Genomic DNA, 109901 nt, shown 5'->3' with positions numbered 1-109901 from the left:
TCACCGTGGAGGCGCTCAACCACCGCCGCCGCCAGCTGCGCCTCGTCGCCCACGCCAGCGCCGTGTGACTCCCGCCCCCCCGAGCGGTGGCCCACCCACACTTTGGTCGCGCGGAAGGTGGCTCCACCACCGCTGCAGCGGTGAGCCACGCAGCTTCTCAGGCCGCAGAACCTGCCTCACGCACCGCGCGCCGGCCGGTCGCCCGCTGGCGGTGAGCCACGCAGCTTCTCAGGCCGCACAACCTGCCTCACGCACCGCGCGCCGGCCGGTCGCCCGCTGGCGGTGAGCCACGCAGCTTCTCAGGCCGCAGAACCTGCCTCACGCACCGCTCCCCCGCGCGCCGACGTACGACACGCGGGGCGGGCGGTGGCCCACCCACACTCCGGGCGCGCGGAAGGTGGCCCCACCACCGCCGCAGCGGTGAGCTACGCAGCTTCTCAGGCCGCAGAACATGCCTCACGCACCGCTCCACCCGCGCACGAGCGGCGGCGGCGCGGCGAGCGTCAGGAGGTGCGGGTGGCGACGATGTCGGCGAAGGACTCCAGCGCCGTACGGACGGGGCCGGGGTCGAGGGCCTCGAGGAGCTTCTTGGCACGGGCGGCCTCGGCGAGCACGTGGTCGCGGGCCTGGTCGATGGCGGGGTGGCGGCGCAGCAGCTCGAGGGCCTCGGCGTGCTCGGCGTCGTCGGCCAGCGGGCGGCCGAGGAGCGAGAGCAGACGGGCGTCGGCCGGGTCGGTCGAGGCCTGGGCCATCAGGACGGGCAGGGTGGGTACGCCCTCGCGCAGGTCGGTGCCCGGCGTCTTGCCGGAGGTGTCGGACTCCGAGGCGATGTCGAGGATGTCGTCGGTCAGCTGGAACGCCGAGCCCACGATCTCGCCGTAGGAGCTCAGCGCCTCCACGACCTCGGCACGCGCGCCGCTGAACATCGCGCCGTAGCGCGCGGACGTGGCGATGAGCGAGCCCGTCTTGCCGGCGACGACGTCGAGGTAGTGCGCCAGCGGGTCCTCCCCGGGACCAGGCGGGACCGTCTCCATGATCTGGCCCTCGACGAGGCGGGTGAAGGTGCGGGCCTGGATGAGGACGGCCTCGGGCCCGAGCTCGGCGGTGAGCTCGGAGGAGCGGCCGAACAGGAAGTCGCCGGTGAGGATGGCGACGTTGTTGTCCCACCGGGCGTTGGCGGTGTGGGCGCCGCGGCGCAGGGACGCCTCGTCCATCACGTCGTCGTGGTAGAGCGAGGCCACGTGGGTGAGCTCGACGACGCAGGCGGCGGTGTCGACGGCGTCCGCGTCGGGGTCGGGGCCCGCCTCGGCCGCGAGCAGCACCAGCAGCGGCCGGAAGCGCTTCCCGCCGGCCATCATGAGGTGGGTCGCGGCCTCCGAGACGAACTGGGCGCGCCCCTTGCAGTGGTCGGCGAGCATCTCCTCGATGCGCGCCAGCCGCTCGACGAGCCGCTCCTCCAGAGCGGGGTCGACGACGGGCATGGCGAGGGGCGAGTCGGTCACCTGATGAATTCTCCCGCAACCGCCGCCAGGTCGAGCACCGGGCCCGGCAGCACGCCGAGGACGAGGGTGATCGCGGCCCCGACGGCGATGGTCGTGGCGGTGAGCACCGAGGGGTACGCCACGCTCGGACCGTCGCCCACGGGCGCGTCGAAGTACATGACCTTGATGACCCGGACGTAGAGGTACGCCGCCACGATGCTCGCGAGCACCGCAGCCACCACGACCGGCCAGGCGCCCGCCGCGAGGGCCACGGAGAACACCGCGAGCTTGCCCACGAAGCCGGAGGTGAGCGGGATGCCCGCCATGGCCAGCAGGAAGAACGCGAAGACGGCCGCCACCACGGGCGACTCCTTGCCGAGGCCCGCCCAGCGGTCGATGGCGGTGGTCTCGCCACCGCCGTCGCGCACGAGGCTGACGACCGCGAAGGCGCCGATCGTGGCGAAGCCGTAGGTGGCGAGGTAGAAGAGCACGGCCTGGACCGAGCTGATCTCCCCGACGGCCAGCTGGTCGGCGGCCTGCAGCCCGATGACACCGGTGAGGATGAAGCCGGTGTGCGCGACCGAGGAGTAGGCCAGCAGGCGCTTGATGTCGGTCTGCGTGATGGCCAGGGCGGCACCGACGAACATCGACAGCACGGCGATGATCCACAGCATCGGCTGCCACGACCAGCGGTCGGCGCCGAGCGCGACGTAGAACAGGCGCATGATCGCGCCGAAGGCGGCGACCTTGGTGCCGGCCGCCATGAAGGCGGTGACCGGGGTCGGAGCGCCCTGGTAGACGTCGGGCGTCCATGCCTGGAACGGCACGGCGCCGACCTTGAAGAGCAGGCCGACCGACAGCAGTCCGGTGCCGATGAGCAGCAGGGCCTGGTTGCCGACGTCGTTGCGCACCGCCTCGTTGATCGAGGCGAAGTCGAGCGAGCCGGCGAAGCCGTAGAGCAGCGCCGCGCCGTAGAGGAAGAAGCCGGAGGAGAACGCACCGAGCAGGAAGTACTTGAGCGCGGCCTCCTGGCTCAGCAGGCGCCGCCGGCGAGCGAGGCCGCTCAGGAGGTAGAGCGGCAGGGAGAGGATCTCGAGGCCCACGAACATCGTCAGCAGGTCGTTGGCCGCCGGGAACAGCATCATGCCGAAGACCGCGAACATCATGAGCGGGTAGACCTCGGTGTGCTCGCGGTTGGCCGCGATCGACGCGGTCTCCGCATCCGTGCCCGGCACGGCGGCGGCCTGGCCGGCGAACGCCGACACCCCGCCGTCGAGGTGGCGCTCGGCGAAGAGCAGCACGCCGGCGATGGCCAGCGCGAGGACCAGGCCCCAGATGAAGAGGCTCGGCCCGTCCACCGCGATCGTGCCACCGACGGCCAGCACGCCGCGCGCGGCGCCGTCGTCGTACGTCTGGACGTCCTGGGCGACCAGCACGACCCCGACGAGCGCGAGCACGAGGCCGCCGAGGGCCAGCACCACCTGGGTGGTGTAGCGGACCGAACGCGGGAGGAACGCCTCGACGACGACGCCGAGGCAGGCGACACCGAAGACGACCAGCAGGGGCCAGAGCTCGAAGTACTCGATGCTGGGCTTCACGAACTCGGTCACTGGGGACCACCCTCCTGGCCGATGCCCACACTCGCGAGCGAGTCGTGGACGAACGGGTTGATGACGTCGAGCAGCGGCATCGGGTAGAAGCCGAACAGCACGAGCGCGAGCAGCAGCGGGGCGAGGATGCCCACCTCACGGCGGTCGAGGTCGGCCACCGGGGCCATGCCGACCCGGTCGGGGCCGGTCATCGTCCGCTGGTACATCCAGAGCGCGTAGAACGCGGCCAGGACGATCGCGAGCACCGCGACCGAGCCGACCAGCCAGTGGTGGTCGAACGCGGCGATGATGACGAGCATCTCGGAGACGAACGGCGACAGGCCGGGGAGGCCGGCCGCGGCGAGGCCACCGACGAGGAAGAAGCCGGCGAGCACCGGCGCTGCCTTCTCGACCCCGCCCATCTCGCGGATGGAGGCGGTGCCGGTGCGGTGGATCAGGAATCCGGCCACCAGGAACATCAGCGCCGTCGCAATGCCGTGGTTGACCATGTAGAGGATCGCGCCGGTGCTGCCGTTTGAGCTGAAGACGAAGATGCCCAGCACGATGAAGCCGAAGTGCGAGAGCGACGTGAGACCGATCAGGCGCAGGATGTCGTCCTGGCCGATGGCGACCAGCGCGCCGTAGATGATCGAGACCAGCGCGAGCACGACCACGACCGGCGTCGCCCACTGCGAGGCGTCGGGCAGCAGCCCGAGGCAGAACCGCAGCATGCCGAAGGTGCCGATCTTGTCGAGGATGCAGACCAGCAGCACCGAGGTGCCGGTGGTCGCCTTCTCCGTCGTGTCGGCCAGCCAGGTGTGCACCGGGAACATCGGCGCCTTGATCGCGAACGCGACGAAGAAGCCGACGAACAGCCAGCGCTGGGTCGTCTCGTCGATGTCGATGGCGGCCAGGTCGCTGATGAGGAAGCTCGGGCTGCCCGCATCGGCGGAGACGACGTAGAGCCCGATCACCGAGGCGAGCATGATGAGGCCGCCGGCGAGCTGGTAGATGAGGAACTTGGTCGCCGCACGCCCCCGGCCGGCCCGGCCGAAGCCGCCGATGAGGAAGTAGGCCGGGATCAGCGTGGCCTCGAAGACGACGTAGAAGAGCAGCACGTCGGTGGCGGTGAAGACGGCCAGCGACATGGCCTCGAGGGCCAGGGTCCAGGCGAAGAAGGACTTCGCGCCGTTGTTGCCCGGGGCGTCGGACTCGTGCCAGCCGGCGAGCAGCACGATCGGCACGAGGACGACCGTGAGCAGGACCATGAGCAGGCCGAGGCCGTCGACGCCGAGCGCGTAGTGGACCCCGAGGGACTCGATCCACGTGCGGGTCTCGGTGAGCTGCATGCCGCCGCCCACCGTGTACTGCGTCGCGGCCACGATGCCGGCCACGAGGGTCGCGGCAGCGAAGCCGAGGCCGACCAGTCGGGCGAGCGCGGCCGGCACGAAGGCCGTGACGAGCGCGCCGACGAGCGGCAGCAGGATCAGGACAGTCAGGATCATCCGAGGTTCACCGCCAGCAGAGCGAGGACGACCAGCAGGGCGCCACCGAGGAGGGACAGGGCGTAGGAGCGGACGAAGCCGTTCTGGACTCGACGCATCGTGGTGGACAGGCCGCCGACGGCGGAGGAACCGCCCTCGACGACGCCGTCGACCCCGACGCGGTCGAAGGTGGTCAGGCCACCGACCAGCCCGGCTCCGGGTCGTACGACGACCGCGTCGTTGATCGCGTCGCCGTACAGGTCGGCACGAGCGGCGCGGGTCGCGAACGACACGTCCTGCGGGGCCTCGCGCGGGATCTCGCGCTTGCCCACCAGGAACCAGGCGGCGGCCACGCCGAGGGCGACGACGGCGGTGATGATCAGCGTGATCACGATGGCCGGCAGCGGCGGCTCGTGGTGCTCGGCGACACCGGTCACCGGCTCGAGCCACGTGACGATCCAGTCACCGAGGAGCAGGGCGCCGCCGAGGACCGACAGCGCGGCCAGCACGATCAGCGGGACGGTCATCACCTTGGGCGACTCGTGCGGGTGCACGTCGGCCTCCCAGCGCTTCTCGCCGAAGAACGTCATCAGCATCAGGCGGGTCATGTAGAAGCCGGTGATGCCGGCGCCGAGGAGGGCCAGCAGGCCGATCACGAGGTTGTCGGCCAGGGCCGACTCGATGATCTTGTCCTTGGACCAGAAGCCGGAGAAGCCCGGGAATCCGATGATCGCGAGGTAGCCCATCGCGAAGGTCAGGAAGGTGACCGGCATCGCCTTGTTGAGCGCGCCGTAGTGGCGCATGTCCACGTCGTCGTTCATCCCGTGCATCACCGAGCCCGCACCGAGGAACATGTTGGCCTTGAAGAAGCCGTGCGTGAGCAGGTGGAAGATCGCGAACGGGTAGCCGACGGGGCCGAGGCCGGCGGCCAGCATCATGTAGCCGATCTGGCTCATCGTCGAGCCGGCCAGCGCCTTCTTGATGTCGTCCTTGGCGCAGCCGAGGATCGCGCCCCACAGCAGCGTGACGGTGGCGACGATGACGACCGCGGTCTGCGCGACGGGGGTGAGCTCGTAGATGAAGTTCGAGCGGACCACGAGGTAGACACCGGCGGTGACCATGGTCGCCGCGTGGATCAGGGCCGACACCGGGGTCGGGCCCTCCATCGCGTCGAGCAGCCACGCCTGCAGCGGCACCTGCGCGGACTTGCCGCACGCGCCGAGCAGGAGCAGCAGGCCGAGGGCGTTGAGCGTGCCCTGGCTCGCCTCGCCGGCGAGCTCGCTGACCGCGCCGAAGTCGGTGGTGCCGAAGGTGGCGAACATCAGCGCGATCGCCAGCGACAGGCCGATGTCACCGACACGGTTGATGACGAACGCCTTCTTGGCCGCGGCCGCGGCCGACGGCTTGTGCTGCCAGAAGCCGATGAGCAGGTACGACGCCAGGCCGACGCCCTCCCAGCCCAGGAAGAGGCCCACGAAGTTCGCCGAGAGGATCAGCGTGAGCATCGCCGCGACGAACAGGTTGAGGTAGCCGAAGAAACGACGACGACGCGGGTCGTGCTCCATGTAGCCGATGGCGTAGACGTGGATCAGCGACCCGACGCCGGTGATGAGGAGCAGGAACAGCGCGGCGAGCTGGTCGTAGAGCAGGTCCATGCCGACCGTCAGCGAGCCGGTCTCGAACCACGTCCAGAGCTGCTGGCCGACCTGGCGCGACTCGGCGTCGCGGCCGAGGAGCGCGACGAACAGCACGAGGCTGAGCACGAAGGACAGCGCCGCCATCGCGGTGCCGACGAGGTGGCCGTGCTTGTCGGCGGCCGCCTTGAGCGAGGCCGGCAGGAACGGCGCGACGCCGAGCAGCAGGACCGCACCGAGCACCGGGAGGGCGATGACCAGCCACAGCAGGTCGAAGACGCCGCCGGCTCCCATGTCGGGCGCGACCACGGGCGTGTGCGCACCCTCCTCGGCCATCGGCAGGCCGGCCGCGAGGACTGAGTGGGACAACAGGTTCACGAGCGCTCCCTCAGTACTTCAGCAGGCTGGCGTCGTCGACCGAGGCCGAGCGTCGGGTGCGGAAGATGGTCATGATGATCGCGAGCCCGATCACGACCTCGGCAGCCGCCACGACCATCACGAAGAACGCGGTGATCTGGCCGTCGAGGTTGCCGTGCTGGCGGGCGAAGGCCACGAACGCCAGGTTGCAGGCGTTGAGCATCAGCTCGACGCACATGAACACCACGATGGCGTTGCGGCGCGTGAGGACACCCACGCAGCCGATCGTGAAGAGGATCGCCGAGAGCACGATGTACTCGGTCACTTGACGTCCTCCTCGGTGGTGGCGGGCGCGCCGGCCTTGCCCGAGGTCTCGGGCATCGCGGTCGGGTCGCCGATCTGACGGCGTACGTCGTCGATGTCGTCGGCGAGCGCGGGAGCCGAGCGGACCGTGCCGCGGGCGGCGAGCACCCGGGAGACCGACGACTCGGCGGCGGTGCCGTCGGGCAGCAGGGCCGGGGTGTCGACCGCGTTGTGGCGGGCGTAGACGCCCGGCGAGGGCAGCGGCCCGAGGTGCTTGCCGTGCTCGGCGTAGTCGCGCATGCGCTGCGCGGCCAGCTCGGCCTGGCCTGCCTTCGGCGTCAGGCGCTCGCGGTGGGCGAGGACCATCGCGCCGAGCGCTGCGGTGATCAGCAGGGCGCTGGTGGCCTCGAACGCGAAGACGTAGCGGGAGAACAGGATGTTGGCGATGGCCGGCACGTTGCCGCCGGCGTTGGCCTCGTCGAGCCCGACCACCGCGCCGAGTGCGACCTGGCTGATGCCGAGCACCAGCACGGTGCCGAACAGCAGGCCGAGGACGACCGCCATCACCCGCTGGCCGCGGATGGTCTCCACGACGGAGTCGGTCGCGTCGACGCCGATGAGCATCATCACGAACAGGAACAGCATGAGGATCGCGCCGGTGTAGACGATGATCTGCACCGCGAAGAGGAAGGGCGCGTCGAGAACGGCGTAGAGGAACGCGAGGCTGATCATCACCACGGCGAGCAGCAGCGCGGCGTGCACGGCCTTGCGGACGAACAGGATGCCCAGCGCGGCGGCCACCATGATCGGGGCCAGGATCCAGAAGGTCATGGTCGGGGTCCCCTCGGAGTTGTCGTGCGGAGGAGCGCAGCGGAGGAGGACGAGAACTTCGTGGGGTGGCTCATCGTGTGGCCCCCCGGTAGTAGTCGCCCTCGTCGTCGCCGAGCCGCATCGCGTGCGGCGGCTCCTCCATGCCAGGCAGGAGCGGCGCGAGGAGGTCGGACTTCTCGTAGATCAGGTCGGCGCGGTTGTCGTCGGCGAGCTCGTACTCGTTGGTCATCGTCAGCGCGCGGGTCGGGCACGCCTCGATGCAGAGCCCGCACAGGATGCAGCGCAGGTAGTTGATCTGGTAGACGCGGCCGTAGCGCTCGCCGGGGCTGAAGCGTCCCGAGCCGTCGGGCAGGTCGACGTTGGACGCGCCCTCGACGTAGATCGCGTCGGCGGGGCATGCCCACGCGCACAGCTCGCACCCGATGCACTTCTCCAGGCCGTCGGGCCAGCGGTTGAGCTGGTGCCGGCCGTGGAAGCGCGGAGCGGTCGGCATCTTCTCGAACGGGTACTGCTCGGTGACGACCTTCTTGAACATGGTCCGGAAGGTGACGCCGAACCCGGCGATCGGGTCCCAGAGGCTCTCCTTGACGCCCTTGGACCCCTGCCCGGACTGAGGGGACTCACTCATGGTTCTCCTCCGCTGCAGCGGTGACGGTGGTGCGGCTCTGGGCGAACGTCAGCGGCGCGGCGCCTCCGCGCACGGCGCCGCCGGTGGGCATCGGCGGCACGGGGAAGCCGCCGGCGAACGCGTCGTGGGGCTCCTCGCCCGCCTCGACCGGGGACTCGTCGTCCGACGTGTCGCCCTTGTCGCCGACGAACAGCAGCCCGACCGTGAGGACGAGCAGCACCGCGATGGCCGCGACGAGGTAGGTGCGGTTGATGTTGCCCTCGAGCGAGATGACGCGGATGGTCGCGACGGCCACGATCCAGGCCAGGGAGACCGGGATGAGGATCTTCCAGCCGAGCGCCATGAACTGGTCGTAGCGCATGCGGGGCAGCGAGCCGCGCAGCCAGACGAACATGAAGATGAAGATGAAGACCTTGCCGAAGAACCACAGCAGGGGCCAGTAGCCGCTGTTGGCGCCCTCCCACACGTTCTCGATGCCCCACGGCGCGGCCCAGCCGCCCAGGAAGAGGGTGGTGGCGATGGCCGACACGGTGGCGAGGTTGATGTACTCGGCGAGGAAGAAGAGTGCGAACTTCAGGCTGGAGTACTCGGTGTGGAAGCCGCCGACCAGCTCGCCCTCGGCCTCGGGGAGGTCGAAGGGGGCCCGGTTGGTCTCGCCGACCATCGAGATCACGTAGATGACGAACGACGGCAGCAGGATCAGCCCGAACCACAACCGGTCCTGGGCGGCGACGATCTCCGAGGTCGACATCGACCCGGCATAGAGGAAGACCGCGACGAGCGCGAGGCCCATCGCGACCTCGTAGGAGATCATCTGCGCGCTCGAGCGCAGGCCGCCCAGCAGGGAGTAGGTCGAGCCGGACGACCAGCCGCCGAGGACGATGCCGTAGATGCCGATCGAGGCGATGGCGAGCATGAAGAGCACCGCCACCGGCATGTCGGTCAGCTGCAGCGGCGTCTGGTGGCCGAAGAAGTTGACCTCGGGACCGAGCGGGATGACCGACCAGGTGACGAAGGCCGGCACGACGGCGATGACGGGCGCGAGCAGGAAGACGACCTTGTCGGCCGCCTTGGGGATGATGTCCTCCTTCAGCGCGAGCTTCACGCCGTCGGCGAGCGACTGCAGGAGGCCGAAGGGGCCGTTCACGTTGGGCCCGACGCGGTGCTGCATCCGGGCCACCACGCGGCGCTCGAACCAGATGTTGAAAAGCGTCAGCAGCACCAGGATCAGGAAGATGAAGACGGCCTTGAGGGCGATGACCCACCACGGGTCCTGGCCGAAGGCGGCCAGGCCCGGGTCGGGCAGGTCCGCCGCCAGCGGGGCGAGGTGCATCACTGCGCTGCTCCCTTCAGGGTGACCGTGCTGCCGGGCGAGGCGAGCTCGGCGAGGACGCCGCGACCGGTCGAGCGGGCCGGGACCCAGACGACGCCGTCGGGCATGTCGGCGACCACGACGGGCAGCGTCATGCTGCCCCGGTCACCGGTGACGGTGACGAGCTGCTCGCCGCCGGGCTGCGCCTCGAGCATGCCGAGCACCGACTCGTACGACGCACGGCTCACGCGCGCGACCGGCCTGCGGGCGGTGGCGCGGAGGTGCTCCTCACCGTCCTGCATCGAGCCGAGGTCGACGAGCTGCTTCCAGGTGGCCAGCGCGAAGCCGGTGCCGGCCTTCCTGGGTGCCTTGGCCGGCTTGGGCGCCTTGCCGGCGTCGAGTGCCGGGCGGGCGCCGTCCCACGGGCCGAGGGACTGCATCTCGTCGCGCACCTCGGCGACCGTGCGGAAGCCGAGCGGGCGACCGTGGCCGATCGAGGCGAGCTCGTCGGCGATGCCGGACAGGACCCGCAGGTCGGGCAGCGACGCCGGGTTGGCGAACACGGCGTCGAAGGACCGCGCCCGCCCGTCCCACGTCACGAAGGTGCCGGCCTTGTCGGCGACCGGGGCCACCGGGAGGACGACGTCGGCGACGCGCGTCACGTCGGTCTCGCGCAGCTCGAGGCTGACCACGAAGCCGGCCGCGTCGAGGGCGGCGCGGAACGCTGCCGGGTCGGCGGTGTCGTCGGGGTCGACGCCACCGACGACGAGGCCGCCGAGGTCGCCCTTGGCCAGCGCCGCGACGATCGCATTGCCGTCCCGGCCGACCTTGGCGGGGAGGGACTCCGTACCCCAGGCGGCACCCATGTCGACGCGCGCGGACGCCTCGGTGAGCGGACGCCCGCCGGGCAGCAGGTTGGGCAGGGCACCGGCCTCGACGGCGCCACGGTCGCCGGCGCGACGCGGCACCCACGCGATGCGGGCACCGGTGCCGGCGGCGAGGTCGGCTGCGGCGCTGAGCGCACCGTGGGTCTGGGCGAGGCGCTCCCCGACGAGGATGACGGCGTCCTTGGTGACGCCGTGCTCGGCGTCCTTGAGCGAGCCGATCACCTCGACCTCGGTGCCGGGCACGGCCGGCACGAGGCGGCCGTCCATCTTGGTCAGGCCGCGCGAGGCGTAGGGCGCCACGGACACGACCTGGGTGCGACCGCGCCTGGCGGCCTTGCGCAGGCGCAGGAAGAGCGTCGCCGCCTCGTCCTCGGGCTCGAGGCCCAGCAGCACCACGACGGGCGCGGCCTCGAGGTCGGCGTAGGTGACGTCACCGGCGAGCGCGACGTGGCTGGCGAGGAAGCTCGCCTCCTCCGCGCTGTGCGGGCGGGCCCGGAAGTCGATGTCGTTGGTCCCGAGCGAGACGCGGGCGAACTTGGCGTACGCGTAGGCGTCCTCGGCCGTCAGCCGGCCGCCGGTGAGCACGGCGGACGCCCCGGCGTCGCGGAGACCACGGGCCGCGACCGCGAACGCCTCGGTCCACGACGCGGGGCGCAGCTCGCCCCTGGTCCCGTCGGGCAGGACGTCGCGGACCTGCGGGTAGGTGATCCGGTCCGCGGCCTGTGCGTAGCGGAAGGCGAAGCGGTCCTTGTCGCTGATCCACTCCTCGTTGACCTCGGGGTCGTTGCCGGCGAGGCGCCGCATGACCTTGCCGCGACGGTGGTCGATGCGGATCGCTGCGCCGCAGGCGTCGTGCTCCGCGACGCCGGGGGTCGAGACGAGGTCGAACGGGCGGGAGCGGAAGCGGTAGTCGGCCGACGTCAGTGCGCCGACGGGGCAGATCTGGATGGTGTTGCCGGAGAAGTAGCTCTCGAAGGGCTCGCGCTCGTAGATCGCGACCTGCTGCAGCGCACCGCGCTCGGCGAGGGCGATGAAGGGGTCGCCGGCGACCTGCTCGGAGAAGCGGGTGCAGCGGGCGCACAGGACGCAGCGCTCGCGGTCGAGCAGGACCTGGGCGGAGATGTTGATCGGCTTGGGGAAGGTGCGCTTGATGCCACCGGACTCGGAGAACCGGCTCTCGCCGCGGCCGTTGCTCATCGCCTGGTTCTGCAGGGGGCACTCACCGCCCTTGTCGCAGACCGGGCAGTCGAGCGGGTGGTTGATCAGCAGGAACTCCATGATCCCCTGCTGGGCCTTGTCGGCCACCTCGCTGGTGGCCTGCGTGTTGACGACCATGCCCTCGGCCACCGGCAGGGTGCAGGAGGCCTGCGGCTTGGGGAAGCCGCGGCCGTTGCCGGCGTCGGGGATGTCGACGAGGCACTGGCGGCACGCGCCGACCGGGTCGAGCAGAGGGTGGTCACAGAAGCGCGGGATCTGCACGCCGACCTGCTCGGCCGCGCGGATGACCAGGGTGTCCTTGGGGACGCTGACCTGGACGCCGTCGATGGTCAGGGTGACCAGGCCGGCGTCGGTCTTCTCCGGCGCCTTGTCGGTCGCGGTCATGCAGAGGCTCCCACGGGTGCGAAGGCGGTCGAGGCGGCCGGGTCGAACGGGCAGCCGCCGTGCGTCAGGTGCGCGAGGTACTCGTCGCGGAAGTGCTGGATCGAGCTCGAGATCGGGCTCGTGGCACCGTCGCCGAGCGCGCAGAACGCGCGGCCCAGGATGTTGTCGCACTGGTCGAGCAGCAGGTCGAGGTCGGACTCGTGGCCCTCGCCCTTCTCCAGGCGGGCCATCGTCTGGGTGAGCCACCAGGTGCCCTCGCGGCACGGGGTGCACTTGCCGCAGGACTCGTGCTTGTAGAACTCGGTCCACCGCAGGACGGCACGGACCACGCAGGTGGTCTCGTCGAAGATCTGCAGCGCACGGGTGCCGAGCATCGACCCCGCCGCGCCGACCGCCTCGAAGTCGAGGGGCACGTCGAGGTGCTCGGGCGTCAGGAGCGGGGTGCTCGAGCCGCCGGGCGTCCAGAACTTCAGCTCGTGGCCCTCGCGGATCCCGCCGGCGAGGTCGATGAGCTGGCGCAGGGTGATGCCCAGCGGGGCCTCGTACTGGCCGGGGTTCTTGACGTGGCCCGACAGGCTGAAGATGCCGTAGCCGTTGGACTTCTCGGTGCCCATGCCGGCGAACCAGGCGGCGCCGTGGGTGATGATGCTCGGCACCGAGGCGATCGACTCGACGTTGTTGATCACCGTCGGGCTGGCGTAGAGACCGGCGACGGCCGGGAACGGCGGGCGCAGGCGAGGCTGGCCGCGGCGACCCTCCAGGCCCTCGAGCAGCGCCGTCTCCTCGCCGCAGATGTAGGCGCCGGCGCCCGCGTGCACGATCAGGTCGAGGTCGAAGCCCGAGCCGTGGATGTTCTTGCCGAGGTGGCCGGCCAGGTAGGCCTCCTGCACCGCGCGCTGGAGGCGGCGGATCACGTGGAGGACCTCGCCGCGCACGTAGATGAACGCCGTGTTGGCCCGGATCGCGTAGGAGCTGACGATGACGCCCTCGACCAGCGTGTGCGGGCTGGCCATCATGAGCGGGATGTCCTTGCAGGTGCCCGGCTCGGACTCGTCGGCGTTGACCACGAGGTACTTCGGCTTCGGGTTGTCCTGCGGGATGAAGCCCCACTTCATGCCGGTGGGGAAGCCCGCGCCGCCACGGCCGCGGAGTCCGGACTCCTTGACGGCGTTGATCACGTCGTCCGGGGCCATCGCGAACGCCTTGTCGAGGGCGGCGTAGCCACCGCGCTCCTCGTAGGCCGCGAGGGTCCAGGCGCGCTCGCCGTCCCAGTTGTCGGTGAGGACCGGGGTCAGGGTGTCGGTCACTTCTCTCCCTCCGGAGCCGTCCAGCCCTTCTCACGGGCGATCTTCAGGCCTGCCAGCGAGGCGGGACCGGCGGTCGGGCCCTCGTCGGCACGGTCGTCGGGGAAGCCGGCGAGCACCCGCTCGGCCTCACGCCAGGTGCAGAGCCGCGGGCCACGCGTGGAGTGGACCTCCTTGCCGGCGCGCAGGTCGTCGACGGCCTGCACGGCGGACTCGGGGGTCTGGTTGTCCATGAACTCCCAGTTGACCATCATCACCGGGGCGTAGTCGCAGGCCGCGTTGCACTCGATGTGCTCCAGCGTGATCTTGCCGTCGGCGGTGGTCTCGTCGTTGCCGACGTCGAGGTGCTCCTTGAGCCGCTCGAAGATGAGGTCGCCGCCCATGACCGCGCAGAGCGTGTTGGTGCAGACCCCGACGTGGTAGTCGCCGACCGGCTTGCGCTTGTACATCGTGTAGAACGTCGCGACGCCGTTGACGTCGGCGGCGCTGATGCCGAGGATCTCGGCGCAGGCCTCGATGCCCTCTGGCGTGATCCGTCCCTGCACCGACTGCACGAGGTGCAGCATCGGGAGCAGGCCGGAGCGGGCCTCGGGGTAGCGGGCCGCGATCTCGCGCAGCTCAGCCCAGGTCTTGTCGTCGAGCGTGGGCCCGCCCAGCTCGTGGTCGATCGTCATCGGTCGACGCCTCCCATCACGGGGTCGATGGACGCGATGGCGACGATGACGTCGGCGACCATCCCGCCCTCGCTCATCACGCTCGTCGCCTGCAGGTTGGTGAACGACGGGTCGCGGAAGTGCGCGCGGAAGGGTCGCGTACCGCCGTCGGAGACGACGTGGGCGCCCAGCTCGCCGCGCGGCGACTCGATCGGGACGTAGGCCTGGCCCGCGGGGACCCGGAAGCCCTCGGTGACCAGCTTGAAGTGGTGGATCAGCGCCTCCATGGACTCACCCATGATGTGGCGGATGTGGTCGAGGCTGTTGCCCATGCCGTCACTGCCGATGGCGAGCTGGCTGGGCCACGCGATCTTCTTGTCGCCCACCATGACGGGCGCGCCCTCGAGGCCGGCGAGGCGGTCGGCGCACTGCTCGACGATCTTGAGCGACTCCCACATCTCGTTGAGCCGGATGCGGAAGCGGCCGTAGGAGTCGGCCGTGTCCCACGTCTGGACCTCGAAGTCGTAGTCCTCGTAGCCGCAGTAGGGCTGGGTCTTGCGCAGGTCCCAGGCGTAGCCGGTCGAGCGGAGCACCGGGCCGGTGAGGCCGAGCGCGATGCAGCCGGCCAGGTCGAGGTGGCCGACGCCCTCGAGGCGACCCTTGAAGATCGGGTTCGCGTTGCAGAGGGCGGCGTACTCGGGCAGCCGCTTCTTCATCAGCGTGATGAAGTCGCGGATCTCGTCGAGGGCGCCGGGCGGCAGGTCCTGGGCGACGCCACCGGGACGGATGAACGCGTGGTTCATGCGCAGGCCCGTGATCAGCTCGAACAGGTCGAGCACGAGCTCACGCTCGCGGAAGCCGATCGTCATGACCGTCAGGGCGCCGATCTCCATGCCGCCGGTCGCGATGGCGACCAGGTGGGAGGACATCCGGTTGAGCTCCATCAGGAGCACGCGCATGACCTGCGCCTTCTCCGGGATGTCGTCCTCGATGTCGAGCAGCCGCTCCACGCCCAGGACGTAGGTCGCCTCGTTGTAGAACGGGGAGAGGTAGTCCATGCGGGTGCAGAACGTCGTTCCCTGCACCCAGGAGCGGTACTCCATGTTCTTCTCGATGCCGGTGTGGAGGTAGCCGATGCCGCAGCGCGCCTCGGTGACCGTCTCGCCCTCGAGCTCGAGGATGAGTCGGAGCACCCCGTGGGTCGAGGGGTGCTGCGGGCCCATGTTGACCACGACCCGCTCCTCGGCGGACTCGCCGATGCTCTGCGTGATCGAGTCCCAGTCCTGGCCCGTGACGGTGAAGACGCGGCCCTGGCTGGTCTCGCCGGGCGCTGCGTAGAAGTCCTGCTCGGTAGTCATCAGTTGTACGACCTTCGCTGGTCCGGCGGAGGGATGGAGCCACCCTTGTACTCGACCGGGATGCCGCCGAGCGGGTAGTCCTTGCGCTGCGGGTGGCCCGGCCAGTCGTCCGGCATGAGCACCCGGGTCAGAGCGGGGTGACCGTCGAAGATCAGCCCGAACATGTCGTAGGTCTCGCGCTCGTGCCAGTCGAGCGTCGGGTAGATGCTCACCAGGCTCGGCACGTGGGGGTCGCTGTCCGGCGCGGTCACCTCGAGGCGGATGCGCCGGTTGTGGGTCATCGACGTCAGGTGGTAGACGGCGTGGAGCTCACGTCCGGTGTCCTCGGGGTAGTGCACGCCGCTGACGCCGGAGCAGAACTCGAAGCGGAGGGCCTCGTCGTCGCGGAGCATCTGGGCCACGAAGGGGAGGTCCTCGCGGCGGACGTGGAAGGTGATCTCGCCGCGGTGGACCACGACGCTCTCGATGGCCGAGGTCAGCTCGGTGGTCTCGAGCCGCGCCTCCAACGCACCCGCGACCTCGTCGAACCAGCCGCCGTAGGGCTTCTGGGACGGGGCCGGGAAGACCGTCGCGCTGACGAGACCGCCGTAGCCGGAGGTGTCGCCGGTGCCGCTGACGCCGAACATGCCGTGCCGCTCGCCGACCGCGCGCACCTCGCCGGTCGGGGCGGGGAGGTTCTCCGGCGACTGCTCGGGCGCCGGCTGCTCGACCCCGCTGCCGGTGCCGGTCTCGGACTTGGCCTTCTCGAGGTTGCGCTCCTCGGCGGGACGTGCGGACTCGTTGGCGTCGGTCTTGTCGTCGGACTCGTCCTGGGCCTTGCCGGCGGCCTTCTCGTCGGGCTTCTCGTCGGGCTTGTCGGTCACCTGAGCAGACCCTTCATCTCCGAGGTGGGCAGGGCGCGCAGCGCAGCGGTCTCGAGCTCGGCGACCTCGTCGCGACGGTTGGCACCCAGCTTGGTCTGCTGGACCTGGTCGTGCAGCTTGAGGATCGCGTCGATGAGCATCTCCGGGCGCGGCGGGCAGCCGGGGAGGTACATGTCCACGGGGACGACGTGGTCGACGCCCTGGACGATCGCGTAGTTGTTGAACATGCCGCCCGAGGACGCGCACACCCCCATCGCGAGGACCCACTTGGGCTCGGGCATCTGGTCGTAGATCTGGCGCAGGACCGGGGCCATCTTCTGGCTCACCCGGCCGGCGACGATCATCAGGTCGGCCTGGCGCGGGCTGGCGCGGAAGACCTCCATGCCGAAGCGCGCGAGGTCGTACTTGGGGCCGCCGGTGGTCATCATCTCGATGGCGCAGCAGGCCAGCCCGAAGGTGGCGGGCCAGAACGACGCCTTGCGCATGTAGCCCGCGACGCCCTCGACGGTCGTCAGCAGGACGCCGGACGGCAGCTTCTCTTCAAGTCCCATGGCTGGTCAGTCCCAATCCAGTCCGCCGCGGCGCCACACGTAGGCGTAGGCCACGAACACAGTCGCGATGAACAGGACCATCTCGACGAGGCCGAAGAGGGCCATCTGGTCGAAGTGGACGGCCCACGGGTAGAGGAAGATGATCTCGATGTCGAAGACGATGAAGAGCATCGCGGTGATGAAGTACTTCACCGGGATCCTGCCGCCTCCGACGGGCTGCGGCGTCGGCTCGATGCCGCACTCGTAGGAGTCGAGCTTGGCCCGGTTGTAGCGCTTGGGACCCACGACGGCGCTCATGATCACGGAGAAGACCGCGAAGCCCGTCGCGATGAGTGCCAGCGCCAGGATCGGCGTGTAGAGCTCCATCGCTTCCCTTCCGGTGGACCTGCGCCACGCCCTGCTGGACATGTGCCCTTGTGAATGGCTTCACGAGTGGCGCGGGCCACAGTCTAGGACTCCGGTGCGGCGTGCGTCACGTCGGGGGGCCGACCGCCCGGCGGCCGCCCGGCCACCACTCTTTGCGGCCCTGACCTGCGGATTTAGGTGACGAAGACATGCCCTAAATGGCGCGGGCGGGTTCAGGCAGTGGCGCGGTGCAGGGCAACGATGCCGCCGGTGAGGTTGCGCCACTCGGGGCGCTGCCAGCCGGCCTCCGCGAGCATCGCCGCGAGTCCCTCCTGGTCGGGCCAGGCGCGGATCGACTCCGCGAGGTAGACGTAGGCGTCGGCCGCGCTCGCGGTGAGCGAGGCGATCCGGGGCAGGGCCTGCATGAAGCCGTCGAGGTAGAGCGTGCGGAAGGCGCCGTTGGTGGGGGTGCTGAACTCGCACACCACGAGCCGGCCCCCCGGCCGGGTGACGCGGAGCATCTCCCGCAGCCCTGCGACCGGGTCGACGAAGTTGCGCAGGCCGTAGGAGATGGTCACCGCGTCGAAGGTGTCGTCCAGGAACGGCAGCCGGGTGCCGTCGCCGGCGACGAAGGGCAGCGCGGGCCGGTCCTTCTTCCCCTGCTGCAGCATGCCGACCGAGAAGTCGCACGGGACGGCCGTGGCCCCGTGGGCGCCGAAGGGCTCGCTCGAGCAGCCCGTGCCGGCGGCGAGGTCGAGCACCAGGTCGCCGGGCTGCGGGGCGACGGCCTCGACCATCGCGCGGCGCCAGGTGCGCTGGATCCCCGCCGTCATGAGGTCGTTGGTGAGGTCGTAGCGCTTGGCCACGGTGTCGAACATGCGACGTACGTCGGTCGGTTGCTTGTCCAGGTCAGCGCGGGCCACGCCGCGAGCGTAGGCGTCCGAACCACGGAGGGCGCAACGTGGGGGTGTCGTCGTACGTCCTTATGATCACCACCGTCGACGGCACCACCGGGGAGGACCCACATGTCACGCCATCGCGCTCCTGCGCTCGTCCTCGCACTTCTCTGCGCCCTCACCGGCCTCAGCGGCGTCGCCGCGACCGGAGCTGCCTCCGCCGCGCCGGCGGTGCGGGCCGCCTTCACGCCGATGCAGCTCGGTGACGCGGGGTGGCGGGTGCGGGTGCTCCAGAGCCGACTGCACCAGCTCGACCTGCACTCCGAGGTCGTCACCAACCGGTTCGACCGCGAGACCCGCGACGGCGTCGCGACCTTCCAGCGCCGCCGCGGCTGGACCGCCGACGGCGTCGTCGACGAGCGCACCTGGCTCAAGATCGTGAGCCTCACGACCGAGCCGACGACCGAGGCGCTGCACAACGTGTACACCCCGGGCCGGCCGCTGCTGCAGCGTGGCGACACGGGCATGTGGGTGCGCCAGGTGCAGGCACGGCTGAAGCAGGTCCGGTGGTACGACGCCAAGGTGACCGGTCGCTACTCCCGCGCCACCGTGCAGGCGGTGAAGGGCTTCCAGGCCAAGCGACGGATCCCGGTGACCGGCGCGGTCGACCGGCGCACGCTCACCCGGCTCAAGGCGATGACCCGCACGCCGACGAAGGCCGAGCTGTTCAACATCGTGCCCTCCGGCCCGGCCCTCGACCCACGCTGCCTCTCCGGTCGGGCGATGTGCGTCGACAAGACGTCACGGTCGCTGCGCTGGGTCGTCGACGGCGTGGTCCTCGAGACCGTCGAGGTGCGCTTCGGGTCCGACGAGCTGCCCACCCGCGAGGGGGCCTTCACCGTGTTCCGCAAGTCGCGCGACCACGTCTCGAGCCTCTACGACACCCCGATGCCGTTCGCGATGTTCTTCTCCGGCGGGCAGGCGGTCCACTACTCCCCCGACTTCGCCGCCAACGGCTACAACGGCGCGTCCCACGGCTGCGTCAACGTCCGTGACCGCGCCACGGTGGCCTGGCTGTTCGACCGGGTCAGGCTCGGCGACAAGGTGATCGTCTACCGCTCCTGACCCGGTCCGCCACGTTCGGTCGTGCTCAGATCTCGATCTGGGTGGAGAGCGAGGCCAGCTTGTGGCGGGCCATGGCGAGGTTGGCGCGGCTCTTGTCGAGCACCAGGTAGATGAACAGGCCCGGGTGTCCCTTGGGCAGGTTGATCAGGTGGTAGGCCTTGCCGAGGGTGATGAGGATGTCCTCGATCTGGTCGTCGAGGCCGAGGCTCTCCATCGTGCGCATCTTGGCGCGGACCACGTCGGTGTTGCCGGCGGCGGCGATGTCGAGGTTGAGGACCGAGGCGTCGCCGGCCTGGCCCAGCGCCATGCCGGACTGGTAGTCGACGAGGAGCGCGGCGACCGCGCCGTCGATGCCGACTGCTTCCTTGAGGATCACGTCCACGTTGGTCATGCGAGTGCCTTTCGTGTGGTTCCCGCCGCGTCGCGCGGTGGGAGGAGGGAGTGGCCCGGGGCGGGTGCCGCGGTGCCGGCGCGGCGAGGTCGCCGCGCCCTCACTCGGGTGCCTGGCGGGCGCGCGAGAGAAGCAGCTGGTCGAGGAAGGACTCCCCCGACATGAGGGGCAGCGACGGAAGGAACGCCGAGGCGTCCACCTCGGGCTCGAGACGCAGTCCGAAGTGGTCGCCGGGTGCGCGACGCGACCGCCGTGGCAGCAGGGCGGCGTCGCCGAGGACCACCGGCGGCGGCTCGGGCAGGTCGGCGGCGCGGAGTTCGGGGAGCGTGACGACCTCGAGCGCACCGCCCATCTCGGCGAGGGTCGCTCGCACCGCCTCCGTCGGCGCCGGCGTGACCACCAGCGGGCCGCGGGCCGACGAGGGCGCGCCCGGGGCGCGCCCGGATCCGGCGCGCCACGCGCGGGTCCGGCGTGCCCTGGGCACGGCCGGCGCCAGGACCCGCAGCACGTCGGGCAGGCCGTCGGCGTGCCGCTCGGGGACGACGAGGACCGAGGGGTGCGCGATGGTCGCGACCTCGGGCAGGCGCGCCGCGTCCTCGACCACGCAGAGGGTGAAGCCGAGGTCGAGGTGCGCCTCCCGCACCACCTGGACCAGGGGGTCGGCGGCGTCGCCCGCCACCAGGGCCACCGCGCGGGGATCCAGCACGCCGTCGCGCAGGGCGCCCTCCGGAGCGCGCCCGACGGGCGTCGCGCCCGAGAGGAGCCGGGGGCCCGCGCCGTCCGGGTCGACGATGCTGTCCGCACGCTCGACCGCCGTCGGGTCCATCACGAGCCGTTCCGCGCCGAGCTCGAGGAGCCGGGCCCACCCGCGGCCGCCGTCGAGGGAGAACAACCCGGCCCGGGTCAGCGCGACCCCGTCGAGGCGGGAGAGGTCCGCGGGATCCTCGGCCACCACGAGGCGTACGTCGGCACCGTCGAGGTCGCCCGCCAGCTCGGCAGTCGTCACGCCAGGTCCGACGTGGACCACCACCGCGCCGATCGCCCGGATGGCGAGGTCCAGCTCGGGGTGGGCGTGGTCGGACGACAGCAGGGAGAGGACGACCTGGTCCACGCGCAGCCCGCTGCGGACCAGCCCAGCCGCGGCACGCTCGACCGTCTGCGCCACCTCGGCCCAGGTGCGCGGCGTGACGCCGTCGGGGCCGACGAGCAGGAACGCGGCGTCGTCGGGGCGTTCGCGCGACAGCCGTGAGAGCGACTGCACGAACAGTTGGGGAGCGGTCTCACTCCCGGAGACGGCCCGGCTGCTCCGACGCCCGGGCGCTGCTCAGCTGCCGGGCGTACCAGCGAGCGAGAAGGCCGAGTCCAGCCCGTCGCCCGCCCTCCCGCGACGCGGGAGGGACACCGAGGAGGCCTCGACCCGGGGCGCGGCCGGCACCTCGACCACCGCGTGCTCGCGCGCGAGCTCGAGCCGGACGGCGGGGTGGTGCGCGATGCGTCCGAGGCGGAAGCCCAGGGTGGTCGCCAGCGCGCTGACCCTGCGGTGGACGCGCGCGTCCATCACCAGCACCCGCAACCGGCCGCCCCACCAGGGCGCCAGGGCGGTGACCTCGGCGGCGAGCTTGCGCTCCTTCGAGCCCAGCCGCGCCTCGGCCACCTGCGCGGACGCGGCGTCGAGGACCTCGCGCGGCGTCGCGTGCCACGGCGAGCCGTCGACGGTGCCGGCCTCGAGGAGGTCCTCCAGCACCCTGGCTGCCGCGTGGTCGAGCAGCACGTGGGTCGGCGCCACGTGGGCGAGGGCCGCCTCGAGCTCCTCCGGGGTCTCGACCCAGGCGAGGGTGCAGCCCGAGGTCAGGTGCGCGTCACGCGCGACGGTCGTGAAGCGGTCGGCCGCCTCACCCGTCAGCAGGACGACGTCGGTGCCGGTGAGCTCGGACAGGGCACCGGAGCACTCGGGGCGGAAGAGCCACGCCTGGGCCTTCTCGCGCGGCAGGCCGAGCACCGGCGCCGAGGGGGCCCCGGCGCGCACGCCGGCGACCCAGGACAGCAGGTCGGGCTGGCGCTTGCGGCGCTCGAGGCCCATGCCGCGCAGGCGCTCCCAGGACCGGTCGTCGCACTCGAACAGCTGGGCGTCGGCGAGGGCAGCCCGCCGGAGCAGGGACAGGCGATGCTCGTCGTCGACCACGACGAGCCGCACCTCCACCTCGTCGAGGAGCCGACCCACCTCGGCCGGGTCGAGGTGCTCGGGCAGCAGCAGCGGCACCGCCCCGGCGACACGCGTGGCGAGCTCGAGCTCGAGCTGGCGCACGCCGGTCGGGACCCGGAGGACCACCACCTGGCCCGGGTTGACCCCGGCCTCGATCATGCCGGCGGCGCCGTCGATCACCCGCCGGTAGAGCTCGTTCCACGTCAGCGTGGTCCACGACCCGTCGCGCACCTCCGTCACGGCGACCTCGAGCGCACGGTTGCGCGCGTGGCGTTCCAACCGGACGAGAGGAGATTCGTGGGCAGGCACGTGCGGGCTCCTAGGGGTGTCGGTTACCGAGGCAACCTAGGTGACGTACGCCTCTCCTGTTCGCCGTTTGGCGATCTCTCGTCCTCGCCCTGCACGCCTCGGCGTAGGCTCCCCCCTCGTGACGACCCCCGCGTCCGCCTCCACCCCGCCGCTCGTCGTGCGCACCGTCCCGGTGGACCCGGCGGACCTCCGCCTCCTCGACCTGCTGCCCCGGCACGACCCGGTCAGCTGGCTGCGCCGCGACGAGGGGCTGGTCGGGTGGGGCGTCGCCGCCCGCCTGGACACCTCAGGACCGACACGGTTCAGCGACGCGGTGAAGTGGTGGTCGGAGACCGTCGCGCGCGCCGACGTCGAGGACCAGGTCGTCGAGCCGGGCACGGGCCTGGTCTCGTTCGGCGCCTTCGCGTTCGCCGACGAGCCCGGCGACTCCGTGCTCGTCATCCCCCAGGTCGTCGTCGGACGTCGCGGCGACCGGGCCTGGCTGACGACCGTCTCGGTCGAGGCGCCGAAGCTGGTCCCCGCCCCGGCCCCCGATCCGCCCGTCGGGCTCGTCTTCTCCGACGGCGCCCGCAACGGCGAGGAGTGGATGTCGGTCGTGGCCGAGGCCGTACGCCGCATCTCCGCCGGCGACCTGGAGAAGGTGGTGCTGGCCCGCGACCTGATCGCCACCACCGACGAGCCGCTCGACGTCCGCTGGCCGCTGCGCGAGCTCGCCGCCCACTACGAGATGTGCTGGACGTTCCACGTCGACGGACTGTTCGGCGCCACCCCCGAGATGCTCGTGCGGCGCGAGCGCGGCCTGGTGACCTCCCGGGTGCTGGCCGGCACCATCCGGCGTACGGGCGACGACGAGCGCGACCTCGCCCTCGCCGCCACCCTGGCCCGCTCGTCGAAGGACCTCGAGGAGCACGAGTACGCCGTGCGCTCGGTCGCCGACGCCCTGGAGCCGCACTGCTCGTCGATGAACGTGCCGGAGGCGCCGTTCGTCCTCCACCTGCCCAACGTCATGCACCTGGCCACCGACGTCAACGGCGTGGTCCACGACGACGCGACGTCGCTGCAGCTGGCCGAGTCGCTGCACCCCTCCGCGGCCGTGGGCGGCACCCCGACGGCCGAGGCGACGCGTCTCATCTCCGAGATCGAGGGCATGCCGCGCGACCGCTACGCCGGTCCCGTCGGCTGGATGGACGCCTCCGGCGACGGCGAGTGGGGCATCGCGCTGCGCTCGGCGATGGTGACCGAGGGCGGCGTCCGGCTCTTCGCCGGCTGCGGCATCGTCGCGAGCTCGGACCCCGAGGCCGAGCTGGCCGAGTCGCAGGCGAAGTTCGTGCCCGTGCGCGACGCGCTCGGCGCCGGCTGAACCACTCCCCTGGGTCAGAGGTCCTGGCCGGGGTCGCGACGCTCGAAGGCCTGGCCCTCGGGCAGGAGGTTGGCCATGTGCGTGGCGACCATGTCGAGTCCGATGTCGCTGTAGACGCGGTCGTGGATGGCCAGCGACCGCGGTGCCGCCACCTCGCGCACGAAGTCGATCGCCTCGCTGACCTTGAGCCAGGGCGCGCTCACCGGCGCGAGCAGCACGTCGACCGCTCGGCCGGGCGCCGTCAGCGCGTCACCGGGGTGGTAGACGCTCGCTCCCGCGGACTCCAGGACGTAGCCGGAGTTGTCGAAGCGGTCGTAGTCGGGATGGATGACCGCGTGCTTCTCCCCCACGACCTCGACCGCAGTGCCGGCGACCTCGAGCCGGTCGCCGGGGTGCACGACCGTCACGCGCCCGGCGACCTCGGGCGCCTGCTCGCGGAGCAGCCGCTCGACGGCGGCGATCGTCCAGATCGGCACGTCGCTGTCGCGGAGGTGGTCGGGATGCACGTGGTCGGCGTGCTCGTGGGTGATCAGGACGGCGTCCGCGCCCTCGAGGGCTGCCGGGTCGGTGAAGACCCCGGGATCGATGACGACGACCCCGCCGTCACCCTGCACCCGGACGCACGCGTGGCCGAACTTGGTGATCCGCATGGCCCCCACCATAGGCGCGCGCCGCGATCGGGAAATCGCCTCACGGGTGGGGCGGAAGGTTAGGGTGGGGCAGCCTCCGACGGGTGGAGTGCCCTGGGGGAAACACCAATCGCACCCGAGACGAAGAGAGTCCTTTATGTCTGCACGCCGCGTGCTCGCAGGCAGCGCCGCCGCGCTGCTCCTGCCCGCGTCCCTGCTCCTGACCGTCGAGACCGGCTCGGCCACCGACTCCGCGGCAAGCCCCGCGTCGACGTCGGTGACCTCGTCGGTGGCCAGGAAGGCCGGTCAGAAGATCTCCGTGGAGGTGCTCCCGCAGATCGTCCAGCAGGGCAAGCGCACCGCCAGCGCGAGCTCGGCCAAGGCCGCCGTCACCGCGACCATCAAGCCGGTCAAGGTCGGCCGCAAGGTCGTCCTCGAGCGGCTCAACGGCTCGTCGTGGAAGAAGGTCGGCACCGCCAAGCAGGAGCGCTCCGGCGACGCCAACTTCCGTGCCGCGGTCTCCAGCAACGGCGCCGCTGTCACCTACCGCGTGACCGCGCAGAAGTTCAAGGGCCTCAAGAAGGTCTCCAGCTCGGCCGCCGACACCGCGCAGTGGCTGACCCCGACCTTCAGCGACGAGTTCTCCGGCGGCTCGCTGAGCCCCATGTGGAACATGCGCGGCCAGGACTACGAGGCCCAGAGCAAGCGCAAGTGCTCCAAGGGTGACCCGAAGGCCGTCAAGGTCGGCGGCGGCGCCCTGCGCCTGAGCGTCATCAAGGACAAGTCGGCCAAGGGCAAGTGCAAGGCCACCTCGCGCAAGCTCAAGAAGAAGATCTCCTACCGCCTCAACGGCCACGTCGGCACCGAGGGCGCGTTCAGCTTCAAGTACGGCGTCGCCGCCGCGCGCGTGAAGATGAACAAGTCGCAGGGCCAGCACGCCAGCTTCTGGTCGCAGCCCGTCGGCGGCAACGGCCCCGGCAGCGACGGCCACGAGATCGACATCATCGAGTACTTCGGCGACAAGCACCCGCAGGGTGGCCTCACCAGCTTCATCCACTGGTACAAGGGCAAGCGCCTGATCAAGACCGGCTCGTGGATCAAGGACTCGAAGTCGTTCCTGAAGAACAAGCGCGACGGCTGGTCGAAGAACTACCACGTGTTCTCGGTCCAGTGGACGCCGAAGACGCTCATCTTCCGCATCGACGGCAAGGAGACCTGGCGCACGTCGAAGCGCGTGTCCAAGGCCCAGCAGTACCTCATCCTCAGCCTCCTCGCCTCCGACTACGAGGCCCTGGAGATGAACGACAAGAAGCTGCCGCAGCACATGTACGTCGACTGGGTCCGCGTGTGGGAGACCCCGCAGGCCTGAGCCTCTGACGCACCGCAGCACCACGGTCCGCGCGCTGGTCCACTCCCTGACTCAGGGAAGGGCCAGCGCGCGGATCTTTTCGTCCAGCTCGCGGCGGTTGTCCCGGCGCACCCGCGCCTCGACGACCTCGATGCCGCCGTTGGGCATCGCGAGCGCCTGCTCGAGCTCGGGCAGGCTGCCGGCCTGCAGGTGCGGCACCCGTGCAGCAGCGCAGAGGCTCGCCAGGTCGGCCCCGTGCGGGGTGCCGAAGAGGGTGTCGAAGCGGTCGGCGTGCTCGGGGGCTCCCTGCTCGAGGGTCGCGAAGATCGACCCGCCGTCGTCGTTGACCACGACGATCGTCAGGTCCGGCCGCTCCTCGCGCGGGCCGAGGAGGAGACCGGTCGTGTCGTGCAGGAACGTCACGTCGCCCATCAGCGCCAGCGCGCGTGAGGACCGCGGTCGACCGAGCGCTGCGCCGACCGCCGAGCTGACGGTCCCGTCGATGCCGGCCAGGCCGCGGTTGGCGATGACCTTGCGTCGGCCACCGACCTCGTAGCGGGCGACCATCAGGTCGAGGTCGCGGATCGGGTTCGAGGCACCCACGAACAGCAGGCCACCCGGCGGCAGCGCGCGGCTGACGGCCCCGGCCACCTCGTACGGCGTGAGGTCGGGCTCCTCGGCGAGGAGGCGGTCGAGCTGCTGCGACACCGACCGGTCGGCCTGCTGCCAGGCGTCGGCCCACGACGTGTCGGTCGCGTCCTCGACCAGCAGGTGGTCCGCCTCGTGGTCGACCGGGAAGGGGCGGCGCGTCCACATGCCGCGGTGCCGCGCCGAGACCACCTCGACGTCGGCCCGCCCGAGCAGGCGCGAGACCGGGCGCGACAGGGTCGGGTGACCCAGCACCAGGACCCGCTCGACCTGCTCCCCGAGCTCGCCGTCGAGCAGGAGCCGGTAGGTGCGGATCGCGCTGGCACCGGTGCGGCAGCCGCTCGACGGCTCCGCGAGCAGCGGCCAGGCAGCCCTCTGCGCGATGAGGCGGGCGATGGGCCCGGCGTCGTCGCCGGCGACCACCACGGTGCGGGGGCCCGCCTCGACCATCAGGCTGGTCTGCACCGGGCCGAGGTCGTCGTCGACCCACTCGGGGGCACTGTCGGCGGGCGTCCATGCGTCGTCGGGGAGCAGCGGGTCGTCGAGCTGGACGTTGAGGTGGACCGGCCGGCGGTGGCGGTGCTGCCGCAGGAAGCCGAGGAGCTCCTCGAGGTCGGCTGCCGCCACGTCGAGGGTCGCCGCGAACGCACCGAAGATGCCGGCCTGGTCGGTGGTCTGGTTGGCGCCGGTGCCGCGCAGCCGGGCCGGACGGTCAGCGGTGACGACCACCAGCGGCACCCCGGCGTGGGCCGCCTCCATCACGGCGGGCAGCAGGTGGGCGACGGCCGTCCCGGAGGTGCACACGACGGCGGCCGGGTCGCCTCCGACCTTGGCCAGGCCCAGGGCGAGGAAGCCGACCGTGCGCTCGTCGATCCGGGTGTGCAGGCGCAGGCCACCGGCCCGGGCGGCGTCGTGCAGCGCGAAGGACAGCGGCGCGTTGCGCGAACCGGGAGCCAGGACCACCTCACCGACGCGTGCACCGCGCAGCGCCGTCACGACCGTGCGAGCCAGCTGCGTCGAGGCGTTCACGAGGACCGATCCTGCCCTACGTCGCTGAGCCGGGCGCGCCAGTGGGCCACCCGGTCGTCGGCGGCCGCGAGCCGCGCCAGGGCGTCCTCGTCGACCACCGGCCGCCCCACCCGCAGCATCCCGTCGACCGGCAGGAGCGGGTCGGCCGCGACGTCGTCGGTGAGCATCTGGACCGTGGCCAGCCCGCAGGCGTGGTGCAGCTCCGGCAGGGCCGCCGCGAGGGCGACGCCTGCCGCGATGCCGACGCTCGACTCGATGGCGCTGGAGACCACGACGGGCATCCCGATGTCCTCGGCGATCCGCAGGCACGCCCGGACACCGCCGAGCGGCTGGACCTTGAGCACCGCGATGTCAGCCGCCTCGAGGTCGCGCACCCGGTAGGGGTCCTCGGCCCGGCGGATCGACTCGTCGGCGGCGATCGGCACGGCCACGCGTCGGCGTACGACAGCGAGGTCCTCGACGGCCGCCACCGGCTGCTCGACGTACTCCAGCCCGCCGGCGGCGCGGTCGATCGCGGCGATCGCGCGGACCGCCTCGTCGACGTCCCACGCACCGTTGGCGTCCACGCGCACCAGGCCGTCGGGCCCGAGGGCGTCGCGCACCGCCTCGACGCGCGCCACGTCGTCGGCCAGCGTCTGGCCGCGCTCGGCGACCTTGACCTTGGCCGTGCGGCAGCCGCCGGCCCTGACGATGGCGTGCGCCCGCTCGGGGTCGGTGGCCGGGACGGTGACGTTGACGGGTACGACGTCGCGCAGCGGCTCCGGCCAGCCCACGTCGGCCGCCTCGTGCGCGCAGGCGAGCCACGGGCGCGCGGTCGCGTCGTCGTACTCGAGGAAGGGCGACCACTCCCCCCACCCGGCGTCGCCGCGCAGGAGCACCCCCTCGCGCTCGGTGATGCCGCGGAACCTCGTACGCAGCGGGATGGAGAAGACGTGCAGGTCGGCCGTCACAGCGCGGCCCGGATGGCCTGCCGGTCGACCTTGCCGTTGGGCAGCAGCGGCAGGCTGTCGACCCAGCGGAACTCGCGCGGCGCCCACGACCGGGGGTGCTCGAGGCTGACCCAGTCACGCAGCTCGCCCTCGCGGACGTTGCCGACCACGACGGCGACGACCCGCTGTCCCCACTCGGGGTCGGGGACGCCGAGGACCTCGGCGTCCTCGACAAGCAGGTGCTGGCGCAGGCGCTGGGCGACGGCGGTCACCGGGACCTTCACGCCGCCGCTGACGACGACGTCGTCGATGCGCCCGATGACCTGCAGGCGCCCGTCCTCGTCGAGGCGTCCGGCGTCGGAGGTGAGGAACCAGCCGTCGACGACGGACTCGGCGGTCAGCTCGGGGTCGTCGGAGTAGTGGCTGAACAAGGTGGGTCCGGCGATCCGGATGCGCCCCTCGGCGCCGATCGTCACGCCGACGCCGTCGAGGGGCAGGCCGTCGTAGACGCACCCACCGGAGGTCTCGGAGGAGCCGTAGGTCGCGACGACGCGGACGCCGAGCTCCTCGGCCCGCCGGCGCACCTCCGGGTCCAGCCCGCCGCCGCCGACCAGCACGGCCCGGCAGCGCGCGAGGGCGGCGACCTGCTCGGGGTCGCCCACGATGCGGTGCAGCTGGGTGGGCACGAGCGAGGCGAACGTCGGGATGTCGGCGTGGTCAGCGGCCATCGCGCGCCCGACGTCGAGGCCGTCGACGACGACGGGCTCGTGCCCGGCGACCAGGGAGCGCACGATGACCTGCACCCCCGCGACGTACGACGACGGGAGGGCGAGGAGCCACCGGCCGGAGCCGCCGAGGCGGCGCGCGGACGCCTCGACGCTGGCGAGCACGGCGCGGCGCGGGATGACGACGCCCTTGGGCCTGCCCGTGGAGCCGGAGGTCTCGATCAGGAGCGGCGGAGCGGCATCGGCCTCCAGCCACCGCGACAGCTGCCGGATGGCGACGGAGGGTTCGTCCGAGGGGCGCAGGAAGCTCACCCGACGAACGCTAGTGGCTCTGCCCGGCTCGCGGCCTCCGCTCCGCGGCGCACGTCGTAGTGTCGCGGCCATGACCGCGTACTGGATCACCACCTACAAGGCCGTCCACGACCCCGACAAGGTGGCGGCCTACGCCACCCTCGCCGGTCCCGCGCTGACCGCGGCGGGCGGGCGGTTCCTGGTGCGGGGCGTGCCGGAGGTGACCTTCGAGAAGGGCGAGCCCACCCGCACGATCGTGCTCGAGTTCCCGTCGGTCGAGGCGGCGGTCGCCGCGCACGACACCGAGGCCTACCAGGAGGCGCTCCGCGCCCTCGACGGCGGCGCGGACCGCGACATGCGCGTGGTGCCGGGCGCGTAGCCGCCGCCGAGCGCCGCTTCGATCCCCGTCGGGGGCGTGGCATCGTGGAGGGATGGACGCCTTCCGGCTCGTCATGACCGTCGTCGTGATGGTGGGGGTCGTCGTCGCCATCCTGCTCTTCGAGCGACGCCGGGCGGAGCGCATCAGGCGTGACACCGCGCGGATGGCGCAGGGCCGCGCCGACGGCGGGACCGACGCCGACAGCCGCGAGCCGTGACCGCGCGTCCCCTCGACGCGCGCCTCAGGTGGCGACGGCCTCGCGGACCCGGTCGAGCATCGCCTGCTCGCCGGCGCTGACCTGCTCCGCGCCGAAGCCCATGAAGCCGCCCTCCTTGGCGGCCTCGGCCGCCGCCTGGGCACTCGCGAGCAACCACGCGCCGTACGCCGTCGCCTCCTCGGCCGTCGCGGTGCCGGCCACGACCGCCACCACCTCGCGCAGCTCGGCGACCACCTCGTCCCCGACCGCCGGCCCCGTGGGCTTGTACCCCTTCAGCGGGTGACGGCGCTCCTGCACCATGGCCTGGACGTCGAGCGCCACGTCGGACAGGAGCTCCTCGCGGCTCGGCGGGCTGGTGGCCGACCTCATCGAGGCCATCGTCTCCTTCGCGGCCTCGATGGGGCCGCCCGGATCGGCCAGGGAGATCGCCAGCCCGGCCACGAACGGCGCCCGCACGATCCGGGCCCATTCCTCCTCGGAGAAGTCACTCTTCGTCGTCACGCCATCGTCCCTTCCGCGCGGTGGCCGCACCCCGTCCGAGCCCGGCACGTCGCCAGTCTCCGCTGCGGCAGGAGCGCCGACATCCCACGCCACGGGGGAGGTCGGACCCCGAGCGGGCCCTTCGTGGCACCTAGGTGGCCGTGACCACGCGAACTCCGTGCGGGAGGAGCGAGCCGTCCCCGATCGCGTCGTCGAGCCACGCTCCCACCACGCCCGCCAGCTCCACGGGGTGGCTGAAGTTCACTGCGTGCGCGGCCCCGTCGACCACGGCGACCGTCAGGTCCTCAGGAGCGAGCCGGGCCACCTCGCGGATGCGGTCGGGTGACGGCAGGAGGGGATCGCGGGTCCCGAGGACGGCGAGGGTCGGGACGGGTGTGTGCAGCAGCCGCTCCAGGGACGGGAAGCGGGTCAGCTCGGCGAAGAGGCGCAGTCCGTTCAGCGGCCCGAAGCGGACGTAGTCGGGGAGCGCGACGGGGAACATCCTCGTGCTCTCCCGGAAGACGTCCCTCGCGAGCTGCCCGACGGCACGGCCCAGGGGCTGGTTGTGCTCCCCTCCGGCCGGCGAGACCAGGACGAGCCGGTCGACCCGTTCGGGTGCCCGGTGGGCGACCTCCAGGCCGATGGCGCAGCCCATCGAGTTCCCGACCAGGACGGCCCTGTCGATGCCGAGGCCGTCCAGGAGCGCGATCGTGGTCCCGGCCAGTTCCGGGATGTCGAGCACCCGGTCCCGGCGTTCGCTGCGTCCGTAGCCCGGGAGGTCCGGCACCACGTTGACCCCACGAGCGGCCAGGGCGCGGGCGGTCGGCATCAGGTAGGCGCCGGAGATCGCGAAGCCGTGCAGGTGGACGAGGGGGACCCCGCCCTCCTCGGTGCTGCGCCGGTAGTGGACCGACGTCCCTCCGACCTGGAGCTGCTCGTCCACCCAGCCGTCGCCTGGTGCTCGGCGGGCCTTCATGGACCGAGGCTAGAGGCTCGGACCCGGTCGTGCCCTCGGCCGGCGCAGCAGCATCGCGATTTCTGGGGACACACCGCCGGCCGGCTTTCGGTAGCCTGCGAACGTCCCACGGAGAACGAGGAGGGTCGCCCATGGGGGTCGAGCCCACCGACGACTGGCGCCGCGGTGCTGCCGTGGACACGCCGCCCCCGACGTCACCGCCCACGTTCGAGCTTGCCCCGGACGACGTCTCGAGCATCCCGCTCTGGCCCGTCAACGAGATCGTCGACGGCGTCTTCTTCGTGATCGGCACCGTGCTCGTGATGTGGCTGGGCTGGATCGTGATCGCCGTCGGATTCGACGACGGCTGGTACGCCATCGGCGCGGTCTTCGTGTTCTGGGTGCTGCTGGCCTACGTCGGGCTGCCCCGCCTGCAGGAGGTGCTCTCGAAGGTCTACGTGCCCGACTACTTCATCGGGCGGACCCTGACCGACGTGGGTGTGCTCGGCGACCCGGTGAACCTGGCGGTGGACGGCAGCGAGGCCGACATCCACGCCGCCCTGCTGCGAGCCGGCTGGACCCGTGCCGACGAGCTCACCATCCGCTCCTCCTGGCGGATCGTGGTGTCGTCGGTGCTGCGCCGTCCCTACCCGGAGGCCCCGGTCTCGTCGCTGTTCCTCTTCGGCCGGCGGCAGGCCTTCGCCTACCAGCAGGAAGTCGACGGGAACCCGTCACAGCGCCACCACGTCCGGTTCTGGCCGGTCCCGGACGGCTGGAAGCTTCCCGGAGGATTCGAGGTGCAGTGGCTGGCGGCCGCGACGTACGACAAGGCGGTCGGCATCTCCCTGTTCACCCTCCAGGTGACGCACCGGGTCGACGCCGACATCGACATCGAGCGCGACTACGTCATCGACACCGTCCGCTACGCGGTCCCGGAGACCTCCCTGCGGATCATCAGGGACTACTCCAGCGCCTTCACCACCCGCAACGGCGGAGGCGACGTCGTACGCACCGACGGGAGCCTGCCGATCCTCGACCTCACCCGCCTCCGGGCGCCCGAGCCGGACCGGGTCGAACCCGAGACCGATGCGCTGTCGCGCGCGGTGTCGCACCGCGTGCCGCCGCCGAGCCTCCTGGCCGCCGCCGTGATGAGCCTGGCCAAGGCCACCGTCACCCTGGCGACCGTGCTCGTCGCCCTCCTCCAGGACGGCAGCGACGCGACCACCGCCTCGGGCCGCGAGATCGCCGTGATGGGTGGAAGTGCGCTGTGCCTCATCGGCCTGTGGGTCTTCATGCTCGCCCACCACGCGTGGGCCCGGACCGCCCTCATGGTGGTGTGCACCGCGGAGGCGGTGACCCAGCTGGTCGACCTCAGCACCGCCGCGGAGGTCCACTTCCTCGTCCTGACGAGCACCGCGATCTCCGTCCTCATCCTGATCGCGGTCAGCTCCGGCGGCGCCCGGCGCTGGGTGGGGCTCGGCCGGCGATCCTGAGCAGTCGACCCGCACGTGCGCAGCGGGTCGCCCGCCTCACCCGGCAGGGATGAGGCCTACCGACTGGACATCGGACAGCGTGTGGCGCACCTGCCCCCGAGACCCTCCGAGGAGCCAGCGGTGCGATCGAGCTCGATGACGCCTCGCACCCGCATCGCTGGTGTCCTGGTGGCAGCTCTCGGTCTGCTCGCTGCGTGCGGCGGGGATGCGGGGGACGGGGACGGGGACGGACCGTCGATCTCACCGACCCGGACCCCGACGGCGACCGAGCTTCCCAGCCCCACGCGCACACCCACCGCGACGCTGCCCTCCCCCACCCGCACGCCCACCCAAACACCCACCCAGACACCCACCCAGACACCCACCCAGACACCCACCCAGACGCCCACCAAGACGCCCACCCAGACGCCCACCCAGACCCCGACCGAGACGGCGACCCCGACGCCCACAGAGACGCCCACCGAGACGCCCGTCGAGACGGACGAGGAAGCATCCGAGGAGCAGCCGAGCGAGGACGACGGTGTCCCTGCCTGGGTGTGGTGGGTGGTGGCGGCTCTCGTCCTGGGCTTCGTCGTGGCCGTCCCCCTGGCCGTTCGCGCACGGCGCCGGGCGGCGTGGCATCGAGAGCTCGATCGCCAGGCGTCCGAGGTCGAGTGGTTCACACGCACCCTGCTCCCGCAGCTGCGCCGCGCCGGGTCCCACGAGGAGATGGCCGGCGGCTGGGCCGTGAGCCAGAACCGACTCACCGTCGCCGAGGACGAGCTCACGGTGCTGGAGTCCACGGCCCCGGACGAAGCCGGCCGGACCCGGGCGAGGTCGTTGCGAGACGCCTCGCGCCATGCGCGCTCACGTATGCAGCAGCTGGTCGCGCCGGGCCCCCACGACACGTGGGCACTCGACCTGGACACCCTCCTGATCGAGCTCGAGGGGATGGTGCGCCCGGGCCCTGACGGCCGTACGTGACCAACAGCACGAGCGCCTGAGCGGTGGGCGGGGCGAAAACCGCAGGACAGTGTCGGTGTGGCGAACGAGAATGACCGGCGATGCTCACCGCCCTGAAGAACTACGCCACGCCCCCGTCCCCCCTTGCCCGGAGGCTGTCGGTCCAGTCCCTGCTCTTCGCCTCCGGCGACGGCGCGTTCCTCGCGGGGTCGGCGGTGTTCTTCACCCTGGTCGTCGGGCTCTCCCTGGCCGAGGTGGGCATCGGTCTCACCATCGCCGCGGTGGCGAGCTTCATCGTCGCCGTGCCGATGGGCAAGCTGGTCGACCACTTCGGCCCCAAGCGGATGTGGACGCTGTCGGCTGCCCTGCAGGGCCTGTTGTTCCTCGCATGGCCCTTCATCGACAGCTTCCCCGAGTACGTCGCCCTGGCGGTCGCGATGGAGGTCGCCGGCACCCTGGGCGGCACGGCGCACGGGGCCTACGTCATCGACATCCTGCCGCCGGCCGAGCGGGTCGAGTCGCGCGCCTACCTCTACTCCGCGCTCAACGTCGGCTTCAGCATCGGCGCCTTCCTCGGCGGCGGCGCGATCGCCTTCGGCACCGACGTGCTCCGCTGGTCGCCGCTGGTGAGTGCCGTGCTGTTCCTGCTCAACAGCGCCGCGATCCCGCGCCTCCCTGACGCCTCCCACGACGTCCGCAGCTCCGAGCCACGGGTCAAGCCCGAGGGGATCCCCGCGATCCGCAACCGCAGCTGGATCGCGGTCACGTTCTTCACCGGCGTCATGTGGACCAACCAGGTGCTGCTGCACACCGTCATCCCGGTGTGGCTGGTGACCGAGACCGACGCGCCCAAGGTGCTGGTCGCGGTCCTCTTCGGCACCAACACGGTCATGTGCATCGTGCTCCCGCGGCTCGCCTCGCGCGGCATCCGCAACGTCGAGACCGCCCTGCGGGCCGTGCGCCTCTCGACCCTCTTCTTCGTCCTGACGTGCCTCGTCACCCTGGCCACGCACGAGACGACCGGCTGGATGACGATCGTGCTGTTCTTCCTCGGCCACGTCGTCCTCACCTGGGCCGAGCTGTTCCTGTCCGCCTCGGGCTGGACGCTCGAGGCCGAGCTGATGGACCCCCGTCGCCGCGGCGACTACCAGGGCGTCTCCGAGCTCGGCGGCACGCTCGGGCGGTTCTGGGCGCCGGCTGCCTACGGCTTCCTCGCGATGGAGTGGGGCGCCCTCGGCTGGCTCACCATCGCGGCGATCGTCGTCGTCGCCGCGGCCGGCCTGCACAAGTCCGCGCACGCCGGCCGACGCTTCCTCGAGCAGCACGTGCCCGCCGACGTCCTGGCCGACGCGCGAGCGAGCGAGCCGGAGCACGTGGACCTTGCGGTGTCCCAGGAGCCCTTGCCGATGGAGCCCGACGCCCCCCTGCCAGAATCCAGCGGTGACCTCCACCGCTGACTGGATCGCCGGCGCTCGCCCGCGCACCCTCCCCGCCGCGGTCGCGCCCGTGCTCGCCGGCACCGGCGTCGCGGCGTACGTCGACGAGGCGGTGTGGTGGAAGGCCCTGCTGGCCCTCGTCGTCAGCCTCGCGCTCCAGGTCGGCGTCAACTACGCCAACGACTACTCCGACGGCGTCCGCGGCACCGACGCCGACCGCGTCGGGCCCATGCGGCTCGTCGGCTCCGGGGCGGCGACGCCGAGCGCGGTGAAGGCCGCCGCGTTCGCCTCCTTCGGCGTCGCCGCAGTGGCCGGCCTCGTCCTCGCCGCCACCACGGCGTGGTGGCTGGTCGCGGTCGGCCTGGTGTGCGTCGTGGCCGCCTGGTTCTACACCGGCGGCGAGAAGCCCTACGGCTACCTCGGCCTCGGTGAGGTGATGGTGTTCGTGTTCTTCGGTCTCGTCGCGGTCGTCGGCACGACCTACGTGCAGACCGAGACCTGGGAGTGGCCCGCCCTCTACGCCGGCGTCGGCATCGGCGCCCTCGCCTGCGCGATCCTGGTCGCCAACAACCTGCGCGACATCCCGACCGACACCGTGTCGGGCAAGCGGACGCTCGCGGTGCGGCTCGGCGCCGAGCGGACCCGCTCCCTCTACGCCTTCCTCGTCCTGGTCGCCGCTGCCGCCGTCGTCGCCGTGGCCGTCGCCACCACCTGGTGGGCCCTCCTCGGCCTCGCGTTCCTGGCCCGCGCCCTGCCCCCCACCCGCGCCGTCCTCGGTGGCGCGACCGGCCCGGCCCTGATCCCCGTCCTGGCCGCCACCGGCGCCGCGGAGCTGCTCTGGTCGATCCTGGTCGCCGTCCCCCTGCTGGCGCTCGGCTGACGCGGATAACCGATGGCCCGCGTCCCGCGCGCTGACTAGCGTGGCCGGGTGGACTACGACTTCGCGATCCTCGACCTGTCCGACGACTCCGAGGAGGCCGTGGCCCGGCGCCGCGGCTGGGTGGGCGCGGTCCTGCGCGGCTTCCGCGACCCGCGGCCGGACGACGAGCTCGTCGACCGGTGGGTGGGGCACTACCGCCAGGACGGGGTGACGGTCCGCGGCGCGTGGCTGCCCGCCGGCGAGTTCGGCGCCGGACCGATGCCGGTGGCGACCTACGCCAGCCTCGACAAGACCCTCAACGCCGGCCGCGAGCTGCTCCCCCTGCGGATGGTCACCGACGTCACCACCAGCGCCGCACACCGGCGCCGCGGCCTGCTGCGCCGGATGATCGAGGACGACCTCGCCGACGCCGTCGCACGCGGCGTCCCGGTGGCGGCGCTGACCGCGTCCGAGGCCACGATCTACGGCCGCTGGGGGTTCGGGCCGGCGACGTTCCGCCACGGCGTGGACGTCAACACCTCCCCCGGCTTCGCGTTCCGCTCCTTCACCGACCCCGGCCGCGTCGAGCTCCTCGAGCCGGTCGAGGCCTGGCCGCACGTGAAGGCGGTCTTTGACGCCTTCCACGCCCGGCAGCGCGGCTCGGTCGAGTGGCCGACGCAGTACCAGGACATCCACACCGGCGCCTACGACTTCAACGGCACCGGCGCCCACCGCAAGATCCGGGTCGCGGTGCACCTCGGCGCGGACGGGCAGGTCGACGGCTTCGCCATCTTCCAGCACGGCGAGAAGGACGCCGTGCGCGTGGACGAGATGGCCGCCCTCACCCCGCAGGCGCAGCTCGGCCTGTGGTCGTTCCTCGCGGGGCTGGACCGGGTGACCACGGTCAGCTTCAACCTCTTCCATCCCGACGACCCGCTCATGTGGGCGCTGACCGACCTCAACCGCGTGAAGACCACCGAGCTCGAGGAGTTCCTCTGGCTCCGGGTCCTCGACGTCCCCCGCGCGCTCGCCGCCCGCCCGTGGGCCGCCGACGGGACGCTCGTGCTCGAGGTCGACGACCCGCTCGACCACGCGGCCGGGCGCTACGAGGTCGCCACGCGTGACGGCGTCGCCACGGTCGTCCGCACCGACGCCGCGGCCGACGTCCGGCTGACGAGCGAGACGCTGGGCTCGCTCTACCTCGGCGACGTACCCGTCATGCCGCTGCACCGTGCGGGCCGCGTCGACGGGGCGACCGAGGCCGTACGCCGCTTCGCAGCGATGGCCGACCTCAGCGAGCCGGCCTACAACCTCACGGGGTTCTGAGGCCGGGGTCGGTCCCGAGGGTCAGTCCTGGTCCTCGCGCGCCTTGCGCTCCTCGAAGGCCGCGGAGGCCCGCGACGCGCGTGCCTCGACGCGCCGGGCGAAGGCCTCGCGCTGGCGGTCGAGGATGAAGTAGGACGCGATGCCGGAGATCAGGAACGCCAGGATCACGGCCCAGAAGAGGTTGTAGCGGCCGTCGAAGGCGAGGGCCATCACGCCCACGACGACGCCGAACGACGCCAGGAACAGCAGGACCCGCATGACGGTGTAGACGACGAACTCCTTCACGCCTCAATGCTAGGCGCCGCCGACTACATTGGAGGAATGCTGAAGGTCCTGCTCGTGGTCGCCGCGATCGCGGTCGTCGTGTGGTTCCTGGTCAGGCTGACGTTGCGTCGCCTCGACGGTGGTGGCCCGTCACGCCCGCGGACGATCGGTCCCGACGACGACCCCGACTTCCTGCGCGGCCTCGACCGGCCCCGCAAGCCGGAGGACGACTGACCTCTCCGGCGTGGCTCCCTCGGCGTAGGAGTGCTGGCTGGAGGAGCTGAAGAAGTTGATGCCGATGAAGTTGAACCACAGCGTCGCGGCACCGACCAGCGCCAGGATGGCCGCGTTGCGTCCGCGCCACCCCGCCGTCGCGCGGGCGTGCAGGTAGGCGGCGTAGACCACCCACGTGATGAAGGCCCACACCTCCTTGGGGTCCCAGTTCCAGTAGGCACCCCAGGCCTGGTGGGCCCAGATCGGGCCGGTGATCAGGACGGCGAAGGTCCACACCGGGAAGCCGAAGGCGTGCATCCGGTAGGACAGCCGGTCGAGCACCTTGGGCTCCGGCACCCGGGCGAGGTAGCCGGTGGTCGCCTTCGACCGCGCCTTGACGAGGTAGAGCCCGGAGAGCAGCGCGCCGATCGTGAAGGCGCCGGTCGAGATCACCGCCGAGACCACGTGGATGACCAGCCACGGCGAGTTGAGCGCGTCGGGCAGCGGCAGCACGGCGTCGTCGAGCCCGAGGAAGGCCGCCATCAGCGCGGCGACGACGAAGGTCGTCACCAGCGGGCCGAGCCACTCGATGTCGATGCGCAGCGTGGCGAGGACGAAGATCAGCGCCACCACGAAGGTGCCGGAGATCGTGAACTCGTACATGTTGCCCCACGGCACCCGGTTGGGGTCGGCCGCGAGCCCGCGCGCGACCAGCGCGACGAGGTGGACCAGCACCGCGAAGGCGGTCAGCACGAGGCCGAGGCGCCCGGCCAGCTCGGTGCGACGCGTCGGGGCGGGCGGGGGCTCGACATCCACCGCTCCAGCGGCACCGGGACGCCCGGCGACGGTGGCGAGCTCGCCCTCCTCGGCCCCCACCTTGGCGGCCGTCCGGAGGGTCGCGAGCTCGAAGAAGTAGGCCAGCATCGCGAGGAAGTAGAGCACCGCGGCGGCGATGACGCCCTGGTAGCTGAACGTCTCCCACTGTAGGTCCGTCACGACTCGTCCTCTCTGGTGCTGCTCGTCCTGGTGCGGGGCGGGTCCTGCAGCTCGGCTGCGATCGCGGCGAGCTCGGCCTCGCCGTCCTCCGGGTCGCCGCCCGAGGACCGGTCGAGCCGTGCGAGCTCGACCAGGGTGGTGCCGTCGTCCTGGCGGCGGGCCCGGACCCACAGCCGCCGCGGCCGGATGAAGAGCGAGGCCAGCAGACCGAGCAGCGCGAGCACGACACCGGCCAGCGCGACGAGCTTGCCCGGGGTGCGGCTGATCTGGATCTTGTTCCAGCGCTGCACGCCCTCGAAGGTCACGGAGCCGAGCCCGTCGGGCAGGGTGGCGCTCTCACCGGGGCGCAGGTCCATCCGGAACGGCTGGCCGTTGGGCTTCATCACCTGGGTGGCCCCGGCCTTGTCGAGCACGTAGACCGACGAGGCGGTGCCGTCCTGGAGGCCGAGGTCGCCGGTCCACAGGCTCATCGAGATCAGCGGGTCACCCAGCGCACCGAAGATCGATGACGGCATGGTGAGGTTGCCGCCGGCGTCGCGGCCCATCGCGAAGGTCGGGTAGAACGCGCCCTCGAGGCCGATCTGCTGCGGCCGGGCGAACGGCGCCTTGACGACGCCGAAGGACTCGAACGTCTGCGCGTTGGTCGGCAGGAACACGACGGGGCCGCTCTTGGTGACCTCGCCCTCGCCGTCGCGGATCGTGATGACCGGGGCGTAGCCGTGGCCGATGAGGAAGACGTCGGTGCCGCCGATGGTCAGCGGGTGGTTGACCTTGAGGTCGTAGGACTTCGACTCCCCGCCGGGCTCGGTCACGTAGTCGAGCGAGGCGACGAACTCGCGCGCCATGCCGGCCCGATCGCCCTCGGTGAGCCAGTCGACGTCGAAGTCGGTGATGCTGAAGGAGAACGGCTCCATCACGTCGGGGTCGAAGAGCGCGCCGGGCGCGAAGTCGTCGTACTGCGTGAGGTTGTTGGAGAAGCCGTAGCCGTCGCCGTTGAGCAGGATGACGCCGCCCTTGTAGCCGAACAGGCTGCCGACAGCCACGCCGACCAGCACCACGATGACGGCGAGGTGGAAGAGCAGGTTGCCGGCCTCGCGCAGGTGGCCGCGCTCGGCCGCGACCGCGTCGGTGCCCCGGTCGGTGCGGAAGCGTCGCGTGCGCAGTGCCTCGGCGGCCCGCGCCAGCACGATGTCGGGGTCCTCTTCGGTCGTGTACGACGTGCTCTGGGGCAGGCGGGAGAGGTGGCGCGGCGCCTTCGGGGGCCTGGCCCGCAGGGCGCGGGAGTAGACGAACAGGCGCGGGATGATGCAGCCGACCAGCGAGATCATCAGCAGGATGTAGATCGCGGAGAACCACACCGAGCCGTAGACGTCGAACAGGTCGAGCCGGTCCCAGATCGGGGCCAGGCGCGGGTGGTTGTCGCGCCACTGGCTGACGGCCAGCGAGTCGATGTTGTCCTGCGGGATGACCGAGCCCGGGATCGACGCCAGCGCGAGCAGCAGGAGCAGCACCAACGCCGTACGCATCGAGGTGACCTGCCGCCACGACCACCGCGCCAGCTCGCGAGCCGTGAGCTCGGCGGGCAGGGCGGTCGCCTGGCGGTCGTCGGAGGGCCGCTGGCGCAGGTCGGGCTGGAGGTCGGTCACACCGGCACCGCGAAGCCCTGGACGACCTGCAGCTGGAGCCACTGCACGATCCGGTCCCACCAGCCGGTGACGAGCAGGACGCCGACGAGGATCATCATCGCGCCGCCGAGGCGTACGACGAGCACCTGGTGCCGGCGGACCACGGCGAACGCGCCGAGCATCCGCCGGTAGGCGAACGCGGCGGCGATGAAGGGCAGGCCGAGGCCGAGGGCGAAGACCGCCGAGAGCAGCGCCCCGCGGCCGGCGGTGGCCTCGTTGACCGACAGCACGTTGATCGCCGCGAGCGTCGGGCCGACGCACGGCGTCCAGCCGACGCCGAACAGGAAGCCCAGCAGCGGCGCCGCGGCGAGGCCGACGGCGGGAACCTTGTGGATGCGCCAGTCGCGCTGGAGGAAGCCGAACGCACCCAGGAACGCGATCCCGAGGAGGATCGTGATGATCCCGAGGACGAGGTTGAGCTGGCGCGTGTGGGTGAACAGCCACGCGCCGGCCGCGCCGGTGAGGCTGCCCAGCAGCACGAAGACGACCGAGAAGCCGAGCACGAAGAGCGTCGCGCCGAGCACCATCCGGCTGCGGCGCGCCTGGTCGAGGTCTCCTCCCGAGATGCCGGTCGCGTAGGACAGGTAGCCCGGCAGCAGCGGGATGACGCAGGGGCTGAAGAACGAGACGAGGCCGGCGGCGAGGGCGACCGGGAGGGCCAGCACCATCGAGCCGGACAGGGCCGTCGCCTGGAACCAGTCACTCATCGAGCACCGCCTCGACGAGCGAGACCAGCGTCTGCGTGGTCGGGATCCGGCCGTTGACGGACGCAGCGACCCGGCCCTCGGCGTCGAGGACGACCGTGCTCGGGATGGACCGCGGCGTCAGGGTGCCGGCGAACGGGAGCAGCGCCGACCCGTCGGCGGAGTAGATCGAGGAGTAGGGCACGTCGAGGTCCCGGACGAAGGCGGCCGCGTCGTCCTGCGAGGCGTCGCGGATGTTGAGGCCGAGGAACTGCACGTCGTCACCCAGCGCGGCGGCCGCCTCGTTGAGGTCGGGCTGCTCCTTGATGCACGGGGGGCACCACGACGCCCACACGTTGAGGACCACCGGCCCGCCGCGCAGGTCGGCCAGGTCGACGGCGCCGCCCTCGAGGTCGGTGCCGGTGAGGTCGACGGGCTCGCCGCGGTCGGCCGGCGCCACCTCGGTCGGGACGCCGGTGCCGGAGATGTAGCCCTTGTCACCGGTCCCGGACAGCCCGGAGCAGCCCGCCAGCGCGAGCAGGCAGGCGAGGCCCAGCAGGGGGCCCAGGAGCAGGCGGGCGAGCTTCAGGGCCGGTCCTCCCGCGGGGCTCCACCGGCCGAGAACGGTGCGGAGCGGTCGGCCACCGGGATCAGGTCGCCGGCCGGCTCGGAGTAGCGGACCTGCGTCACCCGGTCGTCGTCGAAGACGATGCTGGTGAGCGAGCACAGCGTGCACTGGCGGGTCTTGGGGTGGTGGAGGTAGCTGCGCTCCTCGAGGAACAGCCGGGTCGTCCAGATCGGCAGCTGGTGGGAGACCACGACGGCTTCGTGACCGGCCGCGACCTCGCGCGCGTCGTGGACCGCCGCCATCATCCGGCCGGCGATCTCGTCATAGGGCTCGCCCCACGACGGCTTGAACGGGTTGTACATGTGGCGCAGCAGCTCGGGGTGCTTGAGGAAGGTCTTCGCGCCCCCGCCGAAGTCGATGCCCTGGAACTTGTTGCCCGACTCGATCACCCGAGGGTCGACCTGCGGCGCCATCCCCAGCCGCTCCGCCAGCGGCGCGAGGGTCTCCCGCGCGCGCTCGAGCGGCGACGTACGGAGGTGGACGATGTCGCGGTCGCCGACCGACTCCGCGATCCGCTGCGCCATCTGGTGGCCCAGGTCGGACAGGTGGAACCCGTCCATCCGGCCGTAGAGCACGCCCTCGGGGTTGTGGACCTCACCGTGCCGGAGCAGGTGGACGATGGTCTGGACTCCCATGTCAGTTGCCTCCCGCTGCAGCGGCCGCGCTCGCGGCGGCCGGCAGGGCGTCGATGATGGTGGACACGGCCCGGTCGTCGTGCGCCGCGGAGACGAACCACGCCTCGTAGGCCGACGGGGGCAGGTAGACGCCCTGGTCGAGCATCGAGTGGAAGAAGGCGGCGTAGGCGGCGGTGTCCTGCTGGCCCGCCTCGGCGAAGTCGCGGACCGCGCCGTCCCGGAAGAACACCGAGAACATCGTGCCGGCGGCCTGGACGACGTGCGGGACGCCGGCGGCCCGGAGGTGCTCGGAGGCCGCCGCCCGGATCGTCTGCGCGGTGGCGTCGAGGTGGGCGTAGACCTCCGGCGTCGCGAGCCGCAGGGTGGCGAGGCCGGCCGTGGTGGCGACGGGGTTCCCCGAGAGCGTGCCGGCCTGGTAGACCGGGCCCTCGGGCGCGAGGTGGGCCATCAGGTCGGCGCGGCCGCCGAAGGCCGCAGCCGGGAACCCGCCTCCCATCACCTTGCCGAAGGTCATCAGGTCGGGCGTCCAGCCCTCGACGGCGCCGTCGAGGCCCCAGCCGCCCCGCTCCGTGGCGCGGAAGCCGGTCATCACCTCGTCGCTGATGAAGAGGGCGCCGTGGGCGCGGCAGGTCTCGGCGAGGAAGGCGTTGAAGCCGGGTGCCGGCGGGACGACGCCCATGTTGCCCGGGGAGGCCTCGGTGATGAGGCACGCGATGCGCGACCCGTGGGCCTCGAAGGCGGCCTGCACGGCGTCGCGGTCGTTGTAGGGCAGGACGAGGGTCTCGGCGGCCGCGGTCGCCGGAACGCCGCTGGTGCCGGGCACCGCCAGCGTCGCGACGCCCGAGCCGGCCTCGGCCAGCAGCGGGTCGACGTGGCCGTGGTAGCAGCCGGCGAACTTCACGACGAGGTCGCGACCGGTCGCGCCGCGCGCGAGGCGGATCGCCGACATGGTCGCCTCGGTGCCGGAGGAGACGAAGCGGACCCGCTCGACGGGGGTGCGCGCGACGATCTCCTCGGCGAGCTCGACCTCGGGCTGGGTCGGGGTGCCGTACGACGTACCGCGGGCCACCGCGCCGGCGACGGCCGCCTGCACGTCGGGGTGCGCGTGGCCCAGCAGCATGGGGCCCCAGGAGCAGATGAGGTCGACGTAGTCGTTGCCGTCGGCGTCGGTGAGCCAGGCGCCGGAGGCCGAGGTGATGAAGCGCGGCGTCCCGCCGACCGCGGTGAACGCGCGGACGGGCGAGTTCACGCCGCCGGGCGTCACGGCACGGGCACGCGCGAACCAGGCCGCGCTGGCCGCGGTCGTCGTGGGGGTGGTCGCGGAGGTCACCGGGTCATTGTCACGCAGGAGGGCAAGGGATCCCCAGTCGGTGCGCGCCCAGGTCCCCCGGTTGTGGGTTGGCGCACAGGCGCCGCGCGCGTAACTTGGTGGGACGAATCGTCGTTGACGAGGTGTGGACGTGCCCCGACGGGGTACGAGGACTCCATTCCGAGCACGGGACGACCAAGGGGAGTGCACTTCATGTCGAGTTCGGCCCGGCTGCACCGAGCGATCGCCCTCATCCCGCTGGCAGTCCTCTCCGCGGCGTGGACGGCCAGCCTCGCAGGTGTGGGCGTCGACCCGGCCAGTGCCGATCCCGACGGCTCGCAGACCCTCCCCGACGGCACCGTCCTGCCGACCGCCGCGATCGAGGCCCCGGCCAGCGTGGGCGACCCGGTGACCCGTGCCGCCGCGCTCACCCCCGGCTCCGCCAGCGACATCCCGCAGGCCGCCCTCTCCGCCTACCAGCGCGCCGAGGCCGTGATCAACAAGGCCGACAAGGGCTGCAACCTGTCGTGGGAGCTCGTCGCCGCCATCGGTCGCGTCGAGTCCGACCACGGCCGCTTCGGCGGCAACGCCCTCGACGAGCGCGGGATCGCCCGTCCCGGCATCTTCGGCATCGCCCTCGACGGCAAGAACGACACCCAGCGCATCCTCGACACCGACGCCGGCCAGTACGACGACGACACCCGCTTCGACCGGGCCGTCGGGCCGATGCAGTTCATCCCCTCGACGTGGTCGGTCGTGGGCGTCGACGGCGACAGTGACGGCACCCGCGACCCGCAGGACATCGACGACGCGGCCCTCGCGACGGCCGTCTACCTCTGCTCCGGCGACGACGACCTCTCGGCCGAGAAGGGCCAGCGGGCGTCGGTCTACCGCTACAACCACTCCAACGCCTACGTCGACCTGGTCCTCGAGATCATGCAGGCCTACCTCGACGGCGACTTCAGCGCCGTGCCCACCACGACCCTCACCACGGGCGTGATCGTCCCCGACGCCACCGCCACGTACGGCGGCAACGGCGGGAACGGCGGGAAGGGCGGCAAGGGCGGCGACGGCGGGCGCAACGGCGGGGGCCGGGACGACGACGGCGGCGACAAGGGCGACGACGCCTCGCCGACGAAGGACCCGAGCCCCAGCCAGACCCAGAGCCCCACGCCGACCCAGACGCAGACCCCGAGCCCGACCCAGGACCCGTCGACCTCGCCGACCAAGGACCCGACCAAGGACCCCACGGTCGTGCCCACGGTCGACCCGACGACTCCCCTGCCGACGCTCACCACGACGCTGCCGCCGCTCCCGACCAACACGATCACGGCGACGCTGACCTTCGCCGAGGCGCAGGCCCAGTGCCTGGCCAGCGGGATCTCCGCGCTCGACCTGCCGGCGCTCAACGCCTGCATCGACAACCTGATGAACCCCTGACCCGCGGCTCGGGCACGCCCTCAGCGTCATACGAACTCGCACCCATGCGTGCCCCTTTGCATGACGCCCGGCCTGCCGCGGCCTCAGCGTCATACGAACCCGCAGGTGTACGTACGCCTTCGTATGACGCTGCGCGGGGGGCGGGCAGCGAGGCCGTCAGGCGCGCAGCAGGCGGGCGGCCTCGGAGGCCCAGTAGGTGAGGATCACGTCGGCGCCGGCGCGGCGGATCGAGGTGAGGGTCTCCATGATGGCGGCCTCCCGGTCGATCCAGCCGTTGGCCGCGGCGGCCTCGAGCATGGCGTACTCGCCGGAGACGTTGTAGGCCGCGACCGGCACGTCGACGGCGTCCCGCACCCGGCGTACGACGTCGAGGTAGGGCAGGGCCGGCTTCACCATGACGATGTCGGCGCCCTCGGCGACGTCGAGCAGCACCTCGCGGACGCCCTCGAGGGCGTTCGCGGGGTCCTGCTGGTAGGTGCGGCGGTCACCGACGAGCGAGGAGTCGACGGCCTCGCGGAAGGGGCCGAAGAAGGCGGAGGCGTACTTCGCCGAGTAGGCCAGCACCGACACGTGGGAGTGCCCGGCGGCGTCGAGCGCCTTGCGCACCACGGCGACCTGGCCGTCCATCATGCCGCTGGGGCCGACCATGTCGACGCCGGCCGCGGCCTGGGCGAGCGCCATGTCGGCGTACGCCGCCAGCGTCTGGTCGTTGTCGACCTCGCCGTCGGGCGTGAGCAGGCCGCAGTGGCCGTGGTCGGTGAACTCGTCGAGGCACAGGTCCGACATCACCGTGAGCTGGTCACCCACCTCGGCGACGACGTCGGTGATGGCGAGGTTGAGCACGCCGGCCGGGTCGATCGCGCCGGAACCGGTGGCGTCCTTGTGCTCGGGGATGCCGAAGACCATCACCCCGCCGAGGCCGAGCTCGGCGGCCTCGGTGACGGCCCGCCTGAGCGAGTCGCGGGAGTGCTGGACGACGCCGGGCATCGACGAGATCGGGTGTGGCTCGGCGAGGCCCTCCCGGATGAAGACCGGCAGGACCAGCGAGCTGGGCACCACGTGGGTCTCGGCGACCATGCGGCGCAGCGCGGGAGTGCGCCGCAGCCGCCGGGGTCGGATGGTCGGTCCCTGGACGTGCGTCTCCTCGGTCACTCCTCCATCCTTCCCCAGCGTCCACCCGGCATCGGGTGCGGGCTGCTACTTGGCGCGGGCCTTGCGACGGCCCGAGGCGGTGCGCTCGCTCGGGCGGGTCACCTGCTCGCCGGCCTCGATCATCGCGAGGCGTCGCGAGGCACCGAAGTCGGCGAGGGCGTCGACGAGGACCTCCACGTCGGGCGTCGGGGCCAGCACGTCGACCCGGAGGCCGTGCTCCTCGGCGGTCTTGGCCGTCTGCGGGCCGATGACGGCGATGATCGTCGACGGGTGCGGCTTGCCGGCGATGCCGACGAGGTTGCGGACCGTCGAGGACGAGGTGAAGACGACCGCGTCGAACCTGCCGGTCTTGATGGCGTCGCGGACCGGCGCCGGCGGCGGCGTGGCGCGCACCGTGCGGTAGGCCGTGACGTCGTCGCACTCCCAGCCGAGGTCGACCAGGCCGGCGACGAGGTTCTCCGTCGCGATGTCGGCGCGGGGCAGGAAGACCCGGTTGATCGGGTCGAGCACCTCGTCGTAGGGCGGCCAGTCCGCGAGCAGGCCGGCGGCGGACTGCTCACCGGAGGGGACGAGGTCGGCGCGCAGGCCCCAGTCGGCGATCGCCTGGGCGGTCTTGTCGCCGACCGCGGCGATCTTCAGGCCGGAGAACGCGCGCGCGTCGAGGCCGTACTCCTCGAACTTCTCGCGCACGGCCTTGACCGCGTTGACCGAGGTGAAGGCGATCCACTCGTAGCGGCCCTCGACGAGGCCGCGGACGGCCTTGTCCATCTGGAGCGGGTTGCGCGGCGGCTCGACCGAGATGGTCGGCACCTCCTCGGGCACGGCGCCGTACTCGCGCAGGCGGCGCGACAGCGAGCCGGCCTGCTCCTTGGTGCGGGGCACCAGCGCGCGCCAGCCGAAGAGCGGCTTGGTCTCGAACCACGACAGCGTCTGGCGCAGGTCGACGACGTCGCCGATGACGGTGATCGCCGGCGGCGCGATGCGCGCAGCGCGGGCGTCGGCCGCGATGTCGGCCAGCGTGGAGACGAGGGTCTGCTGCTCGGTCGTGGTGCCGACGCGGGTCATCGCGACGGGCGTCTCGGGCGAGCGACCGGCCTCGACCAGCGCGGCTGCGGTCTCGCCGATGCTGCCGACGCCGGAGAGCAGGACCAGCGTGCGGTCGTCGGCGTAGGCGCTCCAGTCGACCTTGTCGCCGCAGGTGACGACGGCCATCTCCTTGTGGCGCTTGGTGGTCAGCGGGATGCCGGCATAGGCCGGGACCGCGCTCACCGAGGAGACGCCCGGCACGACCTCGAAGCCGACGCCGGCCTTGACGCAGGCCTGCGCCTCCTCGGGGCCGGAGGCGTAGAGGAACGGGTCGCCGGTCATCAGGCGGACGACACGCTGCTTCTTGCCGTGGCGTACGACGACCTTGGCGCGGGCCGCGTGGGTCAGGGGCTGGCCGTCCTCGCCGAAGCCGCCGTCGACGATCTCGGGGCCTCCCTCGAAGCCGTCGGGGCCCTCGACGAGGCCGAGGACCGAGCGGACCAGGGCAACGTGGTCGGGGGCCTCGGTCACGATCACCTCGGCACCCTGGAGGAGCTCCACGGCTCGCACCGTCAGCAGGCCCGGGTCACCGGGTCCACTGCCGACGAACGACACCCAGCCCTGGGCCGGGGTGGGCGCGGTGCTGGCCTGGGGGGTCTGTACTCGCGTCATGCGTGCTGATTCCTCACTGGTGGTGCTTCCATCAGGTCTGCTGCTCCCTCGGCGAGCATGTCGCCCGCGAGGCGTGTTCCGATCTGTGCGGCCTCGGCGACGGGGCCGGTGGTGCTCATCCGCACCGAGAGGCCGCCGTCCTCCGACAGGGCGACGGCGCGCAGCCACAGCTCCTCGCCGTCCTCCCCCTCCACGACCTCGGCCAGGGCACCCAGCGGGGCCGAGCAGCCGGCCTCGAGGGTGGACAGGACCGCGCGCTCGGCCGTGACCGCGGCGCGGGTGGCGGGGTCGTCGAGCCGGGCCAGCGCCGCCACCAGGTCGGTGTCGCCGGAGCGGCACTCGATGGCGAGGGCGCCCTGGCCGGGCGCGGGAAGCATCTGGAGGGGGTCGAGGACCTCGGTGACCTCGTCGAGACGACCGAGGCGGGCCAGTCCGGCCCGGGCCAGGACGACGGCGTCGACCTCGCCGTTGCGGACCTTGCGGATCCGGGTGTCGACGTTGCCGCGGATGCCGTGCAGCTCCAGGCCGAGGCCGAGCGCGGCGAGCTGGCTGACGCGGCGCGGCGAGCCGGTGCCGAGGCGGCTGCCCACCGGCAGCTCGCCCAGCGTCAGGCCGTCGCGGGCCACCACGGCGTCGCGCGGGTCCTCGCGCAGCGGGACCGCGGCCAGCGCGATGCCCTCGGCGGGCGTCGTGGGCAGGTCCTTGAGGGAGTGCACCGCGAAGTCGACCCGGCCGTCGAGGAGCGCGTCGCGCAACGCGCTGACGAAGACGCCGGTGCCGCCCATCTGGGCGAGGGGGGCGGCGCTGCGGTCGCCCTCGGTCGAGATCTCGACGAGCTCGACCTCGCGGCCGAGGCGCTCGCGGACGAGGTCGGCGACGAGCCCGGACTGGGTGGTGGCCAGTGCGGAGGCGCGGGTGCCGAGGCGAAGGGTGCTCATGGCTGCCCTCCCTCGGCGCGGGAGATGGCGTCGACCGCGTCGGTGTCGAGGCGGAAGAGCTCGGCCAGCGCGGCGGTGTAGGAGACGGCCGGCTCGGCGTCGGCCAGCTCCTTGACGCGGACGGTCGGCTCGTGGAGCAGCTTGTCGGCGACCCGGCGCACGGTGTGGAGGACCTCTGCACGGGTGGCCTCGTCGAGACCCGGCAGGCGCGTGGCGAGGCGCTCCATCTCGGTGTCGACCACCGCGGTGGCCATCGAGCGCAGGGCGACCACGGTGGGCGTCACGCTCGCCTGGCGACGTACGGCCAGGAAGGCGCTGATCTCCTGCCCGACGATGGTGCGTACGTCGTCGACGCCCGCGGTGGCCTCGAGGCCGCGCAGCTCGTCGGCGAGGCCGGCGAGGTTGATCAGCTCGACGCCCGGCAGGTCGGCCAGCGACGGGTCGACGTCGTGCGGCAGCGCGAGGTCGATCACGCTCAGCGGCCGGTCGCTGCTGCCCCGCGCGGTGACGACGTCGGCCAGGCGGACCAGGGGCTCGGGGGCGCCGGTGCAGGAGATGACGATGTCGGCGGTGGCGAGCTCGTCGACCAGCTGCTCGAGCGGCACCGAGGTGGCGGCGTACTCGAGTGCGAGCCGCTCCGCCCGGGCGGCCGTGCGGTTGAGCACGGAGATGCTGGCGGCGCCGTTGCGCGACAGGTGGGCGACCGCAAGGGAGGCCATCGCGCCGGCGCCGATGACGAGGGCCGTGGCGCCGTCGACGGGGACCGAGCTGCGCTCGAGGGCGGCGGTGACCAGCGACGGGGCCGCACGGTCGATGTCGGTCTCGGCGTGGGCCCGCTTGCCGACGCGCAGCGCCTGCTGGAAGAGGGTGTTGAGCGCCGGACCGACGGTGCCGTGCTCCTGGCCGACGCGCAGCGCCTCGCGGGTCTGGCCGAGGATCTGGCCCTCGCCGACGACCATCGAGTCGAGGCCCGCGGCGACCTGGAAGAGGTGGGAGACCGCGCCCTCGTCGTAGTGGACGTAGAGGTGCGGCAGCAGGGTCTCGGTGGACTGCTCCGCACGGGCGACGAGGAGGCCGGAGAGGTCCTCGACGCTTCCGTGGAAGCGGTCGACCTCGGCGTAGACCTCGAGGCGGTTGCAGGTGACGATCGCCGTCGCCTCGGAGACGTGCTCGCCACCCATCACGTCCTGGATGAGCTTGGTGGCGCCCTCGCCGTCGAGCGCGAGCTTCTCGAGCAGATCGACCGGGGCGGACTTGTGGGAGATGCCGACGACGAGGACGCTCATGCCGTCACCTCCGTCGTGGGGAGACCCGACTTGCGCTGCTCGTGGTAGGCGAGGATCTGCAGCTCGATGGAGAGGTCCACCTTCCGTACGTCGACGCCCTCCGGCACGGTCAGGACGGTCGGGGCGAAGTTGAGGATGCTGGTGATGCCGGCGGCGACCATGCGGTCGGCGACGGACTGGGCGGCGACGGCCGGCGTCGCGATCACGCCGATGGCGACGGCGTCCTCGGTCACGATCGACTCGAGGTCCTCGAAGGAGCGGACGTCGAGACCGGCGACGACCTCGTCGTGGCGGTCGGGGTCGGCGTCGAGGAGCGCCACCACCCGGAAGCCGCGGCTCCGGAAGCCCGAGTAGTTGGCGAGGGCGTGGCCGAGGTTTCCGATGCCGACGATGACGACCGGCCAGTCCTGTGTCACGCCGATCTCGCGGGCGATCTGGTAGCGGAGGTACTCCACGTCGTAGCCGACGCCGCGCGTGCCGTAGCTGCCGAGGTAGGAGAGGTCCTTGCGGAGCTTGGCGCTGTTGACTCCGGCCGACGCGGCCAGCTCCTCGCTCGAGCACGTCGTGGTGCCGCCCTCGGCCAGGCCTGTCAGGGCACGCAGGTACACGGGAAGCCGAGCGACGGTTGCCTCGGGAATGTCCCGGGCAGAGTCGGGGGTCCGTGCGGTCACAGCTGCTTCTTTCCAGTCCGCGAATCTCGCGTGACTTCGCCACTGTAGGAGTTTGTGAACGGGAGAACAAAACGGGAGAAATGCCGGCTAGCACATGTGAGAAGACCCACCCGAAGCGGGGGTCCCTCGACTTGCATCAGGCGTGCCGCAGGGCATACAGGAGGGCGTTCGTCCTCCTCGGGTCGCGATCTCTGCCCCCGCTGGTCGAGGAGGGACGAAGTCCCGTCACGAGACCCGCCCGCTCCGTTGGTCGAGGAGGGACGAAGTCCCGTCTCGAGACCCGCCCGCTCCGTTGGTCGAGGAGGGACGGAGTCCCGTCTCGAGACCCGCCCGCTCCGTTGGTCGAGGAGGGACGGAGTCCCGTCTCGAGACCAGGAACGGCGTGCCGGCGGGGGTGTCCACAGGTCCCGTTCGCGCCGGGGCCAGTGTCGGAGCCGACGGATACAATCGAACACATGAGCGAATCGGTGGCGGACCGGGTGGCAGGTGGGGTGGAGGACCTCGCCGCGTCCGACCTGCTCGCTTCGATCCGCTCGGCGCGGTTGGTCGAGAACCAGGCCGCCGCCGACCAACTGATGCTCGCTGCGCAGTGGGCGGACCTGCACCCGCCCGAGTCGATCCACGACGCCGCCACCTTCTCCGTCCCGTCTGCCGGTCATGAGCACGAGGAGCCCATTGCCGGTGAGGGGTGCCCGTTGGTGGCGGAGTTCTGCGTCGCTGAGCTCGGCGGCGTCCTCGGAGTCTCGACGGTTGCGGCGAAGAAGTTCATCGGCCAGGCCCTGGAGCTGCGGCACCGCCTGCCGCGGTTGTGGGACCTGGTCCACGCCGGCCGGGTGCCGGCGTGGAAGGCCCGCTCAGTCGCGGAGACCACCATCCACTCCTCCCCGTCGTTGACCCGGGAGGCGGCCGGGTTCGTCGACAGCCAGGTTGCTGCGGTGGCCGGGAAGGTCGGCCCCGCGCAGCTAGACCGGCTCGTCGCGGAGGCGATCAAGCGCTTCGACCTCGCCGAGCCTGACCCGGCCGCCGATCCCGAGGACGGCTACCTGCACGTCGACCCGCGCCACGTCACCATCGACACCCAGGAGGTCCACTTCGCCGGCACCATGCGCCTCGAGGCCGAGATCGACATGGCTGATGCGATCGACCTCGACCGGGTCCTGGCCCAGGGCGCCGCGACCCAGGCCGCGCTCGGGTCCACCGAGTCGCTCAACGTGCGCCGCGCCAAGGCGCTGGGTGACCTCGCCCGCACCCAGACCGCCCTCGACCTCCACACCACGGGCGCAGGCACCGTCGCGAAGACCGAGAGCGACGACCGGCTCCCCGCCGCACGCGAGGTCGTCCTCCACGCCCACTTCAACGCCCACTTCGACGCCTCCACGGTCGGCGAACAGACCGTGTTCGGTCCCACCGGTCGGCTCGAGGAGGGTCAGCGGCTCGTCCTGCTAGACCAGGTCCGCTCCTGGTGCGCCGACACCCGCACCAAGGTCACCATCAAGCCCGTCATCGACCTCAACACCCAGCTGGCCACCGACGCCTACAAGATCCCCGACCGGATCCGCGAGCAGGTCATCCTCCGAGACAAGACCTGCGTGTTCCCCCGATGCACCCGACCCGCACGCAGGTGCGACATCGACCACGTCATCCCCCACGACCCCGACGCCGAAGCCGAGGGCAGACCCCAGCCCGGGCCGACCCAGACCGACAACCTCGCCGCCCTGTGCCGCGGCCACCACCGACTCAAGACCTTCACCGCCTGGCGCTACGACATGGTCGCACCCGGAGTGTTCGAGTGGACCTCTCCGCACGGGCACCGCTACCGCCGCGACCACACCGGCACGACAGCGATCGACCCACCCGGCGTACCGCGTCCCCGCCGACGATGACCCCGCCCCACACCCCGCCACCCACCCGGTGACGGGGCCACAGGCACGTCACGTTCCATGCACGGCAAGCATGTCCCGGCCATCTGGTGACCTCGGACTCTGCAGCGCCGACCGAGCCCGCGATTGGCTTTAGCCAGGTCTCGGGACACCACGAAGCGGACCGGTCGGCCCGGACAGGAGGAATCGAGATGTACGCCCTACCTCGCACCCCGATGGGCCGTCGCGCGCTATTGGCTCCTGCTCCCCGTGGTGCTCTACCTGGTGCTTCCTGTATGGCTCCTCATCTCGTACTTGCCGCGGGCGCTGAGCATTGCCACAGGCATCGCCATCATCGGGCTCGCCTTCGCCTCGCTCGTCACCTCGGGCCTGGCCATCTTCCGCGAGAAGGAGCGCTCGGTGCTCGTGGTCGTGCTCGCGTCCCTCACGTTCGTCGTCGTCGTGGCCTTCGCCGTCGGTGAGGCCCTCGGCGGACACTGAGTCCAGGCATCTAGCCGGATGACGGTGACCCGGTGGCAGAGAGGAGCGGACATGGACCAGGACCCGGTGAGCCCATCCCCTCGACGGCCGTGGTGGCTGTGGCTGGTCGTCGCCATGGTGACCCTGGCGGTCATCGTGTACCTCGTGCTGGACGCCCTGGCCGGGACGCACGGCGTCTGACCGGCCGAGGCGCACGGGGCTCGTTCATCGTCTCTGCCGCTGACGGAAGGCGAGGAGACCCCCCATCCCAGACATGATGAGACCCAGTGAGCCCGCCGCGATGAAGATGGCCTCGGGCACAGCAGCGCCTTGCGCGACCGCGAAGCGCCCATCCTCGCCCGCACCGCGGCACGTGACCGTGTACGTGGTCCCCATGGTCATGGGGAACCCCCATGCGGACTCGGCTGCTTGTTCCATCGACCCGGACCGGCGCCTGGCGAGGCTCGGTCCAGGCGCCGCGGCGCCTCGGCCCTACCCAGGCGTCCTGGACCTCAGGCGAGGTCGTTCTGCACTGCCCCCACCAGCGCGGCCTGCACCGCTTCGTACGGCAGGAACGGCATCGCCGCGAGACCGAACCAGCGGAGGTCGTCGTGCTCCTCGGGAGCAACGTTGGTGGGCACCCCGGTCCAGTCGCGCACGAGCCAGGCACTCAGCAGCACGGGCTCACCGGCAGGTCGGACGGTCACCCGGCACAGGTGGGACGTCGAGCCCGTCGTGACCTGGACACCCAGTTCCTCGCGCAGCTCCCGCGCGAGCGCGCCCATCTCCGTCTCGCCTTCCTCGACGACCCCACCCGGCAGGTCCCACCTGCCCGGGTGCGCACGCTTGCTCGGGCTCCGGTGCACGAGGAGGACGCGGTCCTCCCGGACCAGGGCGCCGACGACCACTCCGAGCATCCGAGCAGCCAAGCACGTGCCTGCGACAGCGAACCCGCCCGAGTCGACCTAAACGTCAGCCCACGACCTCGCCCAGCATCCGGTCCGAGGCGAGCAGGGCGTCGCGGTCGTGGGTCGAGGTGCTGGCCAGCAGCTCGTCGGCCCCGGTGCGCTCGGCGAGGGACTCGAGGCGCCGGCGTACCGTCGTCGGGCTGCCCGCGACCGCGCGGTCCCGCGAGGCCTCGACCCGGCGGCGTACCTGGCTCGACCACGTCGCGGCGCGGATCGCGGCGACCGACTCCAGCGGCGGGAACTCGCCCGTCTGGCGGGACACCGCCATCGCCCAGGCCTCGGGCAGGGCCAGCTCGCGCGCGGTCACGTCGTCGTCGGCGAGGACCACGTCGAGGGAGATCGTCACCCGCGGCGCGCTCCCCCCGTGCGGGACGAACGACCGACGGTAGAGAGCCAGCGCGTCGGGGAGCTCGTCGGAGTCGAGGATCGGGCCGCCCACGACCACGGGGAGCCCGAGACGTGCCGCGACCTCCAGCCCACGCCCGGTCGCGAGCAGGTGCATCGGCACCGGGCGACCGGTGGCAGGACGGGCGGTCACGTCGGCGGTGCCCTCGAGGTAGCCGCGCAGCTCGACGAGGTCGTCCTCGAAGGTGTCACCGTCGTCGTGGTCGCGGCGCAGGGCGCGGCGCACCGGCGGCGTGAAGCCGAGGGAACGGCCGAGGCCCAGGTCGACCCGACCGGGGTGGAGTGCCTCGAGCACGAGGAACTGCCCAGCGACCACCAGGGGCTGGTGCAGCGGCAGCATCACCCCGCCCGACCCGATCCGGATGCGGTCGGTGCGGGCGCCGATCGCGGCCAGCAGGACGGCGGGCGCACCGGAGGCGATCCCGGGGACGGCATGGTGCTCGGCGACCCAGAACCGGTCGTACCCGACCTGCTCCGCATGCACCGCCCTGGCCACGGTCGCCTCGACGGCGTCGGCGTCGGGCGCACCGACGCGCGTCCTCGAACGGTCGAGCAGGGAGAGCCTCACTCCTTGCCCAACACGTCACGGCACCATCGGCATCCCCGACACCGACGACGTGCCCGTCACACCCCGAGAGCGGCCCGCAGCCGGGCCTCGTCGACGCGCCAGAAGTCGTGCTGCCTGCCGTCGACGAAGGTCACCGGGATGTCCTCGCCGAAGCGGTCCTCGAGCTCGTCGTCGGTGGTGATGTCGACCTCGTCGAAGGACTCCCCCACGTCGTCGCACACGCGGGAGACGACCTCGCGGGCCGCCTCGCAGAGGTGGCAGCCCGGGCGGGTGTAGAGCGTGACGCGGGCGTCGCTCATCCGAGGAGCCCCTGCACCCGACGTCGCTCGAGGCCGCGCAGCCGGCCCTTCTGCACCTTGCCGGTCACGGTGAACGGGAGCTCGTCGACGACCTCGATGCGGCTCGGCTGCTTGAAGCGGGCCAGCCGGACGACGGCGTGCGCTCGCACCGCGTCCTCGAGGTGGGTGCGCGCGTGGGCGACACCGCCGACCGGGACGACGTACGCCACGACCGCCTCGCCGGTCGCCTCGTCGGGCACCCCGATGACGGCGGCCTCGTCGACCCCGTCGACCTCGCGGAGCACGTCCTCCACCTCGCTGGGGTAGACGTTGAAGCCGCTGACGATGATGAGCTCCTTGACCCGGTCGACGAGGAACAGGTCTCCGCTCGCGTCGAGGAAGCCGACGTCACCGGTGCCGTACCAGCCGTCGGCGTCGGGACCGTCCGCACCGTCGGGCCAGTAGCCGCTGAAGAGGTTGTCGCCGCGCACCTGGATCTGGCCGGGGTCCTCCCCCTCGACCTGGCCCCACGTCTCGTCGACGAGCCGCAGCTCGATGCCGGGCAGCGCCGCCCCGACGGACCCCGCCCGCGGCTCGCGGCTGCAGAGCGTGCTCGTGACGACCGGCGACGCCTCGGTGAGGCCGTAGCCCTGGTGGACGGGGATGCCGGTGATCGAGGTGAACTCCTCGATGACCTCGGGCTCCAGCGGCGCCGATCCCGACAGCACGAGCCGGACCGGCCCGAGCCGCTCGCGCAGGTGCTCGTCCGGCAGCCAGTGGGCGAAGACGGGCGGCGCGATCGGCACGACGCTGCAGGCCTCGTCGTCGATGAGGTCGAGCACCGCCTGCGGGTCGAACTGCTCGACCAGCAGCAGCCGCGCCCGGTGCCGCAGGACGCCGCCGAGCACCGCATTGAGGCCGTAGACGTGGAAGAGCGGCAGCACGCCGAGCACGACGTCGTCGCCGTGCATCATCGGCGGCTCGACGGCCGCCACCTGCTCGATGTTGGCCAGGAGCGCGCGGTGGCTGAGCATCGCGGCGCGGGGTCGGCCCGAGGTGCCGCTCGTGTAGAGGAGGGCGGCGAGCTTCTCGGGATCGGGCAGCGGCGGCACCGGGCGTACGACGTCCGCGCGGAGGTCGTCGAGGGCGAGCTCGCCCTCACCGGGCGCGGCCCCGGTCACGACGACCGTCGGCCGGGCGACGTCGGGGTCGAGCTCGGCCAGCGCCGCACGTACGGCGTCGAGCGCGGTCTCGTCGGTCACCACCAGCTGTGTGCCCGAGTCGGCGACCATCCGGGCGAGCTCGCCGGCCGTGGAGCGCGGGTTGACCGGGACGGCGACGACCTGGGCGCGGAGCACGCCGAGGTAGGTCGTGACGAACTCGATGCGGTTGCCGACGGCGATCATCACCCGCTGCCCGGCCCGGATGCCGTGCGTCCCGAGACCGGTCGCGAGGCGAGCCACCTCGTCCTCCAGCCGGGACCACGTGAGCGAGCGACCGCCGCTCTCGACGAGGGCCTGCCGGTCGGGGACGTCGTCGGCAGCCTCGGCCACCAACGCGGAGATGTCGTTGCGCGGCATGCGTCGATCCTTCCACAGCTACGCTGGCGGGGTGACCCCGTCCGACCGGCCCCGGCGCCTCAACCTGCAGCAGCGGTCGGCCCTGGCAGGCGAGGCCGCGGCGGCGTCCGCGGAGGTCGAGAACGCCCTCGCCTGGCCGAGCGACCCGACCGCGGCCGCCTTCTTCGACGTCGACAACACCGTCATGCAGGGCGCCAGCATCTTCCACTTCGCGCGCGGGCTCTACCGCCGTCAGTTCTTCACCACGCGGGAGATCGCCGCGGCCGCGTGGAAGCAGGCCTACTTCCGGATCGCGGGCGTCGAGGACCCCGAGCACGTGGCCGACGCCCGCAACTCCGCGCTGTCGTTCATCGCCGGGCACACCACCACCGAGCTCGAGGAGCTCGGCGAGGAGATCTTCGACGAGGCCATGGCCCACCGCGTCTGGCCCGGCACCCGCGCCCTGGCCCAGCTCCACCTCGACGAGGGCCAGCGGGTGTGGCTGGTGACGGCGGCGCCGATCGAGATCGCCACCATCATCGCGCGGCGGCTCGGCCTCACCGGCGCCATGGGCACGGTCGCCGAGCACGTCGACGGCGTCTACACCGGCCAGCTCGTCGGCGACCTGCTGCACGGCCCGGCCAAGGCGGAGGCGATCAAGGCGCTCGCCGCCCGCGAGGGCCTCGACCTCGCCCGCTGCTCGGCCTACTCCGACTCCAGCAACGACCTGCCGATGCTCTCGCTCGTCGGCGACCCCTGCGCGATCAACCCCGATGCCCGGCTGCGCGCCCACGCACGTGCCCACGGCTGGCGCATCCACGACTACCGCACCGGCCGCAAGGCCGCCCGGGTCGGCTTCCTCGGAGCCGCGGTCGCCGGCGCGGTGACGGGGGCCGTCGCCGCCGGGGTCAGCCTGCGCGGGCGCGACCGCTCCGCCTGAGCCCCCGAACCACCCACGGATGTAACTGAAAGTTACTCACGGGTTCACAAGGCCGACCCGGCCCCCTATCGTGGAGGATGCTCCGACCGGGAGGGGACACCGCATGCGGGCGACGAACGACCTCGATCGTGCCTTCGAGCGCGGCATGGACGCGCTTCGGCGCGCGGTCGCCGCTGCCCTCGCGGGACAGCCCGTCCCCCAGCTCGCCGGTCACGTGCTCCTCGCCGAGACGGCCGCCCCGGGGGCACGGTCCGGCGCGGCGGGCGGCGGCTCCGGCGGTGGCCCGGTCGGCGACGAGGACCGCGCGACGTCGTCCGAGGTCGACGAGGCCGAGCGCGAGCGGCTGATCGCGCTCGTCGAGCTGGCCCGCACGGGCGACAAGGAGGCGTTCGGCCTCCTCTACGACCACTACCAGGCCTCGGTCTACCGCTTCCTCTACTACCGCACCCGCTCCCAGACCCTCGCCGAGGACCTCACCTCAGAGACGTTCTTCCGGGCGCTGCGCAGCATGAACGGCTTCCGGTGGCAGGGCAAGGACTTCGGCGCCTGGCTGATGACCATCGCCCGCAACCTCGCGATGGACCACTTCAAGGCCGGTCGCACCCGCCTCGAGCTCACCACCGAGGACATGTCGCCGCACGACGACACGACCGAGGGACCCGAGGGCGCGGTCATCGCCGGCCTCACCAACGAGGTGCTCCTCAAGGCGCTCACCGAGCTGCCGGTCGAGCAGCGCGAGTGCCTCATCATGCGGTTCCTCCAGGGCCTGTCGATCGCGGAGACGGCGCAGGCCCTCGACCGCTCCGACGGCGCGGTCAAGCAGCTCCAGCTGCGCGGCGTACGCAATCTCGCCAAGCTGTTGCCGGAGGGGTTGAGAGACGCGTGACACAACCCGTAACCCTTGCCTCGTCTGGCTCGTTCGTCCCAGTGGGAGGACCCGCCAGCAGTGAGACAGGACGACCGCGATGACAGCCCCCTTCTCGGCGCGACGGCGTGCCGACGAGTTCGAGGCACTGCTCTCCCGTGACCCCGGAACCGCTCCCTCGGGCCCGTCCGGACGCGATGCGGAGCGGTACGCCGACCTGCTCGAGGTCGTGGCCGACCTGCGCGCCGTGCCGCCCGTGGCCGCGCGGCCCGAGTTCGTCGCGTCGTTGCGCGAGCGGCTGATGGCCGAGGCCGACACCGTCCTGGTCCACCAGCCCGCGGCTGCGTCGCGACTGGCGATGCCCGCCCCGTCGCGCACCCGGCCGCGTCGCATCGGGGTGCTGCTCGGCGGCGCCGCCCTCGTCGGTTCCGCGGCCACCATGGCCGTCGCCGCCCAGACGGCCCTCCCCGGCGAGTCGCTCTACGGCGTCAAGCGCGGGATCGAGTCCGCGCAGGTGCGCCTCGCCACCGACGACGCCGCCCGCGGCCGCACCCTGCTGGCCCAGGCCGGGACCCGCCTCACCGAGCTCGAGGAGCTCGCCGCCGACGACGCCGGCCGCGACCAGCTGGTCCCCGACACCCTCGACTCCTTCACCCGCCAGTCGAGCGACGGCGTGCGCAGCCTGCTGGTCTCCTACGAGGCCACCGGCAGCCAGGGCGACGCGCAGGCCGCGCGCGACTTCACCGCCACCAGCATGGACCGCCTCGAGCGGCTCCAGGGCGAGCTGCCCGAGAGCGCCCGCGACGAGCTGCTGGCCGCCGGCCGAACGCTCGCCGACCTCGACCTCGAGGTGAGCAACGCCTGCCGCGGCTGCACCGGAGGCATCACCACCACGCCCGACTTCCTGCTGACCAGCGCCCCGTCCGCCGGCCTCCTCGCCGGGCTCGACACCGACCAGCTGACGCTGGAGGGCGCGCCGGTCTCGGGACAGGACCTCACCGGCATCACGGTCCCCGAGGCGCTCGACCCGCAGCAGGTCGTGCCGACGACGGTGCCGTCGACCACGCTCGGGCCCGGCCCCTCCTCGGTCGTGCCCGACCCGACGAGCACCGGTCCTGCCAAGCCCGAGCCCACCAGGCCGGTCAAGGACATCACCAAGAACCTCACCGACACCGTGACCGACACGACCGACCAGGTCACCGACGGCCTGACGGACACGACCGGCACCCTCAGCAACCAGCTCGACGACGCGACCGGAGGCGCGCTCGGTGGCCTCACCTCGGGTGCCGACGACGCCACCGGCGGGCTGATCGGCGAGGTGACCGGCACCGTCGACGGCGCGACCGGCGGGACGCTGGACGACGCGACCGGTGGCCTCCTGCCCTAGCCGCTGCCGCGGGGGCGCCGCTCAGCCGAAGACGCCGCCGCGATCGCGCAGCAGGTCGAACAGCGTGTGCTGGATCGTCTCGCGCACCTGGTCGGTGACGTTGAAGACGAGCATCGGGTCCTCGGCCTCGCCGGGCTCGTAGGCGTCGGTGCGGATCGGCTCGCCGAACTCGAGGATCCACTTCGAGGGCAGCGGCACCAGGCCGAGCGGCCCGAGCCACGGGAAGAACGGCGTGATCGGGATGTAGGGCACGCCGAGCAGCCGCGCGAGCGACGGGACGTTGCCGACGAGCGGATAGATCTCCTCGGCCCCCACCACGGACAGCGGGATGATGGGTACGCCGGTTCGCAGCGCCGCCGAGACGAACCCGCCGCGCCCGAAGCGCTGCAGCTTGTAGCGCTCGCTGAACGGCTTGCCGATCCCCTTGAACCCCTCCGGCCAGACGCCGACCAGCTCGCCGTCGGAGAGCATCCGCTCGGCGTCCTCGGTGCAGGCGAGGGTGGCCCCGCCCTTGCGGGCCAGGGAGCTGACCAGCGGCAGCTTGAAGACGAGGTCGGCGCCGAGCGGGCGCAGGGAGCGGCCGGCGTGGTCGTGAACCGTGAGCATGGTCATCAGGCCGTCGAGGGGGATCGTGCCGGAGTGGTTGGACACCACGAGTGCGCCACCCTCGGCAGGGATGTTCTCCAAGCCGCGGACCTCGAGGCGGAACCACTTCTCGGCGATCGGGCGCAGCGCCGCCATGAAGAACCGCTCGGTCAGCTCGCGGTCGAAGCCGTAGTCGTCGACGTCGTAGTCACCCTCGAGGCGGCGGCGGACGAACGCCATCAGCTCGGCCGCACGGCGCTCCCAGTCGGCCCCGAAGACCTCCTGCGCGGCCTGCTGCGCCGCCGCCAGCCACTCGCCGACCGGGATGCCGGTGGTGGGCGGTGCCGTCGCAGCGGGGTCGTCGGTCGGTGGCGGCGCGACCGCCTCGTCGGCCGGCGCGGTGGTCCGACCACCGTCGGCGCGGGCCTTCTTCCTCGGGGCACTCGGCTTGCCGGACGCTGCCTTGGCCGACGCTGCCTTGGCCGACGGTGCCTTGGCGGACGGTGCCTTGCGGGACGAGGGCGCCAGGTTGCGCGCGGCCGACGACGGCCGGGCGCTGCCGGAGCCGCGGCCGGGACGGCCGCCGGTGCCGATCGGGATGACGACGGCGTCCTCGCCGTCGCGGCGACGGGCCTTCTCAGGCACGACCGACTCCCTCCTTCGCGGCGGGCGCCACCGACCGGCAGAAGTCGGCGAACGCCTCGGCCGTGGTGAACTGCGGCTCGAAGCCGAGCATCGTGCGCATCCGGGTCGTGTCCACACCCCGACCGTAGGTCAGGAAGCCCAGCTGCTCGGGCGAGAAGTCCGACACGCGGGCCTGGCGCATGGTCGAGCCGAGCCGCCCGACGGCGAAGCGCGGCAACGCGACCGACGGGGTGCCGAGGCGGCGTACGGCCTGGCTCAGCGTCAGCAGCCCGTCACCGGCGACGTTGAAGGTGCCGGGCACGCCGTTGGTCGCGGCGTGGCGCAGCACGCGCATCAGGTCGTCCTCGTGGAGGAGCTGGAGCCTCGGGTCGAAGCCCAGGACGCGGGGGATGACGGGGAGCCGGAAGTAGTTGGTCAGGGGGCTCGAGACGTGGGGTCCGACCACGTTGGCCGCCCGGATCATCGTGACGTCGACGTCCGGGCGCCGACGGGCGAACCCGCGGACGTAGCCCTCGATCTCGTAGACGTCCTTGGCGTAGCCCGAGGAGGGCAGGCGCTTGGGGCCCATGTCCTCGGTGAACATCGCGGGGTCGCGCGGACCCGATCCGTAGACGGTCGTCGTCGACTTCACGACCAGCCGCTCGACGGTCGCCGACCGCTGGCACGCAGCGAGCAGCTGCATGGAGCCGATGACGTTGAGCTCCTTCATCGTCCCGCGACCGCCGGCGGAGCCGGGCGTCGCGATCACGCTCATGTGGACGACGGTGTCGACGTCCTCCTTGGCGATGACCTTGGCGATGACGGGGTTGCGGATGTCGGCACGGACGAAGGAGACGTCGCCGATGTCACCGCGCGGCGGGACCACGTCCACGCCGATGACTCGATCGATGGACGGGTCGCCGGTCGCGGCGCGCGCGAATCGTCGCCCGATGTCCCGGGAGATCCCGGTGACCAGCACGACCCGTCCCATGGTCGAGGGGTGTTACTTGCCGAGCTTGCGGCGCTGCACGCGCGTCTTCTTGAGCAGCTTGCGGTGCTTCTTCTTGGCCATGCGCTTGCGCCGCTTCTTGATGACAGAACCCACGAATCAGACCTTTCCTTGCGGCCGACGTTCGTCGGCCGGACCCCGCACACCCTACTTGCCGGGTGCGAGAGCGCGGAATCGAGTCGGACCCGTGGATCCCGACCGAGAACGGAGTCCGTCAGCCGGCGTTGTAGAAGCTCTTGCGCAGGTACTCGTTGACGTCGTCCTCCCGGACCCGGAAGGAGCGACCGACGCGGACGGCGGGCAGGTCGCCGCCGTGCACGAGCCGGTAGACCGTCATCTTCGAGACGCGCATCCTGGACGCGACCTCGGCGATGGTCAGGAACTGCGCCTCGGACATGTCGCCTGGGGTGTTCTCAGCCATGGTGTGCACCGATCCTTCTGCGCGGAACGGCGCCGGCTTCCGCACCGGCGTCACAGGCGTGCCGCTCTCGCTGACAATAGGGCTCGCGTGACGCGTGGGGAAGAGGAACGCCAGAGAAACTTGTGGGACTGCGGCGTGTCGGGTTGCTTCCTTGACGAAGCGGCGTGGTGTCGGGGGCCGATGACTCAGGGCAGCGGGTCGAGGCCGTGCAGCGGGAACACCTCGGTGCGGGTGGCGTTGATCGCCCGGTCCAGCCACGTCTCGGGGTCGTAGCCCCCGGACCAGTCGCGGTAGGCGGGCGTGCGGCCGTCGGTCATCCGGTGCGGCGCGGTCGCCCCCAGCACCTCCTCGACGTAGGCCCGCCACGCCGGTGGCGTCGGCTGCGCGGGGTCGATGGGGGCACCGGCGACGACGGCCAGCAGGTGCGTCCACGCGCGGGGCACCACGTCGACGACGGAGTAGCCACCTCCGCCGGTGACGACCCACCGTCCCTCGGCGACCTCGTGGGCGAGCTCGTGCAGCGCGAGGTAGGCCGCACGCTGACCGTCGACGCTGAGCATCATGTGGGCGAGCGGGTCGTTCATGTGGGAGTCGCAGCCGTGCTGGGTGACCAGCACCTGCGGGGAGAACTCGCGCAGGATCGGGGGTACGACAGCGTGGAACGCACGCAGCCAGCCGGCGTCGGCGGTGCCGGGCGGCAGGGCGACGTTGACCGCGGTGCCCTCGGCCCCCGGGCCGCCGGTGTCGCTCGGGAAGCCCGTGCCGGGGAAGAGCATCTGCCCGGTCTCGTGCAGCGAGATGGTGAGGACCCGCGGGTCGTCCCAGAAGATCTTCTCGACACCGTCGCCGTGGTGGACGTCGATGTCGACATAGGCCACGCGCTCCGCACCGTCAGCGAGCAGCTGCGTGATGCCGACCGCCACGTCGTTGTAGATGCAGAAGCCGCTCGCCTTGTCGGGCATCGCGTGGTGCAGGCCGCCGGCGATGTTCACCGAGTGGAGCGACTCGCCGCTCCAGACCTGTCGGAACGCCTCCAGGGTCGCGCCGACGACGTGGGCGCTGGCGAGGTGCATGTCGGCGAAGACCGGGTCGTCCTCGGTGCCGAGGCCGCGGGCGGCGTCCTCGAAGCCGGGCGTCGCGCCGGCCCGGGTGACGGCCTCGATGAGGCCCTGGTCGTGGACCGTCGCGATCTGCTCGTCCGTCGCCACCGGGGCGTCGACCCGCTTGATGCCCGCCAGGACGCCGAGCTCGTCGGCCAGGCGCATCGTCAGGTCGACGCGCACCGGTGACATCGGGTGGGTGGGCCCGAAGTTGTACTCCGTGAGCGTCTGGTCGAACACGACTGACGCAGGCCCCGCACACTCCATGTGGCGGACGTTACTCCTGCGCGCCGCGAGGTCCGACCGGCGGACGGAGTTGAACGCGTTCAATTATCCTGCCACGATCCTGGAGTGACCACACCGCAGGCTCCCGCGAGTGCGGCCTACCGGCCCCAGCTGCGCTGGCTGCTGCTCGGACCGCTCCTCGGCGCCGGCTCGGGCAGCCTGGTGGCGTTCGTGTTCCTGCTCATCGCCTTTGCGTTCGACGGCACGCCGCCGTCCGCGACCGAGTTGCTGGCAGGGACCGGACCGACCGCGGTGTTGGCGGTCGTCCTCGGCGGTCCCATGGGCGCCGCCGTGGGCCTGCTGGCCGCGGTCCCCCTCGCGCTCCTCGTCGGCCGGCACCTGCCGCGCCCGGTGGCCCGGCGTCGCGCCTTCGTGCTCGGCGCCGCCCTGCCCCCGGTCGCCATGGTGGCACTCTTCTCGTTGGTGAGCGGGCGGTTCGTTCTGGCGGACGTCGACCTGCGGCGGGGTGGGGAGTGGCTCGGCCTCACCTGGCTCGTGGCTGCCGCTGTACTGGGCGGGCCCCTGGCCGCGCGGGCCACCTCCCGGGTCCTGCCCCACGCCGACGCCTCCTAGGGTGACGAGGTGCCCGAGAAGCGACCCGTACGACGCTCGAGCAAGGCCGAGCAGACCCGGTCCGGCATCGTCGACGCCGCGATGTCACTCTTCCGGACCGGCGGCTACGACGCCACCACGATGCGCGCTATCGCCGACGAGGCCGGGGTGTCACTGGGGAGCGCCTACTACTACTTCTCCGGCAAGGAGGAGCTGGTCCAGGCGTTCTACGACCAGATCCAGGTCGAGCACGCCGTGGCGGCCGAGACGGCGTACGACACCGTGGTCTTCGCCGACCGGCTCCGCGGGGCGATGGACTCCTTCCTCGACGTGGCCGGTCCCTTCCACGACTTCGGCGGGCAGTTCTTCCGCAACGCAGCCGATCCCCGCTCCCCGCTCTCTCCCTTCTCCGAGCAGTCGATGCCGGCACGCGAGGCCAGCACCGCGCTGTTCCGGCGGGTCGTTGAGGGCTCGGACCTCAAGGTCGCTCCGGCCCTGCGCGACGAGCTGCCAGAGCTGCTGTGGCTGCTGCACATGGGCGTCGTGCTCTTCTGGGTTCACGACGACAGCGACGGTCAGCGCCGCACGCGCGGCCTCGTCGCCGGGATCGTGCCCCTGGTCGACCGGGCAGTGCGGCTGACCAGGCTGCCCCTGGTGCGCGGGCTGGTGGACGACGCGATGGCCGTGGCGCGCCAGCTGCGCACGAGCTGACTCAGGAGCCCTGGGCGAGCTCGCGGGAGCGGTTGCCCTGCCCTCACCGGACGCGGGCGACCACCACCGTGTTGCCGCGGTAGCGCTCGCCGTCCCAGTCGGTGCACGTGACCAGGACCAGCCCCGGGGCACCTGCGGTGGCGAACAGCCGGCCCGCGCGGGCGGCCAGCTCGGCCCGGCCGAGGTCCCGGACGGAACGGACCGTGAAGTCCAGCGCGCGACGGTCGGTGAACACCTCGATGGTGTCGCCCGGCTGCAGGCCGGCGAGGTCGTCGAAGACGCCGCCACCGTCGTGCACCGTGTGGCCGGCCAGCACCGCGGTCCCCCGGGCGCTGCCCGGTCGCGCTCCTGCCTCCCACCACCCGACCACGCGCGGGTCGGCCGGCGGCACCAGCGCGCCGCGGGCGTCCAGGCCGACGGTCACCACGGGTGCGTAGAGGCCGAGGGCGGGGATCCGCAGCGCCAGCGGCGGTCCGGGTGGGAGCGGGGCCGGCGTCTCCGGCTCCACGGTCGGCACCGGTACGACGCCCGCCTGCTCGGTGACCAGGCTCGTCGCCGTGTCGACGGCCGTCGAGTCGGGAATGTCGTCGGACCGGGTCGAGGACACCATCGCTGCCACCATGGTGAGGGCCACCGCGCCGCCGATCACGGTGGTCCAGCGGGCGGCCGACACGAGACGGGCAGTTCGCACGGGAACGCTCCTTCCTGGAAGGGGGACGTCACCCGAGAGGGAGTCGGGTGACGTCCTCCTGCTGGTCAGGTCTGTCGGACCCTGACCAGCACGCCACCGGCCGAGGCCAGCAGCACCAGTCCCATCGCCGTGAGGACGACGCCCCACTGCTGCGCCGCGGTGGTCCCGGCGTCAGGAGCCGCAGGGAGACCTGCGTCGACGGCGGTCGGCACCTGGGCCGACGGTGCCGGCGGCTCGGACGCCTGCACGCCCAGCACCTCGACATCGTCGGGCTGCGTGGTCGGTTGCTGCGTGGTCGGTTGCTGCGTGTCCTCCACGGCCGGCTCGTCGCCCGCCGGCCCGCTCGGCTCCGCCGAGGGGGTCGCGGTGGTCGGCAGCACCTCGGGAGGCTGCGCGGTCGGCGGCTGCACCGTCGGCGGCTGCACCGTCGGCGGCTCGGTGGTCGGCGGCTCGGTGGTCGGCGGCTCGGTGGTCGGCGGCTGGGTGGTCGGCGGCGCGGTCGGGCAGACCACGGCCGGGTGGTCGTACGCGAAACGGAACTCCTGGTGGGTCACCGCGGCATGCTCGACCGTCTCGGTCACACGCTCCAGGTAGAACCAGTCGGCCAGTCCTGCGCTGCCGTGACTCAGGTAGTGGAGTCCCCACCCGGTGTCGTCGAGCCAGGTCACGTTGGGATTGTTCTCGTGCGGCTCCTGCGTGGCGTTGGCCTGCCAGTCCGGGTCGTCGGGGCCGGTCGGGATGGCCGGGACGACCCCGTCGCCGAGCGGACCGCCTGTCCACGAGTAGTGCTGCCAGCCGACGAACACCTCCTCGGTGTAGGCCTCTTCGTCGATCACCGTGCGCTCGTCCACCTGTCGCCACCCCTCGCCCGGGGAGGAGAGGACCCAGTCGGTCGTCTCGGTCCAGGCGTCGGCGGGCACGCAGGGCGTGTCCGACGTCGTGGTCACGGAGGTTGCACTGCCGGCCGTCAGGAACAGCAGTCCGCCGCTGAGGACCGCGACGATGCCGGCGAGCGCGAGGACCAGGGCGTTCCTGGCCATTCCCGAGAGTGGTCTGCTTCGTTCGGATGCCGCGGACATGACCACCACCCCACTTCGATCCGCGGGAGTGTTTCGACCGGTTGGTCACCTTCATTGTCACTCGGAGTTACCGCGAGACCTAGCGGTTGTGACCAATCAGACCAAGACCGCCCTCGGCGGCCGAAACCCGCATGGGGACTGGGTTTTCGCCTTACCAGGAGGTCGTGGTCACGAGCCCTCGGCGAGCTCCCGAGAACGGTTGCGGGCCGCCTCCATGGCGGCGAGGAAGGCGGCGCGGACCCGGTGGATCTCGAGCTCGCGGAGGGCGGAGGCCGTCGTACCGCTCGGCGAGGTGACCTGCTCGCGCAGCACGACCGGGTGGGTGCCGGTCTCGCGCAGCATCGCCGCGGAGCCGACGAGCGTCTGCACGACCAGCTCGGTCGAGGTGGCGCGCGGCAGGCCGAGGTGCACGCCTGCCTCGATCATCGACTCGACGACGAAGAAGATGTAGGCCGGGCCGGAGCCGGAGATGGCGGTGACGGCGTCCATCTGCTTCTCGGGGATGCGCAGCACCTTGCCGGTCGACGCCATCAGCGACTCGGCCTCGAGCAGGTGCGACTCGTCGCAGTGGGATCCGGGCGAGATCGCGGCCATGCCCTCGTCCACGAGCGCCGGGGTGTTGGGCATGACGCGGACGACGGCGACGCCGTCCGGCACGTGCGACTCGATGAACGAGGTGGTGATGCCTGCGGCCAGCGACACCAGCAGCTGGCCCGCGCGGAGGTCGGGGGCGATCTCCTGGAGCACGTCGCCCATGTCCTGCGGCTTGACGACGAGCGCGACCGTGTCGGCCTTGGCAGCGGCCTCGCGGTTGGACACGACCGCGACGCCGTAGCGCTCCTCGAGCTCGCGGGCCCGCTCGGCGCGCTTCTCGCCGACCATCAGCTGGTCGACGCGGCGGCCGGCGCGTACCAGCCCGGACAGCAGGGTCTCCCCCATGACGCCGGCCCCGATGATCGCTGTGCTCATGCGATCAACCTACGGCCTGGCGTCCACTGATTTCGACACGCACGTCGCGGTCTCGTCCCTCGACCGCGGTGCTTGCTCAATCTGGCCCACGACGCGCCCGCTCCTTCGTCGCGGACGCTGTGGTCTCACTTCTTCGAGACGAGCGAGCGGACGAAGAACGCCAGGTTCTGGGGCTTCTCGGCCAGGCGGCGCATGAGGTAGCCGTACCACTCGGTGCCGTAGGGGACGTAGACACGCACGGTCTCCCCGGCGGCCGCGAGACGCTTCTGCTCCTCCGGGCGGATGCCGAAGAGCATCTGGAACTCGTAGGTCCCCGGGCGCCGGCCGAACCGGCTCGCCAGCGACGAGGCGATCTGGACCATCCGCGGGTCGTGGGTGGCGATCATCGGATACCCCTGGCCGCCGAGCAGCACCTTGAGGCAGCGGACGTAGGACCGGTCGACGTCGATGCGGTCCTGGAAGGCGACCTGCTCGGGCTCCATGTAGGCGCCCTTGCACAGCCGCACGCGCGAGCCCTCGTAGGCCAGCGCGCGGCAGTCCGCCTCGGTGCGGCGCAGCATCGCCTGAAGCACCGCGCCCGTCTCGGGGAAGTCCTTGCGGAGCTCGCGCAGGATCGACAGCGTCGAGTCGGTGGTGGTGTGGTCCTCCATGTCGAGGGTCACGGTCGTGCCGGCGTTGCGGGCGGCGCGACAGATCTCGCGCGCGTTCTCCAGCGCGACCTTGTGCCCGTTGTCGGGCAGCGACTGGCCGATCGCGCTGAGCTTGACCGACACCTCCGCCTGCGGCGCCAGGCCCTTGGTCGCCAGGTCGGCGAGCAGCTCCTTGTAGGCCGCGACGGTGGCGTCGGCCTGGGCCGCGTCGGTCGTGTCCTCGCCGAGGTAGTCGAGCGTGGCTCGCAGGCCGTCGTCGACGAGGCCCGACGTCGCCGCGACCGCATCGGCCGTGGTCTCGCCGGGCACGTAGCCGGTGACGATGGAGCTCGAGACGGGCATCGTCGAGACGAGCTTCTTCACCCCCTGGCTGCGAGCGAGGAGCAGGATCGGCTGGCGGAGCAACGACATGGCGGCAAGGCTACGCCGACCTCCACCTCGGACCTGCACCGAACCTTCACGGCTCCTCCACCCGTTCCGGGCCGGTGCTCTCCTAGCGTCGTCGGCATGACGTCGAGCCTCTCCTCCCCCACCTCCCGGTACGCCCTCGCCGGGGCCCTGTCGGCCGGCACCGTCGCGTTCCTGCTCCTCGGCATCGGTGCCCTCGGCATCGTCGGCGACGGGGACCGAGACTGGCTCTACCTGGCGGCGCCGGCCGTCCTGCTGGTCGTCGCCGCGGCGACCCGGTTCCGGCCGGGCGGCATGGTGCTCGCGCTCGGAGCCGCTGCGCTGACGACGCTCCTGGCAGGAGTGGTCGCGGTCGTCCTGGTCGCCGCCGACGACACGACCGGTTCGGTGGTCGACGTCGTCCTGCTGTCGGTGATGTACGCCGGTCTGTTCGCGGCGGGGGCGTGGCTGTTCAGCCGGGTCCCGGAGCCGCCGGTCGACGCCGTCGCGAGCGACATCAGGCGGGCGTGATGGCAAGGCGGAGGGCCGAAGGCGGGCCGCTAGGCCCGTCGAGCGCCCGACAACGCAGCCAGCGCGCTCGCATGGTGACGCGCAGCAGGTGAGAGACCGGCGGATCCGGGTCAGGGCGTCCGGCGCCTGAGGGTGGCGGCGCCCAGCGCGAGCGCACCGACCGCGAAGCCGGCGACGACCAGCACGTTGCGCCACACCTCCGCCGTGTCGGCCGCTCCGACGAGCTCCTGCATGGCGTCGATGGCGTACGACATCGGCAGGAGGTTGCTGACGGCCTCGAGCACGGCCGGCATCGCCTCGCGCGGCACGAAGAGCCCGCACAGCAGGATCTGGGGCAGCACGAACGCCGGCATGAACTGCACCGCCTGGAACTCGGTCGTCGCGAAGGCGCTCACCAGCAGGCCGAGCGCCGCGCCGAGGACGGCGTCGGCCACCGCCACGACGCCGAGGAGCCACACCGGACCCTGCACGTCCAGGCCGAGGAGCCCGACGCTCACGGCCACCGCCAGCACGGACTGGACGGCCGCGAGCAGCCCGAAGGCCAGGGCGTAGCCGAGCAGGAAGTCGAGCTTGCCCATCGGCATCGTGAGCAGCCGCTCGAGGGTGCCGGACGAGCGCTCGCGCAGCGTCGTCACGCTCGTCACCAGGAACATCACGATGAAGGGGAACATCGCCAGCAGGCCCGGACCGAAGCGGTCGAAGAGGCCACCCGGCAGGTCCAGGAACATCCACCACAGCAGCGTGATCAGGACGCACGGGACGACCAGCAGCATCGCGAGCGTGCGGTGGTCGCGGCGGATCTGGGTGAGGACGCGGCCGGCGACGGCGAGCGTGATGCGCGGGCTCACAGGACCTCACCCTGGCCTTCGACGAGGTGGAGGAACGCCTGCTCGATGTCCGGGGCACCGGTGCCGCGGAGGATCTCCTCGGGGGAGCCGTCGGCGATGATCCGGCCCTCGCGCATCAGCAGCAGCCGGTGGCACCGCTCGGCCTCGTCCATGACGTGGCTCGACACGAGCACGGCGGCCCCGCGGTCGGCGATCCTGTGGAACAGGTCCCACAGGTCGCGGCGCAGCACCGGGTCGAGGCCGACCGTCGGCTCGTCGAGCACCAACAGGTCCGGCGTACCGAGGAGGGCGACGGCCAGGCTGGCCCGGCTGCGCTGGCCGCCCGAGAGCCGGCCCACGACCTGGGAGCGGTGGTCGTCGAGGCCCACCGCGGCGACGGCCTCGTCGACCTGGGCGCGGTCGATGCCGAGCACGCGGGCGAAGAACGCGAGGTTCTCCGCGACGGTCAGGTCGTCGTAGACGCTCGCGGCCTGGGTGACGTAGCCGACCCGGGTCCGCAGCGGCGGGCTGCCGGCCGGCTCCCCCAGCACCTCGACGGTCCCAGACCGCACCTGCTGCGCGCCGACCAGGCACCGCATCAGCGTGGTCTTGCCGCAGCCGCTCGGGCCGAGCAGGCCGGTGACACCCGCGGCGACGTCCAGCGAGATGCCGGGCAGCACCTCGCGCTCGCCGCGTACGACGGCGAGGTCGCGTACCTCCACGACGTTTTTCACCATGTGTTGAATTGTGCTCCGGGTGTCTCGTCGTCGTCAAGGCCCGGTGAGCGGTGCACCAGACAGGTTCCGCGGGCGCAGAACCTGCGTCACGCACCCGCTCCGGGACGTCGGTCGCGGTTGCGGTGCGTGGCGCACGTTCTCAGCGCCGGAAAGCTGTCTCACGCACCGCTCGGAGGGCGGCCACCGCTCGGAGGGCGGCGGCCAGGCGTACGACGTCAGGGCAGGTCGCCGGTCAGGTAGTGCTGGAGCACCGGCCCCATCCGGGCGACGACGTCCTCGGCGGACATCTGGGCCATCGGCGGCAGGGCGAGCAGGTAGCGGGCGACGATGAGGCCGACGACCTGGCTGGCGACGAGCGGGATCCGGACGTCGGGCCGGTCGGCGACCAGGCCCGCGAGCACCGGCCCGACGACGACGGGGATGAAGGCGTCGCGCACCAGTCCGCCGCTGTCGTCGGCGATGAGGGAGCGCACCATGGCGAGCAGGCCCGGCTGGATCGCCGGGTCGTCCCACACGCCGAGGAAGGCGCTCAGCAGCCGCTCCCCCGCGCCGTCCGGCCCGGCCGCCACCACCGGTGCGAGCACCTCCCGCGGGTCGACGGGGATCTCGAGCGCGGCGACGAAGAGGTCGTCCTTGCTCCCGAAGTAGTGGTGCACGAGCGCGGGGTCGACGCCCGCCGAGGCGGCGACGGCGCGGATCGTCGTACCGCGGAAGCCCTTCTCGGCGAACGACGCCCGCGCGGCGGCGAGGACCTCGGCCCGGGTGTCGGGGGCGCCGGGGCGACGGCCGCGGGACGTGCGGGTGGTCATCAGGGGCTCACGGCGTGGGGACGGCGAGGTGGGCGCGGGCGAACTCGAGCGACTCGGCCAGGTCGGCCTCCCGCTCGGCGCGGCTCGCGGACCGCCGCGTGTTGATCTCCAGCACGACGTGGCCGGAGAAGCCCTTGCCGGCGAGGTGGCGCAGGAACTCCCGGGCCTTCATCACGCCGCGGCCGGGCACGAGGTGCTCGTCCTTGGCCGAGCCGGTGCCGTCGGTGAGGTGCACGTGGCGCAGGCTCGCGCCCATCCGGTCGGCCATCTCGATGACGTCGCTGCGGGCGATCGCGGCGTGCGAGAGGTCGATCGTGGTGTGGGCGTAGTCCTCGGCACTCGGGTCCCAGCCGGGGAGGTACATCTCCATGCCGCGGCGCGAGGAGGCGCGCCACGGGTACATGTTCTCCACCGCGAACGCGAGGCCGGTGCGGGCCTCCAGCGACGCGATGCCCTCGACGAAGCCCGCGGCGTAGTCCTTCTGCCACCGGAACGGCGGGTGGACGACGACGACGTCCGCGCCGACCGCCTCGGCCATCTCGGCCGACTTCTCCAGCTTCCCCCACGGGTCGGTGCCCCAGACCCGCTGGGTGAAGAGCAGGCAGGGCGCGTGCACGGCGCAGATCGGGACCTGGTGGTGGTCGCTGAGCTTCTTGACGGCGTCGACCTGCTGGCTGAGGGAGTCGATGCCGACCATCACCTCGACCGCGTCGTAGCCCAGCTGGGCCGCCCACCCGAAGGCGTGCGCCGTCGACTCGGGGTAGACCGAGGCGGAGGAGAGCCCGACCAGAGGAGTGGTCCGTGAGGAGGACATGGTCAGGGCTGCCTCGTGACGACCGAGATCTGGTCGAGGCGCTCGAGGATCACGCCCTCACGCAGCGCCCACGGACAGATCTCCAGCTCGGTCAGGTCGAAAATGTCCATGCAGGCCTCCGCGACCAGGGCGCCCGGCACGATCTGGTGGGTGCGGCTCGGCGAGACGCCGGGGAGCTCGGCGAGCTCGTCGGGCGCCATGTCCATCAGCTTGGGGATCCAGCCCGAGAGCGTCTCGAGCTCGAGGGCGCGCGGGACGAGTGGACCGTCACCGCTCGGTGCGGCGCCGCAGATCCGCGCCAGGGAGCGGAAGGTCTTGGACGTCGCCGCCGCCCGGTCGGGCACGCCGGGGCGGAGCAGGTGGCCGGCGTCGCGGGCGATCTCGGCGCGCACCTGCTTGCGCAGCTCGCGTACGTCGTCGTCGGAGGGCCGGCCGCCGCCGAACCACGCCTTCGCCATCCGGGCGGCGCCGAGCGGGAGGGACCAGGCGACGTCGGGGGCCTCGTCGGTGCCGCCGGCGATCTCGAGCGAGCCGCCGCCGATGTCGAAGACCGCGAGCCGCCCGGCCGACCAGCCGAACCACCGGCGTACGGCCAGGAACGTCAGGCGTGCCTCGTCCTCGCCCGACAGCACCTCGAGGCGTACGCCGCTGTGCTCCTCGACGTGGGTGAGCACCTCGTAGGAGTTGACCGAGTCGCGCACCGCCGAGGTGGCGAAGCCGAGCATCTCCTCGCAGCCCTTGTCCTCGGCGATCTGCGTCGCCGAGGCGCAGAAGTCGGTGAGGGCCTTGATGCCCTTCTTGGTCACGGCCCCGTCCTCGTCGAGGTGCTCGGCCAGCCGGAGCGGCTGCTTGTGCGAGGAGGCCGGGAGGGGCGCGGCACCGCCGTGCGCATCCACCACCAGCAGGTGGCCGGTGTTGGAGCCGATGTCGAGGACGCCCAGGCGCATGCCCGCCACGCTACTAGGGTTCCCCTGTGCCCGAAGTCGACCTGGTCTTCCCCCGAGCGTTCGTCGAGTTCGCCGACCCCGCCGACGAGTCCCAGGTGTTCCGCTGTGACCTGACGTGGCTGACCTCGGCCTACACCTGCATCTTCGGCCAGGGGTGCCAGGGCATCTACGCCGACGCCCCGGACGTCGGCTGCTGCACGCTCGGCGCCCACTTCGCCGATCGGGACGACGAGAAGCGGGTCGCGGGGTTCGTCGCCGAGCTCACCCCCGACGACTGGCAGCTGCACCCCGGCCGGCCGGTGCGCAAGCCCGACTGGATCGAGACCGACGACGACGGCGAGCGCAAGACCCGCGTCGTCGAGGTGGACGGGCAGCAGGCGTGCGTCTTCCACAACCGCACCGACTTCAGCACCGACGCCGGACACGTCGGCGCCGGATGCGCACTGCACGGCCTGGCCCTGCGCCAGGGGCGCAACCCGCTGGAGACCAAGCCCGACGTGTGCTGGCAGCTGCCCATCCGTCGCCAGTTCCGCGAGGTCGAGCGACAGGACGGGACGGCCTACACCGAGGTGTCGATCGGCGAGTACGACCGGCGCGGCTGGGGACCCGGTGGCCACGACCTCGACTGGTACTGCTCGGGCAACACCGAGGCGCACGTCGCCCCCGAGCCGGTCTACCTCACCCACGAGCCCGAGCTGGTCGAGCTGATGGGTGCCGAGGCGTACGCCGAGCTGGTCCGCCACTGCGAGGCGCACGTGGTTTCGCGTTCCGCGCTCGCACTGCACCCCGCGTCACCGCAGCACTTTTGACCGAGGTCGCGCAAAAGTGGCGGAGGCGGCGTTGAAAGTGGTTGTGACGTGCATTACCTTCGACAGGTGGCACCCTCCCCCAACTCCCGGCCCGATGACCACCCTCACGCCGGTCGTCTCGGCATCTGGTTCATCGGCGCACGCGGGTCGCTCGCGACCACCGCGACCATCGGCCTGAGCGCGCTCGCGGCCCACCTGACCGACGAGACCGGCTGCGTCTGCGCGCACCCCGACCTCGACGCGCGCGGCCTGCCGGCCTACGCCGACATCGTCGTGGGCGGACACGACGTCGACACCCTCCCCCTCGTCAAGCAGGCCGAGCGCCTCGTGGCCGGAGGCGTGGTGCCGGGAGTCCTCGCGCACCAGGTGGGCGCCGAGCTCCACGCGACCGAGGCCCGGCTGCGTCCGGGCGTCCGCCACGGCGACTCCACCGCCCAGCGCGCCGACGTGGAGCGGCTCGCTGCCGACATCCGCGACTTCGCCACCGACGTCGACCGGGTCGTGGTCGTCGACGTCTCGAGCACGGAGCCGCCGCACGACACCGGCGCGGACGCCGACTCGTGGAGCGCCCTCGAGGCCGCCTGGGCGGCCGGCCGTGCGCCGCTGTCCCCGAGCTCGGTCTACGCCTGCGCCGCGGTGCTGGCGGGCGCGGCCTACGTCGCCTTCACTCCGAGCCCCGGCATCGACGTCCCGGCCCTGCGCGAGCTCGCCGACGAGCGCGGTCTCCCCTACGCCGGCAGCGACGGCAAGACCGGCGAGACCCTCGTGAAGTCGGCCCTGGCGCCGATGTTCTCCACCCGCTCGCTCGCGGTGCGGTCGTGGACGTCGATCAACCTGCTCGGCGGCGGCGACGGATCGACGTTGTCCGACCCCGCCGCGCGGGAGAGCAAGACCAGCACCAAGCGCTCCGGCCTCGAGTCGATGCTCGGTCACCCCGTGCCCGGCCCGATGCACATCGACTACGTCGAGGACCTCGGCGACTGGAAGACCGCCTGGGACCACGTCCGCTTCGACGGCTTCCTCGGCACCCGGATGACGATGCAGTTCACCTGGGAGGGCTGCGACTCGGCCCTGGCCGCGCCACTGGTGCTCGACCTCGCCCGCCTGACCGCCCGTGCGATGGCCGTCGGCGAGACCGGCCCGCTGACCGCCCTCGGCTTCTTCTTCAAGCAGCCGATCGGCTCGCAGGAGCACCGACTGGCGCAGCAGTGGGACGCCCTGCTCGCCTGGTCGACCGCGTGCGCCGACCGGGTGACGACGTGAGGGTCGCCGACCTCGTCGAGCTGACCCGGGCACCCGCCGCGTTCTCCATCCCGGGTGACGCGTGGTCCGGCACCGCACACGCGGCGGCGGGCGGGCGGGGCTGGGCGATGCCGGTCGCCTCCACCTGCCTCTACTGGTCGGGCATGGCCTTCAACGACTGGTGCGACCGCCACGTCGACGCCGAGGAGCGGCCCGAGCGGCCGATCCCGTCGGGCCGGATCAGCCCCGACGCCGCCCTCGCCGTGGCCGCCGGTCTCGGCGCCGCGGGGCTCGGCGTCGCCGCGCTCCTCGGCGGCCGCTCGGCCGTCGCCGTCGCCGCTCCCCTCGCGCTGATGGTGGTGGCCTACGACGCCGTCGCCAAGGACGCGGCGGTCGGCCCCCTCGCGATGGCCTCGACGCGCGGGCTCGACGTCCTCCTCGGTGCCCACGCCTCACCCGCGACCGCGTGGCAGCCCGCCCTCGCGATGACCGCGCACACCGCCGGGCTCACTTGGCTGAGCCGCGGCGAGGTGCACGGCACCCGCCCGCAGGTCGCAGCCGCGGTGACCGCCGGCACCGTCGCGGTCGCAGCGGCCACGGCCCACGCCGCCTTCCACGACCCGCACGCCGGTCGGCTCTCCCGCGCGGTCGGGGTCGGCCTGTCGGCGGCGTACGCCGTCGTCGTCGGCCGCGCCCAGGCCCGGGCGGCACAGCAGCCCACGGCCGAGGCGGCCCGCAGCGCCACCCGCACCGGGATCGGCGGGTTCTCCCTGCTCCAGGGAGCATGGCTCGCACGCCGCGGCCGGCTGGCCGCCGCCGCGACCGTCGTCGGCGCGGGCCCCGCCTACCGCGCCCTCTCGAGCCGATGGAGCCCGACGTGAGCGCCGGGCGCCCCTCGCTGCGCCTGGGCTACGGCAGCAACGGCTTCTCGGGCCACCGGTTCCCCGACGCCTGCGCGGTGATCGCGGGACTCGGCTACGACGGTGTCGCCCTCACCCTCGACCAGCCCCACCTCGACCCCTTCGCCGACGACGCCGCGGCCCAGACCGCGCGCGCCGCGAAGTCGCTCGCCCTCCACGGCCTGGCCGTCGTCATCGAGACCGGCTCGCGCTACGTCCTCGACCCGTGGCACAAGCACGAGCCCACCCTGGTCAGCGACGGCGACCGTGGCCCGCGGATCGAGCTGCTGACCCGTGCCGTGCGGATCGCCGCCGAGCTGGGCGCCGAGGCGATGTCGTGCTGGTCGGGGGTGCTGCCCGAGGGGGCCAGCGCAGAGGAGGGCTGGCGCCGGCTCACCGACGGCCTCGGCCCCGTCCTCGACCTCGCGCACGACCTCGGCGTCACCGTCTGCTTCGAGCCCGAGCCCGGCATGCACGTCGACACCGTCGACGAGGCCCTCGAGCTGCGCCGCCGGCTCGGCGAGCCCGACCACCTCCGGCTGACCCTCGACCTCGGCCACCTCGTGTGCAACGAGCCCCGCGCCCCGGAGGCGTCCGTCGCCGTCGCCGGCCCGCTCATCGGCAACGTGCAGGTCGACGACATGGTGCGCGACGTGCACGAGCACCTCGAGCTCGGCGCCGGCACCCTCGACCTCGACGCCGTCCTCCGCGCCCTGCTCGCCACCGGCTTCACCGGCCTCGCCAGCGTGGAGCTCCCCCGCCACTCCCACGCGGCGCCGACCGTCGCCGCGCGCCAGATCGTCGCCCTGCGCGCCTCCCTGGCCCGCCTCGCCACCTCCGACAGGGAAGGATCCACGCCGTGACCGAGATCGAGCCGCTGGCCGACCACGACACCATCCGGCACGCCCTCGACGCGAGCGCGCAGGCGCAGCTCGAGGCGCTCACCGCCGAGGTGGCCGACGATCCCTCGCGGCTGGGTCGGGCCTTCCCCGCCGCTGCCCGCAGGACCGGGCGCGGGCCGCTCCCCGGCGTGGACGGCGTACTGCTCGAGGACGCGGTGCGCGTGCGGCTCGTGCAGGTCGCCGCGAGCTCGCTCGACCCCGACGCGCTGCTGGCCGAGCTGCGCGAGGTCTACCGCTACGGCGACAGCGACGAGAAGCGCGCGGTGCTCCACGCCCTGTCCGGCGCACCCGAGGAGGTCGACGGGAGCGACCTGCTGCTCGACGCGCTGCGCACCAACGACACCCGACTCGTCGCCGCCGCGATGGGCCCGCACAGCGACCGGCTCGACGACGACTCCTGGCGCCAGGGCGTCCTCAAGTGCCTGTTCACCGGTGTGCCGGTCGCCTCGGTCACCGCCCTCGCCCGCCGGGCCGACCACGAGCTCGCCGAGATGGTGCAGCGCTACCAGCGCGAGCGCGAGGCGGCCGGGCGCGACGTACCCCTCGACGTGCAGGTCGTCCTCGACGCCTGCGCCACCTCCCCCGAGCAGCCCCAGCACGAGCAGAAGGACCTCTGATGCGCATCTTCGACCCCCACATCCACATGACGTCGCGCACCACCGACGACTACGAGGCGATGCACGCCGCCGGGGTCCGCGCGCTGGTGGAGCCGGCGTTCTGGCTGGGCCAGCCCCGCACCAGCGTCGGCTCGTTCACCGACTACTTCGACGCCCTGGTGGGCTGGGAGCGGTTCCGCGCCGCGCAGTTCGGCATCGCCCACCACTGCACGATCGCGCTCAACCCGAAGGAGGCCAACGACCCGCGCTGCGCCGAGGTGCTCGACGTGCTCCCGCGCTACCTCGCCAAGGACGGCGTGGTCGCCGTGGGCGAGGTCGGCTTCGACTCGATGACCGTCGAGGAGGAGAAGGCGTTCGTGCGGCAGCTGGAGCTGGCCGTGGAGTTCGAGCTGCCGGCGATGGTCCACACCCCGCACCGCGACAAGGAGCAGGGCACCCGCCGCACCCTCGAGCTCGTCACCGAGTCGGGGCTCGCCCCCGGCATGGTCGTCGTCGACCACCTCAACGAGGTCACCGTCGACCAGGTCGACGAGGCGGGCTGCTGGATGGGCTTCTCGATCTACCCCGACACCAAGATGGACGAGCACCGGATGGTGGCCATCCTGCAGCGCCGCGGCCTGGACCGCGTGCTGGTCAACTCCGCCGCCGACTGGGGCCGCAGCGACCCGCTCAAGACGGCGAAGACCGGAGCAGCGATGCTCGAGGCGGGATTCTCCGCCGAAGACGTCGACCGCGTGCTGTGGCGCAACCCGATCGAGTTCTTCGGCCAGAGCGGCCGCCTGCTCGTCGACCCCGAGCTCCCCGACGACGCCTCGACGGGGGCCGACGCCTCGGCGACCTTCGAGGGCAACTCGATCCTGCGCGGCTCGCGGGACTGACGATGAGGCTGCAGCACCCCGACGGCACCGTCGTCCACCTCGGCTACGGCACCAACGTCCTGCCCGCCGAGGACGTCGACGGGCTCGTCGCCCAGGTGGGGACGTACGGCGACCGGCTGCGCCAGCACCTCGACACCGACCGCGTCGGCCTCGGGATGTGGCTCCCGGCGGCCGCCGCGCGCCGGCTCGCCTCCGACCTCGACGCCGTCGCGCGGCTGCGGGACGCGATCGACGAGCACGGCGTCGAGATCGTCACCCTCAACGCCTTTCCCTATGCCGCCTTCCAGGACGAGGTCGTCAAGAAGCGCGTCTACCACCCCACCTGGGCCGAACGGGCCCGGCTCGACTACACCCTCGACGTCGCGCGCGTGCTCGCCGCGCTGCTGCCCGAGGACGCCGTGCGCGGCAGCATCTCGACCCTCCCGCTGGCCTGGCGTGCGCCGTGGCTGGCCGACCGGCAGGCGCAGGCCGAGCTGCAGATCAAGGCCCTCGCCGAGGGACTGGCCGAGGTCGAGGCTGACACGGGCCGCACGATCCGCGTGGCCTTCGAGCCCGAGCCCGGCTGCGTCGTGGAGACGATCGCCGAGGCGGTCGACCGGCTCGACTCCGCCGACCGTGAGCGCATCGGCGTCTGCCTGGACCTGTGCCACCTCGCCGTCGGCTTCGAGGACGCGACCGACGCGCTCACCCGCCTCGACGCCGCCGGCCTCGACGTGGTCAAGGTGCAGCCCGCCGCGGCGCTGGTCGTCGACGACCCCGCCGACCCCGCCGCCCGCGCCGCGCTGACGTCGTACTCCGAGGACCGCTTCCTGCACCAGGTCCGCCAGCGCGTGGGCCAGCGGCTCGCCTCGCGCGACGACCTGCCCGACGCGCTCGAGGGCCGCCGTCCGCTCGACGACCGGTCGCCGTGGCGGGTCCACTTCCACGTGCCGGTCCACGCCGACCCGGCCCCGCCGCTGCGCAACAGCCGCGACGACCTGCGCGCCTCGCTCGCCGCCCTGCTCGGCGGTGACACCGCCCGCACCGACCACCTCGAGGTCGAGACCTACACCTGGTCCGTCCTGCCCGACGGCGCCCCCGCCGACGACGACGCCCTGGCTGCCGGGCTGGCCGCCGAGCTGGCGTGGGTGCGCGACGAGCTCGTCGGGCTCGGTCTCACCCCCCTCGACTGACACCGCTCCGACCACCAGACCCCCCACCTCCCAGACAGGACGCCAACCGTGGCCCACCCCAAGCTGCTCGTCGTCGACCTCGTCGGCCTCACCCCCGACCTGCTCCGGCACATGCCGCGGCTGCGCCGCCTCGCCGACCAGGGCTCGCAGGCGACCCTCGAGCCGATCCTCCCCGCCGTGACGTGCTCGGTGCAGTCGACCTTCCTCACCGGCCTGCCGCCGTCGGGGCACGGCGCCGTCGGCAACGGGTGGTACTTCCGCGAGCTCGGTGAGGTGTTCCTCTGGCGCCAGCACAACAAGCTCGTCGAGGGCGAGAAGGTGTGGGAGACGATCCAGCGCGAGCGCCCCGACTACACCGTCGCCAACGTCTGCTGGTGGTACGCCATGGGCATGACGACCGACTACACCGTCACGCCGCGGCCGATCTACTACGCCGACGGCAAGAAGGCCCCGGACTGCTACACCCGCCCGCCCGAGCTGCACGACGAGCTCGTCGGCGCGCTCGGGGAGTTCCCGCTGTTCACCTACTGGGGCCCGACCGCCGCGATCGCCTCCAGCGAGTGGATCATCGCCGCCACCCGCCGGCTGATGCCGCGCAGCGACCTCACGCTCTGCTACGTCCCGCACCTCGACTACGACCTCCAGCGCTTCGGTCCCGACTCGGACGAGGCCGTCCGGGCCGCCCAGGAGATCGACACCGCGCTGGCGCCGCTCCTCGACGACGCCGAGCGCACCGGCGTCACCGTGCTGGTGCTCTCGGAGTACGGCATCACCGACGCCGACCAGCCGGTGGACATCAACCGGATGCTCCGCCGCAGCGGGATGCTCGAGGTCTACACGCAGGACGGCATGGAGTACCTCGACCCCTGGACCTCGCGGGCCTTCGCGGTCGCCGACCACCAGGTCGCCCACGTCTACGTCGACGACCCCGCCGACCTCGAGACCGTGCGCGGGCTGTGCGCCGACCTGCCGGGCGTCGACCAGGTGCTCGACCGCAGCGCCCAGGCGGCGTACGGCCTCGACCACGAGCGCTCCGGCGACCTGGTGCTGGTCGCGGACGAGACCGCGTGGTTCACCTACTACTACTGGCTCGACGACGCCCGGGCGCCCGACTTCGCCCGCGGGGTGGAGATCCACCGCAAGCCCGGCTACGACCCGGCCGAGCTGTTCTTCGACCCCGAGGACAAGGCGGTCAAGCTCAAGGCCGGCCTCACCCTCGCGAAGAAGATGGCCGGTCTGCGCTACGCGATGAAGGTCGTGCCCCTCGACCCGTCGCCGGTGCGGGGCACGCACGGACGCCTGCCGAAGGACCCGACGCTCGGCCCGATGCTCGTGTGCAGCACCCCGGGAGCGGTCGCCGGGTCGGTGCCCGCGACCGACGTGCGCGACCTGATGCTGAGGCTCGCCAGCACGTCTTGACATCAAGAAACCGGACCCCGGTGTCAAGGCCCCCATGCTCGCGGACCAGAATCTGGTCATGCGCCTGGACCACGTCAGCTTCGCCGCCGGACCTGATGGACTTGCCAGCACCGCCCAGCGCATCGGGGGGCTGCTCGGCACGGACTTCGTCGACGGCGGCATCCACCCCCGCTTCGGCACCCGCAACATGACCCTGCCCCTGGCCGGCGACATCTACATGGAGATCGTCGAGGTCCTCGACCACCCCGCCAGCGACAAGGCCCCCTTCGGCCAGGCGGTCCGTGCCCGCTCCGCCCTCGGCGGCGGCTGGATGGGCTGGGTCGTCTCGGTCGCCGACATCGCCCCGATCGAGGCCCGCCTCGGTCGCGAGGCGGTCAAGGGCAACCGCCGCCGTCCCGACGGCACCGAGCTGCTGTGGCAGCAGATCGGCGTCAACGGCCTGCTGTCCGACCCGCAGCTGCCCTTCTTCATCCAGTGGCAGTCCTCCTCCGACCTGCACCCCAGCAACGGCGCGACCGGTGACTTCTCCCTCGCCTGCCTCGAGATCGCCGGTGACCCGCAGCGGGTCAGCGAGTGGCTCGGCGAGACCGTCGAGGCGCCGCTGGAGGACGTGAAGGTCGAGTGGGTCGCCCCCAACGGCACCCCCGGCATCGTCGCCGTCCAGCTTCAGACCCCCAACGGACTCGTCCGCATCTGAGCCGGGCCGCGGCGTCTGAACGTGTCAGGCCGTGCAAAGGCCGACATCTTCAGCGATCCCCGGCTGACCGGGGATTCCTGGACTTGTCAGGGCGTGCACGGGCCGACATCTTCCGGGCGAGCCTGACACGTCCGAGCGCCGAGCCGTCGAGATCTCACGTCCGATGAAACCCAGGCCAAGCCCGAACATCTGGAACACCCCCGAGCTCTACGAGCTCGAGAACCGCGCCGCCGACCCCCACGACCGCATCGCCACCGCGATGCGCGAGATCGACGACTGGGCCGGCCGCACGCTCCTCGACGTCGGCTGCGGCACCGGCTTCCACCTGCCGCTGTGGGCCCGCTCGGCGGCGCAGGTGGTCGGCGTGGAGCCGCACCCACCCCTCGCCGCCCTCGCCCGTCGTCGTACGCGCTCGTTCGCCCACGTCCGCGTCCTCGAGGGCGGCGCCCAGGCCCTGCCCCTGCCCGATGCGTCCGTCGACGTGGTCCACGCCCGCTGGGCCTACTTCTTCGGCCCCGGCTCCGAGCCCGGCCTGCGCGAGCTCGACCGGGTCGTACGTCGCGGGGGCACGGCGTTCGTGATCGACAACGACCCCACCCGCTCGACCTTCGGCCGCTGGTTCCGCCGCGGCTTCCCCGAGGTCGACCCCGTGGCGGTCGAGCGGTTCTGGTCGATGCACGGCTGGCAGCGCCGGCCGATCGACATGGGCTGGTCGTTCGGCTCCCGCGAGGACCTCGAGTCCGTCGTCCGCATCGAGCTGCCACCTGCCGCTGCCGAGGAGGCCCTCGCGTCCCACGCCGGCACCGAGGTCGACTACGCGGTCAACCTCTGGTGGCGGCGCTTCTGAGCCGGTTCAGCTCGACTCGCGGATCGCCAGCGTCGGCTCGAGGAGGACGCCGCGCGTCTCGACGGGCTGGTGGGTCAGCAGCGCCCGGATGGTGCGGATGATCTCGACCGCCACGTCCTCCAGCGGCTGGCGTACGGAGGTGAGGCCCACCGGGTAGACCTGGGCGACCTGGGAGTCGTCGAAGCCGACCACGGCGATGTCGCGACCGGGCGCGAGCTGGCGGATCCAGAGCGTGTGGAGCACCCCCATCGCAAGGGTGTCGGAGGCGCAGACGAAGGCCGTCGGCGCGGACTCGTCGAGCAGGACGGCCGCCGCCTCGGCGCCGCTGTGCACGACGTCCTCGACGCGCGAGGCCAGGCCGGTGGTGGACAGACCGTTCTGGTGCATGGTGCGGACCCACCCCGAGCGACGGTCCTCGCCGATCGGGGAGTCCTTGCGCCAGCCGATCCACGCGATGCGGGTGTGGCCTCGGTCGATGAGGTGCTGGGTGGCGAGCGCGATGCCCGCGGCGCCGTCGACGTCCACCCACACGTGGCGGGCCACGTCGTCCTCCCACGGTCGACCGAAGGCGACGAAGGGGGCCCGCTGCTGGGTCAGCCACGCGGCCTGCGGGTTGCCGAGGTAGGTGTCGGTGACGACGAACGCGTCCACCGCGGTCGAGCGCAGAAGGTTGTCGTAGCCGCCGACCGGGTCCTCGTCGTCGCCGGGGAAGAGGAGGACGTGGTAGCCCACCTCCTCGCTGGCCTCGACGAGGGAGTGCACGAAGCGGTCCATCGCCGCGTTGGCCGTGCCCTCCTGGGCGGGGGCGAACCGCAGACCGATCAGCGACGACGTACGGGTGCGGAGGTTGCGGGCGGCGCGGTTGGGCGAGTAGCCGAGCTCGGCGATCGTCTGGCGCACGCGCTCGAGGGTGTCGGGGCGCAGCAGGTCGGGGTTGTTGACCGCGTTGGAGACCGTCTGGCGCGAGACGCCGGCGCGCTCGGCGACGTCGGCCAGCGTCGGCGGTGTCACGGGCAGCGTGCTCCCGCTCCGGTGCTCGTTGCGCGCCATGGCTCCCCCTCCCGATCGACCTAGATCGATCCAATCGAGGTGAGCATAAGCCCCGGCCTCCCGCGCGCACGCCCGCCCGCCGGGTGAGTACGCCGTGCGCGGCGGGCACGGCGGTGTCGGTGGGCTCACCTAGCGTGGGGTCCATGTCGACGAAGACCGCTCGGACCCGCTCCTCCTACCGCTGCTCCGAGTGCGGGTGGGAGACGGCCAAGTGGGTCGGCCGCTGCGGGGAGTGCCAGGCCTGGGGGTCCGTCGCCGAGGCGGGCGCCCCGACGCTGCGCGCCGCGGCCGGCCCGGTCTCGACGCCGGCGGTGCCCATCGGCCAGGTCGCCATCACCGAGTCGGTCGCGCGCTCCAGCGGCGTGCCCGAGCTCGACCGCGTGCTGGGCGGCGGGTTGGTGCCCGGTGCCGCGATCCTGCTGGCCGGCGAGCCCGGCGTCGGCAAGAGCACCCTGCTGCTCGAGGTGGCGGCGCAGACCGCGCGCGCGCGGCAGCGCACCCTCTACGTCACCGGCGAGGAGTCGGCCGCCCAGGTGCGGCTGCGCGCCGACCGCACCGGCGGCGTGCACGACGAGCTGTTCCTCGCCGCCGAGACCGACCTGGGGGCGCTGCTCACCCACATCGAGGACGTACGCCCGACGCTGCTGGTCGTCGACTCGGTGCAGACCATCGGTGCCTCGGGCATCGACGGGGTGCCCGGCGGGGTGACCCAGGTCAAGGAGGTCGCGGCCGCGCTGATCCGCGTCGCCAAGACCCGCAACATCACCACCGTGCTCGTCGGCCACGTCACCAAGGACGGCTCGATCGCCGGGCCGCGGGTCCTCGAGCACCTCGTCGACGTGGTCCTCCACTTCGAGGGCGACCGCAACTCCCGCTTCCGCATGGTCCGGGCGATGAAGAACCGCTACGGCCCCGTCGACGAGGTGGGCTGCTTCGACCTCTCCTCCGAGGGCATCGCCGCCGTGACCGACCCGACCGGACTGTTCGTCGAGCACCACACCCAGGACGTCTCCGGCACCTGCGTCGCGGTCACGATGGAGGGCCGCCGCCCGCTGCTGGCGGAGGTGCAGGCGCTGCTGACCCCGTCGCCGCTGGAGAGGCCGCGCCGCACCGTCTCGGGCGTGGAGTCCTCGCGCGTCGACATGGTCCTCGCGGTGCTGCAGCGCCACGCCCGCCTGCGCATCGCCGGCAGCGACACCTTCGTCGCCACCGTCGGCGGGGCCAAGCTCCACGACCCCGCCGCCGACCTGGCCATCGCGGTCGCCGTGGCCAGCTCCCACCTCGGTGTGCCGCCGCCGCGGGGCGCCGTCGCCATCGGCGAGATCGGCCTGGCCGGCGAGCTGCGCCGGGTGCGCGACCTGCCGCAGCGCATCGCCGAGGCGTCCCGCCTGGGCTTCAAGGTGGCCGTCGTGCCCCGCGGAAAGGCCCTCCCGAGCGAGCGCGGGATCCCCTCCCGACGCGTGGTCGACGGCCTCCGGGTGGTGGAGGTCGACGACGTCGTGGGCGCGCTGCTCACCCTCGACCTCGTGCCGCCCCTCTGACGGGCCGAGCGGCGCCGCGGCGCCGCCGGACGGAAAGGATCGCTCGATCGGGTCCGCCCACCCCTACACTTCACCCGATGGCGCACGGGGGCGCCCGAGGAGAGAGCACGTGGAGGGACCCGTGGCAGAGCGCATCGACGAGCAGCTGAGGCTGCGCGCGACCCTGGCCTCGATCGCACCGGGCACACCGCTGCGCGACGGGCTCGAGCGGATCCTGCGCGGGCGCACCGGCGCGCTGATCGTGCTCGGCCAGGACAAGACCGTCGAGTCCATCGCCACGGGCGGTTTCACCCTCGACGTTCCCTTCACCGCGACCGGCCTGCGCGAGCTGGCCAAGATGGACGGCGCGATCATCCTCGACAAGGACATCACCCGGGTCCACCGGGCCGCGGTCCACCTGATGCCCGACCACACGATCCCGTCCGAGGAGACCGGCACCCGGCACCGGACCGCCGAGCGCGTCGCCAAGCAGACCGGCCACCCGGTCATCTCGGTGTCGCAGTCGATGCAGATCATCGCGGCCTACGTCGGCGAGATCCGCCACGTCCTCGAGGACTCCGGCAAGATCCTGTCCCGCGCCAACCAGGCGCTCGCCACGCTCGAGCGCTACAAGCTGCGCCTCGACGAGGTGTCCGCGACGCTGTCCGCCCTCGAGATCGAGGACCTCGTCACCGTGCGCGACGTCGCGGTCGTGGCCCAGCGCCTCGAGATGGTCATCCGGATCGCGCGCGAGATCGAGGACTACGTGCTCGAGCTCGGCACCGACGGACGCCTGCTGTCCCTCCAGCTCGAGGAGCTCGTCACCGGCGTCGACGCCGAGCGCGACCTCGTCGTCCGCGACTACCTCCCCGGCGGCCGACGCCGCCAGGCCAGCCCGGCGTCCCACATCGCCGAGCTCGAGGCGCTCTCCCCCACCGAGCTCGTCGACCCGGCCTCGGTGGCCCGCGCCATCGGCCTCGGCGGCGCCGAGCACCTCGACGCCGCCGTCGCGCCGCGCGGTTACCGGCTGCTCGCCAAGGTGCCCCGCCTCCCCGCCGCCGTCGTCGACCGCCTCGTCGACCACTTCGGTGGCCTCCAGCAGCTGCTCTCCGCCGGCATCGACGACCTCCAGGCCGTCGAGGGTGTCGGCGAGCTCCGCGCCCGCAGCGTCCGCGAGGGCCTCTCCCGCCTCGCCGAGTCGAGCATCACCGAGCGCTACATCTGAGACGGCCAGCTGCGAGCGACGAAGGAGCTCGCGGCATGGGGCCGGCCAGATTGAGCAAGGCCCACGAGGTCGTGACGGCCGCGTCGAGATCTGAGACGACCTGAGCCGGATCGCCGCTCGAGCGGTGCTCCACCCACATTCCCGCGCCGCGGAATGTCGGTCCACCACCGCCACGGGGACGTCGTACGCCGGCCGCGCAGATGCCCACACCACCCCGTCGCACGTGCGGCGGGTCTGGCCCCCGAACCAGCGTCCTGAGGGCCACAACCGCCACACGTGCGGCGTACGACGACCGGGTCGCTGCTCGAGCGGTGCTCCACCCACATTCCCGGGCCGCGGAATGTCGGTCCACCACCGCCACGGGGACGTCGTACGCCGGCCGGGCAGCGCCGCGCGCCCCCACCGCCGCACGTGCGGCGGGTCTGGCCCCCGAATCGGCGTCCTGAGGGCCACAACCGCCGCACGTGCGGCGTAGGACGACCTCAGCCCGCGAGCAGCACCAGGATGCCCGAGAGGAGGTTGAGCAGCACGAAGCCGCCCGCGACGACGAGGGCGACGACGATCGGGTAGCGACCGCGGGGCTCGCCGAGCCGCACCGCCCGGCGCCCGTAGTGCACCGCCAGCACGGCGGGCAGCGCGAAGACGACGAGTGCCGGCACCCCGGCGAGCACCATGACCCACCACTCGGCAGTCTCGGCGCTACCCGTCGGGTGGCCGAGCGCCGAGGCGATGCCCTCCCCGACCGCGAACGCGAGGAAGAAGGTCACGAGGAAGCCGAGCAGCGACCACCAGGCCCGGCGCAGGCTGGTGGTGGCGTCGGGGGCGGGGCGTACGCGGGTGGCGGTCATCTCACTCACCCAGGACGACGACGAGGACGACGAAGGCGAGCGCCGCGGCCAGCGCGAGGACCAGGCCCAGCTCGGCACGCGGCTCACGCGGACCGCCGCGCGCCCAGTAGTAGCCGACCGGTACGCCGGCGAGCCCCACCGGGAGCCAGAGCAGGCCCGTCACCCGCGCCCAGTCGGGCGGGTCGATGCCGTCGCCGATGCTGAGCGCGTACGCGTAGGCGACCGCCAGCGCGAACAGGACGCCGAGCACGAGGGTGACGTGGCCCGCTACCGCGGCGCCGGGGAGGGCACTGCGCCGCGCGCGATGCTGGTGCAGGGTCACCATGACCCACCTCCTGTGACACCTCCAGCGTCCCGCACGCGGGCAGCCGGCCACAGGGCCGAAGGGCCTGATCAGCCCGCGGAGTTGCCCGCGCCGTCCTCGCCGGGGGTGTGGGCGGTGTCGCCGTCCTTGTCCTTCTTGCCGCCCTGGGGCTGCGGGTCGGCGGTCGTGGTGACGACACCGGGCTGCGGGGCGACGAGCTCGAACTGCACGTCGGTGGCGTCCCCCCCGAGGGCGGCGGCCTGGACGTGGTACCACCCGAGGCCGGCCCACTCGGTCCACTTCGTGCAGCCCTCGTCCGAGCGCTTGGCCGACCAGGTGACGACGACCGGGGCGTCGACGGCCTGGCGGATCACCACGTCCTGCGGCGGGATCGACGCCGGGCACTCGCGGCTGCTCCAGATGTCGTCGCTGCCGGAGGTGATGGTGACCGTCATCGTCTCCGCGGAGGCCTGCCACGTGCAGGCCTCGGTGACGAGCGTGCGCAGGTTGATCGTGATGGGGACGTCGGAGCCGCCGGCAGCGGACGTCAACGCAGGCGTGGCGACGATGTCGGACTCGGTGCACGGTCCGGTCGGCTCGGCCAGGACGGGCTCCGGGGGCACGGTCTCCTCGGGAACGGTCTCCTCGGGGCGGTCCTTCTTGCCCTTCTTGCCCTTCTTGCCAGCACCCGGTGCGACCTCGGCGGTCGGGCCGGCGGTCGGGCCGGCGATCGGGGCGGTCGCGGTCTCCGCGGTGGACGCGCCGGCCTGGGTCGCCTGCGCCGTCGACTCGTCCTTGCCGTCGGCCGAACCGCCGAGCACACGGGCGAGCACGACGACGAGCAGCAACGGGACGGCGAGCACGATGATCCGTCGGGTCCAGTAGACCCGGGCCGGGAGCGGCCCACGAGGTCGTACGGTCGTCGGCATGGGCTCAGGTTAGGTAGCCACCGGCCCGTCTCGGCGGAGGCGCACCGGCTCACCTACGATCACCGCGATGGACGCCTCCCCCAGCGCGCTGCACGGCGCCGTGCTCGAGTGGTACGACGACCACGCGCGGGACCTGCCGTGGCGCGGGCTGTCGGCCACGCCGTGGTCGGTGATGGTCAGCGAGTTCATGCTCCAGCAGACGCCCGTCGCACGCGTCCTGCCCGTGCACGCCACCTGGCTGGAGCGGTGGCCCACCCCGGCCGCGCTGGCCGGCGACTCCACCGGCGAGGCCGTGCGGATGTGGGGCCGGCTCGGCTACCCCCGCCGGGCGCTCCGCCTCCACGCCGCGGCGACGGCCATCGTCGAGCGGCACGACGGCGAGGTTCCGGCGTCGTACGACGACCTGCTCGCACTCCCCGGCGTGGGCGACTACACCGCCTCCGCGATCGCCAGCTTCGCCTTCGGGCAGCGGCACGTGGTGCTGGACACCAACGTCCGCCGGGTGCTGGTGCGGGCCGTGTCGGGGCAGGAGTTCCCGGCGCCCGCCGTCACCCGGGCCGAGCGCGACGTCGCGACCGGGCTGCTCCCCGACGACGAGGCGACAGCGGCGACCTGGGCCGTGGCGACGATGGAGCTGGGCGCGCTGGTCTGCACCGCACGCCAGCCGTCGTGCGACGCCTGCCCCCTCGCGAGCGACTGCACGTGGCGCGGGTCCGGCTTCCCGGCGTACGACGGCCCGCCCCGCCGCGGACAGGCGTGGGCCGGCACCGACCGCCAGTGCCGCGGCCGGATCCTGGCCCTGGCCCGCGAGGCCGACTCGGTCTCGGCCGAGCAGGTGGAGGCGGCGTGGCCCGGCGCCGAGCAGCGGGAGCGCTGCCTGGCCGGGCTCGTGGCCGACGGGCTCCTGACGCAGATCACCCCGGGGCGCTGGGCGCTCCCGGGGTGATCTGACCGACGCCTGGGATCAGGCCTCGTTGGACTTCGGCACGTCCGTCGGGCCGGCGGTGTCGTCGGGCCCGTCACCCATCGGACCCTCGACGACCGTCTCGAGCGGCGGCATGTCGGGGACGGTGGAGTTCTTCTGGCCGCGGAAGGTGAACTTCGCGGTCGGACCCTCGCCCTCGACGTCCACGAGCACGATCTGGCCGGGGCCGACCTCGCCGAAGAGCATCTTCTCGGCGAGCACGTCCTCGATCTCGCGCTGCACCGTGCGACGCAGCGGACGGGCACCGAGGACCGGGTCGAAGCCGCGCTCGGCCAGCAGCGCCTTGGCGGGCTGGGTGAGCTCGAGCGACATGTCGCGGTCCTTCATCCGGAGCTCGACGGCGTTGATCATGTTGTCGACCATCGCGACGATCTGCTCCTGCGACAGCGGCGGGAAGACCACGATCTCGTCGACACGGTTGAGGAACTCGGGGCGGAAGTGCTGCTTGAGCTCCTCCGACACCTTGCTCTTCATCCGCTCGTAGGAACCCGCGGCGTCCGCGCCGACAGCGCCGAAACCGAGGTTGACGCTCTTGGCGATGTCTCGCGAGCCGAGGTTGGTCGTCATGATGATGACGGTGTTCTTGAAGTCGACGACGCGACCCTGCGAGTCCGTCAGGCGACCCTCCTCGAGGATCTGCAACAGGCTGTTGAAGATGTCGGGGTGGGCCTTCTCGACCTCGTCGAAGAGGACGACGGAGAACGGCTTGCGGCGCACCTTCTCGGTGAGCTGACCGCCCTCTTCGTAACCGACGTAGCCGGGAGGCGAACCGAACAGACGCGACACGGTGTGCTTCTCGGAGAACTCGCTCATGTCGAGCTGGATGAGCGCGTCCTCGTCGCCGAAGAGGAACTCCGCGAGCGTCTTGGACAGCCAGGTCTTACCGACACCGGACGGGCCGGCGAAGATGAACGAGCCACCGGGGCGCTTGGGGTCCTTGAGCCCGGCACGCGTACGACGGATCGCGCGGGAGAGTGCCTTGACGGCCTCCTCCTGCCCGATGACGCGCTTGTGGAGCTCGTCCTCCATCTTGAGCAGGCGGGTGGACTCCTCCTCCGACAGCTTCACGATCGGGATGCCCGTGGCCACGGCCAAGACCTCGGCGATCAGCTCCTCGTCGACCTCGGCGATCTCGTCGAGGTCACCGGCGCGCCACTGCTTCTCGCGCTCGGCACGGCGCGCGGAGAGCTGCTTCTCCTCGTCGCGCAGACGGGCCGCGGCCTCGAAGTCCTGCCCGTCGATCGCGGCCTCCTTGCGCTGGCGCACGTCGCCGATCTTCTCGTCGTACTCGCGCAGGTCCGGCGGCGCGGTCATCCGGCGGATGCGCAGTCGCGAGCCCGCCTCGTCGATGAGGTCGATCGCCTTGTCCGGCAGGAACCGGTCGGAGATGTAGCGGTCGGCCAGCGTCGCCGCCGAGACCAGGGCCTCGTCGGTGATGGTGACGCGGTGGTGGGCCTCGTAGCGGTCGCGCAGGCCCTTGAGCATCTCGATGGTGTGCGCGATCGAGGGCTCCTGCACCTGGATCGGCTGGAAGCGGCGCTCGAGCGCGGCGTCCTTCTCGAGGTACTTGCGGTACTCGTCCAGCGTGGTGGCGCCGATGGTCTGCAGCTCGCCGCGGGCCAGCATCGGCTTGAGGATGCTGGCGGCGTCGATCGCGCCCTCGGCGGCGCCGGCGCCGACGAGGGTGTGGATCTCGTCGATGAACAGCACGATGTCGCCGCGGGTGCGGATCTCCTTGAGCACCTTCTTGAGGCGCTCCTCGAAGTCACCGCGGTAGCGCGAGCCGGCGACGAGGGCGCCGAGGTCGAGCGTGTAGATCTGCTTGTCCTTCAGCGTCTCGGGCACGTTGCCCTTGACGATGTCCTGGGCGAGGCCGGCCACGATGGTGGTCTTGCCGACGCCGGGCTCACCGATGAGGACGGGGTTGTTCTTCGTGCGGCGCGAGAGGATCTGCATCACGCGCTCGATCTCCTGCTCGCGCCCGATGACGGGGTCGAGCTTGCCCTCGCGCGCGGCCTGGGTGAGGTTCTGGCCGAACTGGTCGAGGACCAGCGAGCTCGACGGCGCCTCGCCGCCGGAGCCGGAGGTCTGGGCGCCGGCGGTGGCCGACTCCTTGCCCTGGAACCCGCTGAGCAGCTGGATGACCTGCTGGCGGACCCGGTTGAGGTCGGCGCCGAGCTTCTGCAGGACCTGGGCCGCGACACCCTCGCCCTCCCGGATCAGGCCGAGCAGGATGTGCTCGGTGCCGATGTAGGAGTGGCCGAGCTGGAGCGCCTCGCGCAGCGAGAGCTCGAGCACCTTCTTGGCGCGCGGGGTGAACGGGATGTGGCCGGACGGGGCCTGCTGGCCCTGGCCGATGATCTCCTCGACCTGGGCGCGCACGGCCTCCAGGGAGATGTCGAGGGACTCGAGGGCCTTGGCGGCGACGCCCTCGCCCTCGTGGATGAGGCCGAGCAGGATGTGCTCGGTCCCGATGTAGTTGTGGGAGAGCATGCGGGCCTCTTCCTGGGCCAGCACGACAACTCGCCGGGCTCGGTCGGTGAACCGCTCGAACATGTGCGCTCCTCTACGTCTGCGTGGTCCACGGTGCCTCCCATAGGGGCGGGAGCGCGGACACTGGGCTCAACGCCCGACATCAGCCTACGTGTTCCCACCCCACGCACGAGCCCGTCCGCTCACAGCGAACGTCACCGGCCAGCCGGGGGCGAGGAACGAGCGCCTGGCGTGGGGCCGGGGAGGTTGAGCGAGGGCCGCGACCGAGGGACGAGGTCGCGACGCCCGCGTCGAAACCAACCCCTAGTGGGCGGCGTCGTAGGCCTGCTGCACGTCGGCGGAGATCCGGCCGCGCTCGGAGACCTCCATGCCCTGCGCCTTGGCCCACTCGCGCACGTCCTTGGTGTTGGACGAGGACGACGAGGAGGAGCCGGACGAGCGGCGCGTACGACGGCCACCACCGGCGACCTTGCGGGCGTGGCCGACGTAGCCGCTCAGCGCCTCGCGGAGGGAGGCGGCGTTGGCGTCGTTGAGGTCGATCTCGTAGGTGGTGCCGTCGAGGCCGAAGGAGACGGTCTCGGTGGCCTCGGTGCCGTCGAGGTCGTCGACCAGGACGATGTTGACCTTTTGTGCCATGGTGAATTCCTTTGCCTTTTCGAGCGTTCGGGGCCAAACGCGTCGGACGCAGTGTGGCAGCAATTGTCGAGGCACACAAAAGAAGTCAGGAATTCCCTGACATTGACCTCGAATCCACAATTCAGGAATTGCGTTCGAATACCAGGCGCAGCCCCTGCAGCGTCAGCCACGGGGAATGCACGGTGAAACACGAACAATCGTCGACGAGAAGTGTCGCCAAATGTCCTGTCGAAATGACCGTGACGTCCTCGACGCGAGCTCCGAGCTCGGCGATCATGCGCGCCACCAGGCCTTCCACCTGCGCCGCGACGCCGAACACCATGCCGCTCTGCAGCGCCTCCACGGTGTTCTTGGCGATCACCGAACGCGGGCGCGCGAGCTCGACCTTGCGCAGCTGCGCGCCGCGTCGCCCGAGCGCCTCCAGCGAGATCTCGATCCCCGGCGAGATCGCGCCGCCGACGTACTGCCCCTTCCCGTTGACCACGTCGAACGTCGTGGCGGTGCCGAAGTCGACCACGATGGCCGGACCGCCGTGGAGCGTCGCGGCGGCGAGCGAGTTCACGATCCGGTCGGTGCCGACCTCGCGGGGGTTGTCCATCAGGACGGGAATGCCGGTGCGCACCCCGGGCTCGACGACGATGGAGGTCACGTCCTCGAAGTGACGCTCGAGCATCTCGCGCCACTCGTGCAGCACCGCCGGGACCGTCGCACACACCACGATGCCGTCCACCTCGTCGAGCCGCTCGGCGAGCAGCCCGCGGAGCAGGACCGACCACTCGTCGGCGGTGCGACGCTCGTCGGTGTTGACCCGCCAGTGGGCGGTGACCTCCTCCCCGTCGAGCAGGCCGAGGAAGGTGTGGCTGTTGCCGATGTCGGCGGCGAGCAGGCTCATGTCAGTCCGCCGTCGGTGCCGGGGTGGTCAGGTCCATGCCGATGTCGAAGACCGTCACCGAGTGCGTGAGCGCCCCGACCGAGACGAAGTCGACACCGGTCGCCCCGATCCGCGCCGCACGCTCGAGGGTGATGCCGCCGCTCGCCTCGAGCGGCACGCGGCCGGCCGTACGCCGTACGGCCTCGGTCATCAGCTCGTCGGTCATGTTGTCGAGCAGGACCCGCTCCGGCGGCTGGGGCAGGGCGAGCAGCTCGTCGAGCTGGTCGAGGGTCGTCACCTCGACCTCGACGGGCAGCCCGGGGTGACGGCCTCGGATGGCGTCGAGGGCGGGAAGCACGCCCCCGGCGGCGATGACGTGGTTGTCCTTGACCATCGCCATGTCCTGCAGGCTCGTGCGGTGGTTGACCCCGCCGCCGCAGCGGACGGCGTACTTCTGCAGCGCCCGCAGCCCGGGAAGCGTCTTGCGGGTGTCGAGCACCCGCGTCGGGGAGCCCTCCAGCGCCTCGACCCAGCGGGACGTGGCCGTCGCGACGCCCGAGAGGTGGCAGGCGAGGTTGAGGGCGGTGCGCTCGGCGACGAGCATCCGCTGCGCCAGGCCCTCGACGCGCATCACGACGTCGCCCCTCGCGACCCGGGTGCCGTCCGCGACGCGGTCGGTGATGGTGGCGTCGGCGCCGACGGCGTGGAAGACGACGGCCGCGACCGCGAGCCCCGCGACCACCCCGTCCTCCCGGGCACCGAACACGGCCTCGGCCCGGGCGCCCGCTGGGATCGTGGACTCGCTCGTCGGGTCCACGCGCGGCTCCGTGGGGAGGTCCTCGGACAGCGCCCGGCCCACCACGTCCCACACGTGATCGGGGTCGAGGCCCGCGGCGGTGAGGTCGGCGAGGACCTCGGCGGGCACGTCACGCAGGCTCGTCATGCGGAGACCTCACTGGTCGTCGGATCGGTGGACGGGCTGTGCACCCACTCGACCGCGACACGTCCGTCGGCGTCGAGCCAGGAGTCGACGTGGCCCGCCCGGGCCTCGTCGCGGTCGGGGTGGTCCTCGCGCCAGTGGGAGCCGCGGGTCTCGGTGCGCAGGGCCGCGGCCTCGGCGAGCGCGGTGCTGACGGTGAGCAGGTTGGTGGTCTCCCACGCGGCCGTCCCGGCCTCGGCCTCGCCGTGGTCGAGCGAGCCGAGGAGCGCCAGCGCGTCGGTGAGGCCCGCCGCGTGGCGCAGCACCCCGACCCGGGTCGTCATCGTCTCCTGCATCGACCGACGGCGGTCACCGGAGACGAGACCCTCCGGGCGCCGGTCGGGGACCGGGTCGGCCCAGGGGCGCAGCTCGCCGGGCAGCACGTCGGCGATGCGCCGGGAGAACACCAGCCCCTCGAGCAGCGAGTTGGACGCCAGCCGGTTGGCGCCGTGGACACCGGAGCAGGCGACCTCTCCGGTGGCGTAGAGCCCCGGGACCGTCGTACGCCCCCACAGGTCGGTGGCCACGCCGCCGGACGCGTAGTGCTGGGCGGGCGCGACCGGGACGAGCTCGGTCACCGGGTCGACGCCGTGCTCGCGGCACACGCGCAGGATGGTCGGGAACCGGCGCTCCCAGAACGTGCCCCCGAGGTGGCGCGCGTCGAGCCACATGTGGGGCTTGCCGGACTCCATCATCCGTCGGGTGATGGCCTTGGCGACCACGTCGCGCGGCGCGAGGTCGCCCAGCGGGTGCTCGCCCTGCATGAAGCGGTTGCCCTCGAAGTCGACGAGGAAGGCGCCCTCGCCGCGCACCGCCTCGGAGATCAGCGGCTGCTGGCCCTGGGAGTCGGGGCCGAGCCACATGACGGTCGGGTGGAACTGGACGAACTCGAGGTCGCGGAGCCGGGCGCCGGCGCGCATCGCGACGGCCATCCCGTCACCGGTGGAGACGCTGGGGTTGGTGGACTGGCTGAAGACCTGGCCGAGGCCGCCCGAGGCGAGGACGACCGCCCGGCAGTGCACGGCTCCGACGCCGTCGTGCTGGCCCTCGCCGAGCACGTGCAGCGTGAGGCCGGCGACGCCCCCGTCGGCCGCGCGGAGCAGGTCCACGGCAAGCGCGTGCTGGATGACCTCGATCTCCGGGGCCCGCTCGACGGCGGCGGTCAGCGCGCGCTGGATCTCCGCGCCCGTGGCGTCGCCGCCGGCGTGGGCGATCCGGTCGCGGTGGTGGCCGCCCTCGCGGGTGAGCGACAGCTCGCCGTCGGGGTGGTGGTCGAACTGGGTGCCGAGGGCGATCAGCTCGTGGACCGCCTCGGGGCCCTCGGTCACCAGGACCCGGACGGCCTCGACGTCGCAGGCGCCCGCCCCGGCGACGAGGGTGTCGCGCTCGTGCTGCTCGGGGGTGTCACCGGGCCCGAGGGCCGCTGCGATCCCGCCCTGGGCCCACTGGGTCGACCCGGCCGCGAGGACGTCCTTGGTGACCACCAGCAGGCGCAGCGCGGGGTCCGCGGCGTGGATGCGGAGCGCGGCGGTGAGTCCGGCGATGCCGGATCCGACCACGACGACGTCGGCGCGCGTGGTCCACCCGGGGGCCGGGGCTCGGAGGCGGCCCGGGACCGGCCGGTGGAGGCTCATCCGGGCAGGCTATCGAGCGAGGACGTCACCGCGGGACAACGTCTCGTCCCCGAAGGTCTCGGCCGGGTCGCTGCCGGTGCCCATGACCTTGTTGTCGGCATCGACGAAGACCACGTGCGGCTTCAGCTCCCTGGCCTCGGCGGTGTCCATCTGGCCGTAGCCGATGAGGATGACCGTGTCGCCGGGGTGCACCAGCCGGGCCGCGGCCCCGTTGATGCCGATGACGCCCGACCCACGCTCGCCGGCGATCGTGTAGGTCTCCAGGCGCGCGCCGTTGGTGACGTCGACGATGTGGACGAGCTCGCCGGCCAGCAGGTCGGCGGCGTCGAGCAGGTCCTCGTCGACGGTGACCGACCCGACGTAGTGCAGGTCGGCCTGGGTCACCGTGGCCCGGTGGATCTTGGACTTCATCATCGTGCGCAGCATCAGCTGCTCCTTCCAGAAGTGGTCGAGGCCGCGGACGCGGTCCCCGCCTGGTCCGATCGCTCGAAGACGATCGGTGCGTTGTCGATCAACCGCGTGGCCCCCACCCGCGCCGCCACGAGGATCCGGCCCTCGCCGACCTCGGGCGGCTCGTCGAGGTCGACCGACGTGAGCGCGAGGTAGTCGAGCTCGAGGCCCGCCTCGGCCTTGAGGACCGACATCGCGGCCCAGCGCGCGGCAGGCACGCCGTACGCCGCCCGCTCCTGCGCGGCACGCAGCGCCCGGCTGAGGGCCACCGCGGCCCGGCGCCCGTCCGCGTCGAGGTAGCGGTTGCGGCTGGAGAGCGCGAGGCCGTCGGGCTCGCGGACCGTCTCGGCGCCGACGACCTCGATGCCCATGCAGAGGTCGCTGACCATGCGACGGATGAGGGTGAGCTGCTGGTAGTCCTTCTGCCCGAAGACCGCCACGTCGGGGCGGACCAGGCCGAAGAGCTTGGCGACGACGGTCAGCACGCCGTCGAAGTGGCCCGGGCGGGAGGCGCCGTCGAGGATCGTGGCGAGGGTGCCGGGCGAGACCGTGACCCCGTCGTGGACGGACTCGTGGCTGAAGCCGCCGGGATACATCTCCTCGACGCTCGGCGCGAAGACGACGTCCACCCCCTCGGCCGCGCAGACCGCCAGGTCGGCGTCGAGGGTGCGGGGGTAGCGGTCGAGGTCCTCGGTCGGGGCGAACTGCATCGGGTTGACGAAGATGCTGACCACGACGGGGCCGTCGGTCGCCCCGCGGGCGGTGCGGATGAGGCTGGCGTGGCCGTCGTGCAGGGCGCCCATGGTGGGCACGAAGGCGATCCGGTCGCCGGCACGGCGGGCGTCGGCGAGCAGGCCGGCCAGCTCCTCGCGCGTCGACGCGAGGGTGGGGGTAGCGGTCATCGAGGCTGCCGGGCGCGGGGGGTCGGGGCCTCGACGGCGTCGAGGACGCGCAGGATCGCGGCGGCGCGGATCGGCAGCAGGCGTCCGTCGGTGACGGCCCGGTCGAGGGTGGCGCGCGCCATGGCGACGTACGACGGCAGCGTCTGCGGGGCGGTCGTCCGCAGGTCGGTGACGTGCGCGCGGACCGTCTCCACGTCACCGCGCACGATCGGCCCGGTCAGGGCGGCGTCACCGTCCTCGAGCGCGTTGTCGAGCGCGGCGGTCAGCAGCGGGCGCAGGGTGGCGGCGGGGTCGGCCGCTCCGGCGGCGGACAGGATCTCCATCGCCTCGGCGACCAGGGTGACGAGGTGGTTGGCGCCGTGGGCGAGACCGGCGTGGTAGAGCGTGCGGTGCTCCTCACGCACCCACATCGGGGTGCCGCCGAGGTCGGCCACGAGGGACTCCGCGAGCGCCCGGTCGTCCTCGTCGGCGGTCACGCCGAACACGCAGCCGGAGAGCCGCGGCAGGTCGACCTCGGTGCCGGTGAAGGTCATCGCCGGGTGCAGGGCGATCGTCCGGGCGCCGACCTGCCGGGCCGGCTCGAGCACGGCGAGACCGTGGCGCCCGCTCGTGTGGACCACGACCTGGCCGGCGTGGATCGCACCGCTCGCGGTGAGCATGGTGACGACGTTGGACAGCATGTCGTCGGGCACGGTGAGCAGCAGCAGGTCGCTGGCGCGCGCGACGTCGGTCGGCTTGGCCACGGCGACCCCGGGCAGCAGGTGGTCGATGCGACCCCGCGAGGCGTCGGACTCGCCCGCTGCGGCGACGACGTCGTGGCCCGCAGCGCGGAGGGCGGCGGCCAGGACGGCACCGACGCGACCGGCGCCGATGGCACCGACGCCGAACGTCGGGTGCGACGTCGGGGTGAGGACAGGGTCGTGCGTCATGTGGTGACCTCTTCGTTTCAGTCCCTCTCGGGTACCGATCTACTGCGATCAACATCGAGCCTACGCCTGCGGATTCCACGGCGGGAACGCCCGGGCGGCGTGACGAAGGCCACTCCCCCGTCCTCGCGGAGCGTCAGCGGCGCAGGATGCGCCGGGCGGTCGTGTTGCCGGCCAGCTGGACGACCTGCACCAGCGCCACGATCGCGATCACCGCGGTCCAGGTGACGACGGTGTCGAACTGCCGGAAGCCGTACTGCAGGGCGAAGTTGCCCAGCCCGCCGCCGCCGACGACGCCGGCCACCGCGGTCATGTCGACCAGCGCGACGAAGGCGAAGGTGTAGCCCAGCACCAGCGGCCCGAGCGCCTCGGGCAGCACGACGGTCCGCACGATGCGCGCGCGGCTGGCCCCGACGGACCGTGCGGCCTCGATCACGCCGGGATCCACCGTGACGAGGTTCTGCTCGACGATGCGGCTGATCCCGAAGGCGGCGGCGAGCGTGAGGGCGAAGATGATCGCCGGGTTGCCGATGCCGGTGCCCACGACCACCCGGGCGAACGGCTGCACGGCGGCGATGAAGATGACGAAGGGGATCGGCCGGAAGAAGTTCACCAGCAGGTTGAGCACGAGGTTGACCGGGCGGCTGGCGTAGAGGCCGCCGCCGCGGGTGACGTACAGCCCGAGACCCAGCAGCAGGCCGAGCAGGCCACCGAGGGTGAGCGTGATCGCGACGATGTAGAGGGTCTCCCACGCCGCCTCCCAGAAGAGCGGCCAGAGCTGGCTCATGTTGGTGTCGGTCACCGGGCCAGCTCCTTGGTGAGGACGAGTGCTCGTACGGCGTCGACGGCCGCGTCGACGGCCGCGGGGTCGCCGTCGAGGGCGAGGGTCAGGTTGCCGAAGGTCTCGCCCTGGACCTCCTCGATGCCGCCGAAGACGAGCTCGAAGCGCACGCCGTGCTCGAGGAGGGCCGCGAACACGTCGCTCTGGCGTACGTCGTCGCCGCGGAAGGCGAGCTTGACGAACCGTCCGTCGTGCCGGGCGTGCAGGGCCGCCAGCGCCTCGGCGCCGGGCTCGTCGTCCACGATCGTCGAGACGAACCGGCGGGTGACCGGCTGCTGGGGGTCGGAGAGCACCTGCACGACCGGCCCCTCCTCGACGATGCGACCGGCCTCCATGACGACGACGCGGTGCGCGAGGCTGCGCACGACGTCCATCTCGTGGGTGATCACCACGATGGTGATGCCGAGCTCGCGGTTGACCCGGCGCAGCAGGGCGAGCACCTCCTGCGTCGTCTCCGGGTCGAGGGCGCTCGTCGACTCGTCGGCGAGGAGCAGCTGGGGGCTCGTCGCGAGCGCGCGGGCGATGCCGACGCGCTGCTTCTGGCCACCGGAGAGCTCGTCGACGTGGCTGTGCGCCTTGTCGGCGAGGCCGACGAAGTGGAGCAGGTCGGAGATGCGGGCGTTCTGCTCCTGCGTGGGGACGCCGGCCACCTCCAGCGGGTAGGCGATGTTGCCCCACACGGTGCGCGAGCGGAACAGGTTGAACTGCTGGAAGATCATCCCGATCCCCAGCCGCACCTCGCGCAGCTCGCGCTCCTTGAGGCCGGTGATCTCCCGGCCGCCGACCCGCACGCTGCCCGAGGTGGTGGTCTCGAGCGCGTTGATCAGTCGTACGAGGGTCGACTTCCCGGCCCCGGAGTAGCCCACGATGCCGACGATCTCACCGGCCTCGACCGTCAGGTCGACACCGCGGATCGCCTCGACGGGCGTCCCTCCGCGGGCGGCCGGGAACGTCTTGTGCACGTCGGTCAGCTCGACGAGCGGCATCGTGGGGCTCCTCCCCTGGTCAGCGTCGGGTCACTGCTGCGCCGCGGACTATCGCTGCGCGGCGGTGTCGGCCTCGACGTCGTCGAGCGACGCCTGCAGCTCCTCCTGCGGGACCTTCACCAGCTCGGCGGTGCCGCCGGAGACGTCCTGCACGCCGTCGAGGACGGCCTGCGTCTCCTGGTAGACCTCGACGAGCTTGCGCAGCGTCGGGTCGTCGCGGTCCTCGGCGCGGACGGCGAAGACGTTGACGTAGGGGAGCGCGTTGGGGTCGTCGACGTCGTCGGTGGCCAGCGCGTCCTCGAAGGAGAGACCGGCCTTCTCGACGAAGTCGTTGTTGATGACCGCGGCCGCCACGTCGGGCAGCGAGGTGGGCGTGAGGTCGGCCTTGATCGCCTTGACCTGCACCCGGGACGCCGACTCGTCGACGTCGGCGAGCGTGGAGTAGATCGAGCCGCCGTCGGCGAGGGTGATGAGGCCGGCCGACTGGAGGATGAGCAGGGCGCGGGCCTGGTTGCTGTCGTCGTCGGGGACGACCACGGTCTCGCCGTCCTGGATGTCCTCGACGGAGTCGACCTGGGACGAGTAGAGGCCCAGCGGGTAGATCGCGGTGGAGCCCAGCGGCACGATGTCGTCGTCGTTCGCGACGTTGTACTCCGCGAGGTAGACGATGTGCTGGAACTGGTTGATGTCGAGCTCGCCCTCGCTCAGCGCGGGGTTGGGCTGGGTGTAGTCGGCGAAGTCCTCGATCTCGAGGTCGATGCCCTCGTCGGCCGCGGCGTCGACCAGCACCTGCCAGTAGGGGTCGCTGGCGCCGACCGTGCCGAGGACGACCTTCTCGCGCTCCTCACCGCTGGCTGCGCCGGCGTCGTCGCTGCCCCGTGACCAGAGGAGTCCGACCACCACGGCGATCACCGCCAGGACGGCGATGCCGGCCAGGAGCGGCGTACGTCGCTTGGCGGGGGGTGCGATCTGCGGGTGGTTCTCGGGCATGGCGGAGCCTCTCGACGTACGGTCCTGAGCCGGGAGAACCTCCGGACCCCGCACGGGTATGCCCCGGAGGCGGTGTGAACCGCCTCACCAGCACCTCAGCCGCCGCCTCACCCGCCGCCGTGGGCGGTCGTCGTGCTGCTCAGGCGCGCAGGTGGAGCTTGGCGTGGTCGGGGTCGTCGACGACGAAGGGGCGCGGTGCGCGGGGCAGCCAGGTGTGCGTGACGTGGTCGACCACGTGGATGCCCTCGGGGGACTCGATCTCCACGACGCCCTCCGGGACCTGTCCGTCGTGCAGCGCGTTCCAGACCAGCCACTCGCGACGCTTGCGCCGGTTGCGGATGGAGGTGGCGAACGACTCGGGGTTGGTCCAGTGGGCGAACTCGTCGCCGTCGAGCCACTTGAGCTCGACGCAGAGGCCCTGCGGCAGCGCGAACATCTCGATGTGCTCGGGCGTCGTGCGGATCTCCCACTCCGGCGCCTTGGTGTAGACGTAGTCGGGGCTCATCGGGAAGCCCCACTCCTCGATGTTGCGCAGGCCCAGGTCGAGGTAGGCCTTGCGGTCCGACTCGATGTACAGCCCGTGGCGCGGGAACCGGATGACGGCCTCGGCCATCCCGACCTGCCACGACAGGTCGGCCATCGACACCTCGCCCTCGGTGGTGAGGACCATGTCGCCGTCCCACTTCCACGAGTAGCGGGTGCGGACGTGGGAGAAGCACCAGTTGTAGAAGTAGGCGAGCGAGTGCACCGAGCGCTCGTTGACGGCGAGGTGCTCGGCACCGGCGCGGGCCACCTGGAAGGGGTATTCCTTCAGGGTGAACCGGTCGGACAGGCCGTGCTCGGCCGCGACCCGCAGGGCCTCCTCACCGGTGCCGTCGTCGGACCCGTTGTCGACGAGAAGCACGTGGTCGCACGCCCGCAGCAGCGGCGGGAGCACGAAACGCAGGCCCGGGGCCTCGTTCTTGACCCGCAGCACCGCCGTGGCACCGCGCCGCAGCCCACCGGGCCCCCCACGCGAATCAGCCCACGGCCAGACGATGTCGAAGTCCGTGTGGCCCTCGATGTTGGTGAGGCCGTGGCCGGAGCCGATCGGGATGCTCACGGCTGCGCGTCCCGCTCCCGCCCGAGGGCCTTGCGGACCCCGCGGCGCACCGACGGCGGGATCGCGGCGCGTACGTCGTGGGGCACGCGGTCGGCGAGCGACCGGTGGCCTTCCTCGCCCGCGGCCTCGTGGAGCGCCCGCCGACGGGCCTGGTGGCGCGCGTGCTCGGCGGTCGAGCGGCTGATGGCGGCTGCCTCCTCGTAGAGGTCGACGTACTCCGCGCGCAGCTGGTCAAAGGTCTCGTGCGCGGCAGTCGTGTCGCCGCCCTCGTCGGCGAGCTTGTTGAGCTCCTCCCACGTCTGGCCGGTGAGGTCGTGCAGCCGCCTGGGCAGCGCGAGGTCGTCGAGCGTGGCGCTCACGCGGCGGAGGTTGGGGTCGATGAAGCGGTGCACCTCGCGGATCTGGTCGCTGCGGGTGTGGATGATCGTCTGCAGGTCGAGGGCGTGCCCCATGGCCGTGGTCGTCCTGACCCAGTCGGTCAGCAGGTCCTCGTAGCGGACGAAGACACGGCCCTGTGCCGCGTCACCCTCCACCGCGTCGACGCTGCGGGTGGCCCGCTCGGTGTGGAGCAGCATGTTGACCCAGCTCGCCGCGAGGTGGGCCGAGCCGAGCTTGTTGGCGTAGTACTTCTGCTTGGAACCGACCACCTCGGCGGGCGGGCGCAGCATGGTGGCGAAGACCGGCGTCGCGCCCGTGCGGATCGCGGCGACCCGCCACAGGCCGAGGAACCAGCTCAGCCGCGGGTCCTTGACGACGAGCTCGGGGTGCTCGGCGAAGTGCGGCTCGAGCCACTCGCTGACCCGGATCCTGGCGGGCTCGCGGCTGCAGATGCGGCCGGTGTCGAACCACGCCTCGGGACGGCTGTCACTGACCTGGACCAGTGCCTCGCGGAGCCACTCGTCGTGGATGTCGACGACCCACTGCGGCTCGCTGAAGCCACGCGGGTTGGAGTCGTCGGGCGGCACCTCGGGCAGCGGCACGTGCATGCCGAGCCGCGACACGATGCCGGCCAGGGTGCTGGTGCCGCTGCGGCCGGCGCCGGCGACGAAGAGGACCTTGCGCGGCACTCCGTCGGGGTTCATCTCGTCGATCGCTCTGGGCTGCTCGGTCACGGCGGGCAGCCTACCGGCGGGCGGGCGCGCGGCTCGGTCCCCACTAGGCTCGCGGCCCATGAAGCGGCTCTTCTCCCGGGCACCCCTCCTCGGCGTGGTGATCCCGGCGTGGGGCGTGGAGGACTACCTCGACGACTGCGTCCGCTCCCTGCTCGCGCAGACGCACACGCGGTGGGAGGCGGTGATCGTCGACGACGGGGCGACCGACCGCTCGGGCGAGATCGCCGACGACTGGGCCCGCCGGGACGCGCGCATCCGCGTCGTCCACTCCGTCAACGGAGGCCTGGGCGCCGCCCGCAACCTCGGGGTCCAGCACGTGCGGGGCGACCACCTCGCCTTCCTCGACTCCGACGACGTGCTGCCGCCGACGGCGTACGCCGACCTGGTGGGCGCGCTCACCGCGTCGGGCTCCGACTTCGCGACCGGGTCGATCGTGCGCTGGGAGGGTGACCGGCTCGTCGAGCCGCCGTGGATGCGACGTCTTCACCGGCCGCTGCGGGGGGCCCGCGTCGAGGACCGGCCCGAGATCCTGGGCGACGTCTTCGCGTGGAACAAGGTCTTCCGCAGGTCGTGGTGGGACGCCCGGGACCTGTCGTGGCCCGAGGGCGTGCGCTACGAGGACCAGCCCACGACGACGCGAGCCTTCCTCGAGGGCCGCTTCGACGTGCTCGACGAGGTGGTCTACCGCTGGCGGATCCGGGAGGGCTCGATCACGCAGACCCGCGCCTCGTCGCTGCAGGACCTCGCCGACCGCTGGGAGACGAAGCGGATGTCGCTTGCCTCGGTGCGCGAGCACGGCTCCGCCGACGTCGAGGCGGTCTTCGTCGACCGGGTGCTGGCCGGTGACCTGTGGCGCTACTTCCTGCTGGTGCCGGGGTGCACGCCGGAGGGGTGGCGGCTGCTGCGCTCGGGTGTGCTCGAGATCTGGGGCCGGCGCTCGCTGGTGCACAGCGGCCTGCCGCCGGTCCACCGGCTGGCCGGCTGGCTGGTCGAGCAGGACCGCCGCGCCGACGTCACCTCGCTCATGGAGTGGGTGGCGACCCTCGACGGCCCCGCCCCGCGGGTGCAGGACGTCGCCACCGGCGCCTGGCGGCTGTCGGTGCCGCCCTCGGTGCTCGACGAGACCACCGTGGCCCCGGAGGCGCTGTCGCTCCGGGACCACGAGGTCATCGACTGATCAGAGGAGCCCTTCGGACTCCAGGAACTCCTGGGCCACGTCGGCCGGCTGCTCGCGGTCGATCTGCACGCTGACGAGCAGCTCACCGAGGGTCTCGTTGTCGAGCGCCGCCATCAGGTCGTTGAGCGGACCCTCGACGTCGGGGTTGTCGGCGAGGAAGTCGCTCGACACCGCGGGGACGAGGTTCTGCGCGGGCTGGATGCCCTTGTCGTCCTCGAGCAGGAGCAGGCCCTGGTCCTCGAGCGTGCCGTCGAGCGTGCTGGTCTGGCCGAGCTGGGCCTCCCCGTCGAGCACCGCCTGGAACGTCTCGGTCGAGGCGTAGCCCAGCGGCTCGAGGGTGATGTCGATGCCGTAGGTGTCGACGAGCCCCTTCTCGCAGTCGGTGCGACCCTTGCAGTCGGGCGCGGCGGCCAGCGTGACCTGCTGGCCCTCGAGGTCGGAGAGCTTGGTGACGCCCTCGGCGTCGGAGAACTCCTGGCTGGTGAAGTAGCCGTTGGCGGAGAACGCCTCGGACGGCTCGAGCAGGGTGATGCCCTTCTCCTCGAGCAGCGACGCACCGGCGTCGATCGTCTCTTGGGCGTCGCTGGTCGACAGCGGCTCGGCGTCGGGGCCGTTGGCGTCGGTGTTGAGCTGGTCGACGATGCCGGCGACGTACTCCGGGGCGATCTGGACGGAGTCGGGCATCTCGTTGAGGTAGATCGGGCGGGTGTCGACCAGCCGGGTCTCGACCTCGTAGCCCTCGGCCTCGAGGACCTGCTGGTACATCGCGGTGACGAGCGCGGCCTCGTCGAAGCTCTGGCTGCCGATGACGACGGACGTGCCCTCGCCACCTCCCCCACCCGAGCCGGAGGTGGGCTCGTCGTTCTCCTCGGCGAGGTCGTCGCCGGCGCATCCGGCGAGCAGGGCGGTCAGGGCCAGACCGGTGACCGCCATCAGCGGACGTCGTACGTGCATGTCGTCAAACCTTCTGTGTCCCGTGGCCGAGCCACGCGTGTCCGGTGATGCGAGCGGGTCCGCTCAGCTCCCGGTGGGAGCCTCTGCCACCGTAGTCGAGGGCACCGACAAGTCCTCATCACGATCCGGTGACGGAGCGCGCGGCATCGGGTCGACGGCGCGCTGCACCGCGGCCGCGGCGAGCTCGAGGACGAGGGCCACGGAGGCGACGACCACGGCCCCCGCCATGCCCTGCGCGTAGTCGTTGCGGGCGAAGCCCTCGGTGATGATCCGGCCGAGGCCCGGCCCCGCGACCAGCGCGGCGATGGTGGCCGTGGCCCACACCTGCACCAGGGCGAGGCGCACGCCGGAGGCGATCACCGGCAGTGCCAGCGGCAGCTCGACGCGCCGGAAGCGTTGCATCGGTGACATGCCCATCCCGTCGGCGGCCTCCTGCACGTCGGAGGGCACCTCGCGCATCGCGACGTAGCCGTTGGTGATCAGCGGCGGGAGGGCGAAGAGCACGAGCGCGATGAGGGTCGCGAGACCGGCGCGGCCGTAGGGGCCGAAGTCCTCGGAGCCGGGCCAGTCCGCGGCGACCAGGAGGGCCAGCAGCGCGAAGGTGGGCACGGCGCGGCCGACGTTGGAGATGTTGACGGCGAGGAAGCCGCCCTTGCCGAGGTGGCCCAGCCAGAGGGCGAGGGGCAGGCCGAGCAGCATGGCCGCCACGAGCGCGGTGGCGGTGAGCAGCAGCTGCTCCAGCAGCCGCGCGACGAGGCCGCCCGCACCGGTCCAGCTGTCGGGGTCGATGAGGTACTGCCAGGTGTCGGCGAAGAGCTCCATCAGCGCGCCCCCGCCGTCCAGGGCGTCAGCACCCGCTGCAGCAGCACCAGCACCACGTCGAGGACGACGGCCAGGACGACGCACAGCACCGCGGCGGTCATCAACTCGGCGCGGAAGTCCCGCGCGACACCGTGGGCGATGAGGTCGCCCAGACCGCCGTACGCCACCAGGGTGCCGACCGTGGTCAGCGCGATGGTCGACACGGCCGCGACGCGCAGGCCGGCCATCACGACCGGCAGCGCCAGCGGCATCTCGATGCGGGTGAGCATGCGTGCGCTCCCGTAGCCCAGGCCGCGGGCCGCCTCGCGTACGTCGTCGGGCACGGACCGCAGCCCGTCGAGCAGTGCCCGCACCAGGATGGTCAGCGCGTAGAGACCGAGCCCGATCACGACCGTGGCGGCGGACAGGCCGGTGAACGGCACCAGCAGGGGCAGCAGCGCCAGCGACGGCACGGTGTAGACCCCGGTGCTGAAGCCCAGGACCGCGGACTCCAGCCGCGGCAACCGCCGGGCGAGCAGCGCGAGCGGTAAGGCGATGACGATGCCGAGGACGAGGGCCGCCAAGGTGATGAGCACGTGCTCGACGAGCGCGTCGGTGATCTGCTCATGGCGGTCCTCGACGTACTGCCAGCAGAACCATTCGTTGACGAACCGGCTGTAGCAGCTCGGCCCGGAGTCGGCGGCCCCCAGTATGGTCACCGCATGGACGCTACACGGGGCGGCGAGCCGATGATCCGGCTCGAGGGCGTGGGCAAGACCTATCCGGACGGGACCGTGGCCGTCCACGAGCTCGACCTCGACGTCGCGCGCGGCGAGATGGTCTGCCTCGTCGGTCCGTCGGGCTGCGGCAAGTCGACGACCCTCAAGATGATCAACCGGCTCATCGAGCCCACCACCGGCCGGATCTGGCTCGACGGCCAGGACGTCACCGACGCCGACCCGGTCGAGCTGCGGCGCGGCATCGGCTACGTCATCCAGCAGATCGGCCTGTTCCCCCACCAGCGCATCGAGCAGAACGTCATGACGGTGCCGCTGCTCTACGGCGAGTCGAAGGCCACCGCGCGCGAGCGCGCCCACGAGCTCCTCGAGACCGTGGGCCTCGAGCCGGAGCAGTACGCCCGGAAGTACCCCCACGAGCTGTCCGGCGGCCAGCGCCAGCGCGTCGGCGTCGCCCGCGCGCTGGCAGCCAACCCGCCCGTGCTGCTGATGGACGAGCCCTTCGGCGCGGTCGACCCCGTCGTGCGAGGCCGCCTCCAGGACGAGTTCCGCCGCCTGCAGGACGAGCTCGGCAAGACCGTGGTGCTGGTGACCCACGACATCGACGAGGCCATCCGGATGGGCGACCGCGTGGCCGTCTTCGCGGCGGGCGGCCGGTTGGCCCAGTACGCCACCCCCGGCGAGCTGCTCGCCCACCCCGCGGACGAGCAGGTGGCCGACTTCGTGGGTTCGGGCGGGCTCCGCACGCTGACCGTGACCCGGCTCCGCGAGGACCACCTGGAGCCGCTCGACGGCGTCTCCACCGGCGACCTTGGCTCGGCCATCGACATCGACTCCTCCCTCGAGGACGCGCTCGCCGCGATGCTCCGCGACGACAAGCCGATGGTCGGGGTGCGCCGCGGACCGACGTTCCTCGGGGTGCTCACCCCCGCCGGGGTGCACCGCGCGCTGCGCGAGTCGCTGCGCTAGCCCCCCGTTCCGTCACGGGGGGCACCACGACCCACGGCAACGCGCCGACTGTCCCGACGCACACGGTGCCGCAACCCGCAGGCACCTGCCGGCCGTTGCGGCACGCACCGTGTCGCAACCGGCACCGCTCCCTCTGGGGAAGCGGGCGGGACGGTGTCACATCCGGTGCGGTGACGCCGGGTCTACTGCGCGTGGACGGTCACGTCCTTGTGCCAGGACTCGGTGACGTACTTCGTGCCCCAGCCCATCGAGGTGTAGAGCCCGTCCGCCCCGGTCGGTGAGTCGGCGTCGACCTCGAGCCCGACGCGGTCACGACCGCGGGCGGCGGCGTCGGCGATGATCGTGCGGAGCAGGCCGGTGGCCACCCCGCGACCTCGCGCGGACTCGAGCACGCCGAGGTAGGAGACGTACGACCCGTCGGGCCCGGTGCCGGACTCGCTCACCGTGCCGACCAGGGCGCCCGCGGCCTCCGGCTCGCCCCCCTCGCCGTCCACGATCTCGGCCAGCCACCAGTGGTCCCAGCGGTGGCCGGGGTCCTCGCGGAGCCGGTGGATGAACTCGTCGAAGGTCTCCTCCGAGGAGTTGAAGTGGTCGGTGAACGCGCCTTCGAGCACGTCGTGCACCGCGCGCAGGTCGGCCTCGTCGGGCATCCCGCCGGAATCCGGACCGCCCTGCCGCTCGACGAGGCGGAACACCACGCCCCTGCGCTCCCAGCGGGCCGGGTCGGGGACCAGCTCGGCCTCGGCGGCCTCCACCGAGCGGCTCATCTGCCACCACGTCCGGACCCGCTCGAAGCCGGCGTCCGCCAGCCAGCCGTGCTGTCGCTCGTCGTCGGCGAACGCACCGGTGTCGATCTGCTGCTCGGTCAGGCCGCGCGCCGCCCCGACCGCCCGCGCCTGGGCCTCGGCCCAGTCGACGAGCACCTCGCTGCAGCGGTCGGCGGCCCGCTCGTCGACGTCGCGGGCGACGATGTGCACGAAGAGCATCCGGCCCTCGGCGCGGTCGTGGACGCTCCCCCAGGCCTGGATCCGGCCGCCGGGGTCACGCACCACGAGGTTCTCGCGCATGGCCAGGCCGCGCTCGGAGACCTCGACACGCACCTCCTCCTCGCCCGATCCGGCCCAGCCGCGCCCGGCGCGCTCGTGGTCGCGCAGCAGCTCGGTCAGCCGCTCGACCGTCGCCGCGTCGTCGCCGTCCGGCTTCTCGGCCAC

Annotated in this window: 113 protein-coding genes (2 of these 113 only partly in view); 37 read left to right on the top strand and 76 right to left on the bottom strand. The window is 72.3% G+C overall.

Annotation, left to right across the window (positions count from 1 at the left end):
* Nucleotides 1-68, top strand: the 3' end of a protein-coding gene (gene rarD / locus ACNKF0_RS02975) for an EamA family transporter RarD (RefSeq protein WP_416955621.1). Its footprint begins 841 nt before the window's first position; the window shows 68 of its 909 coding nt (coding positions 842-909); the start codon falls outside the window, past its left edge; its stop codon occupies nucleotides 66-68.
* A 435-nt stretch (nucleotides 69-503) separates the two neighbouring features.
* On the opposite strand, the gene ACNKF0_RS02970 is transcribed toward rarD, so the two are convergent.
* The 16 genes from ACNKF0_RS02970 to ACNKF0_RS02895 all read right to left on the bottom strand — a co-directional run bounded on the left by ACNKF0_RS02970 (nucleotide 504) and on the right by ACNKF0_RS02895 (nucleotide 18060).
* The gene (locus tag ACNKF0_RS02970; RefSeq protein WP_416958411.1) at nucleotides 504-1481 is read right to left on the bottom strand and encodes a polyprenyl synthetase family protein; all 978 of its coding nucleotides are present in this window, start codon (nucleotides 1479-1481) and stop codon (nucleotides 504-506) included.
* Between the two features lie 17 nt (nucleotides 1482-1498).
* Nucleotides 1499-3091: an NADH-quinone oxidoreductase subunit NuoN gene (nuoN, locus tag ACNKF0_RS02965; RefSeq protein ID WP_299923124.1), complete on the bottom strand. Its 1593-nt coding sequence runs from the start codon at nucleotides 3089-3091 to the stop codon at nucleotides 1499-1501.
* A complete protein-coding gene (locus ACNKF0_RS02960; protein WP_299923126.1) occupies nucleotides 3088-4575 on the bottom strand; it encodes an NADH-quinone oxidoreductase subunit M in 1488 nt (495 codons plus the stop codon). Before ACNKF0_RS02960 ends, nuoN begins: the two co-directional genes overlap by 4 nt.
* Nucleotides 4572-6482: an NADH-quinone oxidoreductase subunit L gene (nuoL, locus tag ACNKF0_RS02955; protein WP_299923199.1), complete on the bottom strand. Its 1911-nt coding sequence runs from the start codon at nucleotides 6480-6482 to the stop codon at nucleotides 4572-4574. Before nuoL ends, ACNKF0_RS02960 begins: the two co-directional genes overlap by 4 nt.
* A 94-nt stretch (nucleotides 6483-6576) precedes the next feature.
* The gene (nuoK, locus tag ACNKF0_RS02950) at nucleotides 6577-6870 is read right to left on the bottom strand and encodes an NADH-quinone oxidoreductase subunit NuoK (protein WP_254180917.1); all 294 of its coding nucleotides are present in this window, start codon (nucleotides 6868-6870) and stop codon (nucleotides 6577-6579) included.
* Nucleotides 6867-7679: an NADH-quinone oxidoreductase subunit J gene (locus ACNKF0_RS02945; protein WP_299923129.1), complete on the bottom strand. Its 813-nt coding sequence runs from the start codon at nucleotides 7677-7679 to the stop codon at nucleotides 6867-6869. The genes nuoK and ACNKF0_RS02945 overlap by 4 nt, the downstream gene beginning before the upstream one ends.
* 70 nt (nucleotides 7680-7749) lie before the next feature.
* Nucleotides 7750-8307 (bottom strand): NADH-quinone oxidoreductase subunit NuoI, encoded by a 558-nt coding sequence (gene nuoI / locus ACNKF0_RS02940; RefSeq protein ID WP_299923131.1) that lies wholly within the window; start codon nucleotides 8305-8307, stop codon nucleotides 7750-7752.
* Nucleotides 8300-9640: an NADH-quinone oxidoreductase subunit NuoH gene (gene nuoH / locus ACNKF0_RS02935; protein ID WP_299923133.1), complete on the bottom strand. Its 1341-nt coding sequence runs from the start codon at nucleotides 9638-9640 to the stop codon at nucleotides 8300-8302. Before nuoH ends, nuoI begins: the two co-directional genes overlap by 8 nt.
* Nucleotides 9640-12108 (bottom strand): NADH-quinone oxidoreductase subunit G, encoded by a 2469-nt coding sequence (locus tag ACNKF0_RS02930; protein ID WP_416955617.1) that lies wholly within the window; start codon nucleotides 12106-12108, stop codon nucleotides 9640-9642. Before ACNKF0_RS02930 ends, nuoH begins: the two co-directional genes overlap by 1 nt.
* Entirely contained in the window at nucleotides 12105-13415 is a 1311-nt protein-coding gene (nuoF, locus tag ACNKF0_RS02925; protein ID WP_416955615.1) for an NADH-quinone oxidoreductase subunit NuoF, read from the bottom strand. The genes ACNKF0_RS02930 and nuoF overlap by 4 nt, the downstream gene beginning before the upstream one ends.
* Complete coding sequence (gene nuoE / locus ACNKF0_RS02920) at nucleotides 13412-14086, bottom strand: NADH-quinone oxidoreductase subunit NuoE (RefSeq protein WP_299923138.1); 675 nt, start codon at nucleotides 14084-14086, stop codon at nucleotides 13412-13414. The genes nuoF and nuoE overlap by 4 nt, the downstream gene beginning before the upstream one ends.
* Nucleotides 14083-15423, bottom strand: a complete 1341-nt coding sequence (locus ACNKF0_RS02915; protein WP_416955612.1) for an NADH-quinone oxidoreductase subunit D — start codon at nucleotides 15421-15423, stop codon at nucleotides 14083-14085. Before ACNKF0_RS02915 ends, nuoE begins: the two co-directional genes overlap by 4 nt.
* Nucleotides 15423-16076 (bottom strand): NADH-quinone oxidoreductase subunit C, encoded by a 654-nt coding sequence (locus ACNKF0_RS02910; RefSeq protein WP_416958409.1) that lies wholly within the window; start codon nucleotides 16074-16076, stop codon nucleotides 15423-15425. Before ACNKF0_RS02910 ends, ACNKF0_RS02915 begins: the two co-directional genes overlap by 1 nt.
* 206 nt (nucleotides 16077-16282) lie before the next feature.
* Nucleotides 16283-16837 carry a NuoB/complex I 20 kDa subunit family protein gene (locus ACNKF0_RS02905; protein WP_254180924.1) on the bottom strand — a complete coding sequence of 185 codons (555 nt, stop codon included), beginning with the start codon at nucleotides 16835-16837 and terminating at the stop codon, nucleotides 16283-16285.
* Nucleotides 16838-16843: 6 nt separating this feature from the next.
* Complete coding sequence (locus ACNKF0_RS02900; protein WP_191194416.1) at nucleotides 16844-17203, bottom strand: NADH-quinone oxidoreductase subunit A; 360 nt, start codon at nucleotides 17201-17203, stop codon at nucleotides 16844-16846.
* A gap of 212 nt (nucleotides 17204-17415) precedes the next feature.
* Nucleotides 17416-18060 carry a demethylmenaquinone methyltransferase gene (locus ACNKF0_RS02895; RefSeq protein WP_416958407.1) on the bottom strand — a complete coding sequence of 215 codons (645 nt, stop codon included), beginning with the start codon at nucleotides 18058-18060 and terminating at the stop codon, nucleotides 17416-17418.
* Nucleotides 18061-18207: 147 nt separating this feature from the next.
* On the opposite strand from ACNKF0_RS02895, the gene ACNKF0_RS02890 reads away from it, so the two are divergent.
* On the top strand, nucleotides 18208-19203 hold the full coding sequence (locus ACNKF0_RS02890) for a L,D-transpeptidase family protein (protein WP_416955609.1): 996 nt from the start codon (nucleotides 18208-18210) through the stop codon (nucleotides 19201-19203).
* Between the two features lie 25 nt (nucleotides 19204-19228).
* On the opposite strand, the gene ACNKF0_RS02885 is transcribed toward ACNKF0_RS02890, so the two are convergent.
* The 3 genes from ACNKF0_RS02885 to ACNKF0_RS02875 form a co-directional block, all read right to left on the bottom strand.
* The gene (locus ACNKF0_RS02885) at nucleotides 19229-19594 is read right to left on the bottom strand and encodes a hypothetical protein (RefSeq protein ID WP_299923151.1); all 366 of its coding nucleotides are present in this window, start codon (nucleotides 19592-19594) and stop codon (nucleotides 19229-19231) included.
* Between the two features lie 100 nt (nucleotides 19595-19694).
* Nucleotides 19695-20855, bottom strand: coding sequence for an AMP-binding protein (locus ACNKF0_RS02880; protein ID WP_416955607.1), 1161 nt, complete (start codon nucleotides 20853-20855; stop codon nucleotides 19695-19697).
* A 63-nt stretch (nucleotides 20856-20918) separates the two neighbouring features.
* Nucleotides 20919-22106 (bottom strand): AMP-binding protein, encoded by a 1188-nt coding sequence (locus ACNKF0_RS02875; protein WP_416955605.1) that lies wholly within the window; start codon nucleotides 22104-22106, stop codon nucleotides 20919-20921.
* Between the two features lie 118 nt (nucleotides 22107-22224).
* Between ACNKF0_RS02875 and ACNKF0_RS02870 the strand changes: the two genes are divergently transcribed.
* A complete protein-coding gene (locus tag ACNKF0_RS02870) occupies nucleotides 22225-23466 on the top strand; it encodes an isochorismate synthase (RefSeq protein WP_416955603.1) in 1242 nt (413 codons plus the stop codon).
* A 14-nt stretch (nucleotides 23467-23480) separates the two neighbouring features.
* On the opposite strand, the gene ACNKF0_RS02865 is transcribed toward ACNKF0_RS02870, so the two are convergent.
* A complete protein-coding gene (locus ACNKF0_RS02865) occupies nucleotides 23481-24116 on the bottom strand; it encodes an MBL fold metallo-hydrolase (RefSeq protein WP_416955601.1) in 636 nt (211 codons plus the stop codon).
* A gap of 136 nt (nucleotides 24117-24252) precedes the next feature.
* Between ACNKF0_RS02865 and ACNKF0_RS02860 the strand changes: the two genes are divergently transcribed.
* Nucleotides 24253-25464 (top strand): family 16 glycosylhydrolase, encoded by a 1212-nt coding sequence (locus ACNKF0_RS02860; RefSeq protein WP_416955599.1) that lies wholly within the window; start codon nucleotides 24253-24255, stop codon nucleotides 25462-25464.
* A 51-nt stretch (nucleotides 25465-25515) separates the two neighbouring features.
* On the opposite strand, the gene menD is transcribed toward ACNKF0_RS02860, so the two are convergent.
* Genes menD through ACNKF0_RS02845 form a run of 3 tightly spaced genes read right to left on the bottom strand, consistent with a single transcriptional unit; the run spans nucleotide 25516 to nucleotide 29086 of the window.
* Nucleotides 25516-27120: a 2-succinyl-5-enolpyruvyl-6-hydroxy-3-cyclohexene-1-carboxylic-acid synthase gene (menD, locus tag ACNKF0_RS02855; protein WP_416955597.1), complete on the bottom strand. Its 1605-nt coding sequence runs from the start codon at nucleotides 27118-27120 to the stop codon at nucleotides 25516-25518.
* Nucleotides 27117-28070, bottom strand: a complete 954-nt coding sequence (locus ACNKF0_RS02850) for an o-succinylbenzoate synthase (RefSeq protein ID WP_299923168.1) — start codon at nucleotides 28068-28070, stop codon at nucleotides 27117-27119. The genes menD and ACNKF0_RS02850 overlap by 4 nt, the downstream gene beginning before the upstream one ends.
* Nucleotides 28067-29086 (bottom strand): AMP-binding protein, encoded by a 1020-nt coding sequence (locus tag ACNKF0_RS02845; protein ID WP_416955594.1) that lies wholly within the window; start codon nucleotides 29084-29086, stop codon nucleotides 28067-28069. Before ACNKF0_RS02845 ends, ACNKF0_RS02850 begins: the two co-directional genes overlap by 4 nt.
* A 70-nt stretch (nucleotides 29087-29156) precedes the next feature.
* Between ACNKF0_RS02845 and ACNKF0_RS02840 the strand changes: the two genes are divergently transcribed.
* Both ACNKF0_RS02840 and ACNKF0_RS02835 read left to right on the top strand, forming a co-directional pair.
* Entirely contained in the window at nucleotides 29157-29444 is a 288-nt protein-coding gene (locus ACNKF0_RS02840; RefSeq protein WP_416955592.1) for a DUF1330 domain-containing protein, read from the top strand.
* Nucleotides 29445-29496: 52 nt separating this feature from the next.
* Nucleotides 29497-29661: a hypothetical protein gene (locus ACNKF0_RS02835; protein ID WP_416955590.1), complete on the top strand. Its 165-nt coding sequence runs from the start codon at nucleotides 29497-29499 to the stop codon at nucleotides 29659-29661.
* Nucleotides 29662-29685: 24 nt separating this feature from the next.
* On the opposite strand, the gene ACNKF0_RS02830 is transcribed toward ACNKF0_RS02835, so the two are convergent.
* Both ACNKF0_RS02830 and ACNKF0_RS02825 read right to left on the bottom strand, forming a co-directional pair.
* Complete coding sequence (locus ACNKF0_RS02830) at nucleotides 29686-30162, bottom strand: hypothetical protein (RefSeq protein ID WP_416955588.1); 477 nt, start codon at nucleotides 30160-30162, stop codon at nucleotides 29686-29688.
* 130 nt (nucleotides 30163-30292) lie between these two features.
* Nucleotides 30293-31117, bottom strand: a complete 825-nt coding sequence (locus ACNKF0_RS02825) for an alpha/beta fold hydrolase (RefSeq protein WP_416955586.1) — start codon at nucleotides 31115-31117, stop codon at nucleotides 30293-30295.
* A gap of 131 nt (nucleotides 31118-31248) precedes the next feature.
* On the opposite strand from ACNKF0_RS02825, the gene ACNKF0_RS02820 reads away from it, so the two are divergent.
* The 5 genes from ACNKF0_RS02820 (at nucleotide 31249) to ACNKF0_RS02800 (ending at nucleotide 37152) form a co-directional block, all read left to right on the top strand.
* Nucleotides 31249-32589, top strand: coding sequence for an LssY C-terminal domain-containing protein (locus ACNKF0_RS02820; RefSeq protein ID WP_416955585.1), 1341 nt, complete (start codon nucleotides 31249-31251; stop codon nucleotides 32587-32589).
* Between the two features lie 135 nt (nucleotides 32590-32724).
* Complete coding sequence (locus ACNKF0_RS02815; protein WP_416955583.1) at nucleotides 32725-33552, top strand: hypothetical protein; 828 nt, start codon at nucleotides 32725-32727, stop codon at nucleotides 33550-33552.
* Between the two features lie 80 nt (nucleotides 33553-33632).
* The gene (locus tag ACNKF0_RS02810) at nucleotides 33633-34988 is read left to right on the top strand and encodes an MFS transporter (protein WP_416955581.1); all 1356 of its coding nucleotides are present in this window, start codon (nucleotides 33633-33635) and stop codon (nucleotides 34986-34988) included.
* Nucleotides 34972-35847 carry a 1,4-dihydroxy-2-naphthoate polyprenyltransferase gene (locus ACNKF0_RS02805; protein WP_416955579.1) on the top strand — a complete coding sequence of 292 codons (876 nt, stop codon included), beginning with the start codon at nucleotides 34972-34974 and terminating at the stop codon, nucleotides 35845-35847. Before ACNKF0_RS02810 ends, ACNKF0_RS02805 begins: the two co-directional genes overlap by 17 nt.
* 48 nt (nucleotides 35848-35895) lie before the next feature.
* Nucleotides 35896-37152 (top strand): GNAT family N-acetyltransferase, encoded by a 1257-nt coding sequence (locus tag ACNKF0_RS02800; RefSeq protein WP_416955577.1) that lies wholly within the window; start codon nucleotides 35896-35898, stop codon nucleotides 37150-37152.
* A 21-nt stretch (nucleotides 37153-37173) separates the two neighbouring features.
* Here the strand turns inward: ACNKF0_RS02800 and ACNKF0_RS02795 are convergent, their stop codons facing one another.
* Nucleotides 37174-37437, bottom strand: coding sequence for a DUF4229 domain-containing protein (locus tag ACNKF0_RS02795; RefSeq protein WP_416955575.1), 264 nt, complete (start codon nucleotides 37435-37437; stop codon nucleotides 37174-37176).
* Nucleotides 37438-37473: 36 nt separating this feature from the next.
* On the opposite strand from ACNKF0_RS02795, the gene ACNKF0_RS02790 reads away from it, so the two are divergent.
* Nucleotides 37474-37650, top strand: coding sequence for a hypothetical protein (locus ACNKF0_RS02790; protein ID WP_299932784.1), 177 nt, complete (start codon nucleotides 37474-37476; stop codon nucleotides 37648-37650).
* On the opposite strand, the gene ccsB is transcribed toward ACNKF0_RS02790, so the two are convergent.
* The 6 genes from ccsB to hemL all read right to left on the bottom strand — a co-directional run bounded on the left by ccsB (nucleotide 37567) and on the right by hemL (nucleotide 43586).
* Nucleotides 37567-38625, bottom strand: a complete 1059-nt coding sequence (gene ccsB, locus ACNKF0_RS02785) for a c-type cytochrome biogenesis protein CcsB (protein WP_416955573.1) — start codon at nucleotides 38623-38625, stop codon at nucleotides 37567-37569. The genes ACNKF0_RS02790 and ccsB overlap by 84 nt on opposite strands.
* Nucleotides 38622-40271: a cytochrome c biogenesis protein ResB gene (resB, locus tag ACNKF0_RS02780; protein WP_416955571.1), complete on the bottom strand. Its 1650-nt coding sequence runs from the start codon at nucleotides 40269-40271 to the stop codon at nucleotides 38622-38624. The genes ccsB and resB overlap by 4 nt, the downstream gene beginning before the upstream one ends.
* Entirely contained in the window at nucleotides 40268-41017 is a 750-nt protein-coding gene (locus tag ACNKF0_RS02775; protein ID WP_416955569.1) for a cytochrome c biogenesis CcdA family protein, read from the bottom strand. Before ACNKF0_RS02775 ends, resB begins: the two co-directional genes overlap by 4 nt.
* Nucleotides 41010-41453, bottom strand: coding sequence for a TlpA family protein disulfide reductase (locus ACNKF0_RS02770; RefSeq protein WP_416955567.1), 444 nt, complete (start codon nucleotides 41451-41453; stop codon nucleotides 41010-41012). The genes ACNKF0_RS02775 and ACNKF0_RS02770 overlap by 8 nt, the downstream gene beginning before the upstream one ends.
* Before the next feature lie 125 nt (nucleotides 41454-41578).
* Nucleotides 41579-42256 (bottom strand): histidine phosphatase family protein, encoded by a 678-nt coding sequence (locus ACNKF0_RS02765; protein WP_416955565.1) that lies wholly within the window; start codon nucleotides 42254-42256, stop codon nucleotides 41579-41581.
* Nucleotide 42257: 1 nt separating this feature from the next.
* Nucleotides 42258-43586, bottom strand: coding sequence for a glutamate-1-semialdehyde 2,1-aminomutase (hemL, locus tag ACNKF0_RS02760; protein WP_416955563.1), 1329 nt, complete (start codon nucleotides 43584-43586; stop codon nucleotides 42258-42260).
* Nucleotides 43587-43778: 192 nt separating this feature from the next.
* On the opposite strand from hemL, the gene ACNKF0_RS02755 reads away from it, so the two are divergent.
* On the top strand, nucleotides 43779-45005 hold the full coding sequence (locus ACNKF0_RS02755; protein ID WP_416955561.1) for a lytic murein transglycosylase: 1227 nt from the start codon (nucleotides 43779-43781) through the stop codon (nucleotides 45003-45005).
* Nucleotides 45006-45161: 156 nt separating this feature from the next.
* On the opposite strand, the gene hemB is transcribed toward ACNKF0_RS02755, so the two are convergent.
* The 5 genes from hemB to ACNKF0_RS02730 all read right to left on the bottom strand — a co-directional run bounded on the left by hemB (nucleotide 45162) and on the right by ACNKF0_RS02730 (nucleotide 50750).
* Nucleotides 45162-46082, bottom strand: a complete 921-nt coding sequence (gene hemB / locus ACNKF0_RS02750) for a porphobilinogen synthase (RefSeq protein WP_416958405.1) — start codon at nucleotides 46080-46082, stop codon at nucleotides 45162-45164.
* 120 nt (nucleotides 46083-46202) lie between these two features.
* On the bottom strand, nucleotides 46203-47855 hold the full coding sequence (locus tag ACNKF0_RS02745) for a uroporphyrinogen-III synthase (protein WP_416955559.1): 1653 nt from the start codon (nucleotides 47853-47855) through the stop codon (nucleotides 46203-46205).
* The gene (hemC, locus tag ACNKF0_RS02740) at nucleotides 47852-48793 is read right to left on the bottom strand and encodes a hydroxymethylbilane synthase (RefSeq protein ID WP_416955557.1); all 942 of its coding nucleotides are present in this window, start codon (nucleotides 48791-48793) and stop codon (nucleotides 47852-47854) included. Before hemC ends, ACNKF0_RS02745 begins: the two co-directional genes overlap by 4 nt.
* Nucleotides 48790-50079 (bottom strand): glutamyl-tRNA reductase, encoded by a 1290-nt coding sequence (locus ACNKF0_RS02735; protein ID WP_416955555.1) that lies wholly within the window; start codon nucleotides 50077-50079, stop codon nucleotides 48790-48792. Before ACNKF0_RS02735 ends, hemC begins: the two co-directional genes overlap by 4 nt.
* Nucleotides 50076-50750, bottom strand: a complete 675-nt coding sequence (locus tag ACNKF0_RS02730; protein ID WP_416955553.1) for a redox-sensing transcriptional repressor Rex — start codon at nucleotides 50748-50750, stop codon at nucleotides 50076-50078. The genes ACNKF0_RS02735 and ACNKF0_RS02730 overlap by 4 nt, the downstream gene beginning before the upstream one ends.
* Before the next feature lie 455 nt (nucleotides 50751-51205).
* Here ACNKF0_RS02730 and ACNKF0_RS02725 point away from each other — a divergent pair, with 455 nt between their 5' ends.
* From ACNKF0_RS02725 to ACNKF0_RS02715, 3 genes are all read left to right on the top strand, one after another.
* Nucleotides 51206-52633 (top strand): DUF222 domain-containing protein, encoded by a 1428-nt coding sequence (locus tag ACNKF0_RS02725; RefSeq protein WP_416955551.1) that lies wholly within the window; start codon nucleotides 51206-51208, stop codon nucleotides 52631-52633.
* Nucleotides 52634-52879: 246 nt separating this feature from the next.
* Nucleotides 52880-53110 (top strand): hypothetical protein, encoded by a 231-nt coding sequence (locus ACNKF0_RS02720; protein WP_416955549.1) that lies wholly within the window; start codon nucleotides 52880-52882, stop codon nucleotides 53108-53110.
* A 51-nt stretch (nucleotides 53111-53161) separates the two neighbouring features.
* Complete coding sequence (locus ACNKF0_RS02715) at nucleotides 53162-53290, top strand: hypothetical protein (protein ID WP_416955547.1); 129 nt, start codon at nucleotides 53162-53164, stop codon at nucleotides 53288-53290.
* Between the two features lie 311 nt (nucleotides 53291-53601).
* Here the strand turns inward: ACNKF0_RS02715 and ACNKF0_RS02710 are convergent, their stop codons facing one another.
* The 4 genes from ACNKF0_RS02710 to ACNKF0_RS02695 are packed head-to-tail and all read right to left on the bottom strand — an operon-like array spanning nucleotide 53602 to nucleotide 56888.
* Nucleotides 53602-54006 (bottom strand): NUDIX domain-containing protein, encoded by a 405-nt coding sequence (locus tag ACNKF0_RS02710; protein ID WP_416955545.1) that lies wholly within the window; start codon nucleotides 54004-54006, stop codon nucleotides 53602-53604.
* Between the two features lie 55 nt (nucleotides 54007-54061).
* Nucleotides 54062-55030, bottom strand: coding sequence for an LLM class flavin-dependent oxidoreductase (locus tag ACNKF0_RS02705; RefSeq protein ID WP_416955543.1), 969 nt, complete (start codon nucleotides 55028-55030; stop codon nucleotides 54062-54064).
* 56 nt (nucleotides 55031-55086) lie between these two features.
* Complete coding sequence (locus ACNKF0_RS02700) at nucleotides 55087-55329, bottom strand: glutaredoxin family protein (RefSeq protein ID WP_416955541.1); 243 nt, start codon at nucleotides 55327-55329, stop codon at nucleotides 55087-55089.
* Nucleotides 55326-56888 carry a class I adenylate-forming enzyme family protein gene (locus tag ACNKF0_RS02695; RefSeq protein WP_299929512.1) on the bottom strand — a complete coding sequence of 521 codons (1563 nt, stop codon included), beginning with the start codon at nucleotides 56886-56888 and terminating at the stop codon, nucleotides 55326-55328. Before ACNKF0_RS02695 ends, ACNKF0_RS02700 begins: the two co-directional genes overlap by 4 nt.
* A 31-nt stretch (nucleotides 56889-56919) precedes the next feature.
* Between ACNKF0_RS02695 and ACNKF0_RS02690 the strand changes: the two genes are divergently transcribed.
* From ACNKF0_RS02690 to ACNKF0_RS02680, 3 genes are all read left to right on the top strand, one after another.
* Complete coding sequence (locus ACNKF0_RS02690; protein ID WP_299929509.1) at nucleotides 56920-57807, top strand: HAD family hydrolase; 888 nt, start codon at nucleotides 56920-56922, stop codon at nucleotides 57805-57807.
* 103 nt (nucleotides 57808-57910) lie between these two features.
* Nucleotides 57911-58693 (top strand): sigma-70 family RNA polymerase sigma factor, encoded by a 783-nt coding sequence (locus tag ACNKF0_RS02685; protein WP_416955538.1) that lies wholly within the window; start codon nucleotides 57911-57913, stop codon nucleotides 58691-58693.
* Between the two features lie 79 nt (nucleotides 58694-58772).
* Nucleotides 58773-60059 carry a DUF5667 domain-containing protein gene (locus tag ACNKF0_RS02680; protein WP_416955536.1) on the top strand — a complete coding sequence of 429 codons (1287 nt, stop codon included), beginning with the start codon at nucleotides 58773-58775 and terminating at the stop codon, nucleotides 60057-60059.
* A gap of 21 nt (nucleotides 60060-60080) precedes the next feature.
* Here ACNKF0_RS02680 and ACNKF0_RS02675 read toward each other — a convergent pair whose 3' ends face one another.
* The 5 genes from ACNKF0_RS02675 to ACNKF0_RS02655 form a co-directional block, all read right to left on the bottom strand.
* Nucleotides 60081-61289, bottom strand: coding sequence for a lysophospholipid acyltransferase family protein (locus tag ACNKF0_RS02675; protein WP_416955534.1), 1209 nt, complete (start codon nucleotides 61287-61289; stop codon nucleotides 60081-60083).
* Nucleotides 61282-62259: an NAD-dependent epimerase/dehydratase family protein gene (locus ACNKF0_RS02670; protein WP_416955532.1), complete on the bottom strand. Its 978-nt coding sequence runs from the start codon at nucleotides 62257-62259 to the stop codon at nucleotides 61282-61284. Before ACNKF0_RS02670 ends, ACNKF0_RS02675 begins: the two co-directional genes overlap by 8 nt.
* A gap of 12 nt (nucleotides 62260-62271) precedes the next feature.
* Nucleotides 62272-62373, bottom strand: coding sequence for a 30S ribosomal protein bS22 (locus tag ACNKF0_RS02665; protein WP_008356322.1), 102 nt, complete (start codon nucleotides 62371-62373; stop codon nucleotides 62272-62274).
* 118 nt (nucleotides 62374-62491) lie between these two features.
* Nucleotides 62492-62698: a helix-turn-helix domain-containing protein gene (locus ACNKF0_RS02660; protein ID WP_299929494.1), complete on the bottom strand. Its 207-nt coding sequence runs from the start codon at nucleotides 62696-62698 to the stop codon at nucleotides 62492-62494.
* 185 nt (nucleotides 62699-62883) lie between these two features.
* Nucleotides 62884-64065, bottom strand: coding sequence for an acetoin utilization protein AcuC (locus ACNKF0_RS02655; RefSeq protein ID WP_416955528.1), 1182 nt, complete (start codon nucleotides 64063-64065; stop codon nucleotides 62884-62886).
* 84 nt (nucleotides 64066-64149) lie between these two features.
* Between ACNKF0_RS02655 and ACNKF0_RS02650 the strand changes: the two genes are divergently transcribed.
* Together ACNKF0_RS02650 and ACNKF0_RS02645 are read left to right on the top strand one after the other, a co-directional pair.
* A complete protein-coding gene (locus ACNKF0_RS02650; RefSeq protein ID WP_416955526.1) occupies nucleotides 64150-64656 on the top strand; it encodes a hypothetical protein in 507 nt (168 codons plus the stop codon).
* Nucleotides 64657-64665: 9 nt separating this feature from the next.
* The gene (locus tag ACNKF0_RS02645) at nucleotides 64666-65346 is read left to right on the top strand and encodes a TetR family transcriptional regulator (protein WP_416955524.1); all 681 of its coding nucleotides are present in this window, start codon (nucleotides 64666-64668) and stop codon (nucleotides 65344-65346) included.
* 43 nt (nucleotides 65347-65389) lie between these two features.
* On the opposite strand, the gene ACNKF0_RS02640 is transcribed toward ACNKF0_RS02645, so the two are convergent.
* From ACNKF0_RS02640 to ACNKF0_RS02625, 4 genes are all read right to left on the bottom strand, one after another.
* Nucleotides 65390-66037, bottom strand: coding sequence for a class F sortase (locus tag ACNKF0_RS02640; protein WP_416955522.1), 648 nt, complete (start codon nucleotides 66035-66037; stop codon nucleotides 65390-65392).
* Between the two features lie 65 nt (nucleotides 66038-66102).
* Nucleotides 66103-67077: a hypothetical protein gene (locus ACNKF0_RS02635; RefSeq protein ID WP_416955520.1), complete on the bottom strand. Its 975-nt coding sequence runs from the start codon at nucleotides 67075-67077 to the stop codon at nucleotides 66103-66105.
* A gap of 207 nt (nucleotides 67078-67284) precedes the next feature.
* Complete coding sequence (proC, locus tag ACNKF0_RS02630) at nucleotides 67285-68085, bottom strand: pyrroline-5-carboxylate reductase (protein ID WP_416955518.1); 801 nt, start codon at nucleotides 68083-68085, stop codon at nucleotides 67285-67287.
* Between the two features lie 125 nt (nucleotides 68086-68210).
* Entirely contained in the window at nucleotides 68211-69140 is a 930-nt protein-coding gene (locus ACNKF0_RS02625; RefSeq protein WP_416958403.1) for a proline dehydrogenase family protein, read from the bottom strand.
* A 102-nt stretch (nucleotides 69141-69242) separates the two neighbouring features.
* Here ACNKF0_RS02625 and ACNKF0_RS02620 point away from each other — a divergent pair, with 102 nt between their 5' ends.
* Nucleotides 69243-69653 (top strand): hypothetical protein, encoded by a 411-nt coding sequence (locus ACNKF0_RS02620; RefSeq protein ID WP_299929473.1) that lies wholly within the window; start codon nucleotides 69243-69245, stop codon nucleotides 69651-69653.
* A gap of 110 nt (nucleotides 69654-69763) precedes the next feature.
* Here ACNKF0_RS02620 and ACNKF0_RS02615 read toward each other — a convergent pair whose 3' ends face one another.
* The 5 genes from ACNKF0_RS02615 to ACNKF0_RS02595 form a co-directional block, all read right to left on the bottom strand.
* The gene (locus ACNKF0_RS02615) at nucleotides 69764-70501 is read right to left on the bottom strand and encodes an ABC transporter permease (RefSeq protein ID WP_299929470.1); all 738 of its coding nucleotides are present in this window, start codon (nucleotides 70499-70501) and stop codon (nucleotides 69764-69766) included.
* Complete coding sequence (locus ACNKF0_RS02610; RefSeq protein WP_299929467.1) at nucleotides 70498-71217, bottom strand: ABC transporter ATP-binding protein; 720 nt, start codon at nucleotides 71215-71217, stop codon at nucleotides 70498-70500. Before ACNKF0_RS02610 ends, ACNKF0_RS02615 begins: the two co-directional genes overlap by 4 nt.
* Before the next feature lie 215 nt (nucleotides 71218-71432).
* Nucleotides 71433-72026, bottom strand: a complete 594-nt coding sequence (locus tag ACNKF0_RS02605; RefSeq protein WP_416955515.1) for a TetR family transcriptional regulator — start codon at nucleotides 72024-72026, stop codon at nucleotides 71433-71435.
* Nucleotides 72027-72033: 7 nt separating this feature from the next.
* Complete coding sequence (locus tag ACNKF0_RS02600; protein ID WP_299929461.1) at nucleotides 72034-72840, bottom strand: sugar phosphate isomerase/epimerase family protein; 807 nt, start codon at nucleotides 72838-72840, stop codon at nucleotides 72034-72036.
* A gap of 2 nt (nucleotides 72841-72842) precedes the next feature.
* On the bottom strand, nucleotides 72843-73787 hold the full coding sequence (locus tag ACNKF0_RS02595; RefSeq protein WP_299929458.1) for a Ppx/GppA phosphatase family protein: 945 nt from the start codon (nucleotides 73785-73787) through the stop codon (nucleotides 72843-72845).
* 26 nt (nucleotides 73788-73813) lie between these two features.
* Between ACNKF0_RS02595 and ACNKF0_RS02590 the strand changes: the two genes are divergently transcribed.
* The 10 genes from ACNKF0_RS02590 to ACNKF0_RS02545 all read left to right on the top strand — a co-directional run bounded on the left by ACNKF0_RS02590 (nucleotide 73814) and on the right by ACNKF0_RS02545 (nucleotide 83269).
* Nucleotides 73814-74596, top strand: coding sequence for a hypothetical protein (locus ACNKF0_RS02590; protein WP_416955513.1), 783 nt, complete (start codon nucleotides 73814-73816; stop codon nucleotides 74594-74596).
* 66 nt (nucleotides 74597-74662) lie between these two features.
* Nucleotides 74663-75859, top strand: coding sequence for an inositol-3-phosphate synthase (locus tag ACNKF0_RS02585; RefSeq protein ID WP_416955511.1), 1197 nt, complete (start codon nucleotides 74663-74665; stop codon nucleotides 75857-75859).
* Entirely contained in the window at nucleotides 75856-76719 is an 864-nt protein-coding gene (locus ACNKF0_RS02580) for an SCO3242 family prenyltransferase (RefSeq protein ID WP_416955509.1), read from the top strand. Before ACNKF0_RS02585 ends, ACNKF0_RS02580 begins: the two co-directional genes overlap by 4 nt.
* Complete coding sequence (locus ACNKF0_RS02575) at nucleotides 76716-77600, top strand: sugar phosphate isomerase/epimerase family protein (protein WP_416955508.1); 885 nt, start codon at nucleotides 76716-76718, stop codon at nucleotides 77598-77600. The genes ACNKF0_RS02580 and ACNKF0_RS02575 overlap by 4 nt, the downstream gene beginning before the upstream one ends.
* The gene (locus ACNKF0_RS02570; RefSeq protein ID WP_416955506.1) at nucleotides 77597-78256 is read left to right on the top strand and encodes an EboA domain-containing protein; all 660 of its coding nucleotides are present in this window, start codon (nucleotides 77597-77599) and stop codon (nucleotides 78254-78256) included. Before ACNKF0_RS02575 ends, ACNKF0_RS02570 begins: the two co-directional genes overlap by 4 nt.
* Complete coding sequence (locus ACNKF0_RS02565; protein WP_416955504.1) at nucleotides 78256-79134, top strand: TatD family hydrolase; 879 nt, start codon at nucleotides 78256-78258, stop codon at nucleotides 79132-79134. The genes ACNKF0_RS02570 and ACNKF0_RS02565 overlap by 1 nt, the downstream gene beginning before the upstream one ends.
* Before the next feature lie 2 nt (nucleotides 79135-79136).
* Nucleotides 79137-80306 carry a metabolite traffic protein EboE gene (gene eboE, locus ACNKF0_RS02560; RefSeq protein ID WP_299929437.1) on the top strand — a complete coding sequence of 390 codons (1170 nt, stop codon included), beginning with the start codon at nucleotides 79137-79139 and terminating at the stop codon, nucleotides 80304-80306.
* Nucleotides 80307-80354: 48 nt separating this feature from the next.
* Nucleotides 80355-81725 carry an alkaline phosphatase family protein gene (locus ACNKF0_RS02555; protein WP_416955501.1) on the top strand — a complete coding sequence of 457 codons (1371 nt, stop codon included), beginning with the start codon at nucleotides 80355-80357 and terminating at the stop codon, nucleotides 81723-81725.
* Between the two features lie 58 nt (nucleotides 81726-81783).
* Nucleotides 81784-82422 carry a VOC family protein gene (locus tag ACNKF0_RS02550; protein ID WP_416955499.1) on the top strand — a complete coding sequence of 213 codons (639 nt, stop codon included), beginning with the start codon at nucleotides 81784-81786 and terminating at the stop codon, nucleotides 82420-82422.
* A 163-nt stretch (nucleotides 82423-82585) separates the two neighbouring features.
* Nucleotides 82586-83269 (top strand): class I SAM-dependent methyltransferase, encoded by a 684-nt coding sequence (locus tag ACNKF0_RS02545; protein WP_416955497.1) that lies wholly within the window; start codon nucleotides 82586-82588, stop codon nucleotides 83267-83269.
* A 6-nt stretch (nucleotides 83270-83275) separates the two neighbouring features.
* On the opposite strand, the gene ACNKF0_RS02540 is transcribed toward ACNKF0_RS02545, so the two are convergent.
* On the bottom strand, nucleotides 83276-84319 hold the full coding sequence (locus ACNKF0_RS02540; RefSeq protein ID WP_299929425.1) for a LacI family DNA-binding transcriptional regulator: 1044 nt from the start codon (nucleotides 84317-84319) through the stop codon (nucleotides 83276-83278).
* Nucleotides 84320-84462: 143 nt separating this feature from the next.
* Between ACNKF0_RS02540 and radA the strand changes: the two genes are divergently transcribed.
* Both radA and disA read left to right on the top strand, forming a co-directional pair.
* Nucleotides 84463-85860, top strand: coding sequence for a DNA repair protein RadA (gene radA / locus ACNKF0_RS02535; protein WP_416955495.1), 1398 nt, complete (start codon nucleotides 84463-84465; stop codon nucleotides 85858-85860).
* A 121-nt stretch (nucleotides 85861-85981) separates the two neighbouring features.
* Nucleotides 85982-87064, top strand: coding sequence for a DNA integrity scanning diadenylate cyclase DisA (gene disA, locus ACNKF0_RS02530; RefSeq protein WP_416955493.1), 1083 nt, complete (start codon nucleotides 85982-85984; stop codon nucleotides 87062-87064).
* Nucleotides 87065-87546: 482 nt separating this feature from the next.
* Here the strand turns inward: disA and ACNKF0_RS02525 are convergent, their stop codons facing one another.
* From ACNKF0_RS02525 to ACNKF0_RS02515, 3 genes are all read right to left on the bottom strand, one after another.
* On the bottom strand, nucleotides 87547-87912 hold the full coding sequence (locus tag ACNKF0_RS02525; protein WP_416955491.1) for a hypothetical protein: 366 nt from the start codon (nucleotides 87910-87912) through the stop codon (nucleotides 87547-87549).
* A 1-nt stretch (nucleotide 87913) separates the two neighbouring features.
* Nucleotides 87914-88237: a hypothetical protein gene (locus tag ACNKF0_RS02520; protein WP_416955489.1), complete on the bottom strand. Its 324-nt coding sequence runs from the start codon at nucleotides 88235-88237 to the stop codon at nucleotides 87914-87916.
* Between the two features lie 68 nt (nucleotides 88238-88305).
* Nucleotides 88306-89145 carry a hypothetical protein gene (locus tag ACNKF0_RS02515; RefSeq protein WP_416955487.1) on the bottom strand — a complete coding sequence of 280 codons (840 nt, stop codon included), beginning with the start codon at nucleotides 89143-89145 and terminating at the stop codon, nucleotides 88306-88308.
* Between the two features lie 67 nt (nucleotides 89146-89212).
* Here ACNKF0_RS02515 and ACNKF0_RS02510 point away from each other — a divergent pair, with 67 nt between their 5' ends.
* Nucleotides 89213-90091 carry an A/G-specific adenine glycosylase gene (locus ACNKF0_RS02510; RefSeq protein ID WP_416955485.1) on the top strand — a complete coding sequence of 293 codons (879 nt, stop codon included), beginning with the start codon at nucleotides 89213-89215 and terminating at the stop codon, nucleotides 90089-90091.
* A gap of 18 nt (nucleotides 90092-90109) precedes the next feature.
* Here ACNKF0_RS02510 and ACNKF0_RS02505 read toward each other — a convergent pair whose 3' ends face one another.
* From ACNKF0_RS02505 to ACNKF0_RS02445, 13 genes are all read right to left on the bottom strand, one after another.
* Nucleotides 90110-92686, bottom strand: coding sequence for an ATP-dependent Clp protease ATP-binding subunit (locus ACNKF0_RS02505; protein ID WP_416955483.1), 2577 nt, complete (start codon nucleotides 92684-92686; stop codon nucleotides 90110-90112).
* A 240-nt stretch (nucleotides 92687-92926) separates the two neighbouring features.
* A complete protein-coding gene (locus ACNKF0_RS02500; protein ID WP_299929401.1) occupies nucleotides 92927-93259 on the bottom strand; it encodes a histone-like nucleoid-structuring protein Lsr2 in 333 nt (110 codons plus the stop codon).
* A gap of 121 nt (nucleotides 93260-93380) precedes the next feature.
* Nucleotides 93381-94151 (bottom strand): type III pantothenate kinase, encoded by a 771-nt coding sequence (locus ACNKF0_RS02495; RefSeq protein ID WP_299929398.1) that lies wholly within the window; start codon nucleotides 94149-94151, stop codon nucleotides 93381-93383.
* A 1-nt stretch (nucleotide 94152) separates the two neighbouring features.
* Entirely contained in the window at nucleotides 94153-95073 is a 921-nt protein-coding gene (gene nadC / locus ACNKF0_RS02490) for a carboxylating nicotinate-nucleotide diphosphorylase (protein ID WP_416955480.1), read from the bottom strand.
* A complete protein-coding gene (locus ACNKF0_RS02485; RefSeq protein WP_416955478.1) occupies nucleotides 95070-96743 on the bottom strand; it encodes an L-aspartate oxidase in 1674 nt (557 codons plus the stop codon). Before ACNKF0_RS02485 ends, nadC begins: the two co-directional genes overlap by 4 nt.
* A 9-nt stretch (nucleotides 96744-96752) precedes the next feature.
* Nucleotides 96753-97169: an aspartate 1-decarboxylase gene (gene panD, locus ACNKF0_RS02480; protein ID WP_416955476.1), complete on the bottom strand. Its 417-nt coding sequence runs from the start codon at nucleotides 97167-97169 to the stop codon at nucleotides 96753-96755.
* Nucleotides 97169-98095, bottom strand: a complete 927-nt coding sequence (gene panC / locus ACNKF0_RS02475; protein ID WP_416955474.1) for a pantoate--beta-alanine ligase — start codon at nucleotides 98093-98095, stop codon at nucleotides 97169-97171. Before panC ends, panD begins: the two co-directional genes overlap by 1 nt.
* On the bottom strand, nucleotides 98092-99024 hold the full coding sequence (locus tag ACNKF0_RS02470; RefSeq protein ID WP_416955472.1) for a Rossmann-like and DUF2520 domain-containing protein: 933 nt from the start codon (nucleotides 99022-99024) through the stop codon (nucleotides 98092-98094). Before ACNKF0_RS02470 ends, panC begins: the two co-directional genes overlap by 4 nt.
* Nucleotides 99025-99157: 133 nt before the next feature.
* The gene (locus ACNKF0_RS02465) at nucleotides 99158-99808 is read right to left on the bottom strand and encodes a methionine ABC transporter permease (RefSeq protein ID WP_416958401.1); all 651 of its coding nucleotides are present in this window, start codon (nucleotides 99806-99808) and stop codon (nucleotides 99158-99160) included.
* Nucleotides 99809-99819: 11 nt separating this feature from the next.
* A complete protein-coding gene (locus ACNKF0_RS02460) occupies nucleotides 99820-100848 on the bottom strand; it encodes a methionine ABC transporter ATP-binding protein (protein ID WP_416955470.1) in 1029 nt (342 codons plus the stop codon).
* Between the two features lie 48 nt (nucleotides 100849-100896).
* Nucleotides 100897-101838, bottom strand: a complete 942-nt coding sequence (locus tag ACNKF0_RS02455) for a MetQ/NlpA family ABC transporter substrate-binding protein (RefSeq protein ID WP_416955468.1) — start codon at nucleotides 101836-101838, stop codon at nucleotides 100897-100899.
* A gap of 139 nt (nucleotides 101839-101977) precedes the next feature.
* The gene (locus tag ACNKF0_RS02450; protein ID WP_416955466.1) at nucleotides 101978-102940 is read right to left on the bottom strand and encodes a hypothetical protein; all 963 of its coding nucleotides are present in this window, start codon (nucleotides 102938-102940) and stop codon (nucleotides 101978-101980) included.
* Nucleotides 102937-104052 (bottom strand): sulfotransferase family protein, encoded by a 1116-nt coding sequence (locus ACNKF0_RS02445; protein ID WP_416955464.1) that lies wholly within the window; start codon nucleotides 104050-104052, stop codon nucleotides 102937-102939. The genes ACNKF0_RS02450 and ACNKF0_RS02445 overlap by 4 nt, the downstream gene beginning before the upstream one ends.
* A 58-nt stretch (nucleotides 104053-104110) precedes the next feature.
* Between ACNKF0_RS02445 and ACNKF0_RS02440 the strand changes: the two genes are divergently transcribed.
* A complete protein-coding gene (locus tag ACNKF0_RS02440; protein ID WP_416955462.1) occupies nucleotides 104111-105229 on the top strand; it encodes a glycosyltransferase family 2 protein in 1119 nt (372 codons plus the stop codon).
* Here the strand turns inward: ACNKF0_RS02440 and ACNKF0_RS02435 are convergent, their stop codons facing one another.
* The 3 genes from ACNKF0_RS02435 to ACNKF0_RS02425 form a co-directional block, all read right to left on the bottom strand.
* Entirely contained in the window at nucleotides 105230-106183 is a 954-nt protein-coding gene (locus ACNKF0_RS02435; protein WP_299929365.1) for a glycine betaine ABC transporter substrate-binding protein, read from the bottom strand.
* Between the two features lie 63 nt (nucleotides 106184-106246).
* Nucleotides 106247-107005: an ABC transporter permease gene (locus ACNKF0_RS02430; protein ID WP_299929362.1), complete on the bottom strand. Its 759-nt coding sequence runs from the start codon at nucleotides 107003-107005 to the stop codon at nucleotides 106247-106249.
* Complete coding sequence (locus ACNKF0_RS02425) at nucleotides 107005-107703, bottom strand: ABC transporter permease (protein WP_416955459.1); 699 nt, start codon at nucleotides 107701-107703, stop codon at nucleotides 107005-107007. Before ACNKF0_RS02425 ends, ACNKF0_RS02430 begins: the two co-directional genes overlap by 1 nt.
* Nucleotides 107704-107706: 3 nt before the next feature.
* On the opposite strand from ACNKF0_RS02425, the gene ACNKF0_RS02420 reads away from it, so the two are divergent.
* Nucleotides 107707-108690 (top strand): ABC transporter ATP-binding protein, encoded by a 984-nt coding sequence (locus ACNKF0_RS02420; RefSeq protein ID WP_299929356.1) that lies wholly within the window; start codon nucleotides 107707-107709, stop codon nucleotides 108688-108690.
* Nucleotides 108691-108872: 182 nt separating this feature from the next.
* Here the strand turns inward: ACNKF0_RS02420 and ACNKF0_RS02415 are convergent, their stop codons facing one another.
* On the bottom strand, nucleotides 108873-109901 hold the 3' portion of the coding sequence (locus ACNKF0_RS02415; protein WP_416955457.1) for a GNAT family N-acetyltransferase. The gene runs 78 nt beyond the window's last position; only the last 1029 of its 1107 coding nucleotides appear in the window; the start codon falls outside the window, past its right edge; it ends in the stop codon at nucleotides 108873-108875.

The organism is Nocardioides sp. T5 (genome assembly GCF_048161455.1).
GTDB lineage: Bacteria > Actinomycetota > Actinomycetes > Propionibacteriales > Nocardioidaceae > Nocardioides.
The sequence above is the reverse complement of the archived record's forward strand: the minus strand, read 5'-3'. Positions and strand labels throughout refer to the sequence as shown.

Excerpts from the sequence above, each read along its gene's own strand:
- ACNKF0_RS02970 (WP_416958411.1), bottom strand. The coding sequence starts at position 1,481 with ATGCCCGTCGTCGACCCCGCTCTGGAGGAGCGGCTCGTCGAGCGGCTG.
- ACNKF0_RS02960 (WP_299923126.1), bottom strand. The coding sequence starts at position 4,575 with ATGATCCTGACTGTCCTGATCCTGCTGCCGCTCGTCGGCGCGCTCGTC.
- nuoL (WP_299923199.1), bottom strand. The coding sequence starts at position 6,482 with ATGGGAGCCGGCGGCGTCTTCGACCTGCTGTGGCTGGTCATCGCCCTC.
- ACNKF0_RS02945 (WP_299923129.1), bottom strand. The coding sequence starts at position 7,679 with ATGACCTTCTGGATCCTGGCCCCGATCATGGTGGCCGCCGCGCTGGGC.
- nuoI (WP_299923131.1), bottom strand. The coding sequence starts at position 8,307 with ATGAGTGAGTCCCCTCAGTCCGGGCAGGGGTCCAAGGGCGTCAAGGAG.
- nuoH (WP_299923133.1), bottom strand. The coding sequence starts at position 9,640 with ATGCACCTCGCCCCGCTGGCGGCGGACCTGCCCGACCCGGGCCTGGCC.
- ACNKF0_RS02930 (WP_416955617.1), bottom strand. The coding sequence starts at position 12,108 with ATGACCGCGACCGACAAGGCGCCGGAGAAGACCGACGCCGGCCTGGTC.
- nuoE (WP_299923138.1), bottom strand. The coding sequence starts at position 14,086 with ATGACGATCGACCACGAGCTGGGCGGGCCCACGCTCGACGACAAGACC.
- ACNKF0_RS02915 (WP_416955612.1), bottom strand. The coding sequence starts at position 15,423 with ATGACTACCGAGCAGGACTTCTACGCAGCGCCCGGCGAGACCAGCCAG.
- ACNKF0_RS02905 (WP_254180924.1), bottom strand. The coding sequence starts at position 16,837 with ATGGGACTTGAAGAGAAGCTGCCGTCCGGCGTCCTGCTGACGACCGTC.
- ACNKF0_RS02900 (WP_191194416.1), bottom strand. The coding sequence starts at position 17,203 with ATGGAGCTCTACACGCCGATCCTGGCGCTGGCACTCATCGCGACGGGC.
- ACNKF0_RS02895 (WP_416958407.1), bottom strand. The coding sequence starts at position 18,060 with ATGTTCGACACCGTGGCCAAGCGCTACGACCTCACCAACGACCTCATG.
- ACNKF0_RS02890 (WP_416955609.1), top strand. The coding sequence starts at position 18,208 with ATGTCACGCCATCGCGCTCCTGCGCTCGTCCTCGCACTTCTCTGCGCC.
- ACNKF0_RS02885 (WP_299923151.1), bottom strand. The coding sequence starts at position 19,594 with ATGACCAACGTGGACGTGATCCTCAAGGAAGCAGTCGGCATCGACGGC.
- ACNKF0_RS02865 (WP_416955601.1), bottom strand. The coding sequence starts at position 24,116 with ATGCGGATCACCAAGTTCGGCCACGCGTGCGTCCGGGTGCAGGGTGAC.
- ACNKF0_RS02860 (WP_416955599.1), top strand. The coding sequence starts at position 24,253 with ATGTCTGCACGCCGCGTGCTCGCAGGCAGCGCCGCCGCGCTGCTCCTG.
- ACNKF0_RS02840 (WP_416955592.1), top strand. The coding sequence starts at position 29,157 with ATGACCGCGTACTGGATCACCACCTACAAGGCCGTCCACGACCCCGAC.
- ACNKF0_RS02835 (WP_416955590.1), top strand. The coding sequence starts at position 29,497 with ATGGACGCCTTCCGGCTCGTCATGACCGTCGTCGTGATGGTGGGGGTC.
- ACNKF0_RS02825 (WP_416955586.1), bottom strand. The coding sequence starts at position 31,117 with ATGAAGGCCCGCCGAGCACCAGGCGACGGCTGGGTGGACGAGCAGCTC.
- ACNKF0_RS02820 (WP_416955585.1), top strand. The coding sequence starts at position 31,249 with ATGGGGGTCGAGCCCACCGACGACTGGCGCCGCGGTGCTGCCGTGGAC.
- ACNKF0_RS02815 (WP_416955583.1), top strand. The coding sequence starts at position 32,725 with ATGACGCCTCGCACCCGCATCGCTGGTGTCCTGGTGGCAGCTCTCGGT.
- ACNKF0_RS02810 (WP_416955581.1), top strand. The coding sequence starts at position 33,633 with ATGCTCACCGCCCTGAAGAACTACGCCACGCCCCCGTCCCCCCTTGCC.
- ACNKF0_RS02790 (WP_299932784.1), top strand. The coding sequence starts at position 37,474 with ATGCTGAAGGTCCTGCTCGTGGTCGCCGCGATCGCGGTCGTCGTGTGG.
- ACNKF0_RS02775 (WP_416955569.1), bottom strand. The coding sequence starts at position 41,017 with ATGAGTGACTGGTTCCAGGCGACGGCCCTGTCCGGCTCGATGGTGCTG.
- ACNKF0_RS02765 (WP_416955565.1), bottom strand. The coding sequence starts at position 42,256 with ATGGGAGTCCAGACCATCGTCCACCTGCTCCGGCACGGTGAGGTCCAC.
- ACNKF0_RS02755 (WP_416955561.1), top strand. The coding sequence starts at position 43,779 with ATGTCGAGTTCGGCCCGGCTGCACCGAGCGATCGCCCTCATCCCGCTG.
- hemB (WP_416958405.1), bottom strand. The coding sequence starts at position 46,082 with ATGGTCGCCGAGACCCACGTGGTGCCCAGCTCGCTGGTCCTGCCGGTC.
- ACNKF0_RS02745 (WP_416955559.1), bottom strand. The coding sequence starts at position 47,855 with ATGACGCGAGTACAGACCCCCCAGGCCAGCACCGCGCCCACCCCGGCC.
- hemC (WP_416955557.1), bottom strand. The coding sequence starts at position 48,793 with ATGAGCACCCTTCGCCTCGGCACCCGCGCCTCCGCACTGGCCACCACC.
- ACNKF0_RS02735 (WP_416955555.1), bottom strand. The coding sequence starts at position 50,079 with ATGAGCGTCCTCGTCGTCGGCATCTCCCACAAGTCCGCCCCGGTCGAT.
- ACNKF0_RS02725 (WP_416955551.1), top strand. The coding sequence starts at position 51,206 with ATGAGCGAATCGGTGGCGGACCGGGTGGCAGGTGGGGTGGAGGACCTC.
- ACNKF0_RS02715 (WP_416955547.1), top strand. The coding sequence starts at position 53,162 with ATGGACCAGGACCCGGTGAGCCCATCCCCTCGACGGCCGTGGTGGCTG.
- ACNKF0_RS02710 (WP_416955545.1), bottom strand. The coding sequence starts at position 54,006 with ATGCTCGGAGTGGTCGTCGGCGCCCTGGTCCGGGAGGACCGCGTCCTC.
- ACNKF0_RS02700 (WP_416955541.1), bottom strand. The coding sequence starts at position 55,329 with ATGAGCGACGCCCGCGTCACGCTCTACACCCGCCCGGGCTGCCACCTC.
- ACNKF0_RS02695 (WP_299929512.1), bottom strand. The coding sequence starts at position 56,888 with ATGCCGCGCAACGACATCTCCGCGTTGGTGGCCGAGGCTGCCGACGAC.
- ACNKF0_RS02685 (WP_416955538.1), top strand. The coding sequence starts at position 57,911 with ATGCGGGCGACGAACGACCTCGATCGTGCCTTCGAGCGCGGCATGGAC.
- ACNKF0_RS02680 (WP_416955536.1), top strand. The coding sequence starts at position 58,773 with ATGACAGCCCCCTTCTCGGCGCGACGGCGTGCCGACGAGTTCGAGGCA.
- ACNKF0_RS02670 (WP_416955532.1), bottom strand. The coding sequence starts at position 62,259 with ATGGGACGGGTCGTGCTGGTCACCGGGATCTCCCGGGACATCGGGCGA.
- ACNKF0_RS02660 (WP_299929494.1), bottom strand. The coding sequence starts at position 62,698 with ATGGCTGAGAACACCCCAGGCGACATGTCCGAGGCGCAGTTCCTGACC.
- ACNKF0_RS02655 (WP_416955528.1), bottom strand. The coding sequence starts at position 64,065 with ATGGAGTGTGCGGGGCCTGCGTCAGTCGTGTTCGACCAGACGCTCACG.
- ACNKF0_RS02635 (WP_416955520.1), bottom strand. The coding sequence starts at position 67,077 with ATGGCCAGGAACGCCCTGGTCCTCGCGCTCGCCGGCATCGTCGCGGTC.
- proC (WP_416955518.1), bottom strand. The coding sequence starts at position 68,085 with ATGAGCACAGCGATCATCGGGGCCGGCGTCATGGGGGAGACCCTGCTG.
- ACNKF0_RS02620 (WP_299929473.1), top strand. The coding sequence starts at position 69,243 with ATGACGTCGAGCCTCTCCTCCCCCACCTCCCGGTACGCCCTCGCCGGG.
- ACNKF0_RS02610 (WP_299929467.1), bottom strand. The coding sequence starts at position 71,217 with ATGGTGAAAAACGTCGTGGAGGTACGCGACCTCGCCGTCGTACGCGGC.
- ACNKF0_RS02605 (WP_416955515.1), bottom strand. The coding sequence starts at position 72,026 with ATGACCACCCGCACGTCCCGCGGCCGTCGCCCCGGCGCCCCCGACACC.
- ACNKF0_RS02600 (WP_299929461.1), bottom strand. The coding sequence starts at position 72,840 with ATGTCCTCCTCACGGACCACTCCTCTGGTCGGGCTCTCCTCCGCCTCG.
- ACNKF0_RS02595 (WP_299929458.1), bottom strand. The coding sequence starts at position 73,787 with ATGCGCCTGGGCGTCCTCGACATCGGCTCCAACACCGGCCACCTGCTG.
- ACNKF0_RS02565 (WP_416955504.1), top strand. The coding sequence starts at position 78,256 with ATGCGCATCTTCGACCCCCACATCCACATGACGTCGCGCACCACCGAC.
- eboE (WP_299929437.1), top strand. The coding sequence starts at position 79,137 with ATGAGGCTGCAGCACCCCGACGGCACCGTCGTCCACCTCGGCTACGGC.
- ACNKF0_RS02550 (WP_416955499.1), top strand. The coding sequence starts at position 81,784 with ATGCGCCTGGACCACGTCAGCTTCGCCGCCGGACCTGATGGACTTGCC.
- ACNKF0_RS02545 (WP_416955497.1), top strand. The coding sequence starts at position 82,586 with ATGAAACCCAGGCCAAGCCCGAACATCTGGAACACCCCCGAGCTCTAC.
- ACNKF0_RS02540 (WP_299929425.1), bottom strand. The coding sequence starts at position 84,319 with ATGGCGCGCAACGAGCACCGGAGCGGGAGCACGCTGCCCGTGACACCG.
- radA (WP_416955495.1), top strand. The coding sequence starts at position 84,463 with ATGTCGACGAAGACCGCTCGGACCCGCTCCTCCTACCGCTGCTCCGAG.
- ACNKF0_RS02525 (WP_416955491.1), bottom strand. The coding sequence starts at position 87,912 with ATGACCGCCACCCGCGTACGCCCCGCCCCCGACGCCACCACCAGCCTG.
- ACNKF0_RS02520 (WP_416955489.1), bottom strand. The coding sequence starts at position 88,237 with ATGGTGACCCTGCACCAGCATCGCGCGCGGCGCAGTGCCCTCCCCGGC.
- ACNKF0_RS02515 (WP_416955487.1), bottom strand. The coding sequence starts at position 89,145 with ATGCCGACGACCGTACGACCTCGTGGGCCGCTCCCGGCCCGGGTCTAC.
- ACNKF0_RS02510 (WP_416955485.1), top strand. The coding sequence starts at position 89,213 with ATGGACGCCTCCCCCAGCGCGCTGCACGGCGCCGTGCTCGAGTGGTAC.
- ACNKF0_RS02505 (WP_416955483.1), bottom strand. The coding sequence starts at position 92,686 with ATGTTCGAGCGGTTCACCGACCGAGCCCGGCGAGTTGTCGTGCTGGCC.
- ACNKF0_RS02500 (WP_299929401.1), bottom strand. The coding sequence starts at position 93,259 with ATGGCACAAAAGGTCAACATCGTCCTGGTCGACGACCTCGACGGCACC.
- ACNKF0_RS02495 (WP_299929398.1), bottom strand. The coding sequence starts at position 94,151 with ATGAGCCTGCTCGCCGCCGACATCGGCAACAGCCACACCTTCCTCGGC.
- nadC (WP_416955480.1), bottom strand. The coding sequence starts at position 95,073 with ATGACGAGCCTGCGTGACGTGCCCGCCGAGGTCCTCGCCGACCTCACC.
- ACNKF0_RS02485 (WP_416955478.1), bottom strand. The coding sequence starts at position 96,743 with ATGAGCCTCCACCGGCCGGTCCCGGGCCGCCTCCGAGCCCCGGCCCCC.
- panD (WP_416955476.1), bottom strand. The coding sequence starts at position 97,169 with ATGCTGCGCACGATGATGAAGTCCAAGATCCACCGGGCCACGGTGACC.
- panC (WP_416955474.1), bottom strand. The coding sequence starts at position 98,095 with ATGACCGCTACCCCCACCCTCGCGTCGACGCGCGAGGAGCTGGCCGGC.
- ACNKF0_RS02470 (WP_416955472.1), bottom strand. The coding sequence starts at position 99,024 with ATGACGCACGACCCTGTCCTCACCCCGACGTCGCACCCGACGTTCGGC.
- ACNKF0_RS02465 (WP_416958401.1), bottom strand. The coding sequence starts at position 99,808 with ATGAGCCAGCTCTGGCCGCTCTTCTGGGAGGCGGCGTGGGAGACCCTC.
- ACNKF0_RS02460 (WP_416955470.1), bottom strand. The coding sequence starts at position 100,848 with ATGCCGCTCGTCGAGCTGACCGACGTGCACAAGACGTTCCCGGCCGCC.
- ACNKF0_RS02455 (WP_416955468.1), bottom strand. The coding sequence starts at position 101,838 with ATGCCCGAGAACCACCCGCAGATCGCACCCCCCGCCAAGCGACGTACG.
- ACNKF0_RS02440 (WP_416955462.1), top strand. The coding sequence starts at position 104,111 with ATGAAGCGGCTCTTCTCCCGGGCACCCCTCCTCGGCGTGGTGATCCCG.
- ACNKF0_RS02435 (WP_299929365.1), bottom strand. The coding sequence starts at position 106,183 with ATGCACGTACGACGTCCGCTGATGGCGGTCACCGGTCTGGCCCTGACC.
- ACNKF0_RS02430 (WP_299929362.1), bottom strand. The coding sequence starts at position 107,005 with ATGGAGCTCTTCGCCGACACCTGGCAGTACCTCATCGACCCCGACAGC.
- ACNKF0_RS02420 (WP_299929356.1), top strand. The coding sequence starts at position 107,707 with ATGGACGCTACACGGGGCGGCGAGCCGATGATCCGGCTCGAGGGCGTG.